Consider the following 115,343-nt stretch of genomic DNA (forward strand, 5'->3'; position numbering starts at 1 on the left):
AACCATCACAGAGAAGTGGGTACAGCTGCGCTTTTGGAATGAAGCGGAGGAGCTGTCGGCGACCGTAAAGATCACACGAACGGTGGCAGGCCGCACGGTTCGGGAAGAGCGTGAAATCGTTGAGACGAATCATATCGCGTTTGATCACGCCAAAATCATCCAATACGCGCTGGAGCGCCTGCGAAACAAAATCGAGTATACCGACATCGCTTTTGCCCTCATGCCGGAACTGTTTACGTTGACAGAGCTGCAGCAAGTGTATGAAGTGATTTTGGGCAAGGAGCTGCTGGCTGCCGCTTTCCGCAGAAAGGTGGCAGACAAGGTGATGGAGACGAATCACTATCGCAAGCACGCAGGTCATCGGCCATCAAAGTATTACCGTTTCAATCCGGATTGGACAGATAACGCGTAAGCTTACCTAGGGAAGACTATTTTTGCCCGGCAGGATAACCTGAGGGCACTTCGGGAGAGATTTGTGTGATGACAAAATGGACCGCTTACTTTGCTGACTGGACTTGGTTTGAGAGACTGTGGCTGTTCGCATTTACAGCCGTCACCATCTATCTGTACTTCGCCCTGGATGATACGTTGATCGGGCTATTCGCTTCCTTGACCGGAATGCTCAGTGTCGTTCTGGTTGCAAAAGGAAAAACCTGGAATTACTACCCGGGTATCGTCAATGTTGTGCTGTACGCATTTGTAGCCTATGGACAAAAGTATTACGGTGAAGTGATGCTGAATCTTTTGTACTTTTTACCCATGCAGTTTATCGGGCTGTTCATGTGGAGAAAGAACGGGGTGTCGCAAGAAAAACAAAATGACGTGAAGGTCGCTGTGATGACGAACCGCGCCCGCATCTACTGGAGCCTGCTCTGTCTCGCGGTAACCATCGCCTATGCTTGGGTGCTCAAAGCGATGGGAGGCGCGCTTCCATTCATCGACTCATTGACCGCTGTCCTTTCGATCGTGGCGATGATCTTTATGGTAAAGCGTTACGTAGAGCAATGGGTCGTCTGGATCATCATCGATGTGCTCACCATCTACATGTGGGTGGTTGCCTTTATGGGTGACGGGAATGACGTTTCCATCCTCGTCATGTGGATCGCCTACCTGGTGAATGCCATCTACGGCTGGTTGAATTGGAGAGCGCAATACCGCATACAAAAGGAGGAGCAGGCATGGGTACGGTAGGTTTCATTGGCGGGAAATTTCTGCCGCTTCATCTCGGGCATGTCCATGCGATCACACAGGCAGCGTGCTTCTGCGACGAACTGTATGTCATCCTTTCGCATAGCCAGATTCGCGATCGCAAGCTTTGTCAGGCAGCGGGGATACAGGAAATGCCGTATGAGGTACGTCTGCGCTGGCTGTCTGGACTGGTGAAAGATATGGAGAATGTACGCGTGCTGGCCGTAGAAGATACGGCTGACAGCGACGAGCATTACGACTGGGCAGCGGGAGCGGCTGATATTCGGCGAGTAATCGGCAAGCCGATCGACTTCCTCTTCAGCTCGGAAATTGCTTACGAGCCGATATTCAATAAGCTGTACCCGGAGGCGAAGCACATCATCATCGATGCTTTCCGCAAGCAAGTGCCTATTTCCGCGACCCGCATCCGGGAAGATGGCGTGTTTGCCCATTGGGAGTACATCCCTGCGATTGTCCGTCCGACTTTTGTCAAAAAAGTGGTGGTGGTCGGGACGGAAAGCTGCGGAAAATCGACGTTGACCCGTTACCTGGCGAAGATGTACAACACCGTCTTTGTGGAAGAGTACGGGCGAACCGTCTGCGAGGAAGTGGGCGGGTGCGAGACGATTCTGACCGAGGAATACTATCCGTACATCGCCTACGGCCACAAGATGAAAGAATACGAAGCGATCCAGCAGGCAAACAAAGTATTGTTCATCGACACGGAAGCGATTGTGACGCAGTTTTATTCGGAGCTGTACACGGGACGCACGTTTCCTGTGCTCGATCAGGTGGCCAGGGAGCAGCAGTACGATCTCTGGCTCTATCTGGAACCCGATGTGCCATGGGTTGACGATGGCTTGCGGGTGCATGGGGAAAATCGGATTCGTCAGGAAAATGATGAAAAACTGAGGAAGATGCTCGATGATCGGGGGATTCCGTACGTGACAATCGCAGGCAGTTATCAGGACCGCTTGCGACAAGCGATGATGCATGTGGATGCGCTGCTTCGGAAGACTTCCCAGTCGCCGCAAATTCAGCTAGACTAGAGCAACAAACCTATCAAACATGTGGAAGGGAGCTGCTTTTTGGATGCACATCATCTCGCAACCTGTAACACCGCTGTCTCTCAAAGAGTGGGCGGTCGCCGTCAAAGCGCTGGGAGAAGGACACCAGATCATTACGATTCGCAAGGGCGGCCTCTATGAAGAAACGCGTGAATTCAGGCTGGAAAACGACCAGTTTTACCTCTATCCGACTTATGAGCATCAAAAGCTGGAGATGGTGAAGCCAGAGTATCATCCTTTGCTTGCAGCTACTCAAGCTGGGTGGACACCGGAAAAGCAAACGGTCGAGATTTCTTACTTTGCTGAAGTGACAGACGATGTCGAGCTCATGGACGAAGAAAAGCTCCGTGCCCTCTCTCCGTACCATATTTGGACGGACAATTTTGCAGATGTGCGCCTGCACTGGAAGAAGCAAAAGCCTCTCCATATCTTGTTTGCGCGGGTCTACCGTCTGGAGCAGCCGGTCGAGATTCAGATTGAAGAGGCGTACAAAGGGTGCAAATCGTGGCATGACCTGCTGCACACCATACCGGGGCAGTCATTCGAGCCGGTGCTGACTGATGCCTCGTATGCTCAGAAAAAAGAGGAAATCCTGAACATTTTGAACCGATGAAGAAAGGATCATCACATAGAGAGCGTGGAGGGAATCGAATGATGAAAGCCATCGTGGTAACGGAGTTTGGCGGACCGGAGCACATGAAGCTCGTGGATATGGACATCCCGCAGCCTGAGCCGAGGCAGGTCTTGATCCGCGTGGAGCGGACCAGCGTCAATTTTGCCGACATCAAGTCACGCTACGGAAAAAAAGGAGGAGGCTCGCTCCCGTTCATACCCGGACTGGATGCGGCTGGCGTCATCGAGCAGGTAGGCTCTGAGGTGAAGCGCTTCCGACCGGGACAGCGGGTGATTGCCTTCCCAGCAAACGGGACCTATGCGCAGTATGTCGTGGCGAGTGAAGACTTGACGTTCGCGATTCCAGACAGCATGGATTTTGATACGGCAGCGGCAAGCCCGGTTGTTTCCTTCACTTCCTATAAGCTGCTTGCAGATGTAGCCCGGCTCGTTCCCGGCGAAACCGTATTGATTCACGCGGCAGCAGGTGGAATCGGCACGACAGCGATCCAGCTGGCAAAGCTGCTCGGAGCAGGCAAAGTCATCGGAACAGTGGGGAATGTGAGCAAAGCGGCGATCGCGCTGGAAGCAGGTGCGGATCACGTCATCTGCAACGACACCGAGGATTTTGCTGCCAAGGTGAATGAGCTGACGGATGGAGCGGGAGCGGACGTGATTTTGGATTCCATTTCCGGACCGGCATCCGAGAGAAGCATGGAATGCCTGGCATGGTACGGACGTCTCGTGCATTTTGGAAATGCAGGTGGGGAAGTCGGCAGGATCAGGACGGTTGATCTGCATGCAAGCTGCCGGTCCGTTCTCGGCTTCAGCTTTGGAACCACCCGAAACAAGCGGCCGCAGCTTTTGCAGGACACAGCGGAAAAAGTGTTCCAGTACTTGGCGGATGGCAGCCTGACGATCAAGATCGGCCGCCGCTTCGATCTGGAGGACGCAGCAAGTGCACATGCATGGGTGGAAAGCAGACAGAGCACGGGGAAAGTCCTGCTTGATGTGAGGAAGTAGGATTCGAGTGGGAGAATGTTAGTGTAAAGCTCTCGTCCTTGAGGCGAGAGCTTTTTTGCTATCCAGCCTCTTTTTCTCTCACACTCAAAAAAACGCCCAAAATGACAATGATTCCGCCGAGCAAATCGAATATACGTAATCCTTCATGAAGGAACACGGTTGAAAAAAGTACGCCGAAAATGGGACCGAGGTTCATTAGAGCTACCGCTGTACTAGAACTGAGGGTGCGCAATCCATAGTTATAGAGCATAAAGGCTGCAACAGAGCAAAAAATTCCGAGGTAGAGGAATCCGCATCTTGCCTCAATGGGCCGATGCGGCTTCCTTTTATTCAGGCACTCCCATGCGATTTTCCGTGAATAAAAGTGTTTTCCCATGTTGACTTCTCTAACTGTACGAATTATGATTACAGTACTCTTCTGGAGGAGGAAGTCGATGAAGTGAATAGTGAATTTACGATAGCTGTTCACAGCCTGGCCTTATTGGCGAACCTCCCTGACCATATGGCGAGCAGTGAACACATTGCGAAAAATGTATGTACGAATCCGGCACGAATCCGAAAGATCATGAGTAATCTGCGAAAGCATGGCTTTGTACGGACAAAGGAGGGGATCGGTGGCGGCTACATCCTGGATGCTGATCCGCAGGAAGTCAACCTTGCCCAAATTTACCGGGCCGTCTCGAGTGGGACGCTGAAGCCGCACTGGTGCACAGGAGACCCGCAGGACGCGTGTGTCGTCTCTTCCAAGATGCACTGTGTGATGGATCAAATCTTTAATGAAGCCGAGGTACATTACACGAAGTACCTGGAGGGAATCACGATTCAGTCCGTGCTAGATCGAATTAAGCAGCCGTAACAGCTGAAGCTTTCATGTCATACCCAAACTGTAACTTTTCTAAATACACGTAAGGTGGTGCAATAGGATGAATCGAGAAGAACGATTGGCAGTAGGCGAATGGGTTCGAGGCAAGACCAAAGAGGGGGAGCTGATCCACGGATTTGTGGAGAGTATCGATTCAGCAGGGAGTACCGTTCATGTGTATGTGGTAAATTGCGATAACGACATGACGGTGGGCAAAGTAGTCGCCACTCGCGCCAGCTGGGTCGAGGCCATGGCTGAGTCCTCCGGCTATGAAGAGGGGCAGCTGTACGATCTGATGGATCTCGCGTTGTCTACCAAGGATGAGGAGTGGTTCAGGGAGCTGCTCGCTGCGTCGAAGGGATTACCAAAGGAAGCGCCATCGAAAGAAAGAAGAATGGCAGAAAAGCGCCATGTTCGCAACCGCTTGGGAACATCTGCTATTTGGGAATAACGGTTGATACCGTAAGATGTGTAGGGGGAAAAAAGATGACGACAGCAGCACACAATCCGTGGTTTGAAAAAGGCATGACGTTTGAGCAGTACGTGGAGGCCATGAAGGTAAATCGCGAAGAGCTGACGCGCGTGTATGAGCAGGTGGAGTTTTCGGCGGAGGATCTGGCGGTGTGGAAGGATGTCGCACAGCGCAACTGGAGAGGGATTGTCCTCACGGCAGATTGGTGCGGGGATGCAGCCCTGAATGTGCCGATCGTCCAAAAAATTGCGGAACAAAGCAATGTCGAGCTGCGCTACCTGATTCGGGATGAAAATCTCGAACTGATGGATCAGTATTTGACAAATGGAACATCGCGTGCGATTCCGATCTTCATCTTCATCAATGAAGCGGGAGAGAAGACAGCTGTATGGGGACCTCGTTCGCCAGAAGTGCAGGAGCTGATTACCTCTTTGCGCAGCCAGCTGCCTGCCCCGGACGCTCCGGATTTTGAAGAAAAGCAAAAGAATGTCTATCGCGACTTCAAACAGCAAATCACGACGGATCCTGCCATTTGGCGAACCGTGATCAACAGTGTGAAAGCTGCGCTCCAGGGATAAAGAGAATCGAATAGAGACAAATAAACAATGGATAGGACTGGATAAAATAGAAATGAGAAGTGCAGAGAATCATAGGCGACCGATTCTTTTTCTGATGGTAAACATGTTCATTGCGATGTTGGGAATCGGTTTGATCATTCCCATTCTTCCCGAATTTTTGAAGGAGTTTGACGCGGGAGGCAGGACCGCGGGCTATTTGATCGCGGCGTTGGGTTTGACGCAGTTTTTGTTTTCTCCGATAGCAGGAGAATGGTCGGATAAATACGGCCGGAAGATCATGATCGTATCCGGGCTTGCTTTGTTCACCATTTCCAATCTGCTTTTTGCCATGGCGGAGCATATTTCCATGCTGTACATTTCCCGTTTGATCGGGGGAGTCGGCGCCGCAGCCATGATTCCTTCGATGCTGGCGTATGTGGCAGACATCACGACGGAAGAAAAACGCGGAAAAGGCTTGGGCCTGCTCGGAGCGGCTATGTCGCTTGGCTTTGTGATTGGGCCTGGGATTGGCGGTTTTCTCGCCGAGCTCGGACTGCGGATGCCGTTGTACGTATCTGCTGGCGTAGGGGCACTGGCGACCATAGGCTCTTTGCTGTTCCTGCCCGAATCGCTTTCCAAGGAAGCGCAGATGGCGTCGCGGAATGCGAAGGAAAAGAAGGAGAGCATCTTTGTCCAGCTGGGCAAGTCGGTCAAAGCTCCCTATTTCATCATGCTGATCCTGATCTTTACGATGACCTTTGGGCTCGCCAATTTTGAAGCGATCTTCCCGCTGTTTGTCGATGCGAAATTCGCCTACACGGCACGTGACATCTCGATTATCATCACGGTGGGGGCGCTGGCTGGAACGATCGTACAGGCGGCGTTTATCGGAAAGCTGATCACGCGGTTCGGTGAGAAGAATCTGATCAACTGGACGTTCTTCTTCTCGGCGGTTTCCATGGTGCTGATGCTACTGTCAGGAAACTTCTGGTATATGCTCGTGCTGACCGTGATCTTCTTTACACTCACGTCCATCATGCGCCCTGCGATCAACACGCTCATCTCCAAGAAAGCGGGAGACGAGCAAGGCTTTGTGGCGGGAATGAACAATGCCTACATGAGTCTGGGCAACATCTTCGGTCCGGCCGCAGCGGGTACGCTGTACGATGTGCATTTGAATGCCCCTTATCTGGTCGGTGCGATTATTTTGATCGTCAGCCTGTTCCTTTCGAGAAGGGAAGGAAGCAGGAAAATCAAGCCCATCGCGGCTGAGTCCTGATCGGGAAACGGATTCGTTTGTTCTGATGAACGACGGATCCGTTTTTTTTTTGCGTGCACGAAAAAATGCCCGCCAACTGCGTGCGGAACAGCTGGCGGGAAGAATATTACGGTTTGGGCGTTTCCTTTATTGGGCCCTGATGCGCCTGCAAATACTCCAGGGCATGGTAGATGAGCTCGGCAGCATCTGCGCGAGTCATTTCTTCCTTTGGATGAAGCTTGCGGTCGGCATCCAGCTCTACGATCCCAAGGACAATCGCACGTTGGATGGCGCCTTGGTATTCGACAGTGAGCTCGCTCATGTCGGCGAATTCAACAGGGGCAATTTTGATCATGGGAAGATGATGCTGCAATTCCATGGCAATCATGAGCTGATGGATGAATTCTTCCCGTGTCCAGGCTTTGTCCGGATCAAAATCTGCAGGCAGCTCCAACCCGTTTTGGATCGCGATCTGCACGACGTCGGCATACCATTCGTCCGGATCGACTTGTGGAGCTGGTCCCCCTGCTTTTTCGGGATCCGCCTGCAGGTTCAATGTGTTTACAATCAGCTGAATGCCTTGGGCGGCTGTCATGATGGCTTCCGGCATGTAGCGATTGCCATCTACCCCATGTACATAGCCCTTTTCCTGCAGCGCTATAATTTTATCTTTCGCTGCTACTTGGTTCAAATCGGTAAAAGGTGTCGATGCAGCAAAGCTGGATTGACCAAAGGACAGTGTGAGCATAGCTACGATCGGCAGAGCCAGGAGATTGCGTGCTTTCATTTAGGAGCCACCTCGTCTCAAGTTGTTGGTTGATTCGTATATGGGACGAGATTCTGCTCCATCCGTTTCACGGTCCAGCACATTGACTACTGCCCTTCTTTCTTGGGCTGCCCTTTTACCAGATGTGGCTTGGCAGGAGGGATGTCTTCGTCAGGGTCCTCCTCCACAAAGCGCCTGAGGGCTTGCATCTTGTTCTCCCAGAACCGTTCGTAGTGCGAGAGCCAGTCCTTCAGCTCAATCAAAGGCTCCGGCTGCATGCGGTATCTCGTCTCGCGCCCTACCTTTTGCTCTCTGACCAGACCTGCTTCCGACAACACTCGGAGATGCTTGGAAACGGCGGTGCGGCTCATGGGAAAATGTCCGCTGATCACCGTGACTGACATTTCCTGCTGGGCTAGCAAATGCAGCAGCTGGCGGCGAGTAGGATCCGCGATGGCCTGAAAGACATCATGCTTGGCGGCAGATGAGCTCATTATTGCTCCACGTACCCACGAAGTCTAGGCAGTACGGCAGAGTCCCAGCCTTGATTCATGCGGTCTCTGACAACAGCATGGGTTTCGCCCACTTCTGTGACCGTGTCTTCTCTCCAGCCAGAGTGGATCAATGTGAATTCTGTTTTCCCATCGAGGTCTTTCAAAGCAAAGGTAACGACCCAGTCCTTGCCCCAGGAAAACACGAGGCGGTTTGGTGGATCGAGTTCTTTTACCATGCATGGTGAATCTCCGTAGGGGGAGAAAATGGTGAAGGCTTGTCCTTCAATCGCTTGAAAATTGTTCGGCATCAGCCAGGCAGCAATGCCTTCTGCAGTCGAAACAGCCTGCCATACTTTTTGCAAAGGCGCTTCAAAAACCATCGTTTTGACAATATCAGGCAGTGTTCCGTTGGTGTGGTTGGACATGGGTGACCTCCGTTAGGATACATAGTGGAATTTGCAAAAGCGAAACCAAAACGTTTCGTGTTCATTATAGGAAACCAATTGGTTTCGCGTCAAGCGGTTTTCGTTTACCTGATGGCCTCGGCACCGTTACAATAGGAAGAAAGAGAAAAGGGAAGGAGAGGATCACTTGTTTACTTTTTCCACTCTCAGCACATTTATTATCATCGTCATCGGCTTGTTTTTGATACCCGGGCCCGCCGTTCTGTTGACGGCCACCCGCACCGTTCAGGGCGGACGCAAGGCAGGCATCATGGCTGGTCTGGGCATTGCAACAGGGGATTTTATTCATACATTATTTGCCGCGATCGGGCTGTCTGCCGTTTTGATGACCTCCGCGACTGCCTTTCAGGTCGTCAAGTTTGCCGGGGCAGCGTATTTGCTGTACCTGGGGGTTCGTTCGATTCTGGAAAAGCCTTCGGACCCTACGATGCCGCAGGTAGCCCCCATGTCCAATCTGCGCATGTACAGTCAAGCCATCTTGATTGAGGTGTTAAACCCGAAAACGGCGCTGTTTTTCCTGGCGTTTTTGCCGCAGTTTGTTCATCCGGAAAACGGAGCGGCTTTCCTTCAATTTTTGGCGCTTGGCTTGCTTTTCGTCACTTTGAGCATCCTGTACACCTCCCTGATTGCCGTGAGCGTCCGTCACCTCGGCAAGCTGGTCAAAAGTACTCCGTGGATGGGCCGCTGGGGTGGGAAAATGGTAGGAGCCATTTATATCGGCCTGGGGCTGAAGGTGGCGTTCCAGAGCCGGTGACCGCATGGATGATTTCCTAGATGGAAGGTGAGTAGATGAACAAGAGGTTTCAAGACGTGATATCTTCGCCAGAGCAATTTGAAAAGCTGCGTTCGGTATACGGCTATCCAGGTGAGCGGGCCGCGAGGAAGGTCATTTCTCACCTCGATCAGCATTGCCGAGAGTTCATTTCCAAGTCTCCGTTTGTATCGATGGCAACCTCCAATGCGGACGGACAATGCGATGTATCGCCAAGGGGAGACCAGCCAGGATTTGTGCTTGTCCTCGATGACCATCACTTGTTTATTCCGGAGCGACCGGGAAACCGGAGATTTGATTCCATTCAGAACATTCTCTCCAATCCGCAGGTAGGTCTCCTGTTTTTGATTCCGGGTCTAGGGGAGACGCTGCGGATTAATGGAAAGGCGTATGTCTGCCGGGACCAGGAGCTTCTCGAAAAAACGGCTGTGAATGGACGGCTTCCTTTGTTTGGCGTTGGGGTTGAGGTAGAAGAGTGCTACGCCCACTGCGCCAAAGCCATCATCCGCTCGGGGCTGTGGAGGTCAGACTCATGGCTGGCTGAAGATCTGCTGCCCTCCATGCCGCAAATGTACGTGGATCACTGCAAGATCCCTGCGATGACGGCGGAGCAGGTGGCATCGGAATTACAGGAGAGCTATAAGAATCGGTTGTATTGAATTTCGAGAGGCCTGTTATGAAAGTCATTGGATTATCCTCGGGAAAAGAATTGCGGATACGCCAGGGAGAAGCATCCGATGCGCATGCCTTTGCAGACTTCCTGCACCAGATCGCGGGAGAATCGGATAACCTGACCTTTGGACCCAATGAGGTAAACGTAAAGCCGGATGAGCAAAAATAGACGATTCAAAAGATGAATGAGGCACCGAACCAGCTCTTTCTCGTGGCAGAAGTAGAAGGAACGCTGGTGGGGAACCTGACGTTCCGGGGAGGTGCTCGCGCAAGAACGCAGCACGCGGGCGAGTTTGGAGTGAGCGTCTTAAAAGACTTCTGGGGGTATGGGATTGGGAGAGCTTTGATCGAATCTCTGCTGGGCTGGGCGAAGGATTCCGCGGTCGTCCGCAAGATCAACCTGCGCGTCCGGTCTGACAATGCTTCGGCGATTCATTTGTATAAAAAACTGGGCTTCAAAGAAGAAGGGGTATTCACCCGCGAGTTTTTGATTGACGGTGTTTTCTACGATTGCATATTGATGGGGATCGATATTGATTGAGGAGCGTTTCATACCCAGCCGACTTCAAATTTTGAGGTCGGCTTTTTTTCTTTGTTAATACATCTCGGCGTTTTACGTATTAGCTAGTGTCAGACATAAAAACAAATTGCGCAATTTGTTGATGAAGATGAAAAGGAGGAAAAAGATGGAGATCGTCCAGGCACCTGCGGGTTTCTGTCAAAGCCAGCAAAGCGACACGCAGGACAGACTCCTGTCGTCCGAGAGGTTTACGCAAATTTATGACGCCTACTATACACGTGTCTATAAATATATTTGCTATCGAATCAACAACCACCACGCGGCAGAAGAAATATGCAGCCATGTCTTTGAAATGGTCATATCCAAATACAGCAGCTTTTCACCGGAAAAATCGAATTTTGAAGTGTGGCTCTTCGCCATTGCGAGAAATGCCGTGACGGATTACTTTCGGTCGCTCAAGAAAAAGAGAGCAGTCTTTTCACTCGACAGTATCCTGGATATGGTCCTGGCCAAGCCATCACCGGAAGAATGGGTCATCCAGGGCGACGACAACCATGCTTTGTTTACGGCTCTCGCCAAGCTGAGCGATAAAGAACGGAACATCATTGCCATGAAATTCGCTGCAGGTCTCAAAAATTCGGAAATTGCGGCTTTGCTCGGGGTAAGTGGCTCCAATATCGGAGTGGTGCTCCACCGCAGTCTGAAAAAGCTGCAAAAAGAACTGGATCAAGGAGGGTTCCTCTATGACTGAGAAGCAGGATCTAGGTGAATTTCAAAAAGTGACGGACTTGCTAGAGAATGCAGAAGTCGATGGCCGCGAGCATAAAGATCGGATTTACAAGCGTCTGAAATTCAAGCTGGAAGCAGGAACGATTCACAAATTTGATGCCAAACAGGAAGAGGTTGGGATACTCATGAGAAAACAGAAATGGAAAACGATTACGGTAAGCGCTGTTGCGGTTGTCGTTCTTTGCGGGGCTTTTTCCACCACGTCTTTTGCACAAGGGATGATTCAATCGATCCTGGCGCGCTTCCAGGTGGGTAATATGGAAATCACTCAATACGATAGGGAACTGCCTGTTGAACGGCCTGTTGTTGAGAAGAACAGCGCTTCAGTTACTCAGAAGGAAGAAGCAGCAGTGGGCCCGGCGCCAGTTTCTCCCGATACCCCGGAACACGCGCGAAGAGGAGTTGCCCCCAAAAAATTGACGGTGGAAGAGGCGCGTTCGGCGTTGGACATGGATTTCCCTGCACCGGGATGGATGGCGGATTATCAATATGTGAACAGTGTCATCCATGGGGACAAGATGGTGGAGGTGCAGTACGCAAAGGGAGACGAAGTCATTTCCTTGTTGATCTCGACTGGTTCAAAAAACGGGATCAGCACCACGGATCAAGTCAAAATCAAAACGATTAGCGGGCATGAGGTCTATTTTGCAAATGGAATCGTGATTTGGGAGCATGAAGGATTTACCTATGAAATGTATCAAATGGCCGAGAAGGATTTTGACGATGAGACAATCGGTAAAATCATGGATTCGCTGTCCACAGAAAGCAAGTAAAGGATGGCGAGTAGGAGGTAGCGTCATTGCCGTACTGCAAGAGATGACGCTACTACTCCTGCTGCTAGGCTGGTAAACCGTTTCAACCCTGATCTGTGTCTCATACGATACAAGAATACAGGGGAGGGAATGATCCATGGCAAATAACAGAGCGCTTTGTGAGCAATTCTCGAGCATTATCGGGGGCCAGCCAAGTTTTGCTGGTGGAAAGTGTGTTTCGACCATAAGCCGAAATCAAATAAAAGCATTCATTCTAGGGAAAAAATTTCGAGTCACGTCTTCTTTTTCGTTTGAATCCATAAATCGTAAGACGGGCAGAGGGCTTTGTTTAGGCCGAGCAGCATTCTTGCAAAAAGAAGTCAATCGATTCATTTCGGCTATAAAAAAGCAAGGAATAAAGGTGACGTCAGTTCGGAACGAATGGCTTTTCGATCAGCCTCGTTTGATTTATATCAATATAGAAGCGGTCGATCAACCGCTTGCTTTCGCTCGGAAAGTCAGGAGAGCGCTGGACGAGATCAAGACATCCAGGAGCAGCAAATAGAGCGCGGCAAGGAAGCTTCTGACCAGTCAGAAGCTTTTTGATTTCCTCTTGCTCCTGCCACGGTAAATAACCAGCAGGCTAGCCTCTCCATTATGTTGCCGAATCTTCCCGCCGTTGGAGGCATACGATTATCATGATAAAATCGCATGAAAAGGATATCGGGGGTTTTATGAGACTGGCAGGACAACAAATCTATCTTCGCTTTTACAAGATTTCTGACGCCAGCGAGTTAGCTGAGTTACATGCTAGAAATCGCGAATTTTTCCAACGAGTTTCCCCATTACTCCCAGATGCCTTTTATACAGAAGAACATCAAAAGACACGCATTGAACAAGTATTGAAAAAGACAGATGAAGGGCAAGTATACGCGTTTGGAATCTTTTTAAAAGCAACGGATCAACTTATCGGAGACATTTCATTAACTCAAATTGCTAGGGGAAACGTCCAAAGCTGTACGACGGGATTTACTTTAGATAAGGAGTATAATGGAAAGGGCTATACAACAGAAGCTCTTCAACTTGTTGTAGACTTTGCTTTTAGAGAATTAAAACTACATAGAATTGAAGCAGGAGCCATGCCTGACAATCTAGCATCTATTCGTGTATTAGAAAAAGTTGGGTTTACAAAAGAAGGTATAGCGAAAGAAAATGTAAAGATTAATGGCAAATGGACAGATCATCAGATATTAGCGATCATCAACAGCTTGGATGTGTAAGCTCATACCTTCCTCTGCTGGGTCCATTCTGGATCACGGTGTGTGGGCAAGCTTCTTCTTTTTCAAAGAATGCATTTATGGTAATATTTAGTATAATTACTAAAGATAAACGATCGAGGAGCCTACAACCGAAAAGGGAGAAGAGATTGCCATGAGATTATGGATACGGGTGTCATTTGTATTTTTATCGTTACTGCTAGGGCTGACCGCTTCATTGGAGAGTGCAAAAGCGTCTTCGCCTGCAGAGCCCACACTGGAACTCGAGTATAAAAATCTGCCTGATTACTTCGTCGTTGGAAAAACGTACAAGCTGGAAGTGGAATCTCTGAGCATCGGGGGAGAAGTAAAGAAAGCGGAGTTTGCTTTTGACAGTGATTCCGATGAAGTGGTGGAAAATGTGGAAACGGTCTTGACCGATAACGGAAAGCACTTTACGACCACGGGTGATTTCACTCCCAAGAAAAAAGGGAAGCATACCCTGACGTTCACGATGGAAGTCGAAGGGAATGGGAGTTATTACATAGATTCTAAAACAGCAAAGATTCGCGTACTGAATGATGGGGATATCTTTGTACCTGGCGATCCCGTAGCAGTAGACATAAAAATGACGACTTCGACCAGCAAATTTGAGGTCGGCAAGCAGATTAAGATCAGTGTCACTACCCCGAAAAAAGGAACGACGTACGATCAGGTCCGTTTTGAACTGCTGAGTCCCTATAAGGATGAAAAAGTGGAAGGAGTCAAAACTGTTGCTTCACGCAGTACGTATACGACAACTGGATATCTGACTCCCCAGCATGAAGGGGAGTATCGCATCCACTTCAGAATGACCATGAGCGATGATCAGGGGAAAGAGTGGGAAGCTACGGCGAGTAAAACAGTGAAAGTGAAGAAGGTAGAACCGAAAAAAATAAAAGTATTGTTTGTGCCTCTGGCGGCTACTCCCAGATTGCAATATGGCGGTGAAGCGGTAGTCATAGCGAAATTCCCCACGTATTACGCAAAGCAAGGCTATTCTTATTATTGGTCAGACAATGTCACGGGACTTGTCGGGCCAGTCTCGCAAGACAATCAGTACACATATATCGTAGGTGTGTTCAAGGCAGAAAAAACGGGTGAACATCAGGTTGCCATCAAGGTGACACGGGAACACCAGTGGGTCGGGGAAGCGAGCATGCAGATCACGGTGGATGAGTATTAGGGAAAGTCGTTCAAATGAAGCAGGAAAGCCTCCCGGGGAGGCTTTTTTTCGTTTTTGTCACCAAGCAACCCATGGGTCCAAAGCTTGTGATTTATGCAATAATGGGTAAATGATGCAAGCGTGAATACCTTAAGGATGGAACCTCCACATCAATCACCAAAACTGGTTCGATGCGGGAAATGGCATAAAAGATGCACCGTCCAACAAAAGATCCATTGACGAACACTTGAACAGACACTACCTTTAAAAGATATTATCATTCATTCCTCATTCATTTCCATTCTGGCAAGCAGGAGAACAAACCATGCAAAACAAGCTGACGATCGGAGAAATGGCAAAGCTGCGCGGCATAACGGTGGATACACTGCGTCATTACGACAAAATTGGGTTGCTGAAGCCCTATTACATTGATTCCGATACCGGATATCGCTACTACTCGATTTCCCAGTATGAAGTTCTCGGAACGATCAGAGAGCTGCGGAGAATCGGTTTTTCGCTGGAGGAAATCAAAGATTTTCTCACGAATCGCACGGTCAAAAAATCGGTTCAATTTCTTCAGCAATCCATGGACAAGGTCCAGGAAAAGATAAAGGAACTGCAAGCCATCCATACGATCATGATGAACCGTTTATCCCATATCGAAAAGTTTCTCGACAGCTACAAGGATTCGGACATAGTGGTGAAGCATTTTGAAGAACGGGAGTACATCCAGCTGGCCAAGCCGGTAAAGTGGAGGGATACAGAAGAAGCGTATTTTGGATATTTAAAGCTGGAAAACAGGATCGGAGGAATGATTCCGGTATTGGCTAGCAATAAATTTGGAGACGTTATCCCAAAAGAGTATTTTGATCAAATCCGCCATTCCAGCGAAGTTTCCGACAGCTTTGGGGAATTAGAGTCGCAAATTTTCCTGCTGGTACAGGATGAAGTGTCGGAGCAGCCCACGCATAAGATCGAAAAAGGCTCGTTTCTATGTGCCTACCATGGAGGGCTGACTCATGAGAAAAGGGTGGCTCAGCTGAAAAAACTACTCGATTATTGCGATGCTCATGGATATGTGATCACCGGTGATGCCGTTCGAATTATGCAAGTCGATGTTTCATTGACGGATCAGCATGAGGAAGCCTATTACGAAATCCAACTCCCGATTCAAGTGATAGCGGGCCAGAAATAGCCTCGAAATGACATGCGGTCATTTCTGGGCTTTTTTTGTATGAAAATTTACGCTTTACTCTGGAGTAAGACGAGACTTTATACTGGGCTCATGCAAATGCAGTGCTGTCATAGACAGTGAAAACGAAAGCGTTTTCGTGAGCATGGAGTAAAGAAAGGAACGTGAAGCGGATGAGTCACCCGTCAGCAGACATCATGATTGCGAGCAATGCAGTCTTTACAGGGCTAAGTGATTATCCGGAGCCTGCGTCCATCGCGATCGCAGCGGGCAAGATCATTGCAGTAGGCACTGCGGAGGAAATGAAACCTTTCACAGGTGAGAATACCAAAGTCTATGCCTACCAAGACCAATTGATCATGCCAGGCTTTCATGATTTTCACCTTCACGTCATGGACGGGGCTGTCACGATGGATAGCGCCTACTTGTTCTCGGCCCGTTCTGAAAAGGAAGCGCTCGACATCATTCGTGAATTTGCCGAATCACGGCCAGATGAGCCATGGGTGATTGGATCCACATGGGATTCAGGTTATTGGGATACGAAGAAATTGCCCGATCGGCATGCTTTGGATCGGATTCTCCCGGATCGTCCAGCGCTTATGTTTCACGCGGAAGGCCACTATGCCTGGGTGAATTCGAAGGCTTTGGAGATTGCCGGCATTCATCGTGATACCGAAAACCCTACTTACGGGATCATCGGAAAAGATGAGAAGGGTGAACCAGACGGTCTTTTATACGAAAAAGCAATGGGAGCCGTCATTGAGCATGCCTACCGTTTTTCACAGGAAAAGAAGAGGGAACTGTTTACCCAATTCCTCGGTCATGCAGCCAGCCTGGGAGTCACGGCCGTCCACGACTTGTTTGCTACGGAGTCCTTGGCTGTGTTAACGGATTACGAGCTTTTCAAAGAATTTGAAGACGAAGGAAAGCTGACGACGCGCATCCATCTGTGGCCTGCTTTAGATGGAGATCTGGAGCGTGCCAAGCAGCTTCGGGCTAGATACCAATCGGATATGCTCCGCGTGTCAGGGCTGAAGCAATTCATCGATGGGGTCATTACGGCGAGGACGGCCTATTTGCTCGAGCCTTATGCGGATGATCCGGAAACTCGCGGAGACACGTCCTTCCCTCCTGAGACGATCAAAAAATGGGTCGTGGACGCGGATAAGGAGGGCTTCAGCATTCGTTTCCATGCGATTGGAGATGGAGCGATTCGCCTAGCTTTTGATGCCTATGAAGAAGCACAAAGGACAAACGGGGTTCGAGATTCCCGCCACTCCATCGAGCATGTGGAAGTGATTCATCCGGATGATATCCATCGTTTCAAGAAGCTGGGTGTCACGGCCTCGATGCAGCCTGATCATTTTGCCATGTCGGAGCGAGGCGTGTACACGGAGCGCATCGGTGCCGAACGGGAAAAATATGTGTTCCCGATTCACACGCTGCAAAAAGCCGGTGCGAAGCTGGCCTTTGGAACGGACTTCCCCATCGATGTCTTGAATCCGCTCCTTCAAATTTATCGAGCGGTCACGAGAATCGACAGCAGCGGAAAAACAGTATGGCATCCGCATGAACGAATCTCCCTTGCCGATGCCTTGAAGGCGTATACGTCCGGATCTGCTTACGGCACCTTCCGGGAGCATGAGCTCGGGACATTGGAGGTAGGGAAGCGGGCTGATCTCATCGTCCTGGAACAAAATCTTTTTGAAATCCCCGTTGATAACATCCCGGAAGTAAACGTACAGCTAACGATGGTGGATGGAAACGTTGTGTATGACCATGCGAATTCATTCGCGGTGAAGTGATCAAGCGAAGTACCGGCAGTCATCAAACGGCAGTGCAGCGAACGTAAAAGCTGCAGCTGCCGTTTTTCGTTCAAGTGCTGCTGTCTGCACTTCTGCATCATGAAAGCCTCTTATTTTTCGTCCATATATTGTAAAATGAAGTGGTTCATTAAAGTCTTGCGTAAACTTGCAAGGAGAAGGGTGGCACTGAGCCATGGCAAAGGATCGGATGGAACCAGGCATTCTGGAAAAACAAACAGCGAGCATACGATGTATTATCGATTCACCTGAGAAACAGAAACAGCTGTACAAACGGACACTGCTGATCGTGATCCTCTCGCAAATCTTCGGAGGTGCCGGGCTCGCAGCAGGTGTCACGGTCGGGGCGCTTCTGGCGCAAGAGATGCTCGGGACGGACAGTTTGGCAGGAATCCCTGCTGCCCTGCTCACGCTCGGTTCCGCCGTGGCTGCTCTGCTCGTTGGGCGGATCTCGCAGAAAGTGGGACGCCGGATTGGACTTGCGGCCGGATTTTTGGCAGGGGGCATCGGTGCGGTCGGAGTTATTTTCGCGGCGATCAGTCAAAATGTTCCGCTTCTTTTTCTCTCGCTCCTGATTTACGGAGCGGGCACGGCGACCAATCTGCAAGCTCGCTACGCAGGAACTGACCTGGCAGGGCCGAAGCAAAGAGCGACAGCAGTGAGCGTGGCCATGGTTTCCACCACATTTGGTGCTGTGGCCGGCCCCAACCTGGTTGAAGTGATGGGCGGGATTGCTGCCTCCATGGGCATCCCGTCTCTGGCCGGCCCATTTATTTTAGGGGCTGCCGCTTTTATTCTGGCGGGTCTGGTATTTTTGCTTTTCCTGCGACCTGATCCATTGGTGGTTGCCAAAGCCATTGCGGAAGCGCAGAAGGCCGACCAGCAGACGCAGTCCGATCTCCAAGGGTACGAGCCGGCAACCAACAACAGGGGGATCATCGTAGGGGCTGTCGTCATGATTCTCACGCAGATTGTCATGGTCGCCATCATGACGATGACGCCCATCCATATGAAGCATCACGGCCACGGACTAGGCGAGGTCGGTTTGGTGATCAGCATTCATATTGGCGCGATGTATTTGCCATCGCTTTTGACCGGTATCCTCGTTGACAAGGTGGGGCGTACAGCCATGTCGTTTGCATCAGGGGCTATCCTGCTTGCCGCAGGCATCACGGCTGCACTGGCGCCAGCCGATTCTATGGCCTTGCTGATCACGGCCCTCGCACTTCTCGGTCTGGGCTGGAACTTTGGCCTGATTAGTGGGACTGCGTTGATTGTAGATGCCACACATCCTGCCAACCGGGCCAAAACGCAGGGGACGATTGACGTCTTGATCGCACTCGCGGGGGCGTCAGGGGGAGCGTTGTCAGGCATGGTGGTCGCGCAGGCGAGCTACGCCGCTCTTTCACTCGCAGGAGGTTTCCTGTCCCTTCTGCTGATTCCAGTCGGCGTATGGTACCATCACAGCAAAAAGGCAGCAGAATCACAGAGCATGACGCTATAAGAGCGGCCGGTTACACCTTGGACTTGGGGTAACCGGCTTTGATTTATGTTTTTGCAATCCTGCGTTGGGCTTCTTTCAAAGATGAGCACTGCAGCTAGCAAAAATTGACAATATGTGGAGCATCCTCTTATAGTAAGGGAAAAACGTAGAGGATTGAGGGAGAATCGTTGGGGAAAATCGCTTTGTTTTCCGTGCTGTGGTGGCTGACGGGAAGTCCTTTTGCCGCCATGCTTATCATTTTGCTGCTGCTGTACGTGCTGGATCTTCGCTTTGTCCGGTTGCTTCCGGATATCACCAAGCCATACCGGAGATGGAGGCGTCTGTCTTCTCTGCAGAGCCAGCTGCGTCTCAATCCCCATGACACGTCCGCCAAGCTGGAGGCAGCCCGCTTGCTGATGGAAAAACGGCAGTTCAATGAGGCATTGTCTTATCTGGAGGAAATCTCCTCACTCATGGAGGACTCCCCAGAGTATTTGAGCGACAAAGGAATATGTCTCTTGAAGCTGGGGCGCCTGGAAGAGGGCTTGCCTCTGATCGAGCAGGCGTTGAGCGTCAATCCGCGGGTCAAGTATGGAGAGCCTTACCTGCGGGTTGCGGAGGCCTATGCGAAAAGGCATGAGGTGGGAAAAGCGCTCGCGAGTCTCGAACAATTGGCAAAGATTCACATGTCATCGTGCGAGGTCTATTACAAGCAAGGGGAACTGTACGGCGTCTTGCAGCAAAAAGAAAAAGCCAAGCAATCGTATCTGGAAGCAGTTGACGTTTATCGTGGCTTGCCGTCTTACAAACGGCGGACGGAAAGACGCTGGGCCCTTCTGGCGTGGCTAAAAGGGAAGGCTTGAAGAAAACAGGACTCTCTGTTCGGAGCATCCTCTCCGTCAGAGGGTCTTTTTGTATGACCAGCCTCTTTCCAGACGAATAGATGCCCCCTAGCGGACACAGACTACTCGCAGGAGGGGTTAACATGTATGTTAAGATGTATCCATTGATACTTGTGGTCATTTTGTTGTTGACCGGCTGTACAAATCAAAAACAATCTATGCCCAATGTGCCAGCTCCCGAACAAGCAAAATCGTACAGGACTGCTGGCGTAGACACACCTGCGTGGAAAAAAACGGCTGATGCGATCGTTGACGAGGGAATGCAGTATCTGGGTACACCTTATGTTTACGGAGCAGAGAGGTTCAATGACAAGACATTTGATTGTTCATCCTACGTTCAATTTCTTTATGCAAAGCATGGCATCAATCTCGGGTATAACGCCAGAGAGCAAGCCGTAGAGGGTAAAGAAATACCGTTTATGAATTTGCGCAAGGGCGATATCATGTTCTTCTCCGATGAAGATTTCCCTAATGAGGTTGGCTTGAGCAAAGTGCGGCATGTAGGCATTTATATGGGGGACGGAAAAATACTCCATACGTACGAACCAGGAATCGGGGTAGTGATCAGCAATATCCACAAGGACGAAAAAGAAGGGGAATACTGGTACCAGCATTACCTGTTTGCACGAAGAGTGATTCCGGGGTAACGGTGCCAGCTGCTGGAGCTTGAAAATACTACGACCGTTCGAGGAAAATCCGGGTGCATCCCGGATTTTTTGTTTGTTGTGGAGCCCATCTTGCTATGCGCAAGTTTCGTACAAAAAAGTGTCAATATAAAGATGTGAGAATATCTATTTCATTGAATCGCAAAGTTGTATAGAGTAAGAAGCGTTCAAGTTTCTACTTCGGTGGGAAAAGAGGGTGAACGGGCGCAAAGGAGGGAGAGCGCAGTGAACAAACAGCAAGAGCAAAAGCAGAGAACCATGCTCACGAAGCGTTTGAATATCCTGTTTGTCATCGTCTTTTTGATCTTCACCGTCGTGGTTCTGCGTCTGGCAGATATCCAGATTGCCGAGGGCCAGGACTATGCCAAGCAGGCGAGCAAGCAAAATTTCAAAGAGACGCCGATCACGGCCATACGGGGAGACATCTACGACAAGAACGGAAAGGTGATCGTGAACAACCGCGCTTCGTTCACAGCTGTCTTCCATGAGCTCGACGACATGACGAGCCACGATTATTTGAATCTGGTCACCAAGCTGGAAAAGGTGTTGACCGGCACAAACAAAGCCTCCCTGCTGAAGAAGATGGATGTAGGCTACGAGCTGAAGAACGGGAAAATGGAAAGAACGATGCGTCTGTCTCCGAAGCTGACGGAGAAGGATCTCAAATTTGATTTGTCGCCAAAGGAAATCGCTTATCTGGAGGAGCATTTGAGCGAGCTGCCTGGCGTTGAGGTCTTGACCAAGCCCATCCGCGTCTATGATCCAAAACAGGTGGCTGTCCAGGCGATCGGCTACGTCCGCCCTTATCATGTGGCAGAGAACCTCGGCTCCGATTTTTACCTCCAGCAGAAGGATCACTATCAGCCGAACCAAATGGTAGGGCTGGACGGGGTGGAAAGAAGCTATGAGGAGCAGCTGCGGGGCGAGAACGGCTACCAAAAATACGAAGTCACCTCTGACCAGACGATCATCAAAATGCTGGAGGAGAAGCCTCCCGTAAAAGGGAACGATCTGTACCTTACCATCGACGAGGATGTTCAACTGGGAATTCGCGACTTTATCAAAGGCTTTCTGCCTGATCTGAGGCGGACGGTGGACAAGGCCTCCCAAGCAAAAGGTGCGTACGTCGTTGCCATGGAAGTGAAAACGGGGAAAATCGTAGCGATGGTCAGCTATCCGGAATACGATCCGAATGTATGGTCGCTTGGCTTGGACAGCGACACCTATGACCAGATCAAGTATTCTGTGACGAACGGCACGATCAAGGATGCCCCGTACGATGTGCGGCCCAAAACAGGCAAAGCTGCCGAAGCGGAAAATTACAAGCATCCTCAGTCCATCGTGCCAAGCGGGTCAGTGGTAAAGCCTGTCACCGTGCTCATGGGAATGGCGGAGAAGGTGATCAGCCCGTATGACAGCTGGGTGGATCCCGGTGCTTATCACTACGGCCGGGGAACAGACACCGTCAACAACGACCAGCATCACAACTACGGTATTCTTACCCCGCAGAAGGCTCTGCAGAAGTCATCCAATACGTATATGGCCCGAATCGGTGAGCTGATGGCCAGCAAGTATGGAAAAGATGCAGTCAGTATCATGCAAAATTATTACCATCAGTTCGGGCTGGGTGTCCAGACGGGGATCGATCTGCCCGGAGAAAACGAAGGCAAGGAAGACTATCTGGTCATGAACAAGGAGTACGGACCGCTCGCCGCTATGGTCCAATCCTCCTTTGGCCAGCAAGTCCGCTTGACTACCATGCAGCTTGCTCAGTATGCCGCGACTCTGGCAAACAAAGGCGTGCGGATGCAGCCGCAGATCGTGGATCAAATCAAGGATAGCCAAGGGAAAGTGGTGCAAACGTTCACTCCCAAGGTAATGAATACGATCAAGCTTCCTGACCTGTACTGGAACATCGTGCATAACGGCATGTATCTGGTGACGCAGCCAGGAGGAACAGCGATCAACGCGTTTGCGGGGCTTCCCTACAAAATAGCGGCGAAAACGGGAACCTCCGAGCAAGACATTTACACGCCAACCACCGTCGTTGACAAGAAAACGGGCAAGACGTCGGAAAAATGGTCGCGTTACGCCCGCATCACCAATGGTGTGCTGATTTCATTCGCGCCGCTGGAAGATCCGAAGTTGGCTGTCGCGGTCGTAGTGCCCGAGGGCGGATATGGCGGCCGTTCTGCAGCGAATATCGCCAGAGCTGTCTATGACATTTACGACAAGAAGGTCGGTCTTGTGACACCGGCAAAAACCGGAAAGTGATTCTTTGTATGTAATCGGAAAAAGGGCAGTGGCAGTGAGGACGGATAGGATCCCCTTTGAGTAGACAAGTGCTGATAAAGCGCAATAAAGTCTACTTGGAGGGGATTTTCGTATGATGAGGTCTGAAGATCTTACTCTTCAATCCAAGCTGCTTCTTCGTCCCATCTGAAACAAACAGTCCCACCAAGGTAAGCGCAGCTCCTAGCATCGCGATCCATGTGATATCCTCATGCAAAATAAGCGAAGAGGCTACAATGGTAATCACTGGCACCAAATATATATACAAACTCGTTTTTACCGCTCCCAAAATCCCCAAGGCCCAGTTCCAGCTTACAAAGCATAAGGCAGAAGCTGCAAACCCTAGAAAGAATAGATGCAATAAGTTGGAGACGCTAACGAACCTCGAGATGTCGAAGGTAAAGTCCAGCGATACGAGAGCAGGTAACATAAACAGTAAACCGTAGAAAAATACTTTGCGCGTGCTACCCACGGTATGATATCCAAGCTTGCTTATTTTTCGCATGAACACAGAATAAACAGCCCAAACGATGGATGCAAGGATGGCCAGTAAGTCTCCTAGGGGATTCAGCTGTAATAGAAAGCTGCCATTACACATAATCAATGCAATCCCGATGATCGCGATAACAAAGCCTACCAAAAAGCGAAGACGTAATTTTTCTCCCTCTAAGCTGAAGTGGGCCAAAACAGCTGTGAAAAATGGGGAAATGGAAGCGATCACGCCAACATTGGAGGCAAACGTATAGGTAAGCGCGATATTTTCAAGTAAAAAGAACAAGGTAACGCCACACAGCCCCGCAATGATATAAAGTAGCTCCTCTTTAAAACCTCTTGTTTTGACTCGCCGAGGGTACACAATCAGCAGTGTAAGATAGCCAATGATAAATCGAAAAAAGAGAATCTCAATAGAAGTAAAATCGACCAGTAAAAGTTTGGTGGATATATAAGTCATGCCCCAAATCAGGATCGTAACGAATGCCGCCAGATGCCCCGCAGATATTCGCTGAGTCTTCATTTCGTGATCTCACTGCTGGCCGGCAATACCGATTCTGTTAGAGGTTCAAAAATTTTCATGTATTGTTTCGGTGTTAATCCGATCATTTTTTTGAAGAAATTCGAAAAATGGCTTTGGCTGCTAAAGCCAGTATGAAAAGCTACCTCCATCGGCGGAATGCCTTGTTCCAACAGTTTTTTAGCATTTCCGATCCGAATGGTCTCAAGATAACGATAGGGGGAGATGCCATTTTGTTTGGTAAAAGAGCGCAGCAGATGATATTTGCTTATTTTCGTCAGCTCGCTCAACTGGTCAAGTGTGATTGGATGTGAGTAGTTTGATTCCAAATACTCACATACCATTCTCAATTCAGTGGTAGGTTCTTGTGGGCAATGCTCCGGTACGGTATCGGAATATTCTTGTAAGAGCTGCTCGATCAGAAACAGAAACAGCTCCTCTTTTTTGAAGTCGCTGTCTCCCTCAGAAATCATCAAATGAAGCTCTCGAAGCGAGGGTGCAAGCTCGCTGCGATAAAGAACGGTTTGTGCAAAGCGGGGCAGGTATTCCTTTCCTGTGATTTCACATACGGCTTGGCGCATGACATCCTCAGGAATGTTAAGACTGCGATAGTCCAGCGTTTTCCCGTCCACCTGTTCACAAGTGTGAGCGTCACGCGGATTGAAGATGATTACATCGCCGGCGTTCGTGATATATTCCTGGTTTCTGCATAACAGATAACGCTTTCCTTTTTCGATAAAGCCTAAGACATAATAATCATGAAAATGGTTTGGAAATTTCTGCATAATCCCTTGAAAACAATACGCCTCTATTTTTAATTTCTTATCGAAAAAGACCGTCCGTACCTCATTGGCCATTCGTTTTCCCCCTTAGCTTGTTGATGTATGGATAACATACCACACGAATGTGAGTGGTTCTTGCATGATGTTGCTCAGTCACAACAAAAGCTGCCACCACTAGCCTGAAACTTGGATAACGTAAGACCTATGTGGTTACTGAGAACGCAAAAAAGGCGGTGGCAGTCCAGGACATTATGCTTCGTCCGTGTCTGCTGCTGCCTTTTTGGTTGGAGCTCTGATTTAAGTCTTGTTCGGATCGTAATAAGTTCCAAGCCGGATCCACGCCTCTTCCATCTCGTTCAGTACGCCTGTCGCCTTTTCCGAATCCCGATGAAACATGGAACGCAGGATCGCAGTCAACAGGGACATGGGAGCGACAAAGGATTCCATATGAGAGGCGATGCCTGTCGGTGTATACAGCACTTCATCCGCGTATTTGCACAGCGGTGAGGAAGGGTAGTCCGTGATGACGATGACACGGGCACCGCGCTTTTTGGCAATCGCGAGAGAATCCACGCTAAAGCGCGTGTAGCGGGCAAACCCGATGCCGACAATCACGTCGTCTTCCTGCAAGCGGTGAAGGCGGTCATTGGTCCGGGGCTCTCCGCTGAACAAGAGCGTATCCTTGTTGAGCAGGTTCAGGTAAAAGTCAAAAAAGGTACCCAGTGCCAAGGTGCTGCGGGCGCTTACTATGCCAATCCGCTTGGCTGACAAAAGCAGCTGCACGATCCGGTCCAGTGCATTGAGATCGATCCGCTCCATCATCAGATTCAGATTGTGGACGTCTTCCTCAAAATGCTGCATGACCGTCTGCTGCTCGGCCTCGGTAACGCTGCGGGTCAGCTGAAAACGTTGGCCGGTCGTCAGACGAGAGCGGACCATCTCCTGCAGCTCGCGAGATAATCCGGGAAACCCGGAATAGCCGAGGAACGTGGCGAATCGCGTGACTGTTGCTTCGCTCACGCCTGCCTCACGGGCCATTTCCGCTACATTATAAAACGCCGATGATTCGGGATCACGCAATATCACATCCGCGATGGCCTGCTGGGAGGGGCTCATCTGCGGGTACATATGAGACAGCTTTTGCAATACGGTAAGGCTCTGATTCAAATAGGCTCACTCCTGTCCAGCACAAATCCTGCGATAAGTATACGACAGGTCAGAAGGAGTGACAATTGCGCCCCTTACACGAGCGGATCTTGTTTGAGCGCAGCCATGCTTTTCTCGAATGCATCCAGAGTCGCTTTGACCTCGGCTGGGCCATGGGCCGCTGATAGGGAGAATCGGTTCATCGGCTTGGAATAGACGCCGTTTTCCATCAAGAGATAGTCGAGAGCCAGGCGGAGCTGATTGTTGTTTTTGCCCAGATCGCGGTAGTGACCGACAGTCTCCCCTGTCGCCAGGACATTGAAGATGGTGCCTTCGCCGAGGGTATGGAAGGGCAGGGCGTATTCCTTGGCGAGCGCGTCGATGCCAGTTCGCAGCTCGTTCGTTTGTGCCACGATCTGCGCAAAGTTACCCGGCTGCTTCAAGTAGCGGATGGTAGCTAGGCCAGCGGCGATCGACAGCGGATTCCCATTAAAAGTACCGCTGTGGAAGACGACCTCCGACTTTTTGCTGGAGCGCAGCGGGGAGGCCAGCTCCATGATGTCACGCTTGCCGCCCACGACGCCGATGGGGAAGCCGCCGCCTACGACTTTGCCCAGTGCGGTCAGGTCAGGTTGGACACCGTAGAATGCTTGCGCGCCGCCCACCTCGATACGGAAGCCTGTTTTCACTTCGTCAAAAATCAGGACAATGCCCAGCTTCGTCGTGAGCTCGCGCAGGTTTTTCATAAAGGTGCGATCGGCAGCGATATAGCCGGAGAGCATGGGCTCCATGATCACAGACGAGATCAGATCCGCATTTTCAGTCAGGATGCGTTCGCAAGCGTCCCAGTCATTGAAAGGCAGGATGACGCTGTGATCGCGATAGTACTCTGGCGTCCCGAGCGATTCCGGCACGGGATGCGGAGCCTGCGTCGTTCCGGCGAGATCAGCCGTCGGGTTCACGCTTTGCAGGACGTGGTCGTGCGCACCGTGATAATGTCCTTCAAATTTGGCAATGTGAGACTTTCCGGTGTATGCCGTAGCGAGACGCAGGGCAAACAGGGTAGCCTCTAGGCCGGAGTTGGTAAAGCGGACCTGATCAAAGCTCGGGTAGAGCTCTAGCAGCTCGTCGGTCATTTCCATTTCTAGCGGGTGGGTCGCGCCAAAGCTGCTCGTTCCCTGCTTTTCCCAGACCTCTTGAGTCGCTTTCAGAACTTCCGGATGAGCATGGCCGAGCATGAGAGCGCCATAAGACAGCAGGTAGTCCACATAACGGTGACCGTCCAGATCGATCAGGCTTGCTGCCTCGGCTTTTTCAAAAATGATCGGAAAAGGCGCAAAGTAGCGCAGGTTGCCATTTACACCGCCGGAAATCGTATGCTTAGCGCGCTCGAAGAAAGCCGCAGATTGTGGTCGGGATGCTTGAAAGGTAGCTTGCAACGATGAAATTTTCATTTCATTACCTCCTTATTTGTGAAATTATTATTGCACGGACCTTTGGGATTTGCAATAATCATTTCATGTCCAAGAATTTTATGAACTGGGGGAATTTTATGAAGACTAAGTTTGCATTCTACATTTTGGGTGCGACCGTGCTGGGGGCAGCCTTTGGTCATTTTTTTCCGGAGCTCGTAAAAGAGATCAAAATCCTGGGTGATGCCTTTATTCGCATGCTCAAGATGATTGTCATTCCCGTCATTGTCACGACGCTCCTGGTCGGGATCGCGGGGATTGGTGACATCAAGCGAATGGGGCGTATCGGGATCAAAACCGTCATTTGGTTTGAATTGATTACCACGCTGATTCTGTTTATCGGACTTGCCATCGCCAATATCGTCAAGCCAGGTAAAGGAATCGATCTCACCCATATTCCCCAAGCCGATCTGACGACGGTCGCTTCGAATACGTCGACGGTTCTCGATGGCAAAACCTTGCTTCTTCACATCATTCCTACCAATATCGTCGATGTCATGGCAAAGAATGATCTTTTGGCCGTCATTTTCTTCTGCATGTTGTTTGGTGTCGCGCTGGTCAAGCTCGGCAATGAAGCCAAACCGTTCGTGTCCATGCTGGAGATCGCCTCCAAGGCTTCCTTTCAGCTCGTGAACATGGTCATGCTGACAGCCCCGATCGGTGTGTTTGCCCTGATGGCCAACACGATTGGGACGTACGGGATCGCTTTGCTCGTTCCGTTGTTGAAACTGATTGGCACCGCTTACCTCGGGCTGGCGGTGGTTGTGTTCGGACTCTTTTCGCTCGTCGCTCTGTTCCTGCGCGTGCCGATCAAGGAAATTTACAAAATGGTCTGGGATCTGATGATTGTCGGCGCTTCGACAGGGAGCACAGAGACCGTCGTTCCACAGCTGATGCAGCGTCTGGAGAAGTACGGGGTGCCCAAGTACATCACATCGTTTGTCATCCCGGCAGGCATGCCGCTCAATTCGGATGGAACCACGCTGTACCTGACCATTGCCGGGCCGTTTATCGCCCAAGCTTTTGGCATCGACATGTCGTGGCAGCAGCAGCTGATGATGGTGCTCTTTTTCATTGTGACGAGTAAAGGGGTCGCCGCCGTTCCTTCGTCCTCCATGGTCATCCTGCTGGCGACGGTTACCGCAGTAGGCTTGCCGCCAGAGGGAGTGGCCCTGATCATCGGGATCGACCGCGTCATCGACATGGCACGGACGGCCGTCAACGTGTTTGGACATGTTTTCTCTTGCATTGCGGTGGCGAAATGGGAAGGCGTATTCCGCAAAGATACGGAGTCTGGGCAGAGTCAATCTGCTTCCGCCTGATGGTTGGCTGATAAAATTCTTTTTTGCGCAGAGCAGGTTGTACACAAGGAATGTTCGCACCAATGGAGAAATGGGGTAGTTGAGTTGTCTGACAAAAACCAGAAGACGAGAAGCGAGGGATTTTTAGGATGAGTCAACGAGTCTATCGAATTGGTGTCATCGGAGCAGGTGTGATGGGGGAGCGGATGATGAATGCCTTGCGCACTCATCAAACATTTCGCATAGCAGCGATCAGTGATGTTTCCGCAGAGCGGGCACAGGAGGCAGCCAAACTGTCCGGAGACGTGCCTTGGTATACCGATCATCGCGAATTGCTTGAGAAGGAAGAGCTGGATGCCGTCTATTTGGCGGTACCGCCCAAATTCCATCACGCGATTGCCCTGGATGTTCTGGCGCATAAAAAGCATTTCCTGTGTGAAAAGCCACTGGCCAACTCCTTGGAGGAAGCCGAAGAAATGCTGCGGGCAGCTACAGAAGCGGGAGTGGTTCACGCGATGAACTTCCCGACGTACTATCAGGCGATCTTTCCGGAGCTGAAACGCCGCTTGGACGAGCTGGGACAGATTCGCCGCATCGATATCCTCACGCACTTTCACCAATGGCCGCGCCCTTGGCAGCAGACGCCCTGGCTTTCCGGTCGGGAGCAAGGCGGCTTCATCCGGGAAGTTTTGCCTCACTACACGCATTTGACCTATGAACTGTTCGGCGATCTGGAGGTCATCCGTTCCGAGGTCGATTATCCGGCTGACCCAGAGGCGTGCGAGACGGGTGTATCCGCTTTCCTGCGCCTGGCGGACGGGACGCCTGTAACGATCAATGGACTCGCTGGCATCGCCCACAAGGAGCATCTGGACTATCGCATTTATGGTACGGAAGGCACGCTCAGCCTGCAAAATTGGACGAATTTATTTGAAGGCAAAGACGACGAGGCGGTATCCCCGCTGGAGATCCCTTTGATCGATCGACTGTCTCACTTGCTGGATGAGTTTGCGAATGCCATCGAAGGGCGAGAGGCGAGACTGGTGACCTTTGAGACCGGAGTAAAAGTGCAAAAGGTGCTGGAGGATTTGCTGGGCAACAACAGATGATTCGACGTGCGATTGCCTACCTTGAAAGAGGTAGGCTTTTTTTTGTTCAAACTCTTTCGATGCTGCAGTCAAGCAGGAAAAGAAGGTTTCATTCACTCGTCAAAGAAATCGTTCATCAGACGGAGCAAGTAACTTCGCATATGCAATCGGTTACGTCCATCTCTTAACAATCCGCTTCGGGCATGCAAAACGTTGCGGCCGTAACGGAGGAGCAGCTCGCCTCCATGCAAGAAATTTCGGTATCGGCAGCATCTTTGACCAAAATGGCGGAAGATATGCAAGCCACCATCGGCACTTTTAAACGATAATAGACGCAGCTTTTTGACACAGGAGATCTAGCGGCAGCCCATGAGGTTCAAGATTGAGTCCATGGCTGCCGCAGATTTTTTTCACAGCGTCATGGCTGCAGGACTTTGCTCTGCATCAAAAAGTCGATAAAGGTCCGCATGATGCCGTGGAGCGGCGTGTCTTTGAGGTAGATGAGCTCGAAGTTGCGATTGATCTGAGGCAGGCTTTGTACGGTGACCTCGAGCAGCTCCCCCTCAGTCAAATCTTTTTGGATGGAAAATCGGGGTAGGAAGGCAATGCCCAGCTTTTGCTTGACCATTCGCTTGACGACCTCGATGTTGTCCACTTCCATCACGACGTTGTTCTGCAGCTGATGATGGCTAAAGGCCGTGCTGATCAGCTTCCAATCCAGCGAACCGCGGTTGAACAGGATCAGACGCTCCCGGGCCACTTCCTCGATGGAGACCTGCTGGCGGCTGGCGAAGGAATGCTCCGGGTAGATGGCGAGCACCATATCGTCCGACATGAGCTGGATGCGATTGATCTGCGGGTGAGTCACTTCCCGGGCGATGCCAAAGGGAACCTCGTGATTCAGCACCATATCGAGGACTTGATGGGAATGACCGGTGAGAATCGTCAGCTTGATTTTTGGATACAGCTTTTGAAATTGCTCGACCAGGTCGGGGAGAATGTAAAACGCAGCGACAAAGACTGTCGAGATGACCAGCTCTCCCTCCACATCGCCGTAGGAGCGCTGGATGGCTTGCTGCCCCTCCTGCAGCATGTGCAGAATGTTTTTGGCGTAGGGTAGGAAGAGGTCGCCTTCCTTGGTCAAGGAAATGGTATGTCCAGTCCGCTGAAAGAGTTTGCACCCCATCGAGGTCTCCAGTGCCTTGATGCGCATGCTTACAGTCGGTTGTGACAGGTAAAGCAGCTCTGCCGTCTTGCTGAAACTCCCGGTCAGGGCGACGAAGATAAACGCTTCAATTTGTTCCATATTCATAGGGAAGACTCCATTATGCAAAATTTTGAACACGGCTATAGCAATCTTTTATTGGATAAGTCTTTACAGATACATTAACGTAAAATCAAGAGACTTGCTAGAACATAGATGAGGATGGCGATAACGATGCCGGGGATGGACATCATTGACTTTCATTGCGATGCGCTGCTGAAAATTTGGGAGCAGGACGGCAAGCTTTCTTTTGCGGATGCAACCGAGCTGGATGCGAATAAAGGACGGCTTTTGCAAGGCGGAATCAAGGTGCAGTGCTTTGCCATTTATACGCCTGCTGACATGAAGGCGGAGCAGCGATTCCAGGCAGCGCTCGATCAGATCCACTTTTTTTACACAGAAGTGCTGGCGAAGAATCCCGAGATGGTCCATATTCGCGAATGGAGCGATTTTGACCGGCTGCAGGACGGACAAATAGGTGCCATGCTGACGCTGGAGGGCGTAGAGCCGATCGGGAATGACCTGAAAAAGCTGCACATCCTTTATCAGCTGGGGGTGCGCTCCGTGGGCTTGACCTGGAATTATGCCAATCTTGCGGCAGATGGCGCCTTGGAGACGCGAAATGCAGGGCTGACTGCCTTTGGAAAAGAAATCATCCAGTTCCATAACGAGCATAAGATCTTGACCGATGTATCGCATCTGGGCGAGGCGAGCTTTTGGGAGACGCTTGAGATCGCGAAATATCCGATCGCCAGCCATTCCAATACAAAAGCCTGGTGCGACAATCCTCGCAATCTGTCCGATGAGCAGGCCAACGCGCTGTTTGCCAAAGGCGGGAATGTGCATGTGGTCTACTGTCCGATGTTTGTCAAAAAGGAAGGCGAGGCAACCATTGCTGACGTGATCCGGCACATCGATCATTTGTCCTCTCTCGGCGGGGTCAGCCGGATCGGACTAGGCTCTGATTTTGACGGAATCACTACCAAGGTCGTCGGACTGGAGCACGCAGGAATGACGCAAAATCTCATCAACGAGCTCTTGAAGCATTTTTCCGAGGAAGAAGTACGCGGGTTTGCGGGTCAGAATTTTTTGCGAAATCGACCGGTGTAACCGTAGCCAATAGGAGGGAAAGAAACGATGGCGAAAAAGATTCGCGAGTACGGCGTCACCATCGGGCAACTGCCGACTGGGGAGAAAAACGACATCACGGATGTGGCAGACGTGAGGGTCGGCCATGTCACGATCAAGCGAGAGCTGGAGGGAGACCAGGAGTACGCCTGCACGGGTGTCACGGCGATCGTGCCGCACGGAGGCAGTCTGTTTCGGGAAAAAGTGACAGCAGCCAGCTACGTAATCAATGGATTTGGCAAAACGACCGGGCTCGTGCAAGTAAATGAGCTCGGGGTGCTGGAGTCGCCCATCCTGCTGACCAATACCTTTTCCGTGCCTGCCGCTACACAAGGAGCGCTCCAATACATGCTGGATTCGCATGAAGAAATCGGGGACACGACAGGTACGATCAACATCGTGGTGGGCGAGTGCAACGACAGCCATCTCAACTCCATTCGCCGCTGCACCGTACAACCGGAGGACGCCATGGAGGCGATCCGCACAGCAACCAGCGGACCGGTGGCAGAAGGGGCAGTAGGTGCCGGTACCGGGATGATCGCCTTTGGCTACAAGGGAGGGATCGGATCCTCCTCCCGCCTCGTGGCCACCTATACCGTCGGGGTTCTGGTTCTGAGCAATTTTGGCAGCAAGCATGAGTTTTTGGTGGAGAAGCTGTTTCAGGGAGTGGCCAGCTCGCCGCCAGCGGTGGAAAAGCCTACGGACGGCTCCATCATTCTGGTGCTGGCTACGGATGCGCCGCTCAGCGACCGGCAGCTGCTGCGTGTCGCCAAGCGTACGGGTATCGGCCTCGGGAGGTCCGGGAGCCATTACAGTCACGGGAGCGGAGATATCGTCATCGCCTTTTCCACCGCACATAAGATCGCACACAAAGCGGACCAGCACATCGAGACGCGCACGCAGCTTCGCGAAGATCATCCGGTCATGAATCAGCTCTTTGCCGCAGCGGCGGAAGCGGCAGAGGAAGCCATCTACAATTCCCTCTCCCAAGCAGAGACGACCGTGGGAAGAAGAGGGAATACCGTGCACGCATTTCCGTTCGAAAATTACATGCAGAATGGTCAATAAAGATGCTGGGCAAAAGGGGGAAGGTTTCCATGACGAGGACGGCCTTTGCGAGAGCGAGGGAGTTTGAAGGGTTTGTCGAGAGCTTTATGGAACGGGAAAAGGTTCCGGGGATCGCTGTCGCTATTTCCAGAGATGGAGACGTCATTTACCAAAAGGGCTTTGGCGTTCGTGATCTGGAAACGAAGGAACCTGTGACGCCTGAAACGATCTTCGGGGTGGCGTCCGTAACCAAATCCTTCACGGCTGTAGCTATCATGCACCTCGCAGCAGAGGGGAAGCTGTCGCTAGAGGATCCGGTCGCACGGCATATCCCCACCTTCCGTCTCTCAAACGGGAAGGATGCCAGCCACGTACAGATCCGCCATCTGCTCTCGCATACGACGGGTGTGCCTCCCCTGGTGCGTCGGGAGGAATTGACGAAGCTCGGCGACCATCTGGACTATTTGGCCACTGCCTCCTATGACCTTTTGGGTGAGCCTGGCGATTATATCAGTTATTGCAACGATACGTTCCTCCTCTTGGGTGCCATCATCGAGAGCGTGACGGGACGCCTGTACAGACGGTATATGACGGATCTGCTGCTGGAGCCTCTGGGCATGCACCGCTCTACCTACAGTCTGGAAGAATTGGCCCGGATGCAAAATGTGTCGGTACCCTACGTCAAGCAGGCGGGATCTTCCGACGTGAAAAGAGCGGAATGGCCGACTCTTGGAAACTACGAAGTCGGCGGAGGGATTCGCTCCAATGTGCTAGACTTGCTGAAATACGGGGCGCTGTATGTGAATGATGGGCTGGCCGAAGAAAAGGGGATCGCCAGTGAATCCCTGCTGCAAGGCATGTGGCAGCCGGTCCATCCGCTCACGAGAAAGGCGTGGTATGGGTACGCCCTCAAAGTGACGCCTGATTATGCAGACGGCATTACCCTGGTGGAGCATGGGGGAGGTCAGCCGGGGGTATCTTCGAACTTCGGTTTTGTGCCGCAGAAAGGGATCGTGGTCACGGTTTTGTCCAATCTCGATCAAGTGCCGATTCGCGATGTCTGGTTAGCGGCAGTCAATGCAGCGCTGGGACTTCCACTGGATCAAAAGGAAGAACGGGAACCGGATTGCGATGCCACCCCCGAGGAGCTGGAAAAGCTGGTGGGAACCTATCGATCCGCAGAGGGCGGACAGCTGAACCTCTTCCTGCGGGAGGGCAAGCCGGTCGCGGAGGTGGCGGGAGCCGAATTTGATCTGCGCACGAGCAGCTGTGAGACGCTGGTGTTCCTGGAGACGGAAATGCCGCTTCGCTTTTTCTTCAAGTCCGAAGAAAAGGCGTGGGCTGTCTTGTTGGGATTGAGGATGCTGACGAGAGCGGAGTAAGCCTAACGAGTTTGAAAGAAGAGTGTCCCTTGCTGTGACAACAGCGCTGGGGCGCTCTTTTTTTGTTGGACAAGATCCTGTGCGAAAGGGGGTTTCCCGCCCCAAAATAAACCAATAATGGGGAGGAGGACAAACATGCCTTGAGGTGATGCACCATGACTTTCACTTTCTCCCATTGGTTTCGATTTTGGAGTGTCCTTGTACTGATCGGCACCGTCGCAGTGGGAGCGACGGCGAAGGAAAAATATAGCCCTGTCGTCCAGACCGGAATCGAACGCCTCCTGGAGGATCCCGAACAGCTGTCAGGAAAAAGGGTCGGCCTGATTACCAATCAGACAGGGGTCACAAAAGACCTCGTTCACGATGTAGACGCCTTGCTTGCGAAAAACGTTCGATTAGTAGCGGTGTATGGCCCCGAGCATGGCATACGCGGAACGGAACAAGCGGGCTTAGCGACAGGATCATTCAAGGACCCGAAAACAGGCCTGCCCTTTTACAATCTGTATGGAAAAAAGCCGAAAGAGATCGCTCCATTGTTCCGGGATGTCGACGTGGTATTGTACGACATTCAGGACGTCGGCTCTCGCTTTTACACGTATATCGCAACGATGGCTTACGGGATGAAAGCCGCTGCGATCGCGCAAAAGCCTTTCATCGTCTTGGACAGACCCAACCCAATCGGCGGGGAGAAGGTCGAGGGGCCCGTCCTCGATTCCCGCTTCCAGTCGTTTGTCGGCCTGTATCCGATACCGGTGCGGCATGGCATGACAGTCGGCGAGCTGGCTGGCTGGATTCAGCATGAGTATCTGGAAAAAGAGTACGGAAAGAAAACGAGGGTGAGCGTCATCCGGATGAGCGGCTGGAAGCGGGGGATGTCGTATGCAGAGACGGGCCTCCCCTGGGTGCCTCCTTCCCCGAACATGCCGACTGTGGATACAGCGGAAGTCTATCCCGGAAACGGATTGTTTGAAGGGACGAATCTCTCGGAAGGGCGGGGAACGACTCGCCCGTTCGAATGGATTGGGGCTCCCTACATCGACAGCTGGGAGCTGGTCCAGCGCTTGAATCGGCTCAAGCTGCCCGGCGTAGCCTTTCGCGAGGCGTATTTTCAGCCTGCCTTTTCCAAGCATGCAGGCAAGAACATCGGGGGGGTGCATTTTTACGTGACCGATCGGGAAGCGTACGAGCCTGTTCGCACCGCCCTGTCTGTCATCGCAGAAGTAAAAAAGCTGTATCCGCGGCAATTTTCCTGGCGACAAGACCATTGGATCGACAAGCTGGTCGGCACGGATGAAGTGCGTAAAGCCCTGGACCTCGGTACCCCGGTCAGCGAAATCGCAGCTCAATGGGAGGCAAACCTGCGGGTGTTTGAAAAGCAGCGTGAGCCTTATTTGCTCTATGGCACGGAGTGAAGAAGGATGAAGACATGGGTGGGAAGTATGCTGTTGTGCATGTGCCTGGCAGGCTCTGCCGTGGCGCTCGATTTGCCGGACGCCCCGAAAAAAGCAAAGCCAGTCCCGCAGCCGCTCTCGCATTCCTGGGATTCGCCCGGTGTGTCGTATCGCGAATTGCGCCAGGGAAAGCCGAGCGATGCAGGAATGACAAGCGCTCCAATGGATGAAATCGATAAGGTGATCCAATCGGCGATCGAGCAAAATCTCATTCCCGGCGCTGTCGTGCTCGTAGCCAGACGCGGGGTGATCGTCAAAGAGAAGGCTTACGGGCTTGCCGCGAAATACAGGGACGACGAGTTTACCTTGAAAGCCGAGCCGATCCGGATGCAGACGGACACGATCTTTGATCTGGCGTCGATCAGCAAGCTGCTCACTTCAACAGCGGTCATGCAGCTGGCTGAGCAAGGGCGGCTTCAGCTCGATCAGCCCGTAGCTGCTTATCTGCCCGCGTTTGCCGCAAATGATAAGGAGCAAGTAACCGTTCGGCAGCTGTTGACCCATACCTCCGGCTTTCCCGCCTATATTCCCCTGTACAAAAAAGGAGACGATCGGGCAGAGCGGCTGCAGATCGTCCTGCGCCATCCGCTCTCGGGCAAACCGGGAAGCGCGTATGTCTACAGCGATCTGAACATGATCACGCTGGGGGCACTGGTGGAAAAGCAGGCAGGCATGCCCCTCGATGCCTATATTCATGAACGCATTCTCGTACCCTTGGGCATGTCGCAGACGATGTTCAATCCGCCAAAGCCGCTGCGAAAGAAAATCGCTGCGACGGAATTCCAGACTGCTCCAGATCGAGGACTCGTCTGGGGGGAGGTGCAGGATGAGAATGCCTGGGCGCTCGGTGGCGTAGCCGGGCACGCCGGGCTTTTCGGAACCGCCCGCGACTTGGCTGTTTTTGCACAAATGATGCTCAACGGCGGCACCTACGATGGGAAGCGGATTCTGTCCGCACAGTCCGTCGCTTGGATGACGCAGAACCAACTAGGTGCATTTCCCGGAGAGGGGCAGGGACTCGGCTGGGAGCTGGATAGAGGCTCCTACATGGATGCGCTCAGCGACAGCCGGGCGCTCGGGCACACGGGATTTACCGGGACGGCACTCGTAGTGAGCCCCAATCAGGAGACGATCGGGATCTTGCTCACCAACCGGATTCATCCGATCCGCGACACCGCTCCCCTGAATCCGATCCGTGGCCGCGTGATGCGTCAAGTAGCGAGCGCCATTCCGGTGGCGATGCCTTGGAAAGACGGCGCCTGGTACGCGGGGACAGGCGACCTGCGCCAGGCGCTGCTGACAGCTGAAGCGGAGCTTGCCTCCGGAGGAACGCTGACCTTTGACACATGGCTGCGGATCGAAAATGAGTACGACTTTGGCTATGTGGAAGTGTCGGCGGACGGGATCAGCTGGGAGCCGATCGGCATGCCCCAGACGGGCGAAAGCGACTGGGCACGCATCTCTTGGAAGCTTCCTGCAGGGACCCGTTTCGTGCGATTTCGGTATGCCACTGACGAAACGATAAACGGCAGGGGCTGGTATGTACACCGCCCCACCGTCACGGATGAGAAAGGGAGGGAGGTGAGGACAGAATGGCATTCGGATGGCTGGCAGCAGGAGAAAGGGAGGAAGGACGGATCATCATGAAAGGAAACGAAAGGCGAATTCACATTGCTCTCGTCCTCGTTGTGCTGCTTTTCACCGTCCTCGTCAGTCCGGGCGCATCGGTCTATCCGCCAAACGCCTTGGCCCAGGTGCAAATCCCGGATCTGATCATCGACTGGAATATTCCCGAGCTGGGGGAGCGGCATGTTGGCGACATGCTGCCCTTGCAGGCGCTCCACGTATACAGAGATGGACACGTGGAAAAGGTGAAGCATCGCCTGCAGTGGAAAAGCTCCAATAAGAATGTCGCCTCAGTCGATAGTCAGGGCCTCGTCCAATTTACAAGCCAGGGCACGGTGTTTATTTCCGTTTCCGATGGCAGGGTGGAAGATCGCATCGAACTCGTCTATCGCGAGCAGAGAAAGCCTAGGGTAACCGTGATCAAACAAAAAGGCGAGCGGTATCAGATCATCCGCAAAGCGATCACCCGCATGACGCTGGAGGAGAAGGTAGGGCAGATGATGATGCCCGATTTTCGGCGGCTGCAGGGGAAAAACATGAACGCACTACTGCCGCAGATCGCAGACACGATCAAAAAATATGAGCTCGGCGGCGTCATCCTCTTTCGAGAAAATGTAGGAAGTACGGATCAAGCCGTCCGCCTGGTTCACGAACTCCAGCAAGCGGCGCAAAAGTTCGGTCTCCTGGTAGCGATCGACCAGGAAGGCGGGGTGGTGACTCGATTGCAGCAAGGCACAGAGCTGCCTGGAAACATGGCATTGGGTGCGGCGCGTTCGCAGACATTGGCTTGGAAAGCGGGAGATGTCATAGGGAGAGAGCTTGCCAGTCTAGGGATCAACACCAACTTCGCCCCGGATCTGGATGTGAACAACAATCCGGACAATCCTGTGATTGGCGTCAGATCGTTCGGAGAAGATCCGCAGCTGGTAGCGGATCAAGGGATCGCGTACATGCGAGGACTGCGGCACAATGGGATCGTGGCGACAGTCAAGCACTTCCCCGGGCATGGGGATACCGCTGTAGATTCCCATCTGGGCTTGCCCACCGTGCCGCACAGTCTGGAGCGACTCTCGCAGATCGAGCTCTACCCGTTCAGGCAGGCGATTGCCGCAGGGGTGGATGCCATCATGACGGCTCATGTGACCTTCCCTGGACTAGATGATACGAAGGTTCGCTCCAAAAAAGACGGATCGAAAATTGCCCTCCCCGCGACTCTTTCCCACAAGGTCATCACCGGGCTGATCCGCGAGCAGCTGGCGTTTGACTGTGTCATTTTTACGGATGCACTGAATATGCAAGCGATCGCAGATCATTTCGGCCCCGTAGATGCGGCTGTTCGCGCCATTCAGGCAGGAGCTGACATCCTGCTGATGCCCGTCGAGCTAAAAAAGGTCATAGCAGGCGTGCTGGAAGCTGTGCGGACGGGTGAAATCAGCGAGGAGCGTATCGATCGGTCGCTGGGGCGCATCCTCACGTTGAAAATCAAACGGGGGATCATGAAGGAGGAAGATCCGGAAACCGTCGAAGCCAAATTGATTCATGCTCAGGAGACAATCGGTTCTGAGCTGCATAAGCGAGTGGAGACGGAAATGGCACAAAAATCCATTACGCTGGTGAAAAACAGCGGAGTGCTTCCTCTGAAGCTGGAGGAAAGCCAGCAGCTGGTGGTCGTAGGCAATGCGTATGTAGAGAATCTGGCGAATGCGCTGCAAAAATACCATGACCTGACCCGTGTTGTCCGGGTCGAACAAAAGGGGCTGACGGCTGAGCAGTGGAAACAGGTGATCCAGGCAGACGTGGTGGTCGTGGCCTCCTCCACCTCCGACGTTCAGGGAAGGTCGCTTGCTGATCCGCACATGAAGCTGTACAGGCAGATCATCGAACAGAGGGGAAAGCCAGTGATTGGCGTAGGAATTCGCAATCCGTACGATATCATGGCGTATCCGCGAGTGGATGCCTATCTCGCTCAATACGGCTTTCGCAATGCCAGCTTTGCTGCTACGGCAGAAACACTTTTTGGCTGGAACCAGCCGACAGGGAAGCTTCCGGTGACGATTCCGGACGGAAAAGGTGGGATGCTCTACCCATATGGACACGGTCTCACGTTTGGGCGAGGCGCTAGCAAGTGATATCAGGAAAGATCCGGCATAGCCTTTTTATTAAATGACAATTAACACGAGGCAACTCCTTTATTAAAAGGATATCGTATATAATGTGACACAAAAACACGATTTATGGGGGACGCTGGAAATTAATCCAGCATCCCTTTTGTTTTGATAGTGAATTTTTATATGCTCGGCTCCGTTAAAGCCCAATGTGAGCAAGATTGTATGTTCGTGAATAGGAACGTAGCCCTCAGCGGGAGCCGTTAGCGACAAGTGATAGTGAAGGATTACATGAACATGCGATTGGGGGCTTGGTTGACTTTGTAGGTTGATTACAGAGCCCATATAAGTGTACCAAGGCGGCATTCATCACTCATATCAAAATAGTAAAAACAGATAGAACAGTAACCCCTACGGATAATACGTTGTTGAAATTTTACACGATTGATGGGTGCAACCTGAAAGGGATTTAACTAGAAAAATATCGAATTTAATGACATAACCGCAATTTTTTAAAAAGCACCTTAGGAAAAAGGGGTAAGCCTAATTCTGAGGTGCTGAATGCGGGTTTATAATCACCTTAAAAGTATAGCCGAGAATGCGCTTTCTAGGTATTGCATTGGGTCATGTACCATTTTGGAACTTCTCCACCCCACTATTCCATCAGGTCTTACTAGAACAGCCCCAGTTGCACTGATTCCATAAGAGCTACAGAATCTCCCATCTATATCAGCGAATTCAGCCCCGATGTGATGAACAGATAAGGTAAAATTTATTTTCTCTGCAGCTGCAATAGCAGCTTGAATCCAATCTTTCCCATCAGGCCCAACCATCAGTACAAAATTAGTACCATATAAGTCAAGAGTTGAAACTTGTTTCCCATTTTGTCCTAAAACAACATACGGCGCACGAGATCCTGGAAGTCCTCTCCACTGATTGGGGAATTTTATTTGTATGGGATCTTTCTCGTCTTCAGCCACAAATGCACCTTTTAGGTAACGATAACCCATGTTAATTATTAACGTATTAACTTTAATTTGATCAATTTCCTCTGAAGCACGCTGTTGTGATAAAGCAGTAACTTGCTCTACAGTTAAATCAGCAATTGGTAGGCGTTCCATTTCATAGGTATTGAGAAGACCATGGTCTGCATCACCGCGAAGAACTGCAGCCAATTTCCATGCTAGATTTTGTGCCTCTGCAATTCCGGAATTACCTCCTAAGGCACCAGCTGGAGGCTGTACACGGGCAGCATCGCCAACAAGGAATACCCGCCCTTTTTGAAAGCGATTAGATACACGGGCGGCCATTTCCCATGTAAGTACTGTCTTTAACTTTACCGGTATATTAGATATTCCTATCGCTGCACGAATCAATGGAATGCACCGTGATTCTGGATAATCCACAATGGATTCCTTTGTTGGATCATACCAAATATCCAGCCGATAGAGATTTGAACGCACACTGGTACCGGGATAAGGCACAAAAGCTCCCATCACATTTTCATTTCGAACAAAGCCCATTACAGCATCTCGTTTTGCAAATAACTCTGCGATATCAGCTTCGAAAACCATGCTCATATTATGCATTAGTGTCCCTGCTCCATGCTGTTTAATACCAAGTTGTTTCCTTACTCCGCTCTTACTGCCATCAGCACCAATCATGAAATCAGCCTGAATTTTTCGGGAAGCACTGTCAGAGCGATTACGAATAATAGCTGAAACCCCATTTTCATCTTGTTCAAATGAAATCATTTCCGTATCGTATCGGAGGTCCACTCCATTCTGTTCGGCATGTTTTCTCAGGATGGGTTCAAGTATGTCTTGTGCAATACAGCTGCCTTTTACAGGACTTTCATCTGCAAAGAAAGCACTCATGTCTTCAATCGTATGATTGAACACTTTCCCCACAAGACTCTCCGCTTGAAAGACCTTACTATCTTTTGAAAACGGTGGTTCTACGTTTCGTATATCTGCTTCAACTTCTAAAGGCCGAAAAATTTCCATGGTTCTTGCTGTCAAACCTGCTACGCGTGGATGGATAGCAGTGCTCGGATGACGCTCTACAACCATTGAGGAAATTCCCTGCCTTGCAAGAAGAAGAGAAAGAGAAAGTCCTACCAAACTTCCTCCAACTATAAGAACTGGAACAGTCTCATCATATGACTGAATTTGGCTAAATTTTTTATTCCCCATATTCTTAATCTACCTTTCTTTTTAAATAATCTTGTAAAGGAATCAAAAAGGTCATATGTCGTTTTTTTTATTTGATTTCTTATTCATCTGGATGAAAGCCATACCCAATAAACCTATCACGATTTCCATATTCGCTAATTGTGAAAACAAGTTCCTGATATTCCATAAAAGTATCCCTCCATATATATGATAATTTTAGATTAACGTATGACTTAACGAAGTAGTGTTGGGTATTTTTTATTTAGGTGTTCAGGTTTTTGATTCTTACCAATAAAGATCCATTCAGAATAGTATGTCAACCTAAATGCATGAGTTTTATGCAACGCTAGTGAATATTAGTATATTTCAAACACTTGTTCTGGAAAGGATAATATTAACATTATTAATTAATTCTCCCGCGCCTTCGCTTGGGCTACGTCCGCCTCTCTTAACTACCAAAAACATGCTCTAAAACTGGAAATAAAAAAGGTATTCCAACTAGGTTGAAATACCCAAAGTAAACATTTTGTGTCACATTTTAAACGATATCCTTTTAATAATGGAGTTACCCTATACTATGGTGATTTAAGTTCACATATTAGCCGGATCTTTTTCTGTCATTCATTCATTCATTCATTCCTAAGTCTCGCTTCGCAACCGGTATCCAGATTTCGCTGCGAAAAACAGGCGATGAGGTATCCTTGTGCTCATTCCATAGGATTTCAGGACCTTGCGCCTGCTCGTAGATGGAGGACGGGAACCATTCGGAATAGATCCGGCCCCACACATTTTGCAGCGTCTCCGGGAACGGACCGACAGCCTCAAAGACCGCCCATGTCGAAGCGGGGACCTCGAGTGCAGTCAGGTGACTTGGACACGTTTCAGTGGTCGCCACTCCGATGTAATGATCGAGCTCGCCTTTTTCTTCCATCCTTCCTTCCGAGAAATTCGTCGAGGCGCTGAGCAGTCCCAGAGGTTCCACGTTGGACAGGCTCTTCAACAGCACAATCGCGGCTTCGTCCAAGCTTTGCCACATGGCGGCGATCTCGGGATTCACTCCTTGGAATTGGATGGGCACACGTTTTTTCATGCCAACAATAGAAAATGCTTCTTTCTCTACAATGCGGTAGTTCATTTCACTGCCTCCCTGAATGGATACATGGAAGGTCATACGCGGATAGGCTTTTACGAAATGCCCGTGATTTCGTGCTTCAGACGGGGTAATGCCGTGCAAGCCTAGAAACGCTCTCGTAAAGGAATCGGCGGAGCTGTAACCGTACTTCACCGCAATATCGAGGACGCGACACTCAGAGCTCGCCAGCTCAAATGCCGCGAGAGTCAGCCTGCGGCGGCGAATGTATTCCGAGAGCGAGACACCCGTCAAGAACGGGAACATGCGCTTGAAGTGGTATTCCGAGCAAACCGCTATCCTCGCCACTTCTTGAAAATCGATTTCCTCCGCCAGATGGTCCTCGATATAGGCTAATGCACCATTCAGCTTTTCCAGCAATTCCATACGATATGACCTCCTTTTCTCCTATACAATAGCAGGGGTTGAGTGTGGGAATCCGACAATCGGTGCACAAGAATGACGGGGGCGAAATTGGACATGCACGTCTGAGAGTGTATACTGTTCATGTGGACAACTATGAAACCGGAGGTGTATTTGAATGAAAAAGCTGCAACTGCTTACGCTGATGCTCGTTGCCGCAATAGGCCTCTCAGCCTGTGGTTCGAGTACAGCTGAGGTCCCTAAAGACGTAAAAAGCGAACAACGTGCTACTTACGCAGTCGGAAGCGACGTGATCATCAAAGCTGACCATAAGCCAGGCATGCAAGGGGCGAAAGGCAAGGTGGTGGCTGCATACGAAACCACAGCCTATGCGGTTACCTATACACCTACGACAGGTGGAGCGCCAGTGAGCAAATATAAATGGATCATTCACGAGGAAATCAAGAGCCACGTCAAAAATCCATACAAGCCAGGTACAGAAGTGATCTTGAAGGCAGATCATGAAAAAGGCATGATGGATGCCTCGGCGAAAATCGACTCTGCTGAAACAACGACGGTTTACATGGTCGATTACACACCGACAACAGGCGGTGGCGAAGTCAAGAATCATAAGTGGGTCATCGAAAGCGAGCTCTCACCTGCAAAATAAGTGGAACGAAACGCGATAGCCTTATCATACAGCGGCAGCCAGGGACAATTCTACGTCCAGGCTGCCGTTTTCCTTGTACTCTGAAAAATGGTAAAGAAAGTGAAAGAAGAGGTAAATATATTGAAATTTACTATTCTGAATATTTAGTACAATGCTATCACACTGGCATTCATCCGTAGACTAAGGGGGTTCGTTTATGAAGGTTTCCAAATGGTTATCCGCTGTACTCAGTCTGGCTCTGTCAATGGGGCTGGTCGCCGGGTGTAGCCAGTCGGCCACCAATCCGCCTGCTTCTTCGCCAGAAGGAGGCAACGGACAGGCCAAAGAGACCATCACGCTGAAGATGGTAGAGAGCATCACCAGTCCACAGAGAACCGAGCTGCTAAAGGAACTGCTGGCTCAGTTCGAGGCGAAAAATCCTGGCATCAAAGTGGACTTGGTTTCACCCCCGTTTGAAGGAGCCGATCAGAAAATCACGCAGATGCTGATGGCCAAAGAGGAGCTCGATGTGCTGGAGGTGCGCGAGTTCAATGCGAAGCAGTTTTCCATGAACGGCTTTATCGAAAATCTGAAGCCGTACACCGACAAGTGGAAAAATTACGACCAGCTGACGGATATCGCCAAGCGGCGGGCTACGTGGGTGGACAACACGCCCTATTACATCCCCAATGGCTTGTACCAGCGCGTCTTGTTTTACCGGACCGACTGGTTCAAGGAAGCGGGCTTGGAAGTACCCAAGACGTGGGATGAGCTGCTGGCGGCAGCGAAAAAGCTGACTGATCCGGCGAAAAACCGCTATGGCTACAGCTTCCGGGGAGGTCCGACCGGCTGGGATTACGCGTTGATCACGATGTGGGCTTACAATGGCAAGGAAGTGGATCCAGCCTCAGCGTTTTTCCTGAAGGATGGACGCACCGTGTTTTCGACGCCTGAATCGCTCCAAGCGCTTGCCTTCTACAAGCAGCTCTACAAGGAGGCTTCGCCAGCGGATTCCGTCAGCTGGGGGTTCCAGGAAATGGTGCAGAGGTTCGTCTCCGGCTCTACCGCCATGCTGATCCAGGACCCGGACGTCATCGACGGGGCAAAAGAGAAAATGAAAGAAGGCACGTGGGCGACGGCTCCGCTCCCAATCGGACCATCAGGAGTGGCCCAGCAGGTCGTCGGCGGTCCGGGCTGGGGGATGACAGCGTATTCCAAGCACAAGGATGAGGCATGGAAGCTGATCGAATTCCTTTCCGATCCTGATCAAAGCACCACCTATGCCAAACGGACCTCGGTTATTCCGGTTGTGAAGAGTGCGGCTGAAGATGAGTTTTACAAGACAGGCTATTTCAAAGCGTTCATCGACATGAACGCGCAGGCGGATACCTTCATCGATGTGTCGAGGCCCGTTGACTACAAGGGCTGGGGAGCTTGGCAGAGTACGGCTGACAAGGACATCCAGAGCTATTTGCTCGACAAGATTTCTGCGGAAGACCTGCTGAAAAAGTGGGATCAATACTGGTCCAAGGAAAAAGCGGAGCGGAAATAGCAGAAGGGAGGTCGCCTGCGTGCAATCGGAGAAACCCGTCGTCATGGCGAACCAGAGGGCGGCTGCCGAGCGGAAGAAGCCGTTTCGGCTGAAAGGGGAAGGCATGTTCATCTTTCTGTGCCTTCTCCCTGCTTTGCTGTTCGTAGCTGTCTTTACGTACTATCCGCTTCTTCGCGGAGTCGTCATGTCGTTTCAGAACTACACGTTGTTTGATCTGCTCAACATACAATTCATCGGACTGGACAACTTTGTCAGCGTCGTGACGAGCCCTGACTTCCCGAGAGTGGCGATGAACAGCTTCTTCTGGGTGGTGTGCTCGCTGTTTTTCCAGCTCCTGTTTGGCTTGACCCTCGCCTTGTTGATGCGCAGAAGGTTTCGCGGCAGAGGCATCTACCAGGCGTTTGTCTTTTTTCCTTGGGCGATGTCCGGATTTTTGATCGGATTGATTTGGCGCTGGATGTTCAATGCCCAATTCGGGGTGATCAACGATTTGCTGATGAAGACAGGAATGATCGATGCCCCGATCCCGTTCCTGGCAGACGGCATGTGGGCGATGGCAGCCGTGATTATCGCGAATATCTGGTACGGTGTCGCCTTCTTTGCCATCATGATATTGGCGGCCCTGCAGTCGATTCCGGAGGAGCTGTACGAAGCGGCGGCGATGGATGGCGCGGGTCGCTTTCAGCAGCTGTGGAGCGTCACGCTGCCGTACATCCTGCCTACGATGCTGGTGACGATTCTGCTGCGCGTGATATGGATTCTGAATTTCCCGGACATCATCTACTCCATGACAAATGGCGGGCCAGCAGGCTCTACGCATATCTTCGCCACGTTCATGATCGAAAAGGTCATTTTCGGGCAGGATTACGGCCAAGCATCGGCGATCGGGGTCATCATCGTGCTGATCCTGCTTCTGTTCACCGTGTTTTACGTCAAGGCGACGCGAGTAGAGAAGGGAGGTGACTTCTGATGGAAAAGGACAATGTTTGGTGGAAGACTGGCAAGGTGGTCGTGCTCTCCGGATTTTTGGCGTTTGCGATCTTCCCGCTGTACTGGATCGTCATCACGTCACTGAAGGGCCAGCAGGAAATCTTTGCGCTGCCGATTGCCTATTGGCCGAAAGAGGTGACTTTGCAAAATTACATCGAGATCTTCCGCATTTCCCACTTTCAGGTCTATATCTGGAACAGCTTTCTCGTTTCATTGGTAGCCTCGGCTGTGGTCGTCATCATCGCGATGCTGGGAGGATACGTGCTGGCCCGCTTTTCATTTCGGGGCAAGCGGCAGGTGATGCTTGGGTTTCTGATCACGCAGATGATCCCGATGTTCATCGGAATGGCGCCTCTGTACGTCATGATGTCGCGCATGCACATCCTCAACAGCCTGGCTTCGCTCATGCTCGTCTACACCGTCATGCTGATCCCGTTTTGCACGATCATCATGTCAGGCTTTTTTCAGCGAATTCCAAATGCCTTGGAGGAAGCGGCAATGATGGATGGCTGTTCGCGATTCAGTGCCTTGTTTCGCGTCATCGTGCCGATCATGCTGCCGGGGATTGCCGCCACCTTCATCTTTGCCTTTGTGCAATGCTGGAACGAACTGATCATGGCCGTCCTGTTCATCGACGAGGAGTCCGTCAAGACGATTCCGGTCGCGATGAACGCCTTCATCAAGAAGTACGACATCGAATGGGGAGCCATGTCGGCAGCCACGGTGCTGTCAGTCATTCCGACCATGCTGCTGTTTGCCTTCTGTCAGAAGTATTTGGTGGAAGGTCTGACGCAGGGGGCTGTAAAAGGGTAATCAACGCAAAAAAGAGCAGCTTCCTTTTTCATGAAGGAAGTGCTCTTTTTTTCATTGAGGTAAGGATTGGGCAAGCTCGATCCGCACGACGGTCTCCTTGCTGGTCGGAAATTTCTCCAGCTCGATGATGCGCCAGTTTGGAGAGAGAGTCGTATGGACGGCGGCGAGTGCGTCGTCCTTCAAGCGGATCTGGTCCAGCGCGGTTTCCTGCACCGTGTAATCTGCTTCGGCAGTTAATCCATAGCGTTTGTTCAACAGGAATTTGACGCCGTTGATCGTGGTGAATTTGATCTGATAGCCTTCGCGAATGGCCGTCTCGATCGTAAGGAGGTCCTGCTGGGCGAGCTCAAACAAGTCGCTGAAATCAAACCGGCCGCCTTCCACATCCGCAAACGCTGCCCGATTGTCGGTGCGCAGCTTGTGAATGATTTCCTCGTCGACAAAACCGCTGGCCCGCGCTGCCTCCAGCAGCATCATTTCCCATTGTGAAAGCTTGACGATAGACATGGAAAAGTCCCTCCTCGCCTTGTATATTCTCAGGTTTCCGTCAATGATTCGCCAGTCACTCCAGATACCCTCTAGTATAAAGGAGTCGGAGGGGGAATCTCAACTTGAATACCCGACTAATACAATTTGACTAATGGGATATAAGAGGGCTTTCTTGTCGAACCTGTGGTTCCTTGGAAGTCGTCGTCAGAGTCACACCAGCGATGATCAGAAGCGCACCCAAGAGCTGGACGGCTGTGACTGGCCGATCCAGCAGGAAAAAGCCGAAGACCATGGCAATGAAAGGCTCGAGATTGGAAAACATCGCAGCCTTGGCCGCTCCGACCTTTTGCAGCTGGCTGTTCCAGATCAAGGTGACGACCCCATGCATGATGACTGCGGTGACAAACAGGAGCAGCCAGGAGGACACCTGATGGCTGACGGCTGCCACGGGAGCTGTGATCAGAACGAATGGCAGCATGGACCCGAACCCGATGAGATTGGAGGCGAGAGTCGTGGCGAGCGGCGGCAGGCGACGCCCCAGCTGACGGACGAGAATGATCGATACCGCAAAGGTGATCATCGTCAAAAAGATCCACAGGATGCCGATGTCAAAGTGAAGCGCAGCCCCATTGTAAATGACGAACAGGACGCCAGCCGTCCCGACGATCGAACCGACAGCCATGCGCGGCGTGAGCGATTCTTTGAGAAAAACAGCGGCCAAGAGAGAAGTCGTGATCGGCGTCAAGGCTAATACGAGAGCGGACGTGGTCGGGTCGGCGGTGACCAGCCCTTTGTAAAACGACCACTGATTGATGAAGACTCCGATGATCCCGAGACTTCCGAGCAAGAGCCAATCCCCTCGGGAGAGAGCGGGCATCGACAGGCGGCCGCGTGCCCAAACGAGCAGGAAGATCGTGATGAACAAAAGACGCAAGGCGGATAACAGCAGAGGGGAGAATTCGGCTACGAGCATTTTGCCGAACACAAAATTGCTCCCCCACGCCGTCACACAAAAGATGAGCAGAAGATAGGAGCGCAGCATGGTTGAATCGTTCCTTCCGATATCAGGCAGAAGCGGTGGCGTGAGCGGCTAGGTACGGGTCTTCGTTCGCATGCTTGCCTTCCGTACGCTGGCGAAGCACAAATAGACGAGCAGGATGATGGCCGTGGTGGAGGAAGCGATCCAGATTGCTTTCATATGGTCGACGAACGCCCAGCTGACATACCCGCTCGCGAGCCCGGCTATTGCACTGATGATGATGAAATTGCTTGCTCTGCCACGCGTCAGGACGATGACGATCACAGGCAGGAACAACGAGGCGTAAATGATGCCAAAGAAAAACAGCAAATCGAGCAAGGTCGGTGTGAAGTACCAGGTCAGGCAAAAGGAAACGGCACCGATTGCGATCGCGAGGGTATAGCCTAAACGGATTTTTTGCCGCTCGCTCGCATCAGGACGAAACAGCTGATAGACGTTGCCCACGATCAGACTGATCAGGGAATGAAGCCCGGCTCCAAAAGCCGAGGTGATGGCGCCAAAGGAACAGAGCACGAAGAGGACGAGCAAAAACGGCGTATCGATTTTCCTGACGAGCTCAAACAGCAAGGAAAAGATGTCCTGGAACCCGCCTGAAAAAAGGACGATGAAGACCAGTGATGAGAAGGCGAGCGGAATCGTGGCAAAGATCAGTCCGGACAAAAAAAAGGTAGACACCACCTTTTTCTCCTCCATCATGTACAGTCTCTGCCACGTCGCCTGATCGACGAATACTTGTCCAAAGCCGATCAGAACGCCGGTCACGATAAAGAGCAGTCCTTCGTGGTTGTTCAGCACCAACAGGTAGGGATGATACAGCCGCAAGCCGTTGAAGACATGCTCCACGCCTTTTCCGATAAAAAAGTAAACCGGGATCAGGATGGCTGTGGCAAAGGCAATCACAATCTGCACATTCGCAAAGCGATGGATCGTACGGATCCCTCCTATCCCGGCAAACAGCACACAGAAGACGAAAAAGCACAGCAGCCCCAGAGGGATAGGCAAGCCAAACAAGATGTTCAAGAGGACACCGCCTGCCATCCCTTGGACAAACATGCCCTCGATGCTGGTAATGAGCAGGATGGCGATCATGACCCAATAGCCAAACGGATGCAGCTTGATGCGCATGTAGTCCCCGATGGTCATGCCGCCTGCAAAATCGCTCCGCACTTTGCGTCCGAGCCAGCCAAAGGCGATCAGGGCAAATGCGCCCATCAAAGCAAAGCCGATCCCGCCGAACATGCCGTATTTGACCAATGCCTCGGGAGAACCGAAGATGGTATTCCCTGTGACCCACCGGGCGAGGATGGAAACGACGCCAAGGCCGATCCCGATCTTGAAGGCACCGAGGACGTATTCGCGAAACGATTGGTAGGTCAAGATGCATTCCCCTTGTCCCGGTACTCTTTCGGTGTTTTGCCCACGACTTTCCGAAAGATCGTGCTAAAGTAATGCTGGCTGTTGAAGCCAGTCCGCTCGGCCACCGTAGAGATGCTCCAGTCCGGATGGGCGAGCAGGAACTTCTTGGACATCTGAATCCGGTACTGCATCAAGTATTCGGAGAACGAGACACCGACCTCCTCGTGAAAGCGCCTGCTCAGATAGGTCGGATTGATGTGCACCTCAGAAGCCAGATCAGCCAGATTCAGTTTTTCTGCATATTTCTGATGAATGATGTTCATGGCGTCCGTAATGATCCTCGTGTAAGCCGAGAGGGCGGGGCTCTTTTGATACTTTTGCAAAATCTCGACGAGCTCGCTCTCGATCAAAGGCTTTGTTAAATAGTCCTCCACCCCCAGCCGGATGGATTGCTTGGCATAATGAAAATCCTGATAAGCCGTGACGATGATGAGATCGATGTCCCGATGCTGGGCGCGCAGCTCTTCGCCGAGTGCGAGGCCCGATTTGCCCGGGAGATTGATGTCGAGAAAGGCGAGATGGAGAGGTACTTTCTGGCTGATCGCCATGGCCTGGCTGCCATCCGCTGCCTTGTAGAGGTTCCACAGGGGGAACATGGGCTGAATCAAATACTCGAGCTGGTCCAGCTCCAATGGCTCGTCATCCACTAACAGCACGTTCATCCTCTCACCTCATTTTCATAGGGGTCGCATATGACGTAGGGCCATTCCACCAGCACGTGAGTCCCGCCTTCTTCCAAGGGGGTCAGCATGAGGTGTGCATGATCGCCAAAACATAAATGGAGCCGCCGACGGATGTTGTCCAGTCCGTGACCGCTTTTCTCATGGACAGGTTCCTGCGCAAGCGACAGCTCTTGCACGATATCCTCCACGCTGGATGAACCATTGTCGATGACCTCCAGCCTGACCTTGTCCTCATCCGAGCTGATTCGGATTTGCAGCAGCGCTTCCCCCATTTTTCGCTCCAGTCCGTGCTTGAATGCATTTTCGACCAAGGTTTGCAAGACGAACGGTGGAATGCAGGCTATCAGCAAATCGTCCGCAAAGTCCATCCGGATGGATAGACGGCTGCCAAATCGCAGCTTTTGAATCTCCAGGTACTGCTCCGTATAATCGATTTCTCTACGGAGCGAGATCAGCGACTCTGTCGATTTGTACTTGAATTTCAGAAACTGGGACAGCACTTCGAGTGCGCGCACCAGCTCTCGCGTTCGGTTGAGCCGGGCCAGACTCAGGATGACATTCAGCGTATTGAAGAGAAAGTGCGGCTGGATCTGCTGATTCAGCTGGTTGTAGAGCGCTTGCTGAAGCTCTTTTTCCAGCTCGATTTTCACGTTCCGGTTTTCCAGCAGGTCGATCCGCTTCTCGAAGATAAACAGGAACAATAAAGCAATAGCTCCTATGATAGGAGCCAAAATGAAGAACAGAATGAGCAACGTGAACCCTTCAAAACTTATCATGAGATCCCTTCTGTACGATGTTTTCTCATTTATTGGCTAATCATCATCATAGCATGAGGAAGGTGTTGCTTTTCAATTTTAACAAATTTTAATGATTGGTTACTGAACGAGATGGCACGCTACCTGGTGGGTGGCATGCAGGCTCGTCAGGGCAGGTGCTTCCGTTTTGCAACGCTCCACCGCATACGGGCAGCGCGTATGGAAACGGCATCCCGTCGGCGGATTGATCGGAGATGGGACGTCGCCGCGCAGGATGATGCGCTCCTGCTTCTTGTTCACATCCGGTACAGGAATGGCGGATAGCAGTGCTTGTGTGTACGGATGCTGCGGGCTGTCGAACAGCGATTTTTTATCGGCGATCTCTACCACTTTGCCCAAGTACATCACCATGACGCGATCGGAAATGTGGCGAACGACTCCGAGGTCATGGGAGATGAACAGATATGTCAGCTTGAACTGGCGCTGAAGGCTTTTCAGCAGGTTTAGCACTTGTGCCTGAATGGAAACGTCCAGCGCAGATACCGCTTCGTCGCAGATGATCAGCTTGGGCTGCATCGCGAGAGCGCGGGCGATCCCGATCCGTTGGCGTTGTCCCCCCGAGAATTCATGAGGAAAGCGGTCAATCTGATCCGGGCGAAGACCTACATAGCTGAGCAGCTCAATGATGCGCTCGCGCCGCTTGCCCGCAGGGACGAGGTTTTGGATCGCCAGTGCTTCCCCGAGAATTTGCGCGACGGATTGTCTGGGATTCAGCGAAGCGAATGGGTCCTGGAAAATGACCTGCAGATCTTTGCGCATGTCACGCATCTGAGACTTGGACATGGCGAGCAGGTCCTTGCCTTCGAACAGGACAGAGCCACTCGTCGGTTCATCGAGACGGAGAATGGCACGTCCTGTCGTGGATTTGCCGCAGCCCGATTCTCCTACGATGCTGAGCGTTTCCCCCTCGTAAATGGTAAAGCTGATATCATCTACCGCTTTCACGTGGTTGACGGTACGACCGAAGATACCGCCCTTGATCGGAAAGTGTTGCTTGAGATTGTTCACCTGGAGCAGCGGTGTTTTCTTATTTGGAGCGAATCCTGTCATTGGTTATACCCCCGTTTCCGTAGCAGTCTTCGTTTGTCCGTCCCATTCCGGGGTGTACATCCAGCAGCGAACCTGGCTGCCGTCTGCTTGTTCCAGAAGGTCTGGCAAGCGAGTTTCGCATAGCTGTGCCGCATGCGGGCAGCGAGGGGCAAATCGGCAACCGATCGGCATGTTGAATGGACTGGGGACGTTGCCTTTGATCGCTTGCAGCTCCTCCACGTCTTCATCCAGACGGGGGAGGGAGTTCATCAGCCCGACCGTATACGGGTGGCGGGGGTTTTCGAACAAGTTTTTCGTCGAGGTATACTCCACGACCTTCCCTGCATACATGACGGCTACGCGATCGCAGGTTTCAGCGACGACGCCCAGATCATGGGTGATCATGATGATGCTCATGCCGAGCTCCACCTGCAGCTTTTTCATCAGCTCCAGAATTTGCGCCTGGATCGTAACGTCCAAGGCGGTGGTCGGCTCGTCGGCGATGAGAATTTCCGGACGACAAGCCAGTGCCATGGCGATCATCACGCGTTGACGCATACCGCCAGACAGTTCATGCGGCTCTTGCGTTGCGCGTTTTTCCGGAGAGGGGATTCCGACCAGTTTCAGCATTTCGACCGCTTTGTCCCAAGCCTCTTTGCGGCCCATGTTCTGATGCAGTCGCAGTACTTCCGCGATCTGTTCTCCCACGGTGTACACCGGATTGAGCGAGGTCATCGGCTCCTGGAAAATCATCGAGATTTCGTTGCCGCGAATCGCGCGCATGTCCGTCTCCGATTTTTTCAGCAGGTCCTGACCTTTGAAAAGAATTTCTCCTCCTACAATTTTTCCCGGAGGACTGGCAATCAATCGCAAAATCGAGAGGGAGGTAATGCTTTTTCCGCACCCCGATTCCCCTACCAGGCCGAGCGTTTCTCCTCTGTTCAGAGAGAAATCAACGCCATCGACGGCCTTGCTGACACCATCATCAGTGAAAAAGTGCGTTTGCAGATTGCGAACGTCCAGGATTTTTTCTGGTTGACCCGGCATGGTGCTCCCTCCTTAGTTCAAGTCAATTCGTTTGTTGAAATAGCGATACAGCACATCGACGAGCAGGTTAACGAAAACGAAGATGATCGAAGCGATCAAGACGCCGCCCTGGACGACAGGCAAGTCACGCATGCGGATCGCATCGACGATCAGTCGTCCCAGACCGTTAATCGCAAAGACGGATTCGACGAGAACGGTACCGCCGAGAAGGTAACCAAATTGCAGACCGACTACCGTGATGATCGGAATGAGCGCGTTTTTCAGCGCGTGCTTGTAAATGATGACTTGCTCGCGCAGACCTTTTGCTTTAGCGGTGCGGATGTAGTCCTGGCGAACAACGTCAAGCATACTGGAGCGGGTCATCCGTGCCACGATCGCGGCGCCGCCAGTACCGAGGGTGATGGCTGGCAGGATCACGTGCTTCCACGTACCCCAGCCGGCGACAGGCAGAAGGTGCAGCTTGACGGAGAAATAGTAGATCAGGCTCAGCCCCAGCCAAAAGCTTGGCAAGGAGACACCGAGCAGGGCGACGATCATGATGGTGATATCAGCCGCCGAGTATTGCTTGGTCGCAGAGATGATACCCGCGATCATGCCGAGAACGATGGTGACAAAAATACTGGCGATGGCCAGCTCGATGGTAGCGGGCAGACGAGCCATGATCTCGTCAAATACCGGCAGGTTCGAGCGTAGGGACGTCCCTAGATCTCCGGAAGCTACGTCCGTTACGTAATGGAAATATTGCACCATGACAGGCTGATCCAGCCCGAGCTGCGTGCGGATGTTGGCGATCGTTTCTGCCGAAGCGCCTTCCCCTGCGAGCAGTACAGCCGGATCACCGGGGACCATCTGCATGATCAAGAATACGACCAGAATGACACCGAGCAGGACGGGAATCATCTGCAGCAAGCGGCGAATAATGTAGACGAACATTGAGCATTCCCTCCTATTGTTTCATCCGTGGGTCGAGAGCGTCCCGCAGGCCGTCTCCGAAGATGTTGAAGCCGAGTACCAGCGTCGAAATGGCGAGTCCAGGGAACATCGCGAGATAAGGAGCGGTAAACAGGAAGTCGCGTCCGTTGCTCAGCATGGCGCCCCATTCCGGCAGCGGAGGCTGTGCTCCCAAACCGAGGAAGGAAAGCCCTGCAGCCGAGAGAATCGCGGTCGCGAGCCTCATCGTGGCTTGAACGATAATCGGTGACAGAATGTTTGGGAAAATATGCTTGAAGATAATGGTGAAATCATTGGCGCCGAGTGAGCGGATCGCATCGATGTACTCCAGCTTTTTCACCGTAAGGGTCGAGCCGCGAACGATGCGGGCAAATACCGGAATGGAAAACACCCCGACGGCGATCATGACATTGAACAGGCTAGGGCCGAGTGCGCTGACAATGGCGAGGGAGAGCAGGATACCCGGGAATGCGAGCAGAACATCAATAACACGGGAGATGACGGTGTCTACCCATTTGCCGTAATAGCCAGCCAAAAGTCCGAGTATGATTCCAAAGAATGCTCCGATAAAGACGGCAACGAAACCGACAGACATGGACAAGCGTGTCCCGTACAACAGCCGGCTCAACACATCGCGGCCTTTGTCATCCGTACCCATCCAGTGCTCGGATGAAGGCGGCTTGAGCTTGTTCACCAGGTCTATGGCGTACGGATCATGGGGAGCGATGAGTGGTGCCAGCAGGGCTATCGCGATGTAGAACACTACGATAAAGCCTCCGACCATGGCAAGTTTATTTTTGCGAAGCTTGCGGTAAAAAGTGCGCCACCTGCCTGGGCGCGTGGCCACAGTTTTGGGTGGAATGGCTTGATTGGTTGGTGATGCGTACTCAACCTTCATGGTGCAACCCTCCTTTGCTTAGTCCAAAGTTATCAGAAAAATGTATGAAGTAAAGGCAATTTGAACAACTCGTAAAAATAGTGAAAATAGACGTAAAGATTGTGCAAATCTAGTCTTTCCGCCTGCCTGATAATGGAGGAGAAAGGCTTGGAGAGAATCCAAAACAGAGAGGATGGATCGTGGATGGGCGTTACCTATTGGTTGACCAATGTTCGTTTGGAGACGGGCTATCGCCGGGAGAACGGAATCGTTAGCGGGACGGAAGCCGCATTGTTTCACATCTTGATAAAAGACGGAAAATTTGCGCGGATTGTGCGTGCAACAGAAGTGCTGAATGACGGCACTCCTCAGCGCGATGCAGCCGGACTTCTGGCACTGCCTTCCTTTGTGGAAAAACACGTGCATCTGGACAAAACCTTGCTGGGTGAAGAGTGGCGCGCCGTGATTCCGGTCGCAAACATCATCGAGCGCTGCGAGATCGAAAAACGAGTGCTGCCTGCCCTGCCGACGACCACACAGGAGCGGGCCGAAAACTTGCTGGCCGTTCTGCTTTCGTACGGCTCCACTCACGTACGCACACATGTAGACATCTATCCGGATGCAGGCATTTCCAATCTGGTGGAAGTCCAAAAGGCGCTGGCGACCTACGAGAACCTCGTCTCTCATGAAATTGTTGCGTTTCCGCAGCATGGACTGCTCCGCACAGGCGCAAAAGGCTTGCTGCGTGAAGCGTTGGCACAGGGAGCGACACATGTGGGAGGAGTAGATCCTGCCATGGTGGATGGAGATATCGAGGAATCTTTGTACCAGATGATGGAGCTGGCGGTAGAGGCAAATGCGGGAGTAGACCTGCACCTGCACGACCCGGGACATTTGGGAACGTTTACCATGAAGCGTCTGGCAGCGATGACGGTTGACGCAGGCTGGCAAGGCCGAGTGGCGATCAGCCATGCCTTTGCACTGGGTGACATTCCTGCGTCTGAAGCGGAAGAAATGGCGACCATTTTGCGTGAGGCTGGAATTACGATCATCACGAGCGTGCCATACAGCCGTGTGATTCCTCCTGTGCCGTTGCTGCACCAAAACGGCGTAGAGGTAGCAGTCGGCTGCGACAACATCTTCGACACTTGGCAGCCATACGGAAATGGAGATGTGCTCGAGCGCCTGTGGAGACTCGCTGAGCGCTCCCGCTGGCTGGATGAGCTGTCCCTGTCCCAGTCGCTGCGCTTTATCACCGGTGGGAAAACCACGCTGGACGCAAATGGAACGCAGCTGTGGCCAGCGGTTGGGGAAGATGCCAGCCTCGTGCTCGTAGAGGCGAGCTGCACGGCAGAAGCAGTAGCTCGCCGGGCGGATCGCAAGGCCGTATTCTACCGCGGCACCCTGGCTTCAGGAAAGCTGGATGAAGTGAACGCAGAGGAGGCTTGAGTCCCTATGCCGTCCCCTTACTGGATCATCAATGCTCGCCTGGAGTGCGGATATGAATGGGAGCAGGGCTTGATCCGTGCTACGAAGACAGAGCTGTGCGATTTGCTGATTGAAAACGGAAAGATCAGCCGGATTGTCTCTTCCCGTGAGATTCTGGAGGATGGTCTGCCGAAAAAGGATGCGCGCGGACTGCTCATTTTGCCTTCGATGGCTGAAAAGCACATCCATTTGGAAAAGACCTACTACGGTGGACCTTGGAAGGCGACGACACCGGTAAAAAACTTGTTCGAGAGGCACGAAGAAGACAAGGGATTGTTACCAACCTATTTGAAGCAATCGCAGCAGGGAGCGGAAAACATCCTGGCCTTTCTGGTGGAAACGGGAGTCACCCACGTCCGTACGCATTGCCATGTCGATCCCCAGGCAGGGCTTGGATTTTTGGAAGGCATGCGAGGAGCTTTTGAAACGTTTGCCGGAAGAGTGTCCCACGAAATCGTTGCGTTTCCACACTACGGCATGCTTCGTACCCATGCGGAAAAGACCGTTCGGGAAGCGCTTAGGCAGGGCGCGACTCACGTAGGCGGTGTCGATCCTGGAGGGGTGGACGGCAATATCGAGAAATCGCTGCAGACCATGATCGAACTGGCTGTAGAAGCCGATGCGGATATCGACCTGCATCTGCACGACCCGGGGCATCTCGGATTATTCACGATCAAGCGGCTGGCAGCTCTGACGGAAGAGGCGGGCTGGCAAGGTCGTGTCACCGTCAGTCACGCGATGGGGCTCGGGGATGTTTCCGTGGAAGAGGCCCGAGATATAGCGCAGCAGTTAGCTGCCCTCGGCATTTCCATCGCGTCCACCGTGCCGATCAATCGCCCGACGATCCCCATCCCTTTGCTCAACGAAGCTGGCGTGGCGGTCATGCTCGGAAATGACAGTCTGACCGACAACTGGTCCCCGTTCGGGTCAGGTGACTTGCTCGAAAAAGCGGGTCGTCTCGCGGAGCGTTTTCGACTTGCAGACGAGCGTTCCCTGGGAGTCGCGCTCGGATACGTCACAGAAGGACGGATTCCGCTGGATGACGAGGGGAATCGGATCTGGCCGTTGGTGGGAGATGAGGCCAGCCTGATGGCGGTCGAAGCCTCCTGCTCGGCAGAAGCGGTGGCGAGGCGTGCCAAAAGGCGTGTGGTGCTGTATCAAGGCAATCAGGTATCCGGAGAGTGGTAGGAGTTCACGGTTACTTTTACAAAGAAAGGGTGTCGGGATAGATGTCGACAGGCTATTGGATCACCAACGTCCGCTTGGAGAGCGGATATCGCAAGGAAAATGACAAGGTCGTCGCCACTCAGACAGAGGCGGCGCATCTTTTGATCGAGGATGGCAAGATCGCGCAGATCGAATTCGGCGCACAGGCTCCCGAGACGGACCTTCCGAAGCAGGATGCTGCAGGACTTTTGGCATTGCCTTCTTTTCGGGATATGCACATCCACATCGACAAGACGTATTACGGCGGTCCGTGGAAGGCTGTCACGCCCATCAAGACGATTTTGGATCGATTGGCTGAAGAAGCGACGCTCATGACCAAGCTGCTGCCGACAGCGCAGGAGCGTGCGGAAAAAATGCTGGGGCTCTTGCTGTCCGCGGGAACGACCCATGTGCGTTCCCATTGCAACATCGATCCTTATATCGGGCTGAAAAACCTGGAGGCGACACTGGCAGCGATCGAGACGTTCCGTGGAAAGCTCAGCTGCGAGATCGTCGCATTCCCGCAGCAAGGGCTCTTGCGCAGCAACCAGGTGGAGAACATCCGCGAAGCGCTGAAAATGGGGGCGACCTACGTAGGTGGCGTCGATCCCGCGACAGTGGATCAGAACATCGAGAAGTCGCTGGCTACGGTGTTTGAACTGGCGGTCGAGGCGGACGCCCCGATCGACCTGCATCTGCACGATCCGGATCACTTGGGGATATTCACCTTCAAGCGATTGGCAAAAATGACGGAGGAGGCAGGCTGGAAGGGCAGAGTGACCATCAGCCACGCCAACTCGCTGGCTGATATCAGTCTTGGCGAAGCGGCAGAAGTTGCGGAGATGCTGGCAGAGCAAGGCATTTCCATCACCAGTACCGTGCCGGTCATCAAGCCGACCATTCCAATCCCGCTGCTGCATGAAAAAGGGGTATCGGTATCGCTGGGGGACGACAGCATCACGGACCACTGGTCGCCATTTGGCCAAGGAGACAGCCTGGAGAAAGCAGGCCGTCTAGCAGAACGCTTCCGCATGCAGGATGAGCGCTCCCTTTCCCAAGCGCTCGGCTTCATTACGGGCCACAAGACACCTTTGGACAAGGAAGGCAACCGCCAATGGCCAAACGTCGGAGATGAGGCGGATATCGTATTCCTCCATGCTGCATCGGCAGGAGAAGCCGTAGCTCGCCGTTCCAAGCGCCAAGCGGTGATGTTTAAAGGCAAGGTTGTACACGGTTCTTTGTAAGTGACAGAGTAGGCATCGACAGGAAAATGCGAAGCGTTCCCTATAGATAAAGAAAAGCGTGACCAGAAAAAAGAAAAGGGTGTCTCCAGCAGTGGAAGCTGCTTGGGGGCACCCTTTTGAACATTCGATTTGGACAAGGTTAGTGCTTATTGGAGGCGAGAGCATTTCGATCGACAGCTTGGGGCGGCTGCTCCAGCCAACCGTTTTCAATCAAGATATTTGATCCATCCTCGACATAATTTCCAACTTCTACGAGAAAACGAGCGTATTTCGTTGCCACATCATGCCTTGCGCACATAGACAGCGCATTGCCATAAGCCCTGATTCTAACTGCATACATATCCAACTTATGAAACAGCATCAAGCGATCCGAAAAAGGAGAAGAAGTGGAGGTGGTCACCAACTGATCAAGGATGGGAGGGGATGTTAAACCTTCCTCCTGCAGAATCCCGCTGAAAGTGTCGTAATGCTTGGTAGCTATTTCTTTTCCGCGCCGGAAATACGCCTTTGCCTGATTCGATTTCGCAACCTGGCTAAAGCCAACCAATACCGCTTTGCTTGTCGCATTGTTTTCAACGTTATCGTAAAGATGCGTGATCTCAAGAGCCTGCAGGGGCCGTACTCGACCAAAAAAACCATTATGATAGCTGTGTTTCTCTATAAAATCCACTGATTCAGGATAGGGAATGTAAGGCGGCCTGATTAAAAGCCCCTTTTTTAGCAAAGTCGTATTTACGAGATTAATGAGGTTGACAGTCTGATCGATACACGTTGTAAAAAACTGTCGAGTATCATCTCTTGTTACCAGAGGGATTGCGATTCCATATAGGCTTATTCCTGCCTTGGCAACATATTTCAGGTAGTGAAGGTAAAAATCATCTTCAAATAATCTGGGAGCTGTTATATCGACATCTTCCTGTGTGAATCCTACGGGAACGGGGTAGTTTTCTTTTGCAAATATTCCTTTCAGTGATTGTACAAATTGCTTAGACAATTGTATGGCGTGTTCGAGTATATTCTTGACCTCTTGATCTTTAACATGATTGAGCATGTAACTCAGCACGCAAACCGACATGGTATTTCCAACATACGTAGCCCAAATCTTGCCTTGCTCGGCGGACGTTAGTTTATCAAGATCATTTTGGGCCAAATAGGTTACTTGCTGAAGTGGACTCGTTTGCTCTTCCGCTATGGTTTCCATAAAGAACCCCTCCGTACAATGAATGTTTCCTTTAAATTCTCGCCAACCATGAACCAAACTATGTTTCCTGTTTATGGATTCTAAAAACAACCTGCAAAATATATCCGATGAGAATACCGAAAAAGCAGCATAGCATCGGTAACCATACGGGACCCAATCGTACTCCGAAAATCCGAAAAACAGGGGCATACATAACGCCTATTGTTGCGAAAAAGGCTGCGAAGGCAAATGGAAAGACGGAGTAAGGGGGAAAATCATCTGAAAAGGTATCCCGGTATGCATCATAGATACCAAACATGTATACACACGGATAAAACATCAGCCATTGAAAATCCGTCAATTGAATGGCGTTCTGAATGTCGCCTTGAAAACTTGCGATGATGATCTGGTTTAAGTGCGAATTTAGATTGATGATGAATTCCAGAGCAAGTAAGATGAATCCTTTTACGTACTTCCGATTTAAAAATTGACCAAATCCCGGTAAGGCAATACTCCACAATATTTTTTCAATTGCTGAGCTTCTCATCAATGTTCCTTCCCTGCCTTGCTATATCAGATACCCGCATGACCTCCTTATGCTTCACCTCCTCGAGTGTTAGAATTCCTGAATCGATTTATTTCATTTTTGAGAAAACATGTTAGGCAGGTACGTGCTGTTTTCTACATTTCCGAGTGAAGATAAGTGTCATTTTCCCAATAATGGTAACTTTATGTCTGCTCTTGCCGTCTGCTATATGAATGGGAAATGACAACGAGAGGGGACAGAGCCGATTACGATGGAAATGGCATGGAAATGGGGAAGTGTACTCGGAACAAGCATGCTGGAGCTGTGGGCAGCCATCCCGCTGGGGTTTGCCTTGCAGCTTCCCGCGGTTGTCACAGGCATTCTGAGTGCGATCGGAGCGATGGCCAGCGCCGGTATTGTCATCTATGTGGGAGGATCACTTCGCAGCTGGCTGATCAGGCGTTTTGAGAAAAAAGGAAAAAGACAAGGCAGTATGCTCCGCATCTGGGAGAAATACGGAGTAATCGGACTGGGACTCGTTTCTCCGCTGATAACGGGAGCGCCTCTGGGAGCGGCGATTGGGATCTCACTCGGTGCGCCGACGAGCAAGCTGATGTGGTGGATGTCTGTCGGGATCGTGATTTGGAGTGTCATCCTGACGACTGCAGTCTCCTTTGGCGTTCTCCAATTTTTTGAATGAATCTTGAAAAAGAAAAAACCCGCATTTCGCGGGTTTTTGTGTTCTCACGGTCTCACTGCTGATGCCTTCTCCAATCCTCCGAGCACAATCTTTCCTTTAAACATGACAGCAGGCCTACGGGAGCGTCTCGCTACAGCTTCAGCCGAGCAGCAGGCTTCCGCAAAAACGATGCTCGCCTCATCCCCGACCTTTGGCCACTGGCGATTTCCTTCCTTGTCCAGTGTCGTCTTTCCGCCTGTTATGAAGAACAGAGATTGAACGAGAGAACGCTCATCCACCCAGCGGTAGCGCTCGACGAGACGGTTGAGCTTTTCCAGCATGTCGCCCGTTCCATAGGGGGACCAGGAATCATAGAAGCCATCGTAGCCGAGGGCCACTCGTACCCCTTTTTCATGGAGGATCGGAACAGGTGGCATCGGGCGATTGATCGGTACCGTCGTCATGATTTGCACGCCATTTTGCGAGAGGCGCTCGGCCATCTCTGTGCTTTCCTCTGGCGACACGTCACCCAGTGCAAAGGCATGGCTGATCGCCATCCGGTTTTGCCAGCCAGCCTCTTCGGTCAAATCCAGAATGCGCTTGATCGTATAGAAGCCGAGTGTGCCAGGATCGTGCAGATGGATGTCGACATCCGCATTGGCTTCTACGGCGATGTCCATCATTTCGCGCAAGGAGCCTTCCAGTTCGTTGTCAATCCCGGCAGGGTCCAAACCGCCGACGTGGGTTGCGCCCTCGCGCATGGCTTGTCTCATGAGATCGCTGGCTTTGGTCCGCAGCAATCCTTGTTGAGGGAATGCCACGATCTCGTAGGTCATTTTATCGCTGTAAGATTCCAGAGCTTCGCGCACACCCTCGAGGTTTTTCAGACCGATAAAAGGATCGATATTGACATGCGTCCGCACATGTGTAGCTCCGCCTGCGAGCAGCCAGGAGAGCATGGCTTGTGCACGCTGCTTGGTCGTACCCGAGATCAGAGGCATTTCCTTTTCTTCAAATTGCAGGCGATCGATGAGCTTTTTCGGAGGCAAACATGATTTCCATGCTGCTCCTGCGTACGTTTTATCCAAATGGTTATGCTTTTCGACAAACGAGGGGAGAGCCAAAAGCCCATTTGCATCTTGGGTAGGCAGCGTGGTGTCCAGTGGCTGCTCCGCCGACTCGATGCGAGTGATCCGTCCGTCTTCGATAAGCAGGTGAGACAGCTCGGTGAGAGTGTGATCGACCCCATCTGGTCCTGTTTCAAAACCGCTGTCCAGGCGTACATTCGTTAACCAAAAAGCATTCGTCATGCCATGATCCGTCCCTTCGCATTCATTTCTTTCAATGGGTAATCCCTCATGAAAAAGGTGATATCACATAAATTATACGGAATATTTCGAACACGCAGTTTCAGGTTCTTTACTTTTTTTTTCATGATCTTTACGTATTGCGGGAAAAGGTCATTATTTTCGAAAAGGAGTAAAGATTGTGCAAATATGGGTAAAGCGAGTGCAACACATTTTCCAGAATATTTTTTACGATAGTCTGAGGTAGGTCTGTACACATCGATGAGAAAAAACCTTGAGGGGGAGTCGCAGAATGAAAACGAAAGTGACAGCCAAGTACGTCATCGGTTTTGATGGAGACGACCACATCATCATCCAAAATGGAGAAGTCGTATACGAGAACGACACGATTCTGTATGTCGGCCAAAAGTACGAGGGACAGGCCGACGAGGTGATCGACGCAGGCAACGCGGTGGTCAGTCCGGGATTCATCGATTTGAACGCACTGGGTGACATTGACCACGACATCGTGCATGTGGAGGTACCTGCCAGCAAATCGAAAAACCTGCTCTGGTCCGAGCAGTATTACCGCAAGGGCTACCACGAGGTCATGACACCGGAAGAAGAGGCGTTCAAATCCTTGTATGCATACAGCCAGCTGATCTTGAATGGCGTGACGACTGCGATGCCGATCACATCGGTCTTTTACAAGCGCTGGGCGGAGACGTACGAGGAGCTGGCGGCTGCCGTGGATCATGCAGGCCGTTTGGGCTTGAGAATGTACATGGGGCCAAGCTATCAGTCGGGGATGCGCGTCGTAGGGGCTAACGGCGAGATCGAGGTGCTGTGGAACGAAGACGAGGGACGTGCAGGGCTTGCGCGCGCTGTTCAATTCGTCAAGGATTTCGATGGGGCGCATAACGGGCTGATCCGGGGAATGCTCGCACCAGAACGAATCGAGACGCAGACGCCGGAAAACCTGATCAACACCAAGCGCTACAGCGAAGAGCTGGGCTGTCAGATCCGTCTGCATGCCGCACAAGGCAGCTATGAATACAACGAGATGCATCGCCGGCATAACATGTCGCCTGTCCAGTTCCTGCACAGTCTCGGCTTTCTGGGAGAGCGCACCGCAATTCCTCATGCCCATTACGTCCCGGGCTACAGCGGCGCTTCGATCGGGCAAGGGGACGACCTCGCGATTTTGCAGGAGACAGGGACGACCGTCATTCACTGCCCGCTGGTAATCGGAAGACACGGAGATGCATTGGAGACCTTTGCCCGCTATAAACGGCGCGGGATCAATATCGCGATCGGGACGGACACCTTCCCGCCGGACTTCATCCAAAACATACGGACGGCCAGCATGCTCTCCCGTCTCCTGGAGCGAGACGTCGCCGATTCGTCCTACGCGGATATTTTCCGTGCAGCCACATTGGGGGGAGCGCGCTTCCTTGGAAGAGAGGACCTTGGTCGACTGGCACCAGGAGCAAAAGCCGATTTGATCGCGATCGACCTGGATGGCTTCCACTTGGGACCGATTGAGGACCCGATCCGCACGATGATCATGTCCGGCTCTGGCCGAGACGTCAAGCTGTCGATCATCGGGGGGCGTGTCGTCATGAAGGACCGCCAGATTCCAGGACTCGATCTCGAAGAACTCAAGTGGAAAGGGCAGCGCTACTTTGAAAAAATGAGACTGGGATATGTCGAGAGAGACTACCAGCAGCTAGGGGAAGAAGCGCTGTTTACTCCTTCATTTCGGATCCAAAAGTAGTTAGCTGCAATCGAACTAGAAATAAACAAGCACAGCCTCGTTTCGTAAGAGCAGGCTGTGCTTGCTCGCTAGTTTTAGTCTTTAATCTCGATCTTCTTTGAAGTCTGGATAAATGTTCACAAGGTAGCTATGCAATTCGCCTTCAGCGTCGAGCAGGATATTCACATCTTTTACGAGCTGCTTCTTCTTGGGGGTAAAGACGACTAAGGTCTGAGGGTGCCCAGACTTCCCATCATCGGACGCAAATGGTTACATTTATTTACAAATATTTGAAATTCCATCTACAGATAATAGCTTGTCGTCAAAATCTTGCAAATCCTCGAAAAGCCCTTATAATGGTAGTTCTTGGAGGGGATTGCCGTGAAAGATCACAAATGGATTGAGCGAAACGGAAAACGTTTGTCTGCGATGATTCACATGCCCGAACATGCTGAGAATCCACCTGTCATTGTTTTTTGCCACGGATTCACCGGCGAGAAAGTAGGAGGCAACCAGTTTGTATTGCGCCTGGCCCATGCGGTCGAATCGGCAGGCTTTGCTGCTGTTCGATTCGACTTTTCTGGCTCGGGGGAAAGTGCGGGTGAATTTGCCCGAGACACCACGATCTCCGGGTGGAAGGACGATCTGAATACTGTCGTGGAGTGGGTCGCCGAACAGCCAGCTTTTCGAGAATCTCCGAAATACCTGCTCGGCCATAGTCTAGGTGGATGCATCGTACTGCTTTACGATGATGCGGCCATACCCATTGCTGGTAGGATCGCTTTGGCACCCGTCATTCATCCGCAAGAAAACTTCCATGACAGCATCCTGGGCCCAGACCTTTGGGCAGCGGCAGAGTCTGGAGAAACCATCTCTCACTTTTATGGAAAGGGCATGTCTTTGCAACCCGATTTCGTGCGTGATTTGATCCACAGCGGGCATTCCCCGTTAAAGGCGTGCCAAACCTACGGCAATCCGGTACTGCTCGTACATGGTACAGCCGATACGGCGGTGCCGGCAGAAGGCTCCCATCAATTCGCGCAAATGTATGAGGGACCCTTGGCGCTTCGCTTGATTCCCGAAGCAGACCATAGCTTCTCTCGCCAAATGGAAGAGCTGCAGGAGAACATCGTAGGATGGCTCCTTGCCCAGCGCAACGCGTGAGCTTCTGTGCCTATACACAATAAATGAGCCCGATTCCTCGGACAAACGAGGAGTCGGGCTTTCTTTACGTTGACCGGCTGGCCGAGCCTGGCTCTGAAAAACGAGAGGTGATGAACTCGCAAAATTTGCGAGCCGCCAGTGACAGGTAGCGTTTCTCGTGCCAGATCATTTGAAAATGGCGCTGGCAAACCGGTTCTGAGATCGGAAGCAAGACCAGCTGGGGATCTACCTCTTTACTGACGCAGCCAAAGAGAGCTACACCGAGTCCGGCACGAACCAATTTTAAAATGGAGGCGGGATGGTCTACCCGACAGGCGAATTTCGGCGTGAAGCCAGCTTGCCGGAAAAATGGATCGTACAATTTTTGGGCGGGCAGTTCCTCTTTGTACCCGATAAACGGGTCGTTTGCCACGTCTTGCAGCCGGATACTGCTCTCCTGGGCCAAGCGATGGCTGCTTTGGACCGCGACATAGATCTCTTCCTTCACTACCGTCGTTGTAGAAATGTCCGGGTGCTTGAGCGGCAGGTGGTGAAGCAAATGTCGACTTCGCCTGATTCCAAAAGAATGGCCATTTCGTCGGCAGTTGCTTGTGAGATCTGAAAATGGACGTCAGGATGAAGCGACAAAAACATGCCCAACGGCTCTGATAGGAGATCCAGTGCTGATGTCGCCAGATGGATGCTTCCATGCTCCAGACCTGCGAGCTCGGATACCACCTTTTGCCCTTCCTCTAGCAGATTGAGGGCTTTATCTACCCGCTCCAAGTAGGCCTTTCCAAACGTATTGAGCCGAATTCTTCCGCGTTCCCGGTCAAAGAGAGGGACGCCAATATCCTCTTCCAGCCGGGCGATCGTCTTGCTGAGGGCAGGTTGGGCGATCCGCAGTTCTTGGGCAGCTTTTGTCATGTGCTGCCACCTCGCCACCGTCCTGAAATAATGCAGTTGCAACAGTTCCATGAGGAGTTCACTCCATATACTCAAGGTTATAGACTGCATATAAGAAGATATATTTTCGTTTATTCTGAAACGATTATAAAATACAACAAGCAAGGCTAACAATCACCTTCCCGGGGAGAAATCTGGTTGATGTGAGGTGCTTTTTCCCATGCAAGCTGAATTCCAATCACATGCTGGTGACAAATTGATTCGCATACTCGTGTTTACGCTGATGATCACGGTGATGAGTGCCACGATGTTCAATATCGTGCTGCCGCAGATCAGGAGCGATTTTCATTTGACGTTAAGCCAGGTTAGCTGGGTGACTTCCGCGTATTTGCTGATCTATGCGGTGGGAACCGTGATATACGGGAAGCTGGCTGATTCCTGCAAGCTTAAGAATTTGCTTACATTCGGGCTGCTCTTGTTTGCTTGCGGCTCGATCATCGGTTTTTTTGCCCACGACTATGGGACGGTGCTCCTCGGCCGGGTGGTTCAAGCGGTAGGTGCCGCAGTGGTGCCGGCGACTTCTACCTTGATTCCGATCCGTTATTTTCCCCCCGAAAAGCGAGGGAGGGCTTTGGGTATCTCGATGACAGGCATGGCGATTGGGAGTGCTTTAGGCCCGGTGATTGCCGCTGTTCTCGTCAGTTTGCTCGACTGGAGATGGCTGTTCTGCATACCTGTCTTTACGTTGGTAGCAGTTCCCTTCTATCGAAAATATTTGGAGGAGGAGAAGACGGCGTCAGGAAAAATGGACTGGATGGGTGGCGGACTCCTTGCCGCAACCGTTGCCTTGCTGCTGCTTGCGATCACGAATCAGAGCTTGTTCCTCGCCCTCGGATTCGTTTTGGCACTATGCCTGTTCCTGATCAGAATACGTACAGCGGCAGAGCCGTTTATCCGTCCCGGCTTATTTCGCAGCAAGCGTTTTTCGCTCGGTTTGGCTATTGCCTTTTTGATGACAGGGGGAGGGTATTCGCTCTATTTCCTGAGTCCGCAGCTGTTGGTCAATGTGAATCACCTGGCACCGGGCATGATTGGATTTTTTATGGTGCCTGCCGCTGTTGTGACCGCGTTTCTGGGCAGAAAAGGGGGGCGTCTGGCAGATAAAAAGGGAAATTCGTATGTATTTTACATGGCTTCAGCCCTGCTCCTGACATGCTTCGCCCTCCTATCCACCTTCGCAGGGGTATCTCCCGTATTCATAGCGTTCTTCCTCATTTTGGGGAATGTCGGTACATCGTTTATGATGATTGCCCTGTCCAATGCGATCTCGCAGTCGTTGCCAAAGGAGCATGCCGGTGTAGGGATGGGACTCATGTCGATGCTGAACTTTATTGCGGGAGCACTCTCGGCAACCTTGTACAGCAAAACAATCGACGGTGGCTCGGAAATTAGCTGGAATCTGCTGCAGATCCATCCAGGGGCGTACGCCTACAGCAATATTTACTCGGCTTTAGGGATCCTGATCATGTGCCTTACCAGCCTGTACTACATTCAATTCGGCCGTGTAAAACCAAATCAAAGTGCTTCAGAAAAAGGAGGGCATGAATGAAAGCCGTTGCATTCTCTGAATACGGACCGCCGCAGGTATTGCAGGTAATCGAGATGGATGCTCCGCAGGTGGGGCCAGGTGAGGTGAGGATCAGGATAAAGGCGGCAGGTGTCCTGCCCTATGACTGCAAAGTCCGAAGTGGCTGGATTCCCCCGACGCTGACCGTGCATTTTCCGCAAGTGCTCGGAAACGAATTTGCTGGGATCATCGATCAAGTAGGAGCAGACGTCACACAGTTTGCTGTCGGGGATGAGGTGCTGGGCTTCACTTTGCTGAAGGGCTACGCGGAATATGTACTTGCTGCACCGGAGCAGATCGTGCACAAGCCAAAGAATATGCCGTGGGAGATCGCAGGTGGATTTTCCGGCAATGGCCAAGGCGCTCACATGGCTTTGCAGGCATTGAACGTGAAAGCGGGAGAAACCGTACTCATTCATGCAGCCGCGGGTGGATTCGGTACATTTGCTGTGCAGCTGGCACTGGCTTGGGGAGCGGGGATGGTAATCGGAACGGCGAGCGAGCAAAATCATGATTATGTTCGCAAGCTGGGGGCGATACCGGTCCGTTACGGAGACGGGCTGCTCGATCGAGTACGGGCGATCGCCCCTGATGGAGTGGACGCTGCTCTGGATGCAGCAGGTCCGGAAGCGCTGAGAGCATCGGTGGAGCTCGTCCCAGATAAGGAGCGAATCCGCACGATGGTAGCTGTGGACCTGGCGCAAAAACTGCAAATCCCTGCGCTCTTTGGCACGCGAACTGTGGCGAGACTGGCGGAGCTGGTGGATCTGTACGCTCGAGGAAAGCTGAATATTCATATCCGCAAAGCTTACAGATTCGATGAGGCGGCCGACGCTCATCGAGCTGTGGAGAGCGGCCATGGTCAAGGAAAAGTCGTGCTCGTTACGGAGTAAATGTTGATTGATCAAATAATGTTTTTCAGAAAGCAGCATTGACAAGGTCAGCCAAAGCGAATAAAATTTCAAACAACAATAACAATACAACGCGACGAACGGGAATAGTAAGTGGTCGGATCTGTAAAGAGAGCTGCGGGACGGTGCAACGCAGACAGAGAAGCCAGTGAAGCTCGCCCGGGAGCGGCAGGACTGAATCCGATGTAGCGCTGCATCGAAAGAGTAGGTCCTGACGGCTAACCTCCGTGATCGGGTGGTACGGATCAGTTTGGATCCGTGCATGAGGTGGACTTTACGGCATACGGCCAAAGTCAACGAGAGTGGTACCGCGATAGACATGGTCTGTCGTCTCTTCGATAGAGACGGCAGGCCTTTTTGTTTTCTTAACAGCATAATTCAAACGCGAAGAACGGGAGCTAGTAAAGCGAATTTCTTGTCCAGAGAGCTGCGGGAAGGTGCGACGCAGTCAGGAAATGCTTGAATCTCACCCGGGAGCGGCGAGGTTGAATACCAGCGAGGCTGGCAGCTAGACCTTGACGGATCCCCCACGTCATCGGGGCAACGAAGTGGATTCCTTGAAAAAGGATCAATGAGAGTGGTACCGCGGCGGCTGACGAGCCTGTCGTCTCTTGCATGAGAGACGGCGGGCTTTTTTTGTTCCCCAAATCAAACAACAACCCAAATGAGGAGGCAATACCCATGACAAAACGAATCCATATTTTCGATACGACACTGCGCGACGGTGAACAAGCACCAGGCGCATCCCTGCATCCCGAACAAAAGATTGTGATTGCCAAGCAGCTGGCCCAGCTCGGTGTCGATGTCATCGAACCAGGGTTTCCGATATCCAGTCCCGGTGACTTCATGGCGGTGCAGCGCATTTCACAAGAGGTGCACGGTGTGGAGATCTGTGGATTCGCCCGCGCCGTGAAGGAAGACATCGATGCAGCGGTACGTGCCACCCAAGCAGCGGAGCGCCGCAGGCTGCACATGTTCCTCTCGTCCTCGAACATCCACCTCGACTTCCAGCTGCGCAAATCCAGAGAGCAGGTGATCCAGATCGCCCGCGCCATGATCGCGTACGGAAAACAGTTCGTGGATCGGATCGAATTTTCTCCGATGGATGCGACGCGCACAGGGGATGAGTTCCTCTTTGAGATGATCGAGGCGGCGATCGAGGAAGGGGCGACGATCATCAACATTCCGGATACAGTCGGATACGCGCTGCCGGAAGAGTACGGAGCGATGTTCACCCGGGTCATGAAAAATGTCCGCGGGAGCGACAAAGTGGAATTTAGCGCCCACTGCCACAATGACCTCGGCCTGGCGGTTGCGAACAGTCTCGCTGCCATCCGCGCGGGCGTGACCCAAGTCGAGGTTACCGTAAATGGCGTGGGAGAGCGTGCAGGCAACTGCTCCCTGGAAGAGCTGGTGATGGCGATCGAGACGCGCAAGGAAGCGCTGGATGCCGAGACAGGGATCAGACCGGAGCATATCTACACGACTTCGCAAAAGGTGAGCCGTGCCATGAGCTTCCCGATTGCTTTCAATAAGCCGATTGTAGGTCGCAATGCCTTTCAGCATGAAGCGGGAATTCATCAGGACGGCCTGTTGAAAGAACGCAGCACATACGAGATCATGGATCCGGAGAAGCTGGGCGTACCTCGCAATATGATCATTCTCGGCAAGCATTCCGGGCGGCACGCCATCAAGCATCGGGTCAGCGAGTTTGGCGTGCAGCTGACCGATGAACAGATGGAGACCTTGTACGCGCAGTTTAAAGAACTGGCCGACAAGCAAAAGGTCGTACAGGATCACCAGCTGCTCGAGCTGGTCGGACATACGGTGAATGCGGTATTGGAGCCGTTTACCCTCGTCAGTGCACAAGTGCTGACAGGTACCTCAGGAAATCGAATGGCATCTTGCACGATTACAAACAACGCCACGCGGGAAGAACAGACGTACTCCGGCACAGGCGAAGGTCCGGTAGAAGCCCTGGTCGCGGGAATCAAGCAGGCGCTGCCGATCGAGGTGGAGTTCACAGACATGGAGCTGTATTCCTTGTCTTCCGGGGAGCATGCGACAGGGGAAGCCATCGTCACAGTCAGCGCAAACGGCAGTCATTTCAAAGGCGTCTCGGAGCATCGCGATGTTCTGATGGCGGTGGCGCAAGCGTTTATGGCTGCGAGCAATCAGGCCGTGCGTGATTACGAAGCGAGGTACGCTGCCCACGACCAGGAGCGGGTGGAGGCTTTCTTCTCCTGATCCGAAAAGAACGTTCTATGCTCAGCCTAAAAAAGACAGCCTGCACTTGGATGCAGGCTGTTTTTTTGGTTTATGGCCTCATTTCGGCCTGACGCTGCATTTCGGCGAAGTAGCGGATGACGTAATCGCGGAACGTACGTGAGGCTGCAGACAGATACCGGTCATGGCGCCAAGCCAATTGGTAAGTGCGCAGGCACAGAGGCTTTTCGATGCGGATGAGGCGCATGGAACTCACCTTGTCTCCGAGAGTCTCCGGCAAGAAAGCGATCCCGATTCCCGCATGCAGGAAGTGACCCACGGCTGAATGCTCATCGACTTCGCATACCAGATTCGGCTCAAACCCGGCCTCTTTGCAAAAAGCATCCGTCATCGCGCGAAACGGATTCCCTTCCTTGATGCAAATGAATGGCTCGTGTGCCACCTCTGCCAGATCGATACGCTCCCGGCTGGCCAAGCGATGGGTGAGGGGAACGGCGAGCATGATTTCCTCGGTCAAGATGTTAACCCCATCGATCCCGTCCTGCTCAAGCGGGGGAAAGGTAATGCAAAAGTCGATTTCGCCGCTTTGGAGCTGCTGCACTTTTTCCTCTGGTGATGCTTGGGTAATGCGCATCTGGACGCCTTGATGCACAGAAAGAAAGCTTCCGATCATGTCCGAGAAGCATTTGTGGGTCGTCGTGGCGAGCATGACCCGTCCGCGCTCCATTCCCGCCATATCGATGAGCTCCCGCTGTCCTTCTTCCAGCAGGCTGAGTGCCCCCTCCACTTTTTTCAGGAAGGCTTTGCCATACGCATTGAGCTTAATTTGTCGTCCATTCCGATCGAACAAAGGGACGCCGACATGCTCTTCCAGACGCGAGATGGTCTTGCTTAGGGCAGGCTGAGCAATGTGCAGCTCCTGGGCAGCCTTTGTCATGTGCTCCAGCCTGGCAACCTTGCAAAAGTATTGCAGCTGTAACAGTTCCATACGTTGCACTTCCTCTCATATACCCGAGTGTATGAAGAGATAAGGAAGGATATATTTTTGTTTATGTAAGAGTGATTGTAAAATAATTTCTGCAAGCCGACAACAGAATTACGGCAAAATCGGCGCGGAATAACAGTGGAGAGTAGAGAGGATGATGGCGGATGAAAGCAGCTGGAATCTTGTCGTTTGGCGGTCCGGAAGTGCTGCGCTTGCTCGAGGTAGACACCCCTGTGGCGAATGAAAATCAAGTGAGGGTCCGCGTAAAGGCAGCAGGTGTGCAGCCCTTTGATTTGTCCGTCCGCAGCGGTTGGACTCCCCCGGGAGGAGCAGTCCGTTTTCCCCAGATTTTGGGCAATGAATTTGCTGGAGTCGTGGATCAAGTGGGGGATGCGGTAACCGGATTTGCTGCGGGAGACGAAGTCATGGGTTTTCAAGTACTGGGCTGCCAGGCTGAGTATGTCGTTGTGGCGCCCGATCAGTTGGTCAAAAAGCCGCAGCGAATGCCGTGGGAGGAAGCGGCCGTTCTTTCAGCTTCCGGCCAAACGGCGCATACAGCCTGAGAAGTGCTCGGGGTTAGCGCAGGGGAGACCGTGCTGGTCCATGCGGCTGCCGGCGGTGTCGGGACCTTCGCCGTACAGATCGCCCGAGCGTACGGCGCGACTGTCATTGGCACGGCAAGCGAGGGGAACCATGAGTATCTCCGCTCATTGGGAGTCATACCGATCAGCTATGGCAGTGGATTCGTGGATCGGGTGAGAGCAGTCGCTCCGAAAGGGGTAGACGCTGCCTTGGACGCGGTTGGGGGAGAGGCATTGGCTGCTTCCTTGGAAGTCGTGAAGCAAAAAGAGCGGATTGGAACGATCGTGGAATTTGAGCAGGCGACTCAGCTTGGTGTCCGTGCCATTCGCAGCCAGCGCTCTGCTGATCGCCTGCAGCACCTGGTTGATTTGTACAATCGTGATCAGCTTCGCATCACCATCCGCCAAAGCTTTCCGCTCCATCTGGCCGCAAAGGCTCATCAAGAGCTGGAATCCGGACATGGACGAGGCAAGGTGGTGATCGTAATCGAGTAAACGCATCTCAATTGAAAAAAGCCCAGTCAATCGACTATCCAAAGCCGTGACTGGGCATTTTTATTCCACTTCCTGGATGGGGAGGACGATTTTGATGCCGAGCCCTCCTTTTGTCGGGAGGTAGGCCTGGATATGGCCATCCTGTTTTTCGATCATGCCTTTGCAGATGGCAAGCCCCAGTCCACTGCCGTTTTTCACCTTGGAACGAGCTTTGTCGACCCGGTAGAACGGTTCGAAAATCCTGGTCAGCTCCTCCTCTGGTACGCCTGGTCCGTTATCCTCCAGCTCGAATACCGCCTTCCGATTGTCTGTATAGACCCGAAAGCAGATGCGGACGTAGCTCTGCGCATACGCATGATTCAGAGAGTTGTGAATGATATTGGCAAACACCCGGCGAATTCGCTGCTCATCGACGAACAAGGACGGATTGCCCTCGATGGAGCTGATGTAACTGATTTCTGCTGAAAAGGTTGGCAACTCCTCCTCGTACTCGGAAGCAATCGATCTTGCAAAAGAAGCGAGAGAGACCTTTTTGCGGACGAGCAGCGGATGGTTGGCGTTTGAGACATACTCCGACAAGTCCTGCGTCAGCTTTTCGATTTCAGTTGCTTTGCGAAAAATGATCTGGTAGTATTCCTGTCTTTTTTCCTCTGATTGGACACGGCCTTTCATGAGGCGTTCGATGTATCCTTTGATCGAGGTCAAGGGTGTCTTCAGGTCGTGTGAGATCGCTGCCATCGCTGCCGTTTGCTTTCGCTTTTCCATCGACAAGGTTTCATTCGCCTGAATCAGGGATGTGTAGATTTTCTCCCACTGCATTTCATTCGAATAACAGTGCAGATCGGTCTGGAAGAGCTCGCTATGCTTTTGGTAGAACGTCACGAGGGGCAGCATCGCCAGCTTTCTGCTGTAAATCCCCAGGAAAATGGTAGACAGACAAAATAACAGTACGCATACACCCAGAATGTTGCTGGAGGACTGGAGAGGGCGCAGCATTTCCCACGTGACCGGATGGGTAAAGGTAAATACGTATCGATGCTTCTCATCCGTGTATTGGTCATCCTGAAGCGTGACCGAGAATATGTTGTGCGAAAGCGAATCGGCAGTGACGGACTTCGCGGTGACTCGATCATACATGCTGATGCGCATGGAGTGATCCTGCGCGTAGCTGTACAGAAACTCGCGTGTCTCGTCTCCATTTCCGCGTTGCGCGTTGATCAGGTTGATAAATTGCCGGTCTGCTTGCTGAAACTGATGACGCTGGTTTTCCCATTCAGTGGCAAAGTCCGCAATTTCGAATTTCCAATAATAAATGCCGAGAATGAAAAGATTGAGTAAAAGGACGATGCAATGGGCAATGAGCATTTTTAGCTGAATGTGATGTTTCACTGCATATCACCGACAAATTTGTATCCGATACCCCACACGGTTTTAATGTAGTGCTTGTCATGCTCCAGCTTGGAGCGCAAATTCTTGATGTGGACGGTCACCGTATTGATATCGCCAAACTCGCTTTCTCCCCAGATGGCATTGTATATCTGCTCCCGGCTCAATACCCGATTCGCGTTCTCCGCCAAATACAGCAGAATTTGAAATTCCTTCGTGGACAACTCTACCCGTTTGTCGTGGTGAAAGACTTCGAAGGTGTCTTTATTTATCGTCAATGACCCACTGTGAATCGACTTGGTAGCAGTTATGTATCGATTTTCCCGGCGCAGATGCGCACGGACACGGGCGATCAATTCGGAGATGCTGAATGGCTTCAGGATATAATCGTCGGCGCCGACCTCAAGGCCGATGACCCGATCCAGCTCCCGATCCTTTGCACTGAGAAAGAGGATGGGAATGTTGACGGAATTGCGTATCTTCCGGCAGACGTCCAGGCCATCCATCTCCGGCATCATGATATCGAGCAGGATCAAGGAAAGCGATGGGTCGAGCGCTTTTTCCAGCGCTTCTTTTCCGTTTTGGGCCTCGATTGTGAGGAAGCCCTCGTCCTGGAAGCTTTCGGCGAGCAGACGCACGATATCCGGATCATCATCTGCAATTAAAATGGTGGGGCTAGTCATCTACCATAACCTCCTTATTCACTATTATTATAAATAGTAACGCTTCTTTGGAATATAAGGAGTAAATGCCTTCATAGTAAAAAAAAGGCGCTCCCGAATTGCGGAGCACCTTTTCTGTTTAGGCGACTACTTAGCTTTTTCTGTCATCGTCGCTTTGTACTGGGAAGTTCATCCAGCCGCCACCGAGTGAGAAAGGAGCGTCAGTTGCCGTAACAGCAGGGGTAGTTGTGGAAGTCTCAGTTGTAGCAGCAGTGCCATCAGTAGTCGATGGAACAGGTGCAACTTCTTCCGTAACTGGATTAATGATGTTGTGATTTTCACTGACAAAGCTGCTGAAGAAGCTGGCAGTATTTTCTTTTTCGCCTGGCTCGCTAGCAGCGAATGCTGGAACAGCCAAAGAAGCAGTAACAGCCATTACAGCTGTGAGTGTGAGAAAACGACAGGTTTTTTTCATGGTTTTCATCCTCCATCCATCCCTTTCCCCAAGGGAGATCATCTTCATCTCCAGTTATAAAGGACATTTCTGTAATAGCTCTGAAAAAAGTATGAAGGTTTATGAAGAAATGATGGAGTACAAGCCTGAAAGTGTTATTTTATCCAAAATCTTTATTTTCGGAATAAACTTACGCTAGAAATCGTTCGAAATAGTTGATATTTTATTAATAATTATGTAGTACTTAGAGTGTAGGATTTAAATTTGAGGGAGATGTAGAAGATGGAGTGTCAGTTAACAGTTACTCTGACAGAACAGAGAAAAGAAAAGCCTGCTAGTGACAAGCTCGGGTTCGGTGTGCATTTTACCGACCACATGTTCACAATGGACTACACAGAAGGAAAAGGCTGGCACGATCCGCAAATCGTACCGTATTCCCCGCTCACACTCGATCCGGCAGCAATGGTGTTCCACTACGGCCAAGCTGTATTCGAGGGATTGAAGGCTTACCGCAACCATGAAGACAAAGCGTGGTTGTTCAGACCCGATCAAAATTTCAAAAGAATGAATCGTTCCCTGAGCCGCCTCAGCATGCCGCTCATTGATGAGGCATTCATGCTGGAAGCGCTGAAGCAATTGGTTGCCACTGAAAAAGAGTGGATTCCGACCGAAAGCGGAACTTCCCTATACATTCGTCCGTTTGTGATCGCGACAGAGCCATGCTTTGGCGTTCGCGCTTCGCATACGTATAAATTCATCGTGCTCCTGTCCCCAGTGGGTGCTTACTACTCCGGAGGCATGAAGCCGGTCAAAATTTATGTGGAAAACAACTACGTCCGTGCCGTTCGAGGCGGGACAGGCAACGCGAAAGTTGCCGGGAACTACGCGGGAAGCCTGAAAGCACAAGAGGAAGCAAAGGAAAAAGGATACGAGCAAGTCTTGTGGCTGGACGGAATTGAAAACAAATACGTAGAAGAAGTAGGCAGCATGAACGTCTTCTTTAAAGTTAAGGGAGAGGTGTGGGTCCCAGCCCTGAATGGCAGCATTTTGGAGGGGATCACACGGGATTCCACGATCCATATGCTGAAGGATTGGGGAGTTCCAGTCGTCGAGAAACGCATTTCGATGGAAGAGCTGTACGAGGCGTACACAAAAGGGGAGCTCGAGGAAGCGTTCGGAACGGGTACAGCAGCCGTCATTTCCCCGATCGGCGAGATGAACTGGAATGGCCACCAAATGATCATCAATGGAGAGCAGACGGGTGAATTGACCTCCAAGCTCTATGAACAAATGACCGGCATCCAGTACGGACTCGTGGAAGACAAGTATGGATGGGCAGTAGAAGTAACGAAATAAGGAAACAGCAAGGCGAAAGAGCAGGCACAGTCGCCCTCTAATTGGGGGTGGCTGTGCTTTTTTGTTCCTATCGATCAAAAGTTTATGATCGTAAAAAATAGGAATGGTAAAAATATTGAAAAGAAAGGTAAAGATAGTTGAAAGAAAAAAGTTAGAAAATTATTAAAATTAGAACTATGCAATGATACTTACTCGTTTTGATCTGAAAAAGAGGGGGCATTCACTTGAAAAGAAAAAACATGCTGCACTCCATTCTCGCCCTATCCGTACTGTTTTCGACGGTCCTCGCGGGTTGCTCATCCGGACAGTCTGCGACTTCCGGGGCCAGTACCAGCACGACGGTGACCAGTCAGCCTGGACCGACTCCGGCAGCAACCGGAGGAACCTTGATTATCGCCCGTCTGTCCGATGCCAACAATCTGGATCCGCATTTCAGCACCCAGATCAACTCCATGGCTGTTGTGCAGCACAAGCTGTACGAAGGACTCGTGCTGCTCGATCAAAACAGCGAGTACAAGCCGCTCTTGGCGAGTGAATGGAAGCAGCTCGACGACCTCACATGGGAATTCGTCCTTCGAGATGGCGTGACATTCCATGATGGCACCCCCTTTGATGGAGAAGCGGTAAAGAAGACGATCGCCAGGATTTTGGACAAAAACGCACCGACTCCCAAGGCCAACATGTTTGGCATGATTAAAGAAGTCAAAGTGATCGACCCGCATAAAGTGCAGATCATCCTCCACTATCCGTTTGCCGGTTTGCTGTCCGTACTGGCGAGTGCTGAAGGCGGCATCATCAGTCCAAAGGCGATTGAGCAATATGGAAAGGATTTGAACAAGCATCCGGTCGGAACGGGACCTTTTGTGTTTGAATCGTGGACGCCAGGACAAGAGATCGTGCTTACGAAAAATGAAAAGTATTGGGGAAAAGGGCCGAAGATTGACAAGGTTGTATTTAAGACGGTGCCGGAGGATACGACCCGTGTCGCGATGGTTGAGACTGGGGAAGCTCATATCGCGGAGCAACTGCCTGTGACGGAAATCGAACGCGTCCAAAATTCCACCAACATGACGCTGGGACGTTATGAATCCTTTGCGGTTGATCATATCGGGATGAATGTGACGAAAAAGCCGTTTGATGATGTGCGGGTGCGTCAGGCCATCGCCCATGCCATCGACAAGGAAGCGATCATCAAAGGCGTGTACAATAACGTGGGAAAAGTCGCGGTCTCCACATTGGGACCAAAAGTGATCGGGTACAGCCCGAATCTGAAGACGCCGGAATACGATTTGAACAAAGCGAAGCAGCTGCTGGCAGAAGCCGGGTATGCGAATGGTTTTAAAGCGACGGTGTACTTAAATGACAACAAAGCACGCATCAATGTGGCGGAAGTCTTGCAGTCGCAGCTGAAGGGGATCGGGATTGACCTGCAGATTCAAGTGATGGAGTTTGGAGCGTATTTGGATTTGGCAGGAAAGGGCGAGGCGCAAATGTTTATCAGCGGATGGGGAAATGCGACGGGTGACGCTGACTACAACCAGTACAACCTGTTCCACAGCACATCGCACGGGGTGCCAGGCAACCATTCCTTCTATTCCAATCCAAAAGTGGATGCGCTGATCGAAGCCGGACGAAAGGAAAAAGATCCGCAGAAGCGCAAGGAAATCTATGAGCAAGCGCAGCAAATCGAAATGGACGAAGTGCCGCTGCTCCCTTATCGCAGCAGTGAAAACCTCGCCGCCATCGCGAAAAACGTACAAGGTGTCACCATCAGTCCTTCGGGATACGTCGAGATCAATGACGTGACGATTCAGCAGTGACGGGCTGAGAGGGACCTTTCTGCCGACGGGTACAGGAAATTTGCCTCGATCACTTCAAATGTAAGCGAGGCAGAGCTCAAGTAGGCTTACTCCCATGCATTGGATTTGGTGGAAGAGTACGCCTGCTTGCTCGGCCAAGACTATCCATTGGATGTGACGCCCGCCTTCTTGCAGAAATTGCGAACCCATCCAGGCGTCCGCAAGTAAAAGGATACCGATAAAGAAAAAGGAAAGAGGATCAGAAGATTTCTGACGCCTCTTTCCTTTTTTATGTTCCGCTAAACCTCGCCCTAGGGATAGTTAGTGTTAAAAATCAGTAAAGAAAATGAAAATAGAAGTAAAGAGAGTGAACAAATATAGCCAGAATAGTAGGTAAAATGAAACATGCGCGAATGATGAAAAAATTAACACAATAGGAACGCGCGAAAGAGGGGGACATCAACATGAAAAAGACGCGCTTTTTTCAGACGCTGATCGCGCTGACAGTAGCCGTTTCGGCTGCGCTAGCCGGCTGCTCTTCGGGCCAGGAAGCAAGTCAGGGGAACAACGGATCTGCGCAACCGGGAGCAAGCGCACCCGCAGGAAAAACCGGCGGTACCTTGGTGATTGCACGACTGTCCGATGCCAACAATTTGGATCCGCACTTCCTCACGCAAATCAACTCAGCCGCCATTATTCATCACAAGGTATACGAGGGACTCGTGCGGATGGACAAGGAGAGCAAGTACGTCGGTTCGCTGGCTACCGAATGGAAGCAGCTGGATGACGTGACGTGGGAATTCAAGCTGCGCCAAGGCGTCACATTCCACGATGGCGCGCCGTTCAATGCAGAAGCGGTGAAAAAGACCATCGCTCGCGTGCAGGATCCGAATGTCGGGTCCAATCGCGCCAATCTGTTTGAAGCCATCAAAGAAGTGAAGGTCGTCGATGATCTGACCGTACAGTTCGTTTTGCACTATCCGTATGCTCCGCTTCTGTCCGTTTTGGCAAGTGCGGAAGGGGTTATCCTCTCACCCAAAGCGATCGAGCAGTACGGAAAAGATCTGACCAAGCACCCGACCGGTACCGGACCGTACAAGTTCGAATCGTGGACACCCGGCCAGGAAGTGGTGCTCGTGAAAAATGACAGCTACTGGGGCGGACAGCCAAAGCTGGACAAGGTCGTCTTTAAAACCGTACCAGAGGACACCACTCGGATCGCCATGGTAGAAACAGGCGAGGCGCAAGTCGCCGAGCAATTGCCTGTAACCGAAGTGGATCGCGTACAAAATTCCAGCAGCATGACACTGGGGCGTTTTGCTTCCTTCTCCAGCGATCATATTGGGATCAATACGAAGAAGAAGCCATTTGATGATGTGCGTGTCCGTCAGGCTATCGCATACGCTGTCGATAAGGAATCCATCATCAAGGGTGTGTACAATGATGTAGGGAAACCAGCGCACTCCTCGATTACTCCAACGATGGTCGGTTACAGCGAAAACGTAAAAGGCCTGGATTACAATCTGGAAAAAGCAAAGCAGCTGCTTGCTGATGCAGGCTATGCAAACGGCTTCAAAGCAACAATCTACCTGAACGACAACAAAGCTCGCATCAACGTGGCAGAGGTATTGCAGCAACAGCTCAAACAAATCGGAATCGATCTCCAAGTGAAGGTGTTGGAGTTCGGCGCTTACATCGACGCAGCCTCCAAAGGGGAAACCGACCTGTTCATCAGCGGCTGGGGCAATGCGACCGGTGACGCAGACTACAATCAGTACAATCTGTTCCACACCAAGTCGCAGGGCGCACCAGGCAACCACTCCTTCTACAGCAATCCAGAAGTGGACAAGCTGATCGAGGAAGGTCGCAAGGAAAAAGACGCGGACAAGCGCAAACAGATTTATGAACAAGCTCAGCAAATCGAGATGAATGACGCCGGGTTGATTCCTTATCGTTTCTCTGAGAATCTCGCTGCCATTCAAAAAGGTGTTGAGGGCGTTTGGATCAGCCCAGCTGGTCATATCGAAGTAGACGACGTGGTTCTTCCATAACGCAGCAAAAGGAGCAGCATAGCGAGATACCTGCCAGGGTCGAGCTATGCTGTTCGTCTATACAGAAGCTGGAAGCTGGATAATAAGAGATTCATGGGGGCGAGCTAGATGAGTAAAAACAAAGCGTGGAAGTGGATGGCTGCGAGTGTGCTTGCTGCAGGACTGTTGGTGACGGGGTGTTCGACGGGGAAGGAGCAGGCAGTGGCCAGCAAGCCGGCAGGGGCGGAAAAGCAATCTGCTCCAAAGACATTGATGATCGCTCGACAATCGGATGCGAATAATCTCGACCCGCATTTCATTTCCTCCATTAATGCGGCGAGCGTGGTCCAGCACAAAGTATACGAGGGGCTGATCCGGCGCACAGAGAGCATGGAATTCAAACCGATGCTGGCTACGGAGTGGAAACAGAAAGATGACGTGACGTGGGAGTTCAAGCTGCGTCAGGACGTCAAATTCCATGACGGAACACCGTTTACGGCTGAAGCGGTGAAGGCCACGATCGGACGGGTCCTGGATGAAAAAGTGGGCTCGCCCCGTGCCACTCTGTTTAAAATGATCAAAGAGGTAAAAGTCATCGACGACTACATCGTAGAGTTCAAGCTGGAATATCCGTACTCGCCGCTGCTCTCGATCCTGGCGAATCACGAAGGCAGCATCATCAGCCCGAAAGCAATCGAGCAGTATGGGAAAGACTTGAGCAAGCATCCGGTCGGTACTGGCCCGTTTGTATTTGAGTCATGGACGCCGGGTCAGGAGATTGTCCTCAAGAAAAATGAAAACTACTGGGGTCAAAAAGTGAAGGTAGACAAAGTAGTTTTCAAGGTCGTTCCCGAAGATACGACTCGCATTGCCATGGTGGAGACAGGAGAAGCCCATATCGCAGAGCCGTTGCCCGTCACGGAAATCGATCGGGTGAAGAACTCGGCGCAAATCGACTTGTATCGCAGCGAGGGGCTGGGAACGGAATTCGTCGGCTTCAATACGAAGAAAAAGCCATTTGATGATGTTCGCGTGCGCCAGGCGATCAGCTATGCAATTGAGACGGATGCCATCATACAAGGCGTATTCAATCAGGTAGGAACCAAAGCGAATTCGGCAATGAGTCCCAAAGTGCTGGGCTACAGCGGCAAGCTGAGAGGGTACGCATTCGACCCGAATAAGGCAAAGGCCTTGCTCGGAGAAGCGGGGTACCCGAACGGTTTCAAAACCACCATTTGGACGGGGGATCGGAAAGAGAGGATCAACACGGCAGAGGTCATCCAGTCGCAATTAAAGGGAATCGGGATCGATGTCGAAGTGAAAGTCCTCGAATACGGAGCCTATCTGGATGCGGAAGATAATGGAGAGACGGACATGTTCATCAGCGGCTGGGGGAATGCCACTGGCGACGGGGACTACAACCAGTACAATCTGTTCCATTCCAAATCACTGGGAAAGGGTGGAAACACAACGTTTTACGTGAATGCTGAAGTGGACAGATTGATTGAGGAAGGACGCAGGGAGCAAGACCCGGAAAAGCGAAAAGGAATCTATGCACGTGCATTGGAGATAGAAGTAAGTCAAGCTCCGATGGTGCCGATCCGCAATCTGGAGAATGTCGCAGCGGTAGGAAAGAATGTGAAAGGATTTTGGATCAGCCCATCCGGGTACATGATGATCAACGACATTACGATTGAATGATAGGGAGAGAAGAGTAGGATGGAGAGAAAAGGAAGCTTCTGGATCACAAACGCCACTCTGGAGCACAGCTTTGCATGGAAAGAGGGGAGGGTTGCCGGCACGCAAACCGAGCGGGTCCATGTGCAGGTAAAAGGGGGACGCATGGAAAAGATCGTTCCCGCTTCTGAACCGCTTCCGCCCGACGTGGAAAGCTGGGATGCCCGAGGTCTTCTCATGCTGCCATCTTTTCGAGAAATGCACATTCATTTGGACAAAACCTATTATGGAGGTCCGTGGCAGGCATGCATTCCTGCCTCCAATCGATTTTTTCGCATCGAGCAGGAGCGAGAACTGTTGCCGAAGCAGCTCCCTGTCGTGCAGGAAAGGGCTGAAAAGCTCCTGGATTTGCTGCAATCGAACGGAGCTACCCATGTGCGTACGCACTGCAACATTGACCCGGTCATCGGCCTGCAAAACCTGGAGGCTACCCTTCGTGCCTTGGAGACATACTCGGGGAAACTTTCCTGGGAAATGGTTGCCTTTCCTCAACACGGATTGCTCCGCAGCAAGTCTGTCGGGCTGATGCGGGAAGCTCTGCGAAATGGAGCCGGGCTCGTCGGGGGAGTGGATCCCGCCACGTTTGATGAAGATATTGAAAAATCGCTGAATACCGTGATGGATCTGGCGGTGGAAGCCGATGCGGATATCGATCTGCATTTGCATGAACCGGGACACCTGGGTGTCTTCATTATCAAACGGATCGCTGCGCTGACCGAGGAAGCCGGTTGGCAAGGACGTGTGACAATCAGCCATGCGTACGGACTAGGGGAAGTACCTGAGTCGCTCGCAAGTGAAATCGCCGAGCAGCTGGTCCAGCATCAAATCTCGATCGTGACCGCGGTTCCCATCGACATGCCTACCATACCTGTTCCGCTCTTGGATGCAAAGGGAGTCCGAGTATCGCTTGGAAACGATAACATCACCGATCATTGGGACTCATTCGGCACGGGAGATATGCTGCAAAAAGCCAATCGCCTCGCAGAGCGTTTCCGTTGGACGGACGAGGTCAGACTGTCTCGGGCGCTGGGATTCGTCACAGGTGGTGTGACTCCGCTCGACGATCGAGGCAACCGCGTCTGGCCGCAGGCGGGGGATTCCGCAGATGCTGTGTTTGTGCAAGCTGGCTGCTCTGCAGAAGCGGTGGCGCGTCAATCGGCGAAAGCAGCTGTCCTGTTCCAGGGCAAGCTGGTATGGCAGTCCGAAGACGATTGTGAAAAGTGAAGTAAAAGTAAAAATATTATAAATAGATGTAAAGATGCTGAAAGGTTTGATTGACCCCTTGCCGTATAATGCAGATAAGCAAAGATTACAGAAATTTCGACAACATTCACCAGGGGGACATTCAAATGAAGAAAGCACGCTTGTTTGGAACCTTGCTTGCCTTGACGCTAACCGTCGGTACCGTATTGACCGGTTGCGGCGCAGGACAAGAGCAAGCGGGTACAGGAACATCTGCACCAGCGGAAAGCCCGAAGGCAGGTGGCACGCTGATCGTGGCTCGCAAAGCAGACGCTAACAATCTCGATCCTCACTTCATCACGAATATTCCATCCGCAAACTACATTTATGGCAAAGTTTACGAAAGCTTGATCGCGCGGGATAAAAACTCCGAGTACAAGCCTACGCTTGCGACGGAATGGAAGCAGGTAGATGATCTGACATGGGAGTTCAAGCTGAGAAGCGGCGTAACCTTCCACGATGGGGCGCCTTTCAATGCAGAAGCTGTGAAAAAGACGTTTGAACGGGCAAAGGATCCGAAAGTGGCTTCGCCTCGCGCGTCCAATTTCTCCATGATCAAAGAAATCAAGGTCGTGGATGATCAGACCGTTCAATTCATTCTGGACTATCCATTTGCTCCTCTGCTCTCCATTTTGGCGAGCTCTGAGGGCAGCATTTTGAGCCCGAAGGCCATCGCGGAGCATGCAGACACGCTGTCCAAACAGCCTGTAGGAACAGGGCCGTTCAAATTTGAAGCTTGGACACCGGGCCAAGAGATGACGCTTGTGAAAAATGACAGCTACTGGGGTGACAAGCCAAAGGTAGACAAGGTTGTGTACAAAGTGGTGCCTGAGGACACTACCCGAATTGCAATGATTGAAGCAGGCGAGGCTCACATCGGCGATCAACTGCCAGTGACAGAAGTAGAACGCGCCCAGTCTTCGCCGAACATGACGATGGTTCGGGCAGAAGGCTTGGGAGTGGAGTACATCGGGTTCAACGTCACGAAAAAACCGTTTGATGACATCCGCGTCCGTCAGGCTGTCGCTCATGCCATCGAGAAGGAAGCGATCGTCAAAGGGGTCTACAACAATGTAGGGAACGAAGCCGTATCGGCCATGTCCTCCAAGGTGATCGGCTACAATCCGAATCTCACAGACTACACCTATGACGTCAATGAAGCGAAAAAGCTGCTCAGCGAGGCAGGCTACGCAAACGGCTTCAAGACCACCATCGTAACGGATGACCGCAAAGAGCGGATGAACGTGGCAGAGGTGATTCAATCCCAGCTGAAGGGAATTGGCATCGATGTGGAGATCAAAGTAATGGAATATGGCGCTTACCTCGAGTTCACAGACAAAGGCGAACACGACATGTTCATCGGCGGTTGGGGTAATGCCACGGGAGACGGAGACTACAATCAGTACAACGTGTTCCACAGCTCTTCCAAAGGCAGTGCGGGCAACCTCGCTTTCTACAACAATCCGGAAGTGGACAAGCTGATCGAGGATGGCCGTCGTGAAAAAGATCCTAAAAAGCGCAACGAAATTTACGCCAAACTGCAAGAAATCGAGCTGAAAGAAGTGCCGGTCATTCCGATCCGCACCATCGATCATGTATCGGTGACGGCAAAGGATGTCCGTGGCTTCTGGCTGAGTCCGGTAGGATATCTGATGCTGGATGATGTGACAATTCAATAGGATAAAAGGATTCGGGGATGGCGGATTGCGCTGTCCCCGATTTTGTAGGGAAACGTTCCAAAAAGACTCGATGAAATGTTAGAATCATGTTATATTTTCTGACATAGAGCTCTTTTGGAGGGTGATTGATGTGAGCTGGTTTCTGTCTGGATTTTTTTTATCGCTTTCGCTCTGTCTCGATCTCGGGATGGTGAACGTAGCGATCATTCGTGCCGGCGTAGAGAGAGGTCTCCTGCCTTCTTTTCTGATCGGGGTCGGCTCGAGCTTTGGAGACTTGATTTACGCCCTGCTCTCCATGGTCGGAATTTCTTTGCTCCTTGAAAACCGCGTCGTACGCTGGATGCTTTGGATAGGCGGCACGGTCATTTTGCTGTACATGACCTGGAATATGCTCAAGGAGTTCCGCAGACCCAAAGAAATTGATCTGGGATCGAAAGAAAAACGTATGGACAAGAGGAGAAGCTGGAAGGACTTTTCCTCAGGACTCGGCCTGGCGTTGGCTTCTCCGTCGGCAATTCTCTGGTTCGCTACGATTGGCGGCAGCGTGATCGCCTCATCGAATGCGGATTCAACTGCAGCGCTGTTCTCGTTTTTCGGAGGGTTCTTCACGGCCTCCATCGCCTGGTCGCTGTTCATGGCAGGGGTCTCGAGTCAAGGAGGGAAATGGCTTGGCCATCGACTTCTGCGGGGCTTTTCGTTTTTGTCTGCCTTGCTCTTTCTGTACTTCGCAGGCAAAGTGTTCATCGACGGCTATCATACTTTGCTGTAGTCATCGTTCTGCATGACTGGTAAGGTAGAGGAGAACGTCACTTGCGAAGAGGTGGATGGGAATGCACGAAGAGGTGCTTGATATCTACGACGAAACAGGAACACACATCGGTGTAGCCAAAAGATCGGAGGTGCACCGCCTTGGACACTGGCACCAGACCTTTCATTGCTGGATCTATCGGGTGCGGGAAGGGAAGATTCAGGTGCTGTTTCAAAGGCGTCATCCCGAAAAGGATACGTTTCCAAATCTGCTGGACATCACGTCGGCAGGTCATCTGGCCGCTTCCGAAGCACCAGAGGATGGAGTGCGGGAGCTGCAGGAGGAGCTGGGGCTCGCTGTCGCGTTTGAAGCACTTGAGCACATCGGCGTGATCAAGGATGAAGGGATGGGTCCCGGGATCATCGACAAAGAGCTGTGTCACGTATTTGCCTATGCTTGTGACCAGCCCCTGGACGAATACGTTTTGCAGCCGGAAGAGGTCACAGGCCTCCTATGGGTCGATTTGGATGAGCTGGAGCGAATGTTTGCAGGGGAGCGGGACAGGCTGGAAGCGGCTGGCTTTTTGGCGGAGCCGGATGGGACGAGGCAGGACGTCCTCCTGCAAGTCGAGCAGCACGCCTTTGTACCGCATGAAAGTCATTATTATGAGCAAGTGTTTACGGCGATCAGAAAGCTCGGAAATGCTATGCGAAGCGAAATAGAGTGACAAATAATACCTTGCCCGCTCAGCGTTGGGCGGGTATTTTTCACGTGTAGGCGGTTGCCGAGGATCCTCAGCAAGATCACATGCAAACGTGCTATACTGATACAATGCTTTTTAGATAGAGATGCGTGTGTAGATGGAGAGGAGATTGCAATGAGGGCAAAGATCATGATGGCGCTGATGCTCTCGACGTTCCTGGCAGCGATGGAAGGGACGATCGTCAGTACGGCAGTGCCTCGGATTACGAGTGATTTATCTGGATTTGAACAGGTCAGCTGGGTGTATGCGATCTACATGCTGGCAACAGCGGTTTCAGCACCGATCTACGGCAAGCTGGCCGATTTATTCGGCAGAAAAAACGTGATGATGTTCGGGATCGGAATTTTTCTGATCGGCTCTACCTTGTGCGGACTTGCCATGTCCATGGAGCAGCTGATTGTTTATCGGGCGATACAGGGCCTCGGTGCAGGTTCCGTGATGCCGATTACGATGACGATTATCGGAGACTTGTACAACGATCAATCCTCCAGGGCCAAGGCACAGGGCTGGATCAGCGCGGTTTGGGGCTTGTCCGGTGTTGTCGGCCCGCTGGTGGGAGGATTCTTGGTCGATACGATCTCTTGGCGATACATTTTCTTTTTGAATTTGCCTTTTGGCCTCTTGTCGTTCTTTATGCTGGTTCTTTTCTACAAGGAAAAGCTCGGGGTCAAGACCAAGCGTCATATTGATTATCCGGGAGTGCTGATATTCAGTATTGGGACGATTTCCTTGCTGTACGCCCTTTTGAGGGGCAGCCAAAACCAGTCTTGGCTAAGCCCTACCATCTTATCCTTGCTGGTCTTTAGCATCATGACGTATGTGATCTTCGTGTCTGTGGAGAGGAAATCTCCGGAGCCGTTGATCCCCCTGAGTCTGTTTACGAACCGCAACGTCACAATGATCAACATGCTGACGCTGCTCGTCAATGCAATCGTGATCAGCCTGGTTGTTTACTTGCCGATCTGGAGTCAGGGCGTGCTGGGTGAGAGTGCGACGATGGCAGGTTTCGTCCTGACGCCGATGCCGGTTTGCTGGACGCTTGGCTCTGTCGTCTCAGGCAATCTGCTGGGGCGTCTGCGTGCGGATCAGCTGATTACGGGAGGGACCGCGGTATTGACGATTGCCTCGATTCTTCTGTTTAGTCTGTCTGCTCAATCGCCGGGATTTCTCATTTACGTCGCGGTTGGTCTGATCGGCTTGGGAATGGGGCTCATCAGTCCGATCGTCATGGTCAAGATTCAGGCATCCGTCCCGGTAGACAAACGCGGAACGGCCGTGGCCCTCAATACGTTTACGGCTACCTTTAGCCAGACCTTTGGGGCGGCAGTGTTCGGCATGTTCTTTAATATGGTGACGGTTGCCAGCGGTCAAAAAAATCTGGGCTCCTCGTTTGAAAGCGGCGGAATCCCTGCCCAGCAGCTGGAGCAAGTCCGCGACATCCTGGCTTCCGGGGTTCACGTCGTCTTCACCGGGACAATGGTCGTGGCCATCGGCAGCTTCATGCTGGCTTTGATGATCGCAAAAGCAAGACGTGAAGCGGTCGGGATGGATGGAAACTAGAAATGGCGTCGGCGATTGTGCCGGCGTCTTTTTTGTCGTGAGCGAAGAAGATGCCATTTTCCAAAAAATGAAAAAATCGTATTGCCTTTGCACCGAGTTGTTGGGTACTATTTTCCTGTAAGAAAATGGGCAAGCAAACGAAGACAAAAGGAGTGCAGTGGACGATGGAGGAAATTCGGCCGATTTCAATTGACGATATCCATGAGGTTGTCAGAATTGCAGCGATGGCTTACCCAGGTAGCAATCTCCTTGCACCCGACAATCAAAAACGGTTTTATGAACGAGTGCGAGACACGCTGGAAAATGATCAAATCGCAAGCTTCCACGGATTGTTTCGCGATGAGCGTCTCGTCGGGGTCATGAAGTGGTACGATCTTCCCATGAATGTGCACGGTATCCCATTGCTCACGGGCGGGATCGGTACCGTCGCAGTTGATTTGCTGCACAAGAAGGAAAAAATGGCGATGGCCATGCTTCGCGGTTTTCTTACGACCTATCGGGAGCGCGGTGTCAGTCTGGTGTCGCTTTACCCGTTTCGTGTTGATTTTTACAAAAAAATGGGCTTTGGGGTCGGCACCAAGATTCATCAATACCGGATCAAGCCCTCCAGTTTTCCATATACATCCAAGGACAAGGTGTTCTATCTGGGCGAGGATGACAGAGAGCAAATTCTCGCTTGTTACCACCGCATCGTCAGGCAGACGCATGGCATGATTAAAAAGACAGAGAGAGAGCTGAAAAGCTTTTTGGGACAACCGGAGCAGGTGGCAGTCGGCTGTAAAAAGGACGGAAAAGTGATCGGCTATCTGGTCTTCCAATTTCAGCGTGTTCATGACGACAACCGCATGCAAAATGACATCGTAGTGAAAGAATTCTTGTATGAGTCTTATGAAGCGATGGCGCAGCTGCTGTCCTTTTTGCAGAGTCAGGCCGACCAGATCAATCGGGTCGTCTTGACCACGGCAGATGAAGACTTTCATTTTCTTTTGTCAGACCCAGGGAATGGTACAGACAGGCTGCTGCCCAGTGTGTATCACGAGAGTCACGTATCCGGAGTCGGCCTGATGTACAGAATCATTGATATCCCGGGCTTTTTCCACCAGCTGTCGCAGCGTCGCTTCGGCAGGGAGAATTGCCTGCTGCGCTTGAATGTACGCGACAGCTTTTTGCCGGAGAACGAGGGGAGCTGGCTCATCGGCTTCCGGGATGGCCTCCCTCATGTAGAAGAGGAAGGGCAAGCGGATGTGGAGCTTTCGATGGACATCGCGGACTTCTCTTCGCTGGCGATGGGGGTAGTCAGCTTGCGCAAGCTGTATTTGTACGGATTGGCAGAGGTGAGCGACGAAAAAGCGATCCCGCTTTTGGACAGGCTCTTTGCTGCAAAAGAAAAGCCGAAGAGCACGACGCCTTTTTAACCAAATAAAATTGTCATCATTTTGACACAAATCGGTATCTTTATTCCTCCCTCTCCATATGATGGTACAAAACGGTAATGACCGTTTTGGTTGACCGCAAGCGGTCACATCTACGTTTATGAAAAACGTCGAGATGTTCCGATCCCCCGATGAGAGGGGACGTTTTTCACAGAATGGGAGGGGGGTAAGCGGGTGATTTACTTAACGCTCGTAATCTTTTTTGCTTTTTTACTCGTCGTCTGGTTTGTGGTCAAACTCCTCTTCCGCCTTGACCGTCGCGATTCCATCATCTACGACCAACGTACACTTTGGGAGAATTATGAAGTGGACTTGCAGGACATGCGTTATCCGAAGAAGAAAAAATAAACAGAGGAAGGCGCCGGCAATTGGCGCTCTTTCTGCTGTGAGGCAGATTTTCTGAGGAGAGGTGAAAGGGATGACGATCGGGACAGAGGTACATCAACGAGAATATTTCCGATTGAAGCTGGAGCATCCTCTCTGTGCCGACATGACGATCGTCCTCATCAAGGGTAAGGCGATGGAAATTGGCAGTTCGAAGGTGTTGGTGGAGGATCTGGGAGCAGGGGGACTTCGCTTTTTGTCCCATTTGAAAATGCCTGCAAACGACCAGCTCGTTCTCCAGTTCGATACCGAGCTGTGTTCGGAACTGATCACCATGTACGGGCACATCGTTCGGACGACGCGTTGGGAAGAGGAGTTTTATGAATACGCTGTCAAATTCACGATGGATGAATCCCAGCATCTCGAAATCAACAGGCTGGTAAATCGGCTTGCCATACGATACCGGAATCAAAAAGAAGTGAGAGATGGACGCTTTTGGAAAGGCGACAGACGAGAGTTCCTGATGCAGCAGGCGGGAACCCAGACATAACTTGCGTTCAAACTAGACAAAAAGCTCCCGTGTTGTGCATTGAGCCAACAAGGAGCTTTTTTGTTTGACAATATATAAACGTGATGTTACATTGTCTATTATAAAACAAACGAAAGAAAGTAGTGTTTATCAATGTCGCTAACAGATCACTTTTGGAATGCTTCCTTTGATGAGTTGAAGCAGGGTTATGCAGAGCGTGAGCATGACTTTGTCTGCTTGCTCTGCGGAGAGACGGTCGAAAAAGGGATTATTTATCCCGTTGATGGACTTTTGTTTGAGGCAGCGAAGTTTATGGCTCGCCACATTGATACGGAGCATGGATCGGTGTTTCAGCATCTGAGCCAGCTGGATAAACGAATCACAGGATTGTCTGACCACCAGAACAGCCTGATGCGGCTTTTTTACCAAGGCTTAAGCGATCAGGAAGTTCAAAAAGAGCTGGGCATCGGAAGTGCATCTACGATCCGCAACCATCGCTTTGCCTTAAAGGAAAAAGAAAGGCAGGCCAAAGTGTTTCTCGTGATGATGGAGCTCATGAAGGGGACGGGCAAGAAGTCTTCGCATTTGGCACCTGCACAGGCTGTGTCCAATAAAAAGCGGGGATCGGAGCAGGAAGTGTCGCCAATGGAATATGCACAAATCACGCAGAAATATTTCCCCGAAGGGACGCTTGGCGCGCTGCATCTCTTTCCGCGCAAGCAAAAACATCGTTTGGTTGTTCTGGAGGAGATATCCAAGCGATTTGATCCGAAAAAGATTTACACGGAAAAAGAGGTCAACGCCATTTTGGAGGCCGTTTACGAAGCGGATTACGTGACCATCAGACGGTATTTGATTGACTATGCTTTCTTGGAGAGAAACCCGGATGGCAGCGGGTATTGGGTCAAAAACACCGGAGAGGAGCAGGAAAAAAATATGGATCGCAAGCAAGAGCTCAAGCAATTGTACAAGGAAGTCAAGACGGAAGCAGGCGTCTATCAGATCCGAAATACAAGGAATGGGAAAGTCTGGATCGACGGTACGATGAATCTGAAGACGATGAACGGCAAGCAGTTTATGCTCAAGCACGGCTCCCATACGGTCAAGGATCTGCAAAAAGACTGGGAGCAATACGGTGAAGAAGCGTTCGTGTTCGAGGTGCTCGAGGTGCTGGAGAAAAAGGATGAGCCTTACTTTGATGCTGCTGATGCCCTGGAAAAGCTGGAGGACAAGTGGCTCGACAAGCTGCAGCCGTACGGAGACAAAGGCTACAATGAAAGGAAAAAACAATGACGGCTGCCTGTACGGCAGCTTTTTGTTTTTGGCTTCAGTCCAGCAGATGAAATCGTTCGAGCTGTTCCCACAAGCCTTCCTTCTTCAAGATTTCCTTTTGCTTGGAGCCGATCAGGTCAAAGTGCGGAAAGGGCGGTCGATCATGGATATACGCTGGATTCAATCCGTTCGCTACACACCAATCCACGAGCTTGACGCGATTTGCGCAGCCTACCTTTGTTACGGTTTTGGCGCCAGGAAACCGGGGGTCGAGCCAATAATGGGTCAAATAGGCGATTTCCTCCCTCGTCACCGCTTGCTTCCACTGATTCAGTTCTTCTCTGGTGATACCAAATGCCACGGGCGTTCATCCTTTATCTCTTCATTGTGCTTCGGTTCAGTCCATTATAGCAGAATGCAAAAAGACAGACTTGCTGCCCTTGGTGGAGGGAGAAGTCTGTCTTTTCATCAGTTATCGAATTCCTTGTGGCAGTGTAGGCGGCACGTAGTTCAATTCTTCATCCGCAGTGATGTAATCGGTGTTGACCATGAGCAGAAGATAACGTTTCCCGGTTTGAGGATCGCTCAGGATGATGTGGTCACGACCGGCTGTTTCCAGCACCCCGCGGAAAATCTTTGCATTCCATTGGCTGTTGTTCTCGAATGTTTGATACACGGTAATGACTTTGCCTCGATTCAGGCGCAGGATATTTTCAATGTAAGATTCCTCAACGAGCTGACCTGGTGGGAATGGTACGCCGGGAATTGCGGAACCGCTAGGCTGCATCGGCATCAGCTGAGGCTGTTGTTGCTGCTGCTGCTGTGGAAAGCCATACGGCATTTGCGGCGATTGATACATGTCGTAACCAAATGGCTGTTGATACTGAGGGTAAGGCATTTGTTGACTCATGATGAACTCGCTCCTTTATCTATCTTTCATCTAGTAAACGCGTGGGCAATCCTCAGGTGTCGGGACGAAGAAGCAGTGCGCTTTATAGCGTCCGGAATTTTGCTGATCCCACCAGGTAGGCGGACAGTCGCCTGCTGGTCGATAAAACCACAAAGCGTTTGAAGCGGGATGTGTCCGTTCTCCATTAATTGCGCGTTTGGCTAGCCGTTTCTCTCTATCTCTGGCGCGTTGATAAAAATACGGCTTATTGACCGATTCATATCCGCCTGGAGATTGATACACCATGTCATTCATGCTCCGAATGTTTTTGAAATCCAAGCAGTTGGCAAGGATGCGGTTGACGCCAACATTGCCTACCATGAGCATGCCTAGCTCGCCTTCTCCTTCCGCCTCTGCACGAAGCAGGCGAGCTAGCAAATCTACATCACTGGCGTTCGCTTTGATTACGGCCATCGCTTCACCTCCTCCAAAAACTCACAATTACAATATATGGGCGCACCTGTAATCGGTGATTGACGGATATAATTTTTCTCTTGGCTTGTCGAGTGTTGTCAGAATGAAACGATTCCTAGGAATTTTAAATAATATGGAAAAATTAAGTAAAAAGCACTATGTTTGCGGGAGAGTGGCTTGTAGTAAATTTGTATTAGTCTAACAATTCAGAAAAAACTGGAGGGAAATGCCTTGAATCAAAAAAAGAAACATCGTTCCGCTTCAAAATGGAGACAAGCCCCGTTTCTTGCCCGACTTTCCGTGTTGTCTGCTCTCGCTGTGACAGCGATGCTGCCATCGCAGACGCTTGCTGCCTCAAAATCTGTAGCTGGCTTTTCACCGGAAAAAACGGAGTGGCAGATTTCTTTTGAAAAAACATTTGCCCAGATGGTGAGCAAGGAATCGATTGCCCGGTTCTCCAAAGAGATGAGCAAGCGTCCTGGGGTCGTGGGGACGCCTGGAAATGCAGCCAATGTCGAGTTTGCCGTAAAGGAGCTGAAAAAGGCGGGGCTTCAGGCGGAAGTGAAGACCTACGATGTGTACATGTCCGTTCCGAAAAAAATCGCTGTGACGCAGACATACCCAGCGAAGCGTGAGCTGCAGGTCATGGAAAATCTGCCCAAAGGAACGCCGTACGCGAATGAAGTCATACCCGGCTACAATGCCTATTCGGCATCTGGCACTGTAGAGGCGGAGATTGTATACGCCAACTACGGTAGACCCGAAGACTTTGCCGAGCTGGAAAAGCGGGGTATTTCCGTGAAGGACAAGATTGTGATTACGCGCTATGGAGCCAATTTCCGCGGAGTAAAACCCGAGCAGGCTGAAAAACGCGGAGCCATTGGCATGCTCATTTACAGCGATCCTGCCGATGACGGTTATGCAAAAGGGATTGTGTATCCGGAAGGCCCGTGGAGACCAGCTGATGCGATTCAAAGAGGAAGCATTCTGTACATATTCCGCTATCCGGGAGATCCGTTGACGCCGGGAGAAGCCTCGGTTCCGGCGACGAAGCGCTTGGATCCAGGTGAAGCGGTGTCTCTCCCTCAAATTCCGACGACTCCGCTTTCCTATGGGGAAGCACGGCCTTTACTCGAAGCCATGCAAGGGGAGGACGCTCCGGCCGCCTGGCAGGGCGGGTTGCCCTTCACCTACAAGATTGGCCCGGGAGCGACAAAAGTGAAAATTGCCCTGGATATCGAATACAAAAATCAGCCGGTCAATGATGTGATTGTCCGCATTCCGGGAGCGAAGCATCCAGAGCAAACCGTAGTGATCGGTGCCCACCGTGACACATGGGCCTATGGAGCGGGAGACAACACTTCGGGCTGGACGTCGACGATGGAAATCGCCCGGGTGCTGGGGGAAATGGTGAAAAAAGGATGGAAGCCAGATCGCACCATCATTCTGGCCGGCTGGGACGGTGAAGAGTACGGGTTGCTCGGCTCCGTGGAATGGGCCGAAGAGCATCGCAAGGAATTGACGGAGAACGCGGTGGCGTACATCAATATGGATGGAACAGGCGGCCAATTCTTCGGAGCCTCTGCCGTGCCGTCGGTGAAGCAGCTGATCTACGATGTCACGAAAGAAGTGACAGAGCCTCGGAGCGGTTCTTCCATTTACGATGACTGGTATGTGCGGGAGGGGAGAAAGGACCCTTCCATCGGCAAGCTTGGAAGCGGCTCTGACTATACGCCGTTTATCCAGCATTTGGGTGTGCCGTCGATGGATATGGGATTTGGTGTAGCAGGAGGCCTGTACCATAGCGCCTACGACAATTTGGATTCGATGAAGCGCTTCGTTGATCCGGGATATGAACATCAAGCGGCTGGCTCCCAGCTCGTCGGGATTGCGGCGCTGCGTCTCGCAAATGCGGATGCACTCCCCTTCCAGTACTCGGCATATGCTGCCGATGTGGTGGGCATGCTGGAGGAGATCGCTGGAAAAGATACGCTCGGTGTCGATTTGTCTCCCGTCATCGCGCAGGCGCGCAGCTGGCAGGCTTCAGCCAAAGAACTGGAGGAGCTGGCAGGAAAGATGATTGCCGATGGCATCACGGATGAGGAACGTATCCTGCTGGAAAAAATGAATGCAGCGATGATGCAGCAAGAACGCGATTTGATCGTGTCTGAGGGCCTGCCCAGCCGTCCGTGGTACAAGCACCAGGTTTGGGCACCCGGACTGACGACGGGATATGCAGCGCAGCCATTGCCAGCGATCGCCGAGGCGATCCAAGCAAATGATGCCAAGGCTCTGCAGCAAGCAGCTGATCGTTTGAGCGGAGTGTTGAAAAAGGCGACAGAGACAGCCGACGCAGCAAAGTAAAGCAAGCTTGTGCATGAAAAAAGCGTCCTACAGCCGACGATAAGGCTTGGACGCTTTTTCTGTGCGCTTACGAATACCGTTTCCTTCGTCTGCTCCAAACAAACCAGCCGATTGCGACCAGAGCCCCTGCTCCTAAGATCGTGAGCTCCAGGTAATCATCCAAAAGGATTTTTGCATGCTTTCCATAAAAGTGAAACAGCGTACCGATCAGGAAAAATTTCAATCCTCGCCCAAGGATGGCAAAGAGCATCAGCTTCGTCAGCGAATAATTGAATACGCCACTCAAAATGGTAAATACCTTGAATGGGATGGGCGTGAATGCGCCGATCAAAACAGCCGCATCACCGTTTTTGGAAAACTGCTCGGTCGCGAGTGCAGTCCATTTGGGCGGCAGCAGCTTTTGCAAAAGTGGTTTCCCCAGCCATTTGCCTAGCATAAATCCGATGGGGGCACCGAGTATAGAAGCGGTAAAAGCCACAGTCGCAAATCGCATCGCAGAATCGGGATCGAATAGACTCATGGCGATTTGCATGAAAAAAGGCGGAATCGGAAGGATAAACGAGTCCAAGAATGCCATTCCGAAGAGTCCCCATATTCCGTAGTTCATAAAAAATTGCGTGATTTGTTCGAGCATGGGCGTCTCCTTACTTGAATTCCTTCCCAGCAATTATACAGGAAAGAATCTGGTTTCTGTAGGTAAGATATGTCGGTTTGTCCAAAATCAGCACTGGCTACTAGGATGGAAATATTTCGGACATACTGTTAGAGATTTTTTAGAGAAGGAGGCGTACACACCACGATGCAATCTCATCCTTATGGCGCACATGAAGTGATCGAGCTGCATGAGGTTTTAAACAGCGCGGTTGACGTGATCAATACCGCCCACCTATATGTTCCGTACATTCGCGACCCCCAGCTGGCGCAAATGGTACATCACCAGCTTCAATTTATGCAGGGCGAGTACAATGGCTTGGTATTCACCATTCAAGGTCTAGGGGCAGGCGAGCTTTTACCTTACCGCCCGATGCGGAACCATTCAGCGGCAATGGCAACGGTGGCGCAACCTCAGCACGGACACTGGACGGAGCCCCATTACGCCGCACAGATGGATGATCGCGATGTCGCTTCCGCTTTGCTCGGGATGCACAAGAACGGGGCAAAGCTCAAAATGGCAGCGGCACTGGAAGCAGGACATCCCCAGATTCGTGACCTGCTATTGCAAGGATCGGTCAATTGCGCAAAGCAAGCCTATGAAGTATGGGGGTATATGCAGCAAAGAGGCTATTACACATGGGCTGCCATGCCGGATGAGACCAATTCCGAGCTGCTCCGAGGCTATCAGCCGATACGCTCTCAGACAGAGTCAGGATTAGGCCAGGAGACGACTAGCCCGATGCCTGCCCCGCCCGCCGCTTCTCTCATGAAAGAGCCGGTAAACGGAGCCCGGGTAGCGCCGCCTGATCCCAATCAAAATCTGACGCCCGTGAATGCTGCTCCCGTGTTTTCTCCGCCTCCGTACCGGCAGGATGCGAACTCGATAATGGAAGATACGTCGCTTGCGACAGATGCGTTACAGACCCAGGGCATCGACACACCGGATACGCTGTCCCAGCAGCAAAGCGATGGGAGACAGACCCGAAGTCGCAAAAAGAACATGAACTCCGATTCCTTGCTTGGTCAATAAGTCCCGTTAAATCGTTGACGATAGGAAATAATATCCACTACTATAGAGAGAGGACAAACATCTTTGGGAGGGGACCCATGAAAACGCTTGGCTCGGGGAAAGTCATTTTTTACGCACCGGATGGTACCAATCTGCAGCTGTCAGGAGAAATCGATGTTCGTGGCGATCGTGTGTCGGTAACGGAGATCATCTACTTCAACGGCCAGCCAAACGGGGCTCGCGAGACGAATTTGCCACTCGCCCAGACAGTTATTTACTGGGAGCCGGAAGTTTACGAGCAAATCGGTTTTGAATAAAAGAAAACAGTAATCGCACGGACAGCCTTGCCGCTTTGGCAGGGTTGTTTTTTGTTGGTCCCTCCTGAAGGCAGGCAGGATCGAGTCTGAGATATGTAACTTTTGACAAGCTATGCACCTTGGGAATAGCCGGGGTAGGCCAAGTGTGATATCATGTGGAGTGGAATTTACGTAGGTAACAAGGAGTGATCCTTATGATCGACAGTATATTGGAACGGGCTCTTGCCGGAGAACGTCTGGGCCTGGAGGATGGCTTGGCCTTGTTTGCAAGCGATCAAATTGAAAAGATCGGACATTACGCGAACTTGGTCATGCAAAAGCACCATCCAGATCCTATCGCCACATTCGTAATCAGCCGTAATGTCAATTACACCAACGTTTGTGACACGTATTGCCGTTTCTGCGCATTTTATCGCCCGCCGGGATCTTCGGAAGGTTACGTTTTGCCGAAAGAGACCATCTTCCAAAAGATTCAGGAGACGGTAGATGTAGGCGGCACGGAAATCCTGATGCAGGGCGGTACCAATCCCGATTTGAAGATCGACTATTACACCGACCTTCTGCGCGACATCAAAAAGCGCTTCCCGCACATCACCATGCACTCTCTCTCGGTAGCGGAAGTATTGAAAATCGCTGAAGTTTCCAACATGTCAGTGGAGGATGTCCTTCGCGAACTGAAGGCCGCTGGTCTGGATTCGCTGCCTGGGGCAGGCGGAGAGATTTTAGACGATCGCACCCGACGCAAGATTTCCCGTCTGAAAGGCTCCTGGAAGGACTGGATCGACACGCAAAAAGCAGCACATCGGGCAGGCCTGCCGGGTACGGCGACTATGGTAATCGGCTTTGGCGAGGAAATGGAAGAGCGCGTCCTGTCGCTCCTGCGCATTCGCGAGGCACAGGATGAAACGCATGGCTTCAAGGCGTTCATCGTTTGGACGTTCCAGCCGGACAATACCAACATGAAGGCAGTCAACAACACGCCGGAAGAGTACCTGAAGACGCTGGCGATCAGCCGCTTGATGCTGGACAACGTGGAGAACTTCCAGTCTTCCTGGGTAACGATGGGCCCGCACTATGGCCAATTGTCGCTCTCCTATGGTGCAAACGATTTCGGGCAGACCATGATGGAAGAAAACGTCGTATCTGCCGCAGCATGCACGTACAAGGTAAACACCAACCAAATTCTGGAGCTGATTCGCAGAGCAGGCAAGACTCCTGCACAGCGCAACACCCAGTACGACATCCTGCGCGTTTTCAAAGACGGCGAGATGGCGGAAAAAGATTTCGTCATGCAGAACTAAATGGATGGATGAGAGGTGCGGGCCCGATCAGGTCCGTGCCTCTTTTTATGAAAAATACCTCGATTTTTGTAAGAAACCTTCCCTGCGTTTCCAACCGTTTAAAAGTATATCACTCCTGACGGGACATATACTGTAAGTACAATTGCGGTTGGGGGGATGGTTATGCAGACGTTCCGCGTATTGCTGGAGAATGTCCCTGCGCATTGTGGCACGTACCGATCCATCTTGAAAGAGATGACGGAACGGGTCAACACTGCACCGGTGCGCGTTACATACAAAGAAGAGGAGCAGGACGGCTACTACCTGTTTTTCTTTCAGAGCTGGTGCGAAGAGGAATACGATGCGCAGACGATTGATTGGGCCAGGGCCTTTGTGGCGCTGTCATTGGCAGAATGGATCATGCAGGTCAAGGAACCAGAAATCGTAGAAGAAATGGCTGAAGATCTGCTTCAGGCCGAACAGCTGGAAGAAGAGTGGGCCATCATCCTTCCCTACATCCAGCGCATGTGTCAGGAACAAGAGCAGGAGCCGGCTGGCGGCGAGCTGTTCACTGCGACCACACGCAAGGCAAACGTGTATCGAAAGGCGTTTACGTATCTCGAGCAAGACCGGACGATCAACGTGCTGGGCTTTGTCCGCTTCCGCTTGCAGGATCATTGGAATGAACTGTTCGAGCTGGTGGAATCCGGCATTGACGAATATCTGGAAGACAAGCAATATCAAGAATTCGTGGAGCTCTTGCGGTATTTTATCGCCGTTCAGGAAACCAAGCAGGAAGTGGTTCACGTTGTTCCTAGTGTGGACAAACCTTTCCATCTCTATGATAAAAAAGGAGATCGTATTTGGCTGGATCAGCTGGATGCGGTGCTCAGCATGGACGAACAAAACTGCCGGGATGAAGATTATCTGGTCAGTGCTCTAGTGACGCTGGCTCCTGAAAGCATTGTCCTCCACATGGCGACAGAGAGGGCCGGGCTGACGCAGACGATCCGCAGCATTTTCGACAGCAGGCTGAGTACCTGCCAATCGTGCCCGATCTGTCTGGCAGACAGACGTGTACTTGACGTGCACAATCCGACTAAACTATAATAGCAACAACAACTTCACATCATGGCAAATACGATGAGAAGGACATGGACGATATGCAGGTCGCTCACAGAGAGGCGGGACACGGCTGGAAGCCCGCTGCGCACCCATATGAGATCTACCCCCTTCGAGTAGCAGCCGGGAACAAAGGCCTAGCCTTTTAAGTATCGGTAGCCGGTTTTAAACCGTTATTTTTCCTTGAGGAGTCTGCTTTCGATTTATCAGCAGACTTGAACTAGGGTGGTACCGCGAGAATACACTCGTCCCTTTTTGGGATGGGTGTTTTTTTATTTACAGATAGGAATCAATTAATCCCTATCCAGTATAAGTGCAACTAGGCTCCGCAAAAAAATAGGCGAAGCCAAGTTTTACTAATCTCTCAACCAATTACAAAACAGGAAGGAAGAACCTAACGTGGCACAAATCAATGTGACTTTCCCGGATGGAGCAGTACGGCAGTACGAGGCCGGGACTACCATCGAAGACATCGCTGGTTCCATTAGCGCCAGCTTGAAGAAGAAAGCAGTAGCCGGTAAGAAAGACGGTAAAGTCGTTGACCTCTACACACCGCTGGAAGAGGATGCTGCGATTGAGATCGTGACCCTGGATTCACAGGATGGAGTGGAAGTATATCGTCACAGTACCGCCCACTTGCTGGCACAAGCGGTCAGACGCCTGTATGGCAGCGAAGTGAAATTCGGGATCGGTCCTGTAATCGAGGACGGTTTCTACTACGACATGGATATTCCGGTGTCCCTGAGCCCGGAAGACCTGGGTAAAATCGAAGCGGAAATGGAAAAAATCGTCAAGGAAGACCTGCCGATTCGCCGCAAAGTCGTGAGCCGCGCGGAAGCAACCGAGATTTTCCAAGGCCTGAATGATCATCTGAAGCTGGAGCTGATCCGCGACCTGCCGGAGGATGCGACCATCACGCTGTATGAGCAAGGCGAATTCTTTGACCTGTGCCGCGGCCCTCACTTGCCATCGACTGGCTACATCAAAGCGTTCAAGCTGATGAACGTAGCAGGTGCTTACTGGCGTGGAAAAGCGGAGAACCAGGTGCTCCAGCGCATTTACGGCACTGCATGGCCGAAAAAAGCGGAACTTGAAGAACATCTGCACTTCCTCGAGGAAGCGAAAAAGCGCGATCACCGCAAACTGGGGAAAGAACTCGAATTGTTCATGTTCTCCGAAGAAGCGCCAGGCATGCCGTTCTACCTGCCAAACGGCTTTACTGTCCGCAACGAGCTGGAGCAATTCTCCCGCCGTCTGCAGCAGCTCGCTCAATACACAGAGGTGCGCTCGCCATTCCTCATGAACGAGCGTCTCTGGCATCAATCCGGACACTGGGACCACTATCATGAGAACATGTACTTCTCCGAGGTGGACAACGCGACATACGCCCTGAAGCCGATGAACTGTCCAGGCCACATGCTTATTTACAAAAACGCGATGCATTCCTACCGTGATCTGCCGATTCGCTACTCCGAGTTTGGCCAGGTGCACCGCCATGAGTATTCCGGTGCCCTGAACGGCATGCTTCGCGTACGTACCTTCTGTCAGGATGATGCGCACGTATTTGTCCGTCCTGATCAGATCGAGAGTGAAATCAAGGCCATGATCAAACTGATCGATACCATCTACAAAGTGTTCGGTTTCGAGTACAGCGTCGCGCTCTCCACTCGTCCGGAAGACTCCATGGGCTCCGACGAGCTGTGGGAGATCGCAGAAAGCTCTCTGCGTAAGGTACTGGACGACGCCGGTTTGCCGTATGAGATCAAGGAAGGAGACGGCGCGTTCTACGGACCGAAGATCGACTTCCAGATCACAGATGCGCTGAAACGCCGCCACCAATGCGGTACGATCCAATTGGACTTCCAAATGCCTGAGAAATTTGACCTGACTTACGTGGGCCAAGACAATGAAAAACACCGTCCGGTTGTATTGCACCGTGCGATGTACGGCTCCATGGAGCGCTTCATCGGCATCCTGATCGAGCACTATGCAGGTGCATTCCCTGTATGGCTCACTCCGATCCAAGCTCGCCTGATGAACATCAGCGAAGTGCATATTCCATACGCGCAAGAAGTGAAGGATAAGCTGCAGCAAGCGGGTATCCGCGTCGAGCTGGATGCGCGCAATGAGAAAATCGGCTACAAAATCCGCGAAGCTCAGGTGCAAAAAATCCCGTACATGCTGGTCATCGGGGAGAAAGAAATGGAAGACGGAACTCTCTCCGTTCGCAGACGCGGCGTGGGAGATGAAGGCGCAATGACCGTAGATGCGTTCGTTGAAAAAATCCGCGCTGAAATCAATGAAATGAAGTAATCATGTTTCACAGATAGAAAGAAAAGGGCAGCTCCCTCCGTTTGGAAGGGGCTGCCCTTTTTCATTTGCGAGCGCTCGCCAGCCACTCAATGCCCGACGTACTTCGCATACAGGGTTCGGGCTATCGACAAGTCATCCGTCCCTTGCACCAGCACGCGTCCATCCTGAAAGAACACGATCGTGTAGTCGTCTGCATGAAAGCGGACCAAAAAGCGGTTGTGCTCGACTTCTCCGATGGGGGAGAATCGTTTGGCCAGCTTGTCGAGATCGATGCTAGCAGGATGGATGGGGCGAATCTGCACCGTGTCGCGTCCACAAAGCACCGCGAACTCCTCTGCCGCTCCTTCGCCTGCCGTTAAGGATTGAAATTCCCTCCTGACACAGGCGGGACAGTCTGGATTTCGCCCCTTGGCAATAGGCAGTTGATCGTGGTCATTTTGCCAAACATCCACCTGCTCCAGGTACGGATTGAGATGATCGAAGTCGCCGATCAGCAGTTTGATGCCCTCTGTCGCCTGATAAGAGGCGATGATGGACACCAATGGCCCGATGATGCCGACTGTGTCGCAGGTTTCTCCCCGTCCCGCAGGAGCGTGAGGGAACAGGCAGCGAAAACAAGGGGTGATGCCTGGTCGGATGACGGCAAACATCCCGCGGGAATGGACAGCTCCTCCGTATACCCACGGAATGTCATGCTGGATGGCGATATCGTTGATCAAATAACGGACCTGAAAATTATCCGTCCCATCGAGAATGAGGTCTGAATCAGCCAAGAGCGTCTGGGCGTTTCCTGCGTGCAGGTCTGCGATGATTCCTTCGACTTTCACGCTGGAATTAACCGCTTGAAGCTTGGCAGCAGCAGCCACTGCCTTTGGAATATGGCCCTGCGCATCCGCTTCATCATAGAGCATCTGTCTCTGCAAGTTGCTTGCCTCCACGAAATCGCGGTCAATCATCCTCACGTGGCCGACTCCCGCACGAACGAGATGGTTGGCCAGCACCGTTCCCAATGCTCCCATTCCTACGATCGCCACCTTTTTTTGCGCCAGCATGGACTGCCCGGCGGGACCGATCGGACCAAACAGCATTTGTCTGGAGTAACGGGTGGAGTCCATATTTTTCCTCCTTTACGCATTCAGCAAATCATTCGCCCGAACACAAAGTCCTGCAGCTCCTCGCTGACAGGCCGCTGAAAAAAGCGATCCGTATCCGCTTGCTCCGCAATCCTGCCCTTATGCAGAAAGAGGCAGGCGTCTGCCAGTCTTTTGGCTTGGGGGAGGTTGTGCGTGATCATGAGGGTGGTGGTGCGCCTGTCTCGATGGAACATCTGGATGACGCGCTCAAAAATGGTGATGTTGTACGGATCGAGGCTTGCGGTAGGCTCATCGAGCAGCAGCAGTTCCGGCTCGCAGACAAGCGCTCTTGCCAATGCGATCCGCTGCGCTTCCCCGCCCGATAAAGTCTGAGCTTGCTGTGAATGCAGGTGGGAGAGCTCTACCTGCTCCAAAGCTGCTTCGACCCGCATGCTGATCTGGTTCCGGTCGAGCTTCCGATAGCGCAGCCCCAGTGCGACGTTGTCAAAGACGGTCGCCTGAAACATGGAAGGCTTTTGTGCCACGAAGGCCATCTGCCGCTGGATGGGAACGCTCTGGCGGTAGGAGAGAGTGGACAAGTCCACCGTGCTGCCAAACAGATCCATCCTGCCTCGGACCGGCTTCTCGAGCAGATTGATGACACGGAGCAAGGTGCTTTTTCCAGCGCCGCTCGGACCCACAATGCCGTAAATCCGCCCGCGTTCAAAGACTGCTTGCTCGACCTGCAGCACTGTCCTTCCCCCGAAGGTGACCTCGAGATCGTGCAGCTCCAATCGATTCATCTGCTCACCTCTGTCCCGTTTTCATTTGATTCATCATTCCTACCATGAGAAAGCTGTTGAACAAAAAGCTGATGGCCAGCAGGACGAGACCCAATTGCAAGCCGGCAGAGAAATTTCCCGTGCGTGTCTCCAGGATGATGGCGGTCGTCATGACGCGGGTATGATGCTCGATATTTCCCCCGACCAGCATGACAGCACCGACCTCGGAGATGGCTCTGCCAAATGCGGCTGCCACTCCCGACCAAATGCCGCCGCGCGCCTCCCGGATGATGGTAAGCATCAGCTGCAGGGGACTTGCTCCCAGACTTTTTGCAGTCTCCCAGTAGGCTCGCTCCTTCCCATGCACGGCGGCCATCGTGAGGCCGGTCATGATCGGTGTCACGAGGACGACCTGTGCGATGATCATGGCTTCGGCGCTGAACAGAAGGTCCAGTGAGCCGAGGGGGCCGTATCGCGAGAGGAGCATGTATACGAGGACGCCTACCAGGACGGGAGGCAGCCCCATGCAGGTATAGATCAGGGCGACAATCAGGCGCTTGCCAGGAAAGGTGTAGAGGCCGAGGAGAGCGCCGATGGGAATACCGGCGAGCATACCGATCAGAACGGAAGTACTCGTGACCTTCAGGGAGAGCAAGATAACCTCCCATACATCCTGGGTAAGCATCATGGTTCCATTCACCTAGCGCTTTTTGGCATCGGGAACGAACAAGCCTTTCCCGTACTCTTTTTGTCCAAATTCTCCGATCAGCTTCTGCCCTTCCTCACCGGTGAAAAACTCGATCAGCTTCATGCCTTCTTCCTTTTTGGCTGACGATTTGACCTGGATGATTCCGTACGGGTTGAGCAGTGATTTGTCTCCTTGCATCATGACCGCCAGATTCAGCTTGCGGGAGAGGAAGGTGGCTTCGTCAGTCAAGGTATACGCTTTTTTCTCGTCGCTCATCTGCAGGGTCTCGCCCATTCCTTGCCCGGAAGAGAGGTACCAGCTGTCCGCTGGCTTGATCTTGGCTTCCGCCCAGATGCTCTTTTCTTTTTTGTCCGTACCGGAATCATCGCCGCGGGAGATAAAGGCAGCCTTCGCTTCAGAGATTTTGCCGAAGGCTTCTTTGGCCGTCTTGGCCTGCTTGACGCCGGCAGGGTCTTCTGGCGGTCCTACGATGTAAAACTGGTTGTACATCACGTCGTACGCGTTGATGCCAAAGCCTTTGGACACGAATTCGTCCTCTGACTTGCGGGCGTGGACCAGCAGGACGTCGGCATTGCCGTCTTCCCCGAGCTTGATGGCTTGTCCGGTTCCGACCGCCACTACCTTTACTTTGATCCCGGACTGCTTTTCAAAAATAGGCAGCAAGTAATCGAGCAAGCCGGAATCTTGCGTGCTCGTTGTGGTGGCGAGGGTGATTTCCTTCGGCGCTGTTTTCTCCGGAGCAGGAGCAGGAGCAGGCGCAGCGGCAGAGGACTGCTGGGGAGCCTGCGAGGAACAGGCGGAGAGCAGCAAAATCAAGGACAACAGAAAAAAAGACGTGACAAAACGAAAATGCTTCTTCATCATTTCCACTCCTTATCGAATTGTGCAATCGTCAATACATTCTGTCTATTTCTTTGCCGGTTTGCGAGACGTTGTAGCCGCCTTGGGCCACGATCGCTTGTTTAAAGACCGGATCACGCAGCACGGAGAGGAGCTCGATAAAACGATCCTGCCGGGCGAGGCGAGTAGGGATCACAAGGTCGTAGCGCTCTTCCTGTATCGGGAAAAAATCCAGGCCGAGTCCGCGAGCGACACTTTCGATCCCGAGCGCTGCGTCCGCGTTCCCTTGCAGGACAGCGGCCGCGGTCGCGTAATGAGTGGTCAGCTCTACATCGTAGCCGGGGAGCGCTTCAGGAGCGATCCCTTTCTGCTGCATGGTGAAGTCCAGGAGCACACGTGTGCCGGAGCCGCGTTGCCGATTTACGATCCGATGGCTCCCGCAAAGAAATTCATCCCAGCTGGTGATCATCCGCGGATTTCCCTTGGGAACGACAAAGCCTTGCCAGCGATTGACCAAATTGACTACTGTTACCCCTTCGTTTGGCAAAAGGCAGCGGATGTACGGCAGATTGTATTCGCCGGTTGTCCGATCCAAGAGGTGCGTCCCAGCCATCTCGACGCGGCCTTTATACAGCTCGATGAGCCCATCCAGACTGCCGCTGAAGGCTGGCAAAAGGGTAATGCCACGCTCCGCCAGCTTGCGAGCGAGCAGATCGATCGTCAAATCATGACTGCCGGCAAACAAAATTTCATAGGCTTGTTCTTGCTGGCGGCGAGGAGTTACGGCTGCGAATGGGTGACGATCCTCGCGGGATTTATTCATTTGCATGAAGGCGTCAAGGTCTGAACGCAAGATTCGCAGGGTCCTTCCGATTTTGGAAGCAGGCAGTTCTTTGCGCTTGATCATTTCATATACGGTATATCGGGTAAGCTTTAGCTCCGCTGCAACCTCGTCCGGGGTTAAGTAATCGCTTTCCAAAATGTCACCCCCTTTTTCAGTTTGGTTGAATTGGTTCTAGTTAGTTGCAGTTGGTTTTACATGATTTGGTCTATAAATAACATACTTTACCAAGGGACAGCTAGGCAAGAAAATAATCGAAAAATTAGTAATATTGCTGGATTTTCGTGATGAGAAGGAAGGAATACCCATATAATAGTCGAAAGAGTACGTATATTTTGCGTGTTCACTATGGATGAAGAAATGAGGAGGGGAAGAGCAATGAACTTGGGGGGATTCAAAAACCGCGAAATGCTGGTTGATCTCTCGGCGGGCGTTGTGGACTATCGACCAATCAATGAGGAGCTGGCACGGACCTACATCGGCGGCCGTGGATTGGGAGTGAAGTACGTATACGATAACGGCGCACAGGTGGAGCCGTTCTCGGAGGACAACATCCTCTGCCTGATGACCGGTCCGGTGACGGGCTCTCGTTCGTCCATGAGCGGGCGCCTCTGCATGGTGACGAAATCGCCTTTGACAGGCACCGTAACCGACTCGCACATGGGCGGCTGGTCCGCAGCGCGGCTGAAATGGTCCGGCATTGACAATGTCATCTTCAAGGGGGCGAGCGACAAGCCCGTGTATCTCTACATCGAGAACGGCCAGGGCGAATTGCGCGATGCCAGCGAACTGTGGGGGCAAGGCACCCGGGCAACGGTAAAGGCGATGCAGGACCGCTACGGCAAAGAAGACCTGAGTGTGATCTGCATCGGACAAGCGGGAGAAAATCTGGTTCGCTACGCAGGATTTATGAATGAGCACGACCGTGCGGCAGGTCGCGGCGGTACGGGAGCAGTAGCTGGCTCCAAAAAACTCAAGGCGATCGTCATCAAGGCAGCGCAAAAAGGAAACATGCCGCAGCCGGCGCAGGATGAGGAGTACAAAAAGGCCAACCAAAAGGCGCTCAAGGCCATCATGGAAGGCGGGCTTACCGCTCCGAAAAAAGGCGGCCTCTCCGTCTATGGAACGAACGTATTGACGAGCATCATTAATGAAGTCGGCGCACTTCCTACCATGAACTCCAAGTTCACACACTGGGATGGTGCTGAGGGACACAGCGGGGAAACGGTCAACGCTACACTGCTGGTAGCCGACAATACCTGCCACGCATGCCCGGTCGCTTGCAAAAAAGAAGTGGAAGTCAAAGAGGGCAAGTACAAGACGCGCGTAGAGAGCTTTGAGTACGAGTCCGGCTGGGCGCTCGGGGCCAACTGCGGCGTGAGCGATGCCGCTCCGATTTCGTACCTGATCAATATGTGCAACGAACACGGGATGGACACCATTGAGCTAGGCAATACCTTGTCCTGTATGATGGAAGCGTACGAGAGAGGCTTGACCGAGGAAAAAGTCGACTGGGGCGACGCTGACCGCATGATCGAGCTGACCGAGATGATGGTCTTCCGCAAAGGAGTGGGGGACATTCTCGCAGAGGGAACCGCCCGTGCGGCAAAAGCCTTTGGTGACGAAAACCTGGCTATGTGCGTCAAAGGGCAGGCGATCCCGGCGTACGATCCGCGCGGCATCCAAGGAATTGGACTCGGATATGCGACCAGCAACCGCGGCGCGTGCCACCTGCGCGGTTATACAGTCGCCAGCGAAATCGCCGGAATCCCGATGCCGACCGACCGTCTGGTTCCAGAGGGCAAAGGGGAGCTTTTGAAAGTGTTCCAGGATCTTTTGGCTTTCTCTGACTCCATGAATATTTGCAAGTTCTCATCCTTCTCCGAGAATGCCGAGCACTACGCCGAGCAGTATTCCACGATGACAGGCGTTGAGGTGACGGCGGATGACGTGATGAAGATTGGGGAGCGCATTTACAATCTGGAGCGCCATTACAACAACCTGGCGGGCTTTGACAAGCGTGAGGACGACCATTTGCCAAAACGCTTTACAGATGAGCCGGCAAGTGGAAACAGCGCGGGTCATGTGAGCCGGATGGATGTCATGCTGGACGAATACTATCAGGTCCGCGGCTGGGTCGATGGTGTCGTGCCGCAAGAAAAGCTCAAGGAACTGAAAATTGTGTAACGACCGCATCGCTTGGCAAGGAAAAAAGGTGGAAACTTGCTTTCCACCTTTTTTTACTCTACGATCCTCATTCTATCCGCCCACTCGCATGACTTTGATGCGAAAGCGTTTCATGAGCTGAGCGAAGCACTCTTCATTCGCGGCCGAAAAGTGGATAAAGACGGCGCTGACATGAAAACGGGAGGTAATCGTCACCGTCTCCTCGCGAAGCACCTCGGCATTCCATTCTTCGCCCTCCACCAAGATAGGCAGAGACTCAGTCAGGGCCGCACCGCCGCACTCGATCAGGTAAGACACGAGATGGGACACGGGGATTCCGCGCACCTCTATCGTTTGCTCGACCATATCAGCCTCCTGCCACCGGCGGGAACAGCGCAAACTGGTCTTCCTCCGTCACGCGGGTCTGAAGTCCGTCTGCATGAATGACATTGCGCCCATTGATAAATACATGGACAAACGGTTTGAATGTTCGCTCCGGTGTAAAGATTTCTTCGTCCAAAGCAGGATACATCCGAATCAAGGCTTCGAGAATATCAATGACCCGATCGCCGCTGTCCATGGGGACTTCCACCGCTTTTGCCTGGCAGATTTCTCGAAAGTTGGCAAAGACCTTTACCATCATTTTGAATATTCCCCTTTTTCTCTTTATTATACTATCTTGACGTTAAAAAAATCTAAGGTTGATAGTATAAGTGCAACATAGCGAGACTTCGAGCACAGTGAGAAAGCGAGACTTGTGCCCCTTGGGTACTATGGCTTGTTAAGCCAAGTTTTCTAATACTTGATAGATTGACCAAACTAAACGATCTAGACTATTGGAGGCAATCATGAAATTCTTCAATGTGAAAACAGTGACGGAGACGTTGGAAGTGATTGCAGGTGAATTTCAACCGAACCGACCTCCTATCGAGGTGCCATTGATAGATGCTCTGGAGATGGTACTGGCAGAAGATGTCCGGTCGGGTGAGCAGGTCCCTCATTTTGCCCGTTCAACGGTTGACGGATTTGCGGTCCTGGCCCGTGATACGTATGGAGCTTCTGATTCATTGCCGGCCTTCCTCGATGTGACGGGGAGAATCGAGATGGGCAAGGAAGCAGCGGTGAGACTCATGGAAGGACAAGCTCAATCGATCCCGACTGGCGGGATGCTGCCGAGCGGCGCCGACAGTGTCGTCATGATCGAGCATGTAGAGGAAGTCGGCGACATGCTCAATGTGTACAGACAGGTAGCGCCTGGTGAAAACATCATTCGCGCTGGAGATGACGTAAAAGCAGGTGAGCTCGTCATGTCGGCCGGCCAGCGGCTTCGCCCGCAAGATCTGGGTGTCCTGTCTGCGATCGGCAAGACGAAGGTACGGGTATACCCCCGTCCTGTCGTGGCGATCCTGTCGACGGGAGACGAAATCGTTCCCGCAGATAAAAAGGATCTAGCCCCGGGAGAAATTCGCGATATTAACAGCATAACGATTGCTGCGGCAGCAAGGCAGTGCGGCGCAGTGGTCATAGAGGGCGGGATCGTGTCCGACGATTACGCTTCCTTTGCGCTGCGAGCAAAGGAGCTGTTCGAAGAGTCCGACCTGCTCCTCCTGTCGGGCGGCAGCTCGGTAGGGACACGTGACTATACCGAGCAGGTGATGCAGTCATTGGGGGAGCCGGGAGTCCTTGTTCACGGCGTTTCCATCAAGCCAGGCAAGCCGACGATCCTCGCCAAAGCTGGCAGGAAGCCTGTCATGGGGCTTCCGGGTCACCCCGCTTCTGCCTTGATTATTTTCCATCTGTTTGTCGCCCCCCTGCTGCAAAGGCTGCAAGGACAAAAGCCCGCAGCATACCATCAGCGCATTCCTGCACGCATTTCTCGCAATATTGCGTCTGCAGTGGGACGCTCGGACTACATCCGTGTTAAGCTGGAGGAGAGAGAAGACGGAATGTGGGCTGTACCTGTCTTCGGAAAATCCGGATTGATCTCGACGTTGGTCAAAAGTGACGGCATGGTCGAGATATCTGCAAATAAAGAAGGCATTTTGGAAGGCGAACTCGTGCATGTTCATCTATTTCAATAAGCACCAGATACAAAGAAAGACGATAGCTACCGCAGGAGGAGTACGATGCGCAAAATCTACTTAGAAGATACGCCGCTTACGGAAGCGCAGCAGCAGATCGCGAACCGGATTCGCTTCAAGCCGCTGGTGGAGGTGATCCCCACGCGAGAAGCATTGGGACGAGTCACTGCCCAGCCCATTTACGCCAAGGTGTCCATGCCGAATTTCCATGCTTCCGCCATGGACGGGATAGCGGTAAAGGCGGAAAAAACGTACGGAGCGGATGAGCAGCACCCGGTACGGCTGAAGCTTGCGATCGACTATGTCGAAGTCGATACGGGAGACCCCATTCCAGACGGCTTCGACGCGGTCATCATGATCGAGCATGTCCATCAGATGGATGAAGAGACGGTCGAAATATTGGAGGCTGTAGCTCCTTGGCAGCATATTCGACCGATCGGCGAGGATGTCGTGATCGGCGAAGTGATCGTCCCGGATCGGCACAAGCTGCGTCCGGTTGACCTGGGTGCGATTTTGGCCGGCGGCAATGTGACGATTCCGGTTTTGCGCAAGCCCCGAGTCGCGATCATTCCGACGGGGACCGAACTGATCGAGCCCTCCGACAGTGTGGCCGAGGGAGAGATCATCGAGTTTAATGGAACCGTCTTTGCTGCCTACTTGCAGGAGTGGGGAGCCGTGCCAGTCTATCACGGAATCGTGAAAGACGAATACGAGCTGATCAAATGTGCAGTAAAATCCGCCGTCCAGGACGCAGATATGGTACTCTTAAATGCAGGATCATCTGCTGGACGTGAAGATTTCACGGTTCATGTGGTAGGCGAGCTGGGAGAAGTCTTGACGCATGGCGTTGCCACTCGCCCAGGAAAACCGGTCGTAGTGGGAGTCGTCGATGAAAAGCCAGTGATCGGATTGCCTGGCTATCCCGTATCGGCCTATTTGAATTTGGAATGGTTTGCTCGCTCGCTCATCTTTCAATATTACGGCATGCTGGAGCCCCAGCGGCAGCGGATATCCGCGACGGTCGGGCGGCGCATCGTATCGGTGATGGGGGCAGAGGACTTTATCCGGGTCACCATCGGTTGCATGGATGGACAATTTATTGCCAACCCTTTGACTAGATCCGCAGGAGTCACGATGTCCATGGTGCGGGCTGACGGGATGCTGCGCATTCCGCCAGGGAACCTCGGCTATGAGCAAGGTGAAGTGGTGGAAGTAGAGCTGTATCGTCCGTTGGAGCAAATTCAAAACACGATAGTCTCCACGGGCAGCCACGATCTTTCCATGGACGTGCTCCATTCCCTCATACGCAAGAGGAATCCGGCGCGTTTTCTTGTCTCCTCTCATGTCGGAAGCATGGGCGGTATTTTGGCCATCCAAAAAGGGGAAGCGCATATCGCGGGTGTCCATTTGTTTGATGAGGAAACAGGCACGTATAATCAGTCGTATATCGAAAAGTATTTGCACGACAAAGAGGTCGTATTGATCCAGCTTGTGTACCGACAGCAGGGCTGGTTTGTCAAAAAAGGAAATCCACTTGGAATCTCGTCTGTACACGATCTGACGAAGCCGGGCATTACGTATATCAACCGCCAACGCGGTGCAGGGACGAGGCTTTTATTCGACTATCTGCTGGCCCAGGAAGCTGTGAACAGGGCGGATATCTACGGCTATTCCCGGGAGGCTGTCTCTCATCTGAGCGTGGCAGCGGCTGTCGCGGGAGGAACAGCTGACGCCGGCCTCGGCATCTACTCTGCGGCGGCAGCGATGGACCTTGACTTTATCCCTGTTTCGGAAGAACGGTATGACCTGGTCATGACCAAAGCGTTTTACGAGAGCAGCCAAGGGCAGGAGCTTTTGTCCTGTATCCGTTCGGAGGAGTTCGCTTCAGAAATGGAAGCCTTGGGCGGATACAGCTGCCGTGATTCAGGAAAGATCGTCTATTCAACAGGATTGTCAGAAATATGTGAAGAGTAATTAGGAACGGCGGATGGCAGGCCCGCCTCAGGAAAAGGAGAGTGATCAGCAGTGATAGAGCAAGTACGTGATACATTAAATCGCCCTCTCCGAGATCTGCGTATTTCCGTGACAGACAAATGCAATTTTCGTTGCCAATACTGCATGCCCGCCGAAATATTCGGACCGGACTTTGAATTCCTCCCGCAGCACAAGCTATTGTCATTTGAGGAAATTACGCGATTGACGGCGATCTTTACGTCACTGGGTGTAGGGAAGATCAGGATTACGGGCGGAGAGCCGTTGATGCGGAAGGACTTGCCTTCATTAATTCGCATGATCAGACAGGTGGAGGGCGTCCATGATATCGCCATGACAACCAATGGCTCACTCCTCGCCCGTCATGCAAAAGCGTTGAAGGAGGCAGGGCTGGACCGCGTGACGGTCAGCTTGGACAGTCTGGACGACGAGCGCTTTGGGAAGATGAACGGCAGAGGCTACCATGTGTCTGACGTGCTGAAAGGGATCGAGGCTGCAGCAGAGGCGGGACTGTCGATCAAGATGAACATGGTGGTGCAGCGCGGGGTCAACGATCAGGATATTCTGCCGATGGCGCGGTATTTTCGTGAGCAGAAGCACACCCTGCGTTTCATCGAATTCATGGATGTGGGAAACAGTAATGGATGGAAGCTGGATCAGGTCGTACCTTCCAGTGAGATCGTGAAGATGATCCACGAGGAAATGCCTCTCGAGCCGATCGATCCCAATTACTACGGAGAGGTTGCCTCTCGTTACCGCTATGTAGGATCGGAAGAGGAAATCGGTTTGATCTCCTCCGTCACGCAGGCGTTTTGTTCGACCTGCACACGTGCGCGTCTATCAGCAGAGGGCAAGCTCTACAACTGTCTGTTCGCATCGATCGGGAGTGATCTGCGCGCTCCTCTGCGAGACGGACAGAGCGATGAGGAAATCCGCGAGCTGATTCGGGAGATCTGGGAAAAGCGCGATGAACGCTACTCGGAAATCAGACTGAACGATACACCTGGCCTCGTAAAGCGCTCCAAGGTGGAAATGTCCCATATTGGCGGATGACAGGAAACACAAGCAGCCCTTGACAAAGGGAAAAACGCCCTGTAATATAAGGAGCGTGTATAAACACGAAACACTTCATACTTCGAGAACAAGCAGAGGCGCCCAGCTTCTCACCTGGGTCGACGTCACCTATGACTGTTGACAGGTAACTCTTACGCAAAGATCCTTGGATCTGATGAATTTGCTAGGTGAGATATGTGCGGGCGCATAATGCGTTCGCACATTTTTGTTCCTTCTCGAAATTGACGGGGGTGGCAAGTATTAGC

108 protein-coding genes, 1 pseudogene and 3 other annotated features (1 of these 112 only partly in view) are annotated in these 115,343 nt (G+C 51.9%); of the genes and pseudogenes, 70 read left to right on the plus strand and 39 right to left on the minus strand.

Features of this window, described 5'->3' with window-relative positions; translation table 11 throughout:
* From JNE38_RS08295 to JNE38_RS08315, 5 genes are all read left to right on the plus strand, one after another.
* On the plus strand, window positions 1-412 hold the final stretch of the coding sequence (locus tag JNE38_RS08295) for an NUDIX hydrolase (protein ID WP_203357462.1). The gene continues 464 nt to the left of window position 1, outside the view; the window shows 412 of its 876 coding nt (coding positions 465-876); the start codon falls outside the window, past its left edge; its stop codon occupies window positions 410-412.
* A 68-nt stretch (window positions 413-480) separates the two neighbouring features.
* The gene (pnuC, locus tag JNE38_RS08300) at window positions 481-1,191 is read left to right on the plus strand and encodes a nicotinamide riboside transporter PnuC (RefSeq protein WP_203357463.1); all 711 of its coding nucleotides are present in this window, start codon (window positions 481-483) and stop codon (window positions 1,189-1,191) included.
* Window positions 1,179-2,237, plus strand: coding sequence for a multifunctional transcriptional regulator/nicotinamide-nucleotide adenylyltransferase/ribosylnicotinamide kinase NadR (nadR, locus tag JNE38_RS08305; RefSeq protein ID WP_203356119.1), 1,059 nt, complete (start codon window positions 1,179-1,181; stop codon window positions 2,235-2,237). Before pnuC ends, nadR begins: the two co-directional genes overlap by 13 nt.
* A gap of 43 nt (window positions 2,238-2,280) precedes the next feature.
* Entirely contained in the window at window positions 2,281-2,868 is a 588-nt protein-coding gene (locus JNE38_RS08310; protein WP_203356120.1) for a DUF1802 family protein, read from the plus strand.
* A gap of 41 nt (window positions 2,869-2,909) precedes the next feature.
* Window positions 2,910-3,890 carry a quinone oxidoreductase family protein gene (locus JNE38_RS08315; RefSeq protein ID WP_203357464.1) on the plus strand — a complete coding sequence of 327 codons (981 nt, stop codon included), beginning with the start codon at window positions 2,910-2,912 and terminating at the stop codon, window positions 3,888-3,890.
* 58 nt (window positions 3,891-3,948) lie between these two features.
* Here JNE38_RS08315 and JNE38_RS30935 read toward each other — a convergent pair whose 3' ends face one another.
* Entirely contained in the window at window positions 3,949-4,266 is a 318-nt protein-coding gene (locus JNE38_RS30935; protein WP_203356121.1) for a DMT family transporter, read from the minus strand.
* A gap of 63 nt (window positions 4,267-4,329) precedes the next feature.
* Between JNE38_RS30935 and JNE38_RS08325 the strand changes: the two genes are divergently transcribed.
* The 4 genes from JNE38_RS08325 to JNE38_RS08340 all read left to right on the plus strand — a co-directional run bounded on the left by JNE38_RS08325 (window position 4,330) and on the right by JNE38_RS08340 (window position 7,060).
* The gene (locus JNE38_RS08325) at window positions 4,330-4,746 is read left to right on the plus strand and encodes an RrF2 family transcriptional regulator (protein WP_203356122.1); all 417 of its coding nucleotides are present in this window, start codon (window positions 4,330-4,332) and stop codon (window positions 4,744-4,746) included.
* A 67-nt stretch (window positions 4,747-4,813) separates the two neighbouring features.
* Window positions 4,814-5,203, plus strand: a complete 390-nt coding sequence (locus JNE38_RS08330; RefSeq protein ID WP_203356123.1) for a hypothetical protein — start codon at window positions 4,814-4,816, stop codon at window positions 5,201-5,203.
* Between the two features lie 35 nt (window positions 5,204-5,238).
* Window positions 5,239-5,802 carry a thioredoxin family protein gene (locus tag JNE38_RS08335; protein WP_203356124.1) on the plus strand — a complete coding sequence of 188 codons (564 nt, stop codon included), beginning with the start codon at window positions 5,239-5,241 and terminating at the stop codon, window positions 5,800-5,802.
* Between the two features lie 52 nt (window positions 5,803-5,854).
* Entirely contained in the window at window positions 5,855-7,060 is a 1,206-nt protein-coding gene (locus tag JNE38_RS08340) for an MFS transporter (protein ID WP_203356125.1), read from the plus strand.
* A 106-nt stretch (window positions 7,061-7,166) separates the two neighbouring features.
* On the opposite strand, the gene JNE38_RS08345 is transcribed toward JNE38_RS08340, so the two are convergent.
* The 3 genes from JNE38_RS08345 to JNE38_RS08355 form a co-directional block, all read right to left on the minus strand.
* The gene (locus JNE38_RS08345; RefSeq protein WP_203356126.1) at window positions 7,167-7,826 is read right to left on the minus strand and encodes an S-layer homology domain-containing protein; all 660 of its coding nucleotides are present in this window, start codon (window positions 7,824-7,826) and stop codon (window positions 7,167-7,169) included.
* 86 nt (window positions 7,827-7,912) lie between these two features.
* Window positions 7,913-8,299 (minus strand): ArsR/SmtB family transcription factor, encoded by a 387-nt coding sequence (locus JNE38_RS08350; protein WP_203356127.1) that lies wholly within the window; start codon window positions 8,297-8,299, stop codon window positions 7,913-7,915.
* Window positions 8,299-8,724 carry an SRPBCC family protein gene (locus tag JNE38_RS08355; protein ID WP_203356128.1) on the minus strand — a complete coding sequence of 142 codons (426 nt, stop codon included), beginning with the start codon at window positions 8,722-8,724 and terminating at the stop codon, window positions 8,299-8,301. Before JNE38_RS08355 ends, JNE38_RS08350 begins: the two co-directional genes overlap by 1 nt.
* Window positions 8,725-8,890: 166 nt before the next feature.
* On the opposite strand from JNE38_RS08355, the gene JNE38_RS08360 reads away from it, so the two are divergent.
* From JNE38_RS08360 to JNE38_RS08430, 15 genes are all read left to right on the plus strand, one after another.
* A complete protein-coding gene (locus tag JNE38_RS08360) occupies window positions 8,891-9,517 on the plus strand; it encodes a LysE family translocator (RefSeq protein ID WP_203356129.1) in 627 nt (208 codons plus the stop codon).
* Between the two features lie 35 nt (window positions 9,518-9,552).
* Window positions 9,553-10,194, plus strand: coding sequence for a pyridoxamine 5'-phosphate oxidase family protein (locus JNE38_RS08365; protein WP_203356130.1), 642 nt, complete (start codon window positions 9,553-9,555; stop codon window positions 10,192-10,194).
* Between the two features lie 17 nt (window positions 10,195-10,211).
* Window positions 10,212-10,376, plus strand: a complete 165-nt coding sequence (locus tag JNE38_RS08370; RefSeq protein WP_203356131.1) for a hypothetical protein — start codon at window positions 10,212-10,214, stop codon at window positions 10,374-10,376.
* Between the two features lie 12 nt (window positions 10,377-10,388).
* Window positions 10,389-10,748 (plus strand): GNAT family N-acetyltransferase, encoded by a 360-nt coding sequence (locus tag JNE38_RS08375; protein WP_203356132.1) that lies wholly within the window; start codon window positions 10,389-10,391, stop codon window positions 10,746-10,748.
* Window positions 10,749-10,893: 145 nt separating this feature from the next.
* Window positions 10,894-11,478, plus strand: coding sequence for a sigma-70 family RNA polymerase sigma factor (locus JNE38_RS08380; RefSeq protein ID WP_203356133.1), 585 nt, complete (start codon window positions 10,894-10,896; stop codon window positions 11,476-11,478).
* Window positions 11,471-12,289 carry a hypothetical protein gene (locus JNE38_RS08385; protein WP_203356134.1) on the plus strand — a complete coding sequence of 273 codons (819 nt, stop codon included), beginning with the start codon at window positions 11,471-11,473 and terminating at the stop codon, window positions 12,287-12,289. Before JNE38_RS08380 ends, JNE38_RS08385 begins: the two co-directional genes overlap by 8 nt.
* 136 nt (window positions 12,290-12,425) lie before the next feature.
* The gene (locus JNE38_RS08390; RefSeq protein WP_203356135.1) at window positions 12,426-12,833 is read left to right on the plus strand and encodes a DUF1259 domain-containing protein; all 408 of its coding nucleotides are present in this window, start codon (window positions 12,426-12,428) and stop codon (window positions 12,831-12,833) included.
* Window positions 12,834-13,002: 169 nt separating this feature from the next.
* A complete protein-coding gene (locus tag JNE38_RS08395) occupies window positions 13,003-13,548 on the plus strand; it encodes a GNAT family N-acetyltransferase (RefSeq protein WP_203357465.1) in 546 nt (181 codons plus the stop codon).
* 151 nt (window positions 13,549-13,699) lie between these two features.
* Window positions 13,700-14,749 carry a hypothetical protein gene (locus tag JNE38_RS08400; protein WP_203356136.1) on the plus strand — a complete coding sequence of 350 codons (1,050 nt, stop codon included), beginning with the start codon at window positions 13,700-13,702 and terminating at the stop codon, window positions 14,747-14,749.
* 304 nt (window positions 14,750-15,053) lie between these two features.
* Window positions 15,054-15,923 (plus strand): MerR family transcriptional regulator, encoded by an 870-nt coding sequence (locus JNE38_RS08405; protein WP_203356137.1) that lies wholly within the window; start codon window positions 15,054-15,056, stop codon window positions 15,921-15,923.
* Between the two features lie 170 nt (window positions 15,924-16,093).
* Complete coding sequence (locus JNE38_RS08410; protein ID WP_203356138.1) at window positions 16,094-17,725, plus strand: amidohydrolase; 1,632 nt, start codon at window positions 16,094-16,096, stop codon at window positions 17,723-17,725.
* A gap of 208 nt (window positions 17,726-17,933) precedes the next feature.
* A complete protein-coding gene (locus tag JNE38_RS08415; RefSeq protein ID WP_238933708.1) occupies window positions 17,934-19,247 on the plus strand; it encodes an MFS transporter in 1,314 nt (437 codons plus the stop codon).
* Window positions 19,248-19,414: 167 nt separating this feature from the next.
* Window positions 19,415-20,089, plus strand: a complete 675-nt coding sequence (locus JNE38_RS08420) for a tetratricopeptide repeat protein (RefSeq protein ID WP_203356140.1) — start codon at window positions 19,415-19,417, stop codon at window positions 20,087-20,089.
* A gap of 122 nt (window positions 20,090-20,211) precedes the next feature.
* Entirely contained in the window at window positions 20,212-20,775 is a 564-nt protein-coding gene (locus JNE38_RS08425) for a C40 family peptidase (protein ID WP_203356141.1), read from the plus strand.
* 243 nt (window positions 20,776-21,018) lie between these two features.
* A complete protein-coding gene (locus JNE38_RS08430) occupies window positions 21,019-23,067 on the plus strand; it encodes a peptidoglycan D,D-transpeptidase FtsI family protein (protein ID WP_238933593.1) in 2,049 nt (682 codons plus the stop codon).
* A gap of 91 nt (window positions 23,068-23,158) precedes the next feature.
* Here the strand turns inward: JNE38_RS08430 and JNE38_RS08435 are convergent, their stop codons facing one another.
* The 4 genes from JNE38_RS08435 to JNE38_RS08450 all read right to left on the minus strand — a co-directional run bounded on the left by JNE38_RS08435 (window position 23,159) and on the right by JNE38_RS08450 (window position 27,479).
* Window positions 23,159-24,100, minus strand: a complete 942-nt coding sequence (locus JNE38_RS08435) for a DMT family transporter (RefSeq protein WP_203356142.1) — start codon at window positions 24,098-24,100, stop codon at window positions 23,159-23,161.
* The gene (locus JNE38_RS08440) at window positions 24,097-24,954 is read right to left on the minus strand and encodes an AraC family ligand binding domain-containing protein (protein ID WP_203356143.1); all 858 of its coding nucleotides are present in this window, start codon (window positions 24,952-24,954) and stop codon (window positions 24,097-24,099) included. The genes JNE38_RS08435 and JNE38_RS08440 overlap by 4 nt, the downstream gene beginning before the upstream one ends.
* Before the next feature lie 222 nt (window positions 24,955-25,176).
* On the minus strand, window positions 25,177-26,046 hold the full coding sequence (locus JNE38_RS08445) for a MurR/RpiR family transcriptional regulator (protein WP_203356144.1): 870 nt from the start codon (window positions 26,044-26,046) through the stop codon (window positions 25,177-25,179).
* A 74-nt stretch (window positions 26,047-26,120) separates the two neighbouring features.
* The gene (locus JNE38_RS08450; RefSeq protein ID WP_203356145.1) at window positions 26,121-27,479 is read right to left on the minus strand and encodes an aspartate aminotransferase family protein; all 1,359 of its coding nucleotides are present in this window, start codon (window positions 27,477-27,479) and stop codon (window positions 26,121-26,123) included.
* A 98-nt stretch (window positions 27,480-27,577) separates the two neighbouring features.
* Here JNE38_RS08450 and JNE38_RS08455 point away from each other — a divergent pair, with 98 nt between their 5' ends.
* Both JNE38_RS08455 and JNE38_RS08460 read left to right on the plus strand, forming a co-directional pair.
* Window positions 27,578-28,819 carry a dicarboxylate/amino acid:cation symporter gene (locus tag JNE38_RS08455; RefSeq protein WP_203356146.1) on the plus strand — a complete coding sequence of 414 codons (1,242 nt, stop codon included), beginning with the start codon at window positions 27,578-27,580 and terminating at the stop codon, window positions 28,817-28,819.
* 128 nt (window positions 28,820-28,947) lie between these two features.
* Entirely contained in the window at window positions 28,948-29,907 is a 960-nt protein-coding gene (locus JNE38_RS08460) for a Gfo/Idh/MocA family protein (RefSeq protein ID WP_203356147.1), read from the plus strand.
* A gap of 397 nt (window positions 29,908-30,304) precedes the next feature.
* Here JNE38_RS08460 and JNE38_RS08465 read toward each other — a convergent pair whose 3' ends face one another.
* Window positions 30,305-31,198, minus strand: a complete 894-nt coding sequence (locus JNE38_RS08465) for a LysR family transcriptional regulator (protein WP_203356148.1) — start codon at window positions 31,196-31,198, stop codon at window positions 30,305-30,307.
* Window positions 31,199-31,324: 126 nt separating this feature from the next.
* Between JNE38_RS08465 and JNE38_RS08470 the strand changes: the two genes are divergently transcribed.
* The 6 genes from JNE38_RS08470 (at window position 31,325) to JNE38_RS08495 (ending at window position 39,913) form a co-directional block, all read left to right on the plus strand.
* Entirely contained in the window at window positions 31,325-32,260 is a 936-nt protein-coding gene (locus tag JNE38_RS08470) for a dipeptidase (protein WP_203356149.1), read from the plus strand.
* Between the two features lie 27 nt (window positions 32,261-32,287).
* On the plus strand, window positions 32,288-33,346 hold the full coding sequence (locus JNE38_RS08475) for a DmpA family aminopeptidase (RefSeq protein WP_203356150.1): 1,059 nt from the start codon (window positions 32,288-32,290) through the stop codon (window positions 33,344-33,346).
* A 29-nt stretch (window positions 33,347-33,375) separates the two neighbouring features.
* Window positions 33,376-34,707: a serine hydrolase domain-containing protein gene (locus JNE38_RS08480; protein WP_203356151.1), complete on the plus strand. Its 1,332-nt coding sequence runs from the start codon at window positions 33,376-33,378 to the stop codon at window positions 34,705-34,707.
* Between the two features lie 155 nt (window positions 34,708-34,862).
* A complete protein-coding gene (locus JNE38_RS08485) occupies window positions 34,863-36,119 on the plus strand; it encodes an exo-beta-N-acetylmuramidase NamZ family protein (RefSeq protein WP_203356152.1) in 1,257 nt (418 codons plus the stop codon).
* Window positions 36,120-36,125: 6 nt separating this feature from the next.
* Complete coding sequence (locus JNE38_RS08490) at window positions 36,126-37,805, plus strand: serine hydrolase domain-containing protein (RefSeq protein ID WP_203356153.1); 1,680 nt, start codon at window positions 36,126-36,128, stop codon at window positions 37,803-37,805.
* Window positions 37,802-39,913 carry a glycoside hydrolase family 3 protein gene (locus JNE38_RS08495; RefSeq protein ID WP_203357467.1) on the plus strand — a complete coding sequence of 704 codons (2,112 nt, stop codon included), beginning with the start codon at window positions 37,802-37,804 and terminating at the stop codon, window positions 39,911-39,913. Before JNE38_RS08490 ends, JNE38_RS08495 begins: the two co-directional genes overlap by 4 nt.
* A gap of 551 nt (window positions 39,914-40,464) precedes the next feature.
* Here the strand turns inward: JNE38_RS08495 and JNE38_RS08500 are convergent.
* On the minus strand, window positions 40,465-42,084 hold the full coding sequence (locus JNE38_RS08500; protein ID WP_203356154.1) for an FAD-dependent monooxygenase: 1,620 nt from the start codon (window positions 42,082-42,084) through the stop codon (window positions 40,465-40,467).
* 604 nt (window positions 42,085-42,688) lie between these two features.
* Window positions 42,689-43,579: an AraC family transcriptional regulator gene (locus tag JNE38_RS08505; protein ID WP_203356155.1), complete on the minus strand. Its 891-nt coding sequence runs from the start codon at window positions 43,577-43,579 to the stop codon at window positions 42,689-42,691.
* Window positions 43,580-43,733: 154 nt separating this feature from the next.
* On the opposite strand from JNE38_RS08505, the gene JNE38_RS08510 reads away from it, so the two are divergent.
* The 4 genes from JNE38_RS08510 to JNE38_RS08525 all read left to right on the plus strand — a co-directional run bounded on the left by JNE38_RS08510 (window position 43,734) and on the right by JNE38_RS08525 (window position 47,559).
* On the plus strand, window positions 43,734-44,225 hold the full coding sequence (locus tag JNE38_RS08510) for a YdhK family protein (protein WP_203356156.1): 492 nt from the start codon (window positions 43,734-43,736) through the stop codon (window positions 44,223-44,225).
* 196 nt (window positions 44,226-44,421) lie between these two features.
* Window positions 44,422-45,756, plus strand: a complete 1,335-nt coding sequence (locus JNE38_RS08515) for an ABC transporter substrate-binding protein (protein ID WP_203356157.1) — start codon at window positions 44,422-44,424, stop codon at window positions 45,754-45,756.
* 19 nt (window positions 45,757-45,775) lie between these two features.
* On the plus strand, window positions 45,776-46,726 hold the full coding sequence (locus JNE38_RS08520) for a carbohydrate ABC transporter permease (RefSeq protein WP_203356158.1): 951 nt from the start codon (window positions 45,776-45,778) through the stop codon (window positions 46,724-46,726).
* Window positions 46,726-47,559, plus strand: coding sequence for a carbohydrate ABC transporter permease (locus JNE38_RS08525; RefSeq protein WP_203356159.1), 834 nt, complete (start codon window positions 46,726-46,728; stop codon window positions 47,557-47,559). Before JNE38_RS08520 ends, JNE38_RS08525 begins: the two co-directional genes overlap by 1 nt.
* 51 nt (window positions 47,560-47,610) lie before the next feature.
* Here the strand turns inward: JNE38_RS08525 and JNE38_RS08530 are convergent, their stop codons facing one another.
* From JNE38_RS08530 to nikC, 9 genes are all read right to left on the minus strand, one after another.
* On the minus strand, window positions 47,611-48,066 hold the full coding sequence (locus JNE38_RS08530; protein WP_203356160.1) for a hypothetical protein: 456 nt from the start codon (window positions 48,064-48,066) through the stop codon (window positions 47,611-47,613).
* Window positions 48,067-48,196: 130 nt separating this feature from the next.
* Complete coding sequence (locus JNE38_RS08535) at window positions 48,197-49,090, minus strand: DMT family transporter (RefSeq protein ID WP_203356161.1); 894 nt, start codon at window positions 49,088-49,090, stop codon at window positions 48,197-48,199.
* A 48-nt stretch (window positions 49,091-49,138) separates the two neighbouring features.
* Window positions 49,139-50,464: a sodium:solute symporter family transporter gene (locus JNE38_RS08540; RefSeq protein ID WP_203356162.1), complete on the minus strand. Its 1,326-nt coding sequence runs from the start codon at window positions 50,462-50,464 to the stop codon at window positions 49,139-49,141.
* The gene (locus JNE38_RS08545; RefSeq protein ID WP_203356163.1) at window positions 50,461-51,165 is read right to left on the minus strand and encodes a response regulator transcription factor; all 705 of its coding nucleotides are present in this window, start codon (window positions 51,163-51,165) and stop codon (window positions 50,461-50,463) included. Before JNE38_RS08545 ends, JNE38_RS08540 begins: the two co-directional genes overlap by 4 nt.
* The gene (locus JNE38_RS08550) at window positions 51,162-51,962 is read right to left on the minus strand and encodes a sensor histidine kinase (protein ID WP_203356164.1); all 801 of its coding nucleotides are present in this window, start codon (window positions 51,960-51,962) and stop codon (window positions 51,162-51,164) included. Before JNE38_RS08550 ends, JNE38_RS08545 begins: the two co-directional genes overlap by 4 nt.
* Window positions 51,963-52,061: 99 nt before the next feature.
* On the minus strand, window positions 52,062-53,051 hold the full coding sequence (locus JNE38_RS08555; RefSeq protein WP_203356165.1) for an ABC transporter ATP-binding protein: 990 nt from the start codon (window positions 53,049-53,051) through the stop codon (window positions 52,062-52,064).
* A gap of 3 nt (window positions 53,052-53,054) precedes the next feature.
* Window positions 53,055-54,077, minus strand: coding sequence for an ABC transporter ATP-binding protein (locus JNE38_RS08560; RefSeq protein ID WP_203356166.1), 1,023 nt, complete (start codon window positions 54,075-54,077; stop codon window positions 53,055-53,057).
* A gap of 12 nt (window positions 54,078-54,089) precedes the next feature.
* Window positions 54,090-55,010, minus strand: a complete 921-nt coding sequence (gene nikB, locus JNE38_RS08565) for a nickel ABC transporter permease (RefSeq protein WP_203356167.1) — start codon at window positions 55,008-55,010, stop codon at window positions 54,090-54,092.
* 13 nt (window positions 55,011-55,023) lie between these two features.
* A complete protein-coding gene (gene nikC, locus JNE38_RS08570) occupies window positions 55,024-55,926 on the minus strand; it encodes a nickel transporter permease (RefSeq protein ID WP_203356168.1) in 903 nt (300 codons plus the stop codon).
* Window positions 55,927-56,109: 183 nt separating this feature from the next.
* Between nikC and JNE38_RS08575 the strand changes: the two genes are divergently transcribed.
* Genes JNE38_RS08575 through JNE38_RS08585 form a run of 3 tightly spaced genes read left to right on the plus strand, consistent with a single transcriptional unit; the run spans window position 56,110 to window position 59,843 of the window.
* Entirely contained in the window at window positions 56,110-57,354 is a 1,245-nt protein-coding gene (locus JNE38_RS08575; protein WP_203357468.1) for an amidohydrolase, read from the plus strand.
* Window positions 57,355-57,360: 6 nt separating this feature from the next.
* On the plus strand, window positions 57,361-58,581 hold the full coding sequence (locus JNE38_RS08580; protein ID WP_203356169.1) for an amidohydrolase: 1,221 nt from the start codon (window positions 57,361-57,363) through the stop codon (window positions 58,579-58,581).
* A gap of 41 nt (window positions 58,582-58,622) precedes the next feature.
* Window positions 58,623-59,843 (plus strand): amidohydrolase family protein, encoded by a 1,221-nt coding sequence (locus JNE38_RS08585; RefSeq protein WP_203356170.1) that lies wholly within the window; start codon window positions 58,623-58,625, stop codon window positions 59,841-59,843.
* Window positions 59,844-59,982: 139 nt separating this feature from the next.
* Here JNE38_RS08585 and JNE38_RS08590 read toward each other — a convergent pair whose 3' ends face one another.
* Window positions 59,983-61,044: a DUF3231 family protein gene (locus JNE38_RS08590; protein WP_203356171.1), complete on the minus strand. Its 1,062-nt coding sequence runs from the start codon at window positions 61,042-61,044 to the stop codon at window positions 59,983-59,985.
* Window positions 61,045-61,102: 58 nt separating this feature from the next.
* Complete coding sequence (locus JNE38_RS08595) at window positions 61,103-61,570, minus strand: hypothetical protein (RefSeq protein ID WP_203356172.1); 468 nt, start codon at window positions 61,568-61,570, stop codon at window positions 61,103-61,105.
* A gap of 250 nt (window positions 61,571-61,820) precedes the next feature.
* Between JNE38_RS08595 and JNE38_RS08600 the strand changes: the two genes are divergently transcribed.
* The gene (locus tag JNE38_RS08600; protein WP_203356173.1) at window positions 61,821-62,249 is read left to right on the plus strand and encodes a small multi-drug export protein; all 429 of its coding nucleotides are present in this window, start codon (window positions 61,821-61,823) and stop codon (window positions 62,247-62,249) included.
* 44 nt (window positions 62,250-62,293) lie between these two features.
* Here the strand turns inward: JNE38_RS08600 and JNE38_RS08605 are convergent, their stop codons facing one another.
* Window positions 62,294-63,538: an amidohydrolase family protein gene (locus JNE38_RS08605; protein WP_203356174.1), complete on the minus strand. Its 1,245-nt coding sequence runs from the start codon at window positions 63,536-63,538 to the stop codon at window positions 62,294-62,296.
* 289 nt (window positions 63,539-63,827) lie between these two features.
* Between JNE38_RS08605 and JNE38_RS08610 the strand changes: the two genes are divergently transcribed.
* The gene (locus tag JNE38_RS08610) at window positions 63,828-65,291 is read left to right on the plus strand and encodes an amidohydrolase family protein (protein ID WP_203356175.1); all 1,464 of its coding nucleotides are present in this window, start codon (window positions 63,828-63,830) and stop codon (window positions 65,289-65,291) included.
* 360 nt (window positions 65,292-65,651) lie between these two features.
* Window positions 65,652-66,434: an alpha/beta hydrolase family protein gene (locus JNE38_RS08615; RefSeq protein ID WP_203356176.1), complete on the plus strand. Its 783-nt coding sequence runs from the start codon at window positions 65,652-65,654 to the stop codon at window positions 66,432-66,434.
* 64 nt (window positions 66,435-66,498) lie between these two features.
* On the opposite strand, the pseudogene JNE38_RS08620 reads toward JNE38_RS08615, so the two are convergent.
* Window positions 66,499-67,391: pseudogene (locus JNE38_RS08620) on the minus strand (LysR family transcriptional regulator).
* 148 nt (window positions 67,392-67,539) lie between these two features.
* On the opposite strand from JNE38_RS08620, the gene JNE38_RS08625 reads away from it, so the two are divergent.
* The 3 genes from JNE38_RS08625 (at window position 67,540) to JNE38_RS08635 (ending at window position 72,104) form a co-directional block, all read left to right on the plus strand.
* On the plus strand, window positions 67,540-68,928 hold the full coding sequence (locus JNE38_RS08625) for an MFS transporter (RefSeq protein ID WP_203356177.1): 1,389 nt from the start codon (window positions 67,540-67,542) through the stop codon (window positions 68,926-68,928).
* Window positions 68,925-69,839, plus strand: coding sequence for an NADP-dependent oxidoreductase (locus tag JNE38_RS08630; RefSeq protein WP_203356178.1), 915 nt, complete (start codon window positions 68,925-68,927; stop codon window positions 69,837-69,839). The genes JNE38_RS08625 and JNE38_RS08630 overlap by 4 nt, the downstream gene beginning before the upstream one ends.
* Window positions 69,840-69,924: 85 nt before the next feature.
* Window positions 69,925-70,195 (plus strand) — a binding site (T-box leader).
* Between the two features lie 40 nt (window positions 70,196-70,235).
* Window positions 70,236-70,472 (plus strand) — a binding site (T-box leader).
* 66 nt (window positions 70,473-70,538) lie between these two features.
* A complete protein-coding gene (locus JNE38_RS08635) occupies window positions 70,539-72,104 on the plus strand; it encodes a 2-isopropylmalate synthase (protein ID WP_203356179.1) in 1,566 nt (521 codons plus the stop codon).
* 70 nt (window positions 72,105-72,174) lie between these two features.
* On the opposite strand, the gene JNE38_RS08640 is transcribed toward JNE38_RS08635, so the two are convergent.
* Window positions 72,175-73,071, minus strand: coding sequence for a LysR family transcriptional regulator (locus tag JNE38_RS08640; RefSeq protein WP_203356180.1), 897 nt, complete (start codon window positions 73,069-73,071; stop codon window positions 72,175-72,177).
* 161 nt (window positions 73,072-73,232) lie between these two features.
* Between JNE38_RS08640 and JNE38_RS31065 the strand changes: the two genes are divergently transcribed.
* Both JNE38_RS31065 and JNE38_RS31070 read left to right on the plus strand, forming a co-directional pair.
* A complete protein-coding gene (locus JNE38_RS31065; RefSeq protein ID WP_343071575.1) occupies window positions 73,233-73,631 on the plus strand; it encodes an alcohol dehydrogenase catalytic domain-containing protein in 399 nt (132 codons plus the stop codon).
* Window positions 73,632-73,661: 30 nt separating this feature from the next.
* Window positions 73,662-74,144 (plus strand): zinc-binding dehydrogenase, encoded by a 483-nt coding sequence (locus JNE38_RS31070; RefSeq protein WP_343071577.1) that lies wholly within the window; start codon window positions 73,662-73,664, stop codon window positions 74,142-74,144.
* Between the two features lie 60 nt (window positions 74,145-74,204).
* Here JNE38_RS31070 and JNE38_RS08650 read toward each other — a convergent pair whose 3' ends face one another.
* The 3 genes from JNE38_RS08650 to JNE38_RS08660 all read right to left on the minus strand — a co-directional run bounded on the left by JNE38_RS08650 (window position 74,205) and on the right by JNE38_RS08660 (window position 76,676).
* Window positions 74,205-75,533 (minus strand): sensor histidine kinase, encoded by a 1,329-nt coding sequence (locus JNE38_RS08650; RefSeq protein ID WP_203356181.1) that lies wholly within the window; start codon window positions 75,531-75,533, stop codon window positions 74,205-74,207.
* Window positions 75,530-76,213 (minus strand): response regulator transcription factor, encoded by a 684-nt coding sequence (locus tag JNE38_RS08655; protein ID WP_203356182.1) that lies wholly within the window; start codon window positions 76,211-76,213, stop codon window positions 75,530-75,532. Before JNE38_RS08655 ends, JNE38_RS08650 begins: the two co-directional genes overlap by 4 nt.
* Before the next feature lie 130 nt (window positions 76,214-76,343).
* On the minus strand, window positions 76,344-76,676 hold the full coding sequence (locus tag JNE38_RS08660; protein ID WP_203356183.1) for a hypothetical protein: 333 nt from the start codon (window positions 76,674-76,676) through the stop codon (window positions 76,344-76,346).
* Window positions 76,677-76,928: 252 nt separating this feature from the next.
* Here JNE38_RS08660 and JNE38_RS08665 point away from each other — a divergent pair, with 252 nt between their 5' ends.
* The 13 genes from JNE38_RS08665 (at window position 76,929) to JNE38_RS08725 (ending at window position 93,139) form a co-directional block, all read left to right on the plus strand.
* Window positions 76,929-78,002 carry a branched-chain amino acid aminotransferase gene (locus JNE38_RS08665; protein ID WP_203356184.1) on the plus strand — a complete coding sequence of 358 codons (1,074 nt, stop codon included), beginning with the start codon at window positions 76,929-76,931 and terminating at the stop codon, window positions 78,000-78,002.
* Between the two features lie 224 nt (window positions 78,003-78,226).
* The gene (locus tag JNE38_RS08670; RefSeq protein ID WP_203356185.1) at window positions 78,227-79,822 is read left to right on the plus strand and encodes a glutathione ABC transporter substrate-binding protein; all 1,596 of its coding nucleotides are present in this window, start codon (window positions 78,227-78,229) and stop codon (window positions 79,820-79,822) included.
* A gap of 443 nt (window positions 79,823-80,265) precedes the next feature.
* A complete protein-coding gene (locus JNE38_RS08675) occupies window positions 80,266-81,852 on the plus strand; it encodes a glutathione ABC transporter substrate-binding protein (protein WP_203356186.1) in 1,587 nt (528 codons plus the stop codon).
* 108 nt (window positions 81,853-81,960) lie between these two features.
* Window positions 81,961-83,532 (plus strand): glutathione ABC transporter substrate-binding protein, encoded by a 1,572-nt coding sequence (locus JNE38_RS08680; RefSeq protein ID WP_238933594.1) that lies wholly within the window; start codon window positions 81,961-81,963, stop codon window positions 83,530-83,532.
* Between the two features lie 18 nt (window positions 83,533-83,550).
* A complete protein-coding gene (locus tag JNE38_RS08685) occupies window positions 83,551-84,792 on the plus strand; it encodes an amidohydrolase family protein (RefSeq protein WP_203356187.1) in 1,242 nt (413 codons plus the stop codon).
* 125 nt (window positions 84,793-84,917) lie between these two features.
* Entirely contained in the window at window positions 84,918-86,489 is a 1,572-nt protein-coding gene (locus JNE38_RS08690) for a glutathione ABC transporter substrate-binding protein (RefSeq protein ID WP_203356188.1), read from the plus strand.
* A gap of 130 nt (window positions 86,490-86,619) precedes the next feature.
* Window positions 86,620-87,258, plus strand: coding sequence for a LysE family translocator (locus JNE38_RS08695; RefSeq protein ID WP_238933595.1), 639 nt, complete (start codon window positions 86,620-86,622; stop codon window positions 87,256-87,258).
* Window positions 87,259-87,319: 61 nt separating this feature from the next.
* A complete protein-coding gene (locus JNE38_RS08700; protein WP_203356189.1) occupies window positions 87,320-87,964 on the plus strand; it encodes an NUDIX hydrolase in 645 nt (214 codons plus the stop codon).
* A 150-nt stretch (window positions 87,965-88,114) separates the two neighbouring features.
* A complete protein-coding gene (locus tag JNE38_RS08705; protein WP_203356190.1) occupies window positions 88,115-89,560 on the plus strand; it encodes an MDR family MFS transporter in 1,446 nt (481 codons plus the stop codon).
* 164 nt (window positions 89,561-89,724) lie between these two features.
* Complete coding sequence (locus JNE38_RS08710; protein WP_203356191.1) at window positions 89,725-90,975, plus strand: GNAT family N-acetyltransferase; 1,251 nt, start codon at window positions 89,725-89,727, stop codon at window positions 90,973-90,975.
* 192 nt (window positions 90,976-91,167) lie between these two features.
* Window positions 91,168-91,341: a hypothetical protein gene (locus JNE38_RS08715; RefSeq protein ID WP_203356192.1), complete on the plus strand. Its 174-nt coding sequence runs from the start codon at window positions 91,168-91,170 to the stop codon at window positions 91,339-91,341.
* Window positions 91,342-91,411: 70 nt separating this feature from the next.
* A complete protein-coding gene (locus JNE38_RS08720; RefSeq protein WP_203356193.1) occupies window positions 91,412-91,867 on the plus strand; it encodes a PilZ domain-containing protein in 456 nt (151 codons plus the stop codon).
* A 132-nt stretch (window positions 91,868-91,999) separates the two neighbouring features.
* On the plus strand, window positions 92,000-93,139 hold the full coding sequence (locus JNE38_RS08725) for a DUF2087 domain-containing protein (RefSeq protein WP_203356194.1): 1,140 nt from the start codon (window positions 92,000-92,002) through the stop codon (window positions 93,137-93,139).
* 34 nt (window positions 93,140-93,173) lie between these two features.
* On the opposite strand, the gene JNE38_RS08730 is transcribed toward JNE38_RS08725, so the two are convergent.
* The 3 genes from JNE38_RS08730 to JNE38_RS08740 form a co-directional block, all read right to left on the minus strand.
* On the minus strand, window positions 93,174-93,479 hold the full coding sequence (locus JNE38_RS08730; protein ID WP_203356195.1) for a hypothetical protein: 306 nt from the start codon (window positions 93,477-93,479) through the stop codon (window positions 93,174-93,176).
* A 111-nt stretch (window positions 93,480-93,590) separates the two neighbouring features.
* A complete protein-coding gene (gerQ, locus tag JNE38_RS08735; protein WP_203356196.1) occupies window positions 93,591-94,028 on the minus strand; it encodes a spore coat protein GerQ in 438 nt (145 codons plus the stop codon).
* Window positions 94,029-94,058: 30 nt separating this feature from the next.
* Window positions 94,059-94,481, minus strand: a complete 423-nt coding sequence (locus tag JNE38_RS08740; RefSeq protein WP_203356197.1) for a cell wall hydrolase — start codon at window positions 94,479-94,481, stop codon at window positions 94,059-94,061.
* 231 nt (window positions 94,482-94,712) lie between these two features.
* Here JNE38_RS08740 and JNE38_RS08745 point away from each other — a divergent pair, with 231 nt between their 5' ends.
* Window positions 94,713-96,845 carry a M28 family metallopeptidase gene (locus JNE38_RS08745; protein ID WP_238933596.1) on the plus strand — a complete coding sequence of 711 codons (2,133 nt, stop codon included), beginning with the start codon at window positions 94,713-94,715 and terminating at the stop codon, window positions 96,843-96,845.
* Window positions 96,846-96,912: 67 nt separating this feature from the next.
* On the opposite strand, the gene JNE38_RS08750 is transcribed toward JNE38_RS08745, so the two are convergent.
* Entirely contained in the window at window positions 96,913-97,479 is a 567-nt protein-coding gene (locus tag JNE38_RS08750; protein ID WP_203356198.1) for a YqaA family protein, read from the minus strand.
* 165 nt (window positions 97,480-97,644) lie between these two features.
* Between JNE38_RS08750 and JNE38_RS08755 the strand changes: the two genes are divergently transcribed.
* The 5 genes from JNE38_RS08755 (at window position 97,645) to thrS (ending at window position 103,540) form a co-directional block, all read left to right on the plus strand.
* Window positions 97,645-98,529 (plus strand): spore coat protein, encoded by an 885-nt coding sequence (locus tag JNE38_RS08755; protein WP_203356199.1) that lies wholly within the window; start codon window positions 97,645-97,647, stop codon window positions 98,527-98,529.
* Between the two features lie 77 nt (window positions 98,530-98,606).
* Window positions 98,607-98,825 (plus strand): hypothetical protein, encoded by a 219-nt coding sequence (locus JNE38_RS08760; protein WP_203356200.1) that lies wholly within the window; start codon window positions 98,607-98,609, stop codon window positions 98,823-98,825.
* A 194-nt stretch (window positions 98,826-99,019) separates the two neighbouring features.
* Entirely contained in the window at window positions 99,020-100,126 is a 1,107-nt protein-coding gene (gene mqnC, locus JNE38_RS08765; RefSeq protein WP_203356201.1) for a cyclic dehypoxanthinyl futalosine synthase, read from the plus strand.
* Between the two features lie 162 nt (window positions 100,127-100,288).
* A complete protein-coding gene (gene ytxC / locus JNE38_RS08770) occupies window positions 100,289-101,215 on the plus strand; it encodes a putative sporulation protein YtxC (protein WP_203356202.1) in 927 nt (308 codons plus the stop codon).
* A gap of 24 nt (window positions 101,216-101,239) precedes the next feature.
* Window positions 101,240-101,483, plus strand: a binding site (T-box leader).
* A 143-nt stretch (window positions 101,484-101,626) separates the two neighbouring features.
* Window positions 101,627-103,540, plus strand: a complete 1,914-nt coding sequence (thrS, locus tag JNE38_RS08775) for a threonine--tRNA ligase (RefSeq protein WP_203356203.1) — start codon at window positions 101,627-101,629, stop codon at window positions 103,538-103,540.
* Window positions 103,541-103,626: 86 nt separating this feature from the next.
* Here thrS and JNE38_RS08780 read toward each other — a convergent pair whose 3' ends face one another.
* From JNE38_RS08780 to JNE38_RS08800, 5 genes are read right to left on the minus strand one after another with little or no spacing between them, the layout of a single operon-like run.
* Window positions 103,627-104,655, minus strand: a complete 1,029-nt coding sequence (locus JNE38_RS08780; protein WP_203356204.1) for a ThiF family adenylyltransferase — start codon at window positions 104,653-104,655, stop codon at window positions 103,627-103,629.
* 20 nt (window positions 104,656-104,675) lie between these two features.
* Window positions 104,676-105,416 carry an ATP-binding cassette domain-containing protein gene (locus JNE38_RS08785; RefSeq protein WP_203356205.1) on the minus strand — a complete coding sequence of 247 codons (741 nt, stop codon included), beginning with the start codon at window positions 105,414-105,416 and terminating at the stop codon, window positions 104,676-104,678.
* Window positions 105,417-105,420: 4 nt separating this feature from the next.
* Window positions 105,421-106,083, minus strand: coding sequence for an ABC transporter permease (locus JNE38_RS08790; protein WP_203356206.1), 663 nt, complete (start codon window positions 106,081-106,083; stop codon window positions 105,421-105,423).
* A gap of 12 nt (window positions 106,084-106,095) precedes the next feature.
* Window positions 106,096-106,968 carry an ABC transporter substrate-binding protein gene (locus tag JNE38_RS08795; protein ID WP_238933597.1) on the minus strand — a complete coding sequence of 291 codons (873 nt, stop codon included), beginning with the start codon at window positions 106,966-106,968 and terminating at the stop codon, window positions 106,096-106,098.
* Between the two features lie 28 nt (window positions 106,969-106,996).
* A complete protein-coding gene (locus JNE38_RS08800) occupies window positions 106,997-107,923 on the minus strand; it encodes a substrate-binding domain-containing protein (RefSeq protein WP_203356207.1) in 927 nt (308 codons plus the stop codon).
* Between the two features lie 240 nt (window positions 107,924-108,163).
* Between JNE38_RS08800 and JNE38_RS08805 the strand changes: the two genes are divergently transcribed.
* A complete protein-coding gene (locus JNE38_RS08805; RefSeq protein WP_203356208.1) occupies window positions 108,164-109,972 on the plus strand; it encodes an aldehyde ferredoxin oxidoreductase family protein in 1,809 nt (602 codons plus the stop codon).
* Between the two features lie 72 nt (window positions 109,973-110,044).
* On the opposite strand, the gene JNE38_RS08810 is transcribed toward JNE38_RS08805, so the two are convergent.
* Entirely contained in the window at window positions 110,045-110,317 is a 273-nt protein-coding gene (locus JNE38_RS08810) for a MoaD-like domain-containing protein (protein WP_203356209.1), read from the minus strand.
* Between the two features lies 1 nt (window position 110,318).
* Entirely contained in the window at window positions 110,319-110,594 is a 276-nt protein-coding gene (locus JNE38_RS08815; protein WP_203356210.1) for a ubiquitin-like small modifier protein 1, read from the minus strand.
* A 205-nt stretch (window positions 110,595-110,799) separates the two neighbouring features.
* On the opposite strand from JNE38_RS08815, the gene JNE38_RS08820 reads away from it, so the two are divergent.
* Genes JNE38_RS08820 through moaA form a run of 3 tightly spaced genes read left to right on the plus strand, consistent with a single transcriptional unit; the run spans window position 110,800 to window position 115,077 of the window.
* Entirely contained in the window at window positions 110,800-112,032 is a 1,233-nt protein-coding gene (locus JNE38_RS08820; RefSeq protein WP_203356211.1) for a molybdopterin molybdotransferase MoeA, read from the plus strand.
* 45 nt (window positions 112,033-112,077) lie between these two features.
* The gene (locus JNE38_RS08825; RefSeq protein WP_203356212.1) at window positions 112,078-114,006 is read left to right on the plus strand and encodes a molybdopterin biosynthesis protein; all 1,929 of its coding nucleotides are present in this window, start codon (window positions 112,078-112,080) and stop codon (window positions 114,004-114,006) included.
* Window positions 114,007-114,057: 51 nt separating this feature from the next.
* On the plus strand, window positions 114,058-115,077 hold the full coding sequence (gene moaA, locus JNE38_RS08830) for a GTP 3',8-cyclase MoaA (RefSeq protein WP_203356213.1): 1,020 nt from the start codon (window positions 114,058-114,060) through the stop codon (window positions 115,075-115,077).
* The last annotated feature ends 266 nt before the right edge of the window (window positions 115,078-115,343 follow it).

This window comes from Brevibacillus choshinensis, from assembly GCF_016811915.1.
GTDB classification, from domain to species: domain Bacteria; phylum Bacillota; class Bacilli; order Brevibacillales; family Brevibacillaceae; genus Brevibacillus; species Brevibacillus choshinensis_A.

What these genes read in the sequence shown, in the direction of transcription:
- JNE38_RS08485 (WP_203356152.1), top strand. Translation starts at nt 34,863, where the DNA reads ATGACTTTCACTTTCTCCCATTGGTTTCGATTTTGGAGTGTCCTTGTA.
- JNE38_RS08585 (WP_203356170.1), top strand. Translation starts at nt 58,623, where the DNA reads ATGTCGACAGGCTATTGGATCACCAACGTCCGCTTGGAGAGCGGATAT.
- JNE38_RS08795 (WP_238933597.1), bottom strand. Translation starts at nt 106,968, where the DNA reads ATGATGAAGAAGCATTTTCGTTTTGTCACGTCTTTTTTTCTGTTGTCC.
- JNE38_RS08515 (WP_203356157.1), top strand. Translation starts at nt 44,422, where the DNA reads ATGAAGGTTTCCAAATGGTTATCCGCTGTACTCAGTCTGGCTCTGTCA.
- JNE38_RS08525 (WP_203356159.1), top strand. Translation starts at nt 46,726, where the DNA reads ATGGAAAAGGACAATGTTTGGTGGAAGACTGGCAAGGTGGTCGTGCTC.
- JNE38_RS08460 (WP_203356147.1), top strand. Translation starts at nt 28,948, where the DNA reads ATGAGTCAACGAGTCTATCGAATTGGTGTCATCGGAGCAGGTGTGATG.
- JNE38_RS08435 (WP_203356142.1), bottom strand. Translation starts at nt 24,100, where the DNA reads ATGAAGACTCAGCGAATATCTGCGGGGCATCTGGCGGCATTCGTTACG.
- JNE38_RS08450 (WP_203356145.1), bottom strand. Translation starts at nt 27,479, where the DNA reads ATGAAAATTTCATCGTTGCAAGCTACCTTTCAAGCATCCCGACCACAA.
- JNE38_RS08815 (WP_203356210.1), bottom strand. Translation starts at nt 110,594, where the DNA reads ATGATGGTAAAGGTCTTTGCCAACTTTCGAGAAATCTGCCAGGCAAAA.
- JNE38_RS08410 (WP_203356138.1), top strand. Translation starts at nt 16,094, where the DNA reads ATGAGTCACCCGTCAGCAGACATCATGATTGCGAGCAATGCAGTCTTT.
- mqnC (WP_203356201.1), top strand. Translation starts at nt 99,020, where the DNA reads ATGATCGACAGTATATTGGAACGGGCTCTTGCCGGAGAACGTCTGGGC.
- JNE38_RS08705 (WP_203356190.1), top strand. Translation starts at nt 88,115, where the DNA reads ATGAGGGCAAAGATCATGATGGCGCTGATGCTCTCGACGTTCCTGGCA.
- JNE38_RS08555 (WP_203356165.1), bottom strand. Translation starts at nt 53,051, where the DNA reads ATGACAGGATTCGCTCCAAATAAGAAAACACCGCTGCTCCAGGTGAAC.
- JNE38_RS08665 (WP_203356184.1), top strand. Translation starts at nt 76,929, where the DNA reads ATGGAGTGTCAGTTAACAGTTACTCTGACAGAACAGAGAAAAGAAAAG.
- JNE38_RS08390 (WP_203356135.1), top strand. Translation starts at nt 12,426, where the DNA reads ATGGCAAATAACAGAGCGCTTTGTGAGCAATTCTCGAGCATTATCGGG.
- JNE38_RS08355 (WP_203356128.1), bottom strand. Translation starts at nt 8,724, where the DNA reads ATGTCCAACCACACCAACGGAACACTGCCTGATATTGTCAAAACGATG.
- JNE38_RS08465 (WP_203356148.1), bottom strand. Translation starts at nt 31,198, where the DNA reads ATGAATATGGAACAAATTGAAGCGTTTATCTTCGTCGCCCTGACCGGG.
- JNE38_RS30935 (WP_203356121.1), bottom strand. Translation starts at nt 4,266, where the DNA reads ATGGGAAAACACTTTTATTCACGGAAAATCGCATGGGAGTGCCTGAAT.
- JNE38_RS08760 (WP_203356200.1), top strand. Translation starts at nt 98,607, where the DNA reads ATGAAAACGCTTGGCTCGGGGAAAGTCATTTTTTACGCACCGGATGGT.
- JNE38_RS08625 (WP_203356177.1), top strand. Translation starts at nt 67,540, where the DNA reads ATGCAAGCTGAATTCCAATCACATGCTGGTGACAAATTGATTCGCATA.
- JNE38_RS08630 (WP_203356178.1), top strand. Translation starts at nt 68,925, where the DNA reads ATGAAAGCCGTTGCATTCTCTGAATACGGACCGCCGCAGGTATTGCAG.
- JNE38_RS08805 (WP_203356208.1), top strand. Translation starts at nt 108,164, where the DNA reads ATGAACTTGGGGGGATTCAAAAACCGCGAAATGCTGGTTGATCTCTCG.
- JNE38_RS08790 (WP_203356206.1), bottom strand. Translation starts at nt 106,083, where the DNA reads ATGATGCTTACCCAGGATGTATGGGAGGTTATCTTGCTCTCCCTGAAG.
- JNE38_RS08330 (WP_203356123.1), top strand. Translation starts at nt 4,814, where the DNA reads ATGAATCGAGAAGAACGATTGGCAGTAGGCGAATGGGTTCGAGGCAAG.
- JNE38_RS08530 (WP_203356160.1), bottom strand. Translation starts at nt 48,066, where the DNA reads ATGTCTATCGTCAAGCTTTCACAATGGGAAATGATGCTGCTGGAGGCA.
- JNE38_RS08375 (WP_203356132.1), top strand. Translation starts at nt 10,389, where the DNA reads ATGAATGAGGCACCGAACCAGCTCTTTCTCGTGGCAGAAGTAGAAGGA.
- JNE38_RS08380 (WP_203356133.1), top strand. Translation starts at nt 10,894, where the DNA reads ATGGAGATCGTCCAGGCACCTGCGGGTTTCTGTCAAAGCCAGCAAAGC.
- JNE38_RS08640 (WP_203356180.1), bottom strand. Translation starts at nt 73,071, where the DNA reads ATGGAACTGTTACAGCTGCAATACTTTTGCAAGGTTGCCAGGCTGGAG.
- JNE38_RS08335 (WP_203356124.1), top strand. Translation starts at nt 5,239, where the DNA reads ATGACGACAGCAGCACACAATCCGTGGTTTGAAAAAGGCATGACGTTT.
- nikB (WP_203356167.1), bottom strand. Translation starts at nt 55,010, where the DNA reads ATGTTCGTCTACATTATTCGCCGCTTGCTGCAGATGATTCCCGTCCTG.
- JNE38_RS08560 (WP_203356166.1), bottom strand. Translation starts at nt 54,077, where the DNA reads ATGCCGGGTCAACCAGAAAAAATCCTGGACGTTCGCAATCTGCAAACG.
- JNE38_RS08385 (WP_203356134.1), top strand. Translation starts at nt 11,471, where the DNA reads ATGACTGAGAAGCAGGATCTAGGTGAATTTCAAAAAGTGACGGACTTG.
- JNE38_RS08575 (WP_203357468.1), top strand. Translation starts at nt 56,110, where the DNA reads ATGGGCGTTACCTATTGGTTGACCAATGTTCGTTTGGAGACGGGCTAT.
- JNE38_RS08725 (WP_203356194.1), top strand. Translation starts at nt 92,000, where the DNA reads ATGTCGCTAACAGATCACTTTTGGAATGCTTCCTTTGATGAGTTGAAG.
- JNE38_RS08310 (WP_203356120.1), top strand. Translation starts at nt 2,281, where the DNA reads ATGCACATCATCTCGCAACCTGTAACACCGCTGTCTCTCAAAGAGTGG.
- JNE38_RS08700 (WP_203356189.1), top strand. Translation starts at nt 87,320, where the DNA reads ATGCACGAAGAGGTGCTTGATATCTACGACGAAACAGGAACACACATC.
- JNE38_RS08750 (WP_203356198.1), bottom strand. Translation starts at nt 97,479, where the DNA reads ATGCTCGAACAAATCACGCAATTTTTTATGAACTACGGAATATGGGGA.
- nadR (WP_203356119.1), top strand. Translation starts at nt 1,179, where the DNA reads ATGGGTACGGTAGGTTTCATTGGCGGGAAATTTCTGCCGCTTCATCTC.
- JNE38_RS08710 (WP_203356191.1), top strand. Translation starts at nt 89,725, where the DNA reads ATGGAGGAAATTCGGCCGATTTCAATTGACGATATCCATGAGGTTGTC.
- JNE38_RS08400 (WP_203356136.1), top strand. Translation starts at nt 13,700, where the DNA reads ATGAGATTATGGATACGGGTGTCATTTGTATTTTTATCGTTACTGCTA.
- JNE38_RS08405 (WP_203356137.1), top strand. Translation starts at nt 15,054, where the DNA reads ATGCAAAACAAGCTGACGATCGGAGAAATGGCAAAGCTGCGCGGCATA.
- JNE38_RS08550 (WP_203356164.1), bottom strand. Translation starts at nt 51,962, where the DNA reads ATGATAAGTTTTGAAGGGTTCACGTTGCTCATTCTGTTCTTCATTTTG.
- JNE38_RS08470 (WP_203356149.1), top strand. Translation starts at nt 31,325, where the DNA reads ATGCCGGGGATGGACATCATTGACTTTCATTGCGATGCGCTGCTGAAA.
- JNE38_RS08500 (WP_203356154.1), bottom strand. Translation starts at nt 42,084, where the DNA reads ATGGGGAATAAAAAATTTAGCCAAATTCAGTCATATGATGAGACTGTT.
- JNE38_RS08600 (WP_203356173.1), top strand. Translation starts at nt 61,821, where the DNA reads ATGGAAATGGCATGGAAATGGGGAAGTGTACTCGGAACAAGCATGCTG.
- JNE38_RS08690 (WP_203356188.1), top strand. Translation starts at nt 84,918, where the DNA reads ATGAAGAAAGCACGCTTGTTTGGAACCTTGCTTGCCTTGACGCTAACC.
- JNE38_RS08315 (WP_203357464.1), top strand. Translation starts at nt 2,910, where the DNA reads ATGAAAGCCATCGTGGTAACGGAGTTTGGCGGACCGGAGCACATGAAG.
- JNE38_RS08475 (WP_203356150.1), top strand. Translation starts at nt 32,288, where the DNA reads ATGGCGAAAAAGATTCGCGAGTACGGCGTCACCATCGGGCAACTGCCG.
- JNE38_RS08495 (WP_203357467.1), top strand. Translation starts at nt 37,802, where the DNA reads ATGAAAGGAAACGAAAGGCGAATTCACATTGCTCTCGTCCTCGTTGTG.
- JNE38_RS08595 (WP_203356172.1), bottom strand. Translation starts at nt 61,570, where the DNA reads ATGAGAAGCTCAGCAATTGAAAAAATATTGTGGAGTATTGCCTTACCG.
- JNE38_RS08660 (WP_203356183.1), bottom strand. Translation starts at nt 76,676, where the DNA reads ATGAAAACCATGAAAAAAACCTGTCGTTTTCTCACACTCACAGCTGTA.
- JNE38_RS08395 (WP_203357465.1), top strand. Translation starts at nt 13,003, where the DNA reads ATGAGACTGGCAGGACAACAAATCTATCTTCGCTTTTACAAGATTTCT.
- JNE38_RS08510 (WP_203356156.1), top strand. Translation starts at nt 43,734, where the DNA reads ATGAAAAAGCTGCAACTGCTTACGCTGATGCTCGTTGCCGCAATAGGC.
- JNE38_RS08810 (WP_203356209.1), bottom strand. Translation starts at nt 110,317, where the DNA reads ATGGTCGAGCAAACGATAGAGGTGCGCGGAATCCCCGTGTCCCATCTC.
- JNE38_RS08605 (WP_203356174.1), bottom strand. Translation starts at nt 63,538, where the DNA reads ATGACGAATGCTTTTTGGTTAACGAATGTACGCCTGGACAGCGGTTTT.
- JNE38_RS08365 (WP_203356130.1), top strand. Translation starts at nt 9,553, where the DNA reads ATGAACAAGAGGTTTCAAGACGTGATATCTTCGCCAGAGCAATTTGAA.
- JNE38_RS08580 (WP_203356169.1), top strand. Translation starts at nt 57,361, where the DNA reads ATGCCGTCCCCTTACTGGATCATCAATGCTCGCCTGGAGTGCGGATAT.
- JNE38_RS08610 (WP_203356175.1), top strand. Translation starts at nt 63,828, where the DNA reads ATGAAAACGAAAGTGACAGCCAAGTACGTCATCGGTTTTGATGGAGAC.
- JNE38_RS08820 (WP_203356211.1), top strand. Translation starts at nt 110,800, where the DNA reads ATGAAATTCTTCAATGTGAAAACAGTGACGGAGACGTTGGAAGTGATT.
- JNE38_RS08720 (WP_203356193.1), top strand. Translation starts at nt 91,412, where the DNA reads ATGACGATCGGGACAGAGGTACATCAACGAGAATATTTCCGATTGAAG.
- JNE38_RS08350 (WP_203356127.1), bottom strand. Translation starts at nt 8,299, where the DNA reads ATGAGCTCATCTGCCGCCAAGCATGATGTCTTTCAGGCCATCGCGGAT.
- JNE38_RS08635 (WP_203356179.1), top strand. Translation starts at nt 70,539, where the DNA reads ATGACAAAACGAATCCATATTTTCGATACGACACTGCGCGACGGTGAA.
- JNE38_RS08370 (WP_203356131.1), top strand. Translation starts at nt 10,212, where the DNA reads ATGAAAGTCATTGGATTATCCTCGGGAAAAGAATTGCGGATACGCCAG.
- JNE38_RS08780 (WP_203356204.1), bottom strand. Translation starts at nt 104,655, where the DNA reads ATGGACTCCACCCGTTACTCCAGACAAATGCTGTTTGGTCCGATCGGT.
- JNE38_RS08415 (WP_238933708.1), top strand. Translation starts at nt 17,934, where the DNA reads ATGGAACCAGGCATTCTGGAAAAACAAACAGCGAGCATACGATGTATT.
- JNE38_RS08685 (WP_203356187.1), top strand. Translation starts at nt 83,551, where the DNA reads ATGGAGAGAAAAGGAAGCTTCTGGATCACAAACGCCACTCTGGAGCAC.
- JNE38_RS08345 (WP_203356126.1), bottom strand. Translation starts at nt 7,826, where the DNA reads ATGAAAGCACGCAATCTCCTGGCTCTGCCGATCGTAGCTATGCTCACA.
- JNE38_RS31065 (WP_343071575.1), top strand. Translation starts at nt 73,233, where the DNA reads ATGAAAGCAGCTGGAATCTTGTCGTTTGGCGGTCCGGAAGTGCTGCGC.
- ytxC (WP_203356202.1), top strand. Translation starts at nt 100,289, where the DNA reads ATGCAGACGTTCCGCGTATTGCTGGAGAATGTCCCTGCGCATTGTGGC.
- JNE38_RS08680 (WP_238933594.1), top strand. Translation starts at nt 81,961, where the DNA reads ATGAGTAAAAACAAAGCGTGGAAGTGGATGGCTGCGAGTGTGCTTGCT.
- JNE38_RS08480 (WP_203356151.1), top strand. Translation starts at nt 33,376, where the DNA reads ATGACGAGGACGGCCTTTGCGAGAGCGAGGGAGTTTGAAGGGTTTGTC.
- JNE38_RS08340 (WP_203356125.1), top strand. Translation starts at nt 5,855, where the DNA reads ATGAGAAGTGCAGAGAATCATAGGCGACCGATTCTTTTTCTGATGGTA.
- JNE38_RS08440 (WP_203356143.1), bottom strand. Translation starts at nt 24,954, where the DNA reads ATGGCCAATGAGGTACGGACGGTCTTTTTCGATAAGAAATTAAAAATA.
- JNE38_RS08825 (WP_203356212.1), top strand. Translation starts at nt 112,078, where the DNA reads ATGCGCAAAATCTACTTAGAAGATACGCCGCTTACGGAAGCGCAGCAG.
- JNE38_RS08455 (WP_203356146.1), top strand. Translation starts at nt 27,578, where the DNA reads ATGAAGACTAAGTTTGCATTCTACATTTTGGGTGCGACCGTGCTGGGG.
- JNE38_RS08755 (WP_203356199.1), top strand. Translation starts at nt 97,645, where the DNA reads ATGCAATCTCATCCTTATGGCGCACATGAAGTGATCGAGCTGCATGAG.
- JNE38_RS08545 (WP_203356163.1), bottom strand. Translation starts at nt 51,165, where the DNA reads ATGAACGTGCTGTTAGTGGATGACGAGCCATTGGAGCTGGACCAGCTC.
- JNE38_RS08740 (WP_203356197.1), bottom strand. Translation starts at nt 94,481, where the DNA reads ATGGCCGTAATCAAAGCGAACGCCAGTGATGTAGATTTGCTAGCTCGC.
- nikC (WP_203356168.1), bottom strand. Translation starts at nt 55,926, where the DNA reads ATGAAGGTTGAGTACGCATCACCAACCAATCAAGCCATTCCACCCAAA.
- JNE38_RS08785 (WP_203356205.1), bottom strand. Translation starts at nt 105,416, where the DNA reads ATGAATCGATTGGAGCTGCACGATCTCGAGGTCACCTTCGGGGGAAGG.
- JNE38_RS08590 (WP_203356171.1), bottom strand. Translation starts at nt 61,044, where the DNA reads ATGGAAACCATAGCGGAAGAGCAAACGAGTCCACTTCAGCAAGTAACC.
- JNE38_RS08535 (WP_203356161.1), bottom strand. Translation starts at nt 49,090, where the DNA reads ATGCTGCGCTCCTATCTTCTGCTCATCTTTTGTGTGACGGCGTGGGGG.
- JNE38_RS08505 (WP_203356155.1), bottom strand. Translation starts at nt 43,579, where the DNA reads ATGGAATTGCTGGAAAAGCTGAATGGTGCATTAGCCTATATCGAGGAC.
- JNE38_RS08425 (WP_203356141.1), top strand. Translation starts at nt 20,212, where the DNA reads ATGTATGTTAAGATGTATCCATTGATACTTGTGGTCATTTTGTTGTTG.
- gerQ (WP_203356196.1), bottom strand. Translation starts at nt 94,028, where the DNA reads ATGAGTCAACAAATGCCTTACCCTCAGTATCAACAGCCATTTGGTTAC.
- JNE38_RS08655 (WP_203356182.1), bottom strand. Translation starts at nt 76,213, where the DNA reads ATGACTAGCCCCACCATTTTAATTGCAGATGATGATCCGGATATCGTG.
- JNE38_RS08675 (WP_203356186.1), top strand. Translation starts at nt 80,266, where the DNA reads ATGAAAAAGACGCGCTTTTTTCAGACGCTGATCGCGCTGACAGTAGCC.
- JNE38_RS08490 (WP_203356153.1), top strand. Translation starts at nt 36,126, where the DNA reads ATGAAGACATGGGTGGGAAGTATGCTGTTGTGCATGTGCCTGGCAGGC.
- pnuC (WP_203357463.1), top strand. Translation starts at nt 481, where the DNA reads ATGACAAAATGGACCGCTTACTTTGCTGACTGGACTTGGTTTGAGAGA.